The organism is Paenibacillus sp. USDA918EY (genome assembly GCF_009870825.1).
In the GTDB taxonomy this organism is placed as follows: Bacteria; Bacillota; Bacilli; order Paenibacillales; family Paenibacillaceae; genus Paenibacillus_AQ; species Paenibacillus_AQ albilobatus.
Genome location: NZ_WTWY01000004.1, coordinates 341,372 through 436,238 on the forward strand (window position 1 = coordinate 341,372; position 94,867 = coordinate 436,238).

83 protein-coding genes, 1 tRNA gene, 1 pseudogene and 1 riboswitch (1 of these 86 only partly in view) are annotated in these 94,867 nt (G+C 53.7%); of the genes and pseudogenes, 70 read left to right on the forward strand and 15 right to left on the reverse strand.

The features are described from left to right. Positions 1–339, reverse strand: the 5' end (the start) of a protein-coding gene (locus tag GQY55_RS11690) for a histidine kinase N-terminal 7TM domain-containing diguanylate cyclase (protein WP_160041616.1). 1,317 nt of this gene lie to the left of the window's left edge; 339 of the gene's 1,656 nt are visible here — the first part of the coding sequence; the start codon lies at positions 337–339; its stop codon lies beyond the left edge, outside the window. A gap of 115 nt (positions 340–454) precedes the next feature. Here GQY55_RS11690 and GQY55_RS11695 point away from each other — a divergent pair, with 115 nt between their 5' ends. The 18 genes and pseudogenes from GQY55_RS11695 to GQY55_RS11780 all read left to right on the forward strand — a co-directional run bounded on the left by GQY55_RS11695 (position 455) and on the right by GQY55_RS11780 (position 17,797). After that, positions 455–1,369 (forward strand): phosphotransferase, encoded by a 915-nt coding sequence (locus GQY55_RS11695; RefSeq protein WP_160041410.1) that lies wholly within the window; start codon positions 455–457, stop codon positions 1,367–1,369. Positions 1,370–1,497: 128 nt separating this feature from the next. Beyond that, a complete protein-coding gene (locus tag GQY55_RS11700) occupies positions 1,498–2,025 on the forward strand; it encodes a DinB family protein (RefSeq protein WP_160041412.1) in 528 nt (175 codons plus the stop codon). Between the two features lie 266 nt (positions 2,026–2,291). Continuing rightward, entirely contained in the window at positions 2,292–3,992 is a 1,701-nt protein-coding gene (locus tag GQY55_RS11705) for a molecular chaperone HscC (protein ID WP_160041414.1), read from the forward strand. After that, entirely contained in the window at positions 3,992–6,085 is a 2,094-nt protein-coding gene (locus GQY55_RS11710) for a J domain-containing protein (protein ID WP_160041416.1), read from the forward strand. The genes GQY55_RS11705 and GQY55_RS11710 overlap by 1 nt, the downstream gene beginning before the upstream one ends. Positions 6,086–6,107: 22 nt before the next feature. After that, complete coding sequence (locus GQY55_RS11715) at positions 6,108–6,749, forward strand: DUF1266 domain-containing protein (protein ID WP_160041417.1); 642 nt, start codon at positions 6,108–6,110, stop codon at positions 6,747–6,749. A 252-nt stretch (positions 6,750–7,001) separates the two neighbouring features. Further along, positions 7,002–8,522, forward strand: a complete 1,521-nt coding sequence (gene adh / locus GQY55_RS11720; protein ID WP_160041618.1) for an aldehyde dehydrogenase — start codon at positions 7,002–7,004, stop codon at positions 8,520–8,522. Positions 8,523–8,537: 15 nt separating this feature from the next. Further along, the gene (locus GQY55_RS11725) at positions 8,538–8,915 is read left to right on the forward strand and encodes a DUF779 domain-containing protein (protein ID WP_160041419.1); all 378 of its coding nucleotides are present in this window, start codon (positions 8,538–8,540) and stop codon (positions 8,913–8,915) included. Between the two features lie 139 nt (positions 8,916–9,054). Next, positions 9,055–9,720, forward strand: coding sequence for a DUF899 domain-containing protein (locus GQY55_RS11730; RefSeq protein WP_160041421.1), 666 nt, complete (start codon positions 9,055–9,057; stop codon positions 9,718–9,720). A gap of 225 nt (positions 9,721–9,945) precedes the next feature. After that, the gene (locus GQY55_RS11735; protein WP_160041423.1) at positions 9,946–10,338 is read left to right on the forward strand and encodes a VOC family protein; all 393 of its coding nucleotides are present in this window, start codon (positions 9,946–9,948) and stop codon (positions 10,336–10,338) included. Positions 10,339–10,673: 335 nt separating this feature from the next. Continuing rightward, a pseudogene (locus GQY55_RS11740) lies at positions 10,674–10,844 on the forward strand (RCC1-like domain-containing protein); the annotation flags it as partial. Positions 10,845–11,024: 180 nt separating this feature from the next. After that, positions 11,025–11,987 (forward strand): AraC family transcriptional regulator, encoded by a 963-nt coding sequence (locus GQY55_RS11745; protein ID WP_236575556.1) that lies wholly within the window; start codon positions 11,025–11,027, stop codon positions 11,985–11,987. Positions 11,988–12,027: 40 nt separating this feature from the next. Next, positions 12,028–12,612 (forward strand): GNAT family N-acetyltransferase, encoded by a 585-nt coding sequence (locus GQY55_RS11750; protein WP_160041427.1) that lies wholly within the window; start codon positions 12,028–12,030, stop codon positions 12,610–12,612. A 53-nt stretch (positions 12,613–12,665) separates the two neighbouring features. After that, positions 12,666–12,746: riboswitch (ZMP/ZTP riboswitch) on the forward strand. A 62-nt stretch (positions 12,747–12,808) separates the two neighbouring features. Beyond that, the gene (locus tag GQY55_RS11755; protein ID WP_160041429.1) at positions 12,809–13,663 is read left to right on the forward strand and encodes a bifunctional 5,10-methylenetetrahydrofolate dehydrogenase/5,10-methenyltetrahydrofolate cyclohydrolase; all 855 of its coding nucleotides are present in this window, start codon (positions 12,809–12,811) and stop codon (positions 13,661–13,663) included. 3 nt (positions 13,664–13,666) lie between these two features. Then, positions 13,667–14,305 (forward strand): cyclodeaminase/cyclohydrolase family protein, encoded by a 639-nt coding sequence (locus GQY55_RS11760; RefSeq protein ID WP_160041431.1) that lies wholly within the window; start codon positions 13,667–13,669, stop codon positions 14,303–14,305. A gap of 5 nt (positions 14,306–14,310) precedes the next feature. Next, positions 14,311–15,216 (forward strand): phosphotransferase family protein, encoded by a 906-nt coding sequence (locus tag GQY55_RS11765; protein ID WP_160041433.1) that lies wholly within the window; start codon positions 14,311–14,313, stop codon positions 15,214–15,216. Between the two features lie 150 nt (positions 15,217–15,366). Continuing rightward, entirely contained in the window at positions 15,367–15,975 is a 609-nt protein-coding gene (locus GQY55_RS11770) for a histidine phosphatase family protein (protein WP_160041435.1), read from the forward strand. A 312-nt stretch (positions 15,976–16,287) separates the two neighbouring features. After that, positions 16,288–16,737, forward strand: coding sequence for an NUDIX hydrolase (locus GQY55_RS11775; RefSeq protein ID WP_160041437.1), 450 nt, complete (start codon positions 16,288–16,290; stop codon positions 16,735–16,737). A 31-nt stretch (positions 16,738–16,768) separates the two neighbouring features. Then, positions 16,769–17,797 (forward strand): serine hydrolase domain-containing protein, encoded by a 1,029-nt coding sequence (locus GQY55_RS11780; RefSeq protein ID WP_160041439.1) that lies wholly within the window; start codon positions 16,769–16,771, stop codon positions 17,795–17,797. A 163-nt stretch (positions 17,798–17,960) separates the two neighbouring features. Here GQY55_RS11780 and GQY55_RS11785 read toward each other — a convergent pair whose 3' ends face one another. The 7 genes from GQY55_RS11785 to GQY55_RS11815 all read right to left on the reverse strand — a co-directional run bounded on the left by GQY55_RS11785 (position 17,961) and on the right by GQY55_RS11815 (position 25,530). Continuing rightward, positions 17,961–18,638 (reverse strand): methylthioribulose 1-phosphate dehydratase, encoded by a 678-nt coding sequence (locus GQY55_RS11785; RefSeq protein WP_160041441.1) that lies wholly within the window; start codon positions 18,636–18,638, stop codon positions 17,961–17,963. A gap of 4 nt (positions 18,639–18,642) precedes the next feature. Continuing rightward, positions 18,643–19,320: a 2-hydroxy-3-keto-5-methylthiopentenyl-1-phosphate phosphatase gene (locus GQY55_RS11790; protein WP_160041443.1), complete on the reverse strand. Its 678-nt coding sequence runs from the start codon at positions 19,318–19,320 to the stop codon at positions 18,643–18,645. Continuing rightward, on the reverse strand, positions 19,317–20,540 hold the full coding sequence (locus GQY55_RS11795) for a 2,3-diketo-5-methylthiopentyl-1-phosphate enolase (RefSeq protein WP_160041445.1): 1,224 nt from the start codon (positions 20,538–20,540) through the stop codon (positions 19,317–19,319). The genes GQY55_RS11790 and GQY55_RS11795 overlap by 4 nt, the downstream gene beginning before the upstream one ends. Further along, positions 20,537–21,397, reverse strand: a complete 861-nt coding sequence (gene proC, locus GQY55_RS11800) for a pyrroline-5-carboxylate reductase (RefSeq protein WP_160041447.1) — start codon at positions 21,395–21,397, stop codon at positions 20,537–20,539. Before proC ends, GQY55_RS11795 begins: the two co-directional genes overlap by 4 nt. Positions 21,398–21,451: 54 nt before the next feature. Then, positions 21,452–22,699 (reverse strand): glutamate-5-semialdehyde dehydrogenase, encoded by a 1,248-nt coding sequence (locus tag GQY55_RS11805; protein ID WP_160041449.1) that lies wholly within the window; start codon positions 22,697–22,699, stop codon positions 21,452–21,454. Between the two features lie 88 nt (positions 22,700–22,787). Next, positions 22,788–23,891, reverse strand: a complete 1,104-nt coding sequence (gene proB, locus GQY55_RS11810; protein WP_160041622.1) for a glutamate 5-kinase — start codon at positions 23,889–23,891, stop codon at positions 22,788–22,790. Positions 23,892–24,321: 430 nt separating this feature from the next. After that, positions 24,322–25,530, reverse strand: coding sequence for a pyridoxal phosphate-dependent aminotransferase (locus GQY55_RS11815; RefSeq protein WP_280517163.1), 1,209 nt, complete (start codon positions 25,528–25,530; stop codon positions 24,322–24,324). 183 nt (positions 25,531–25,713) lie between these two features. On the opposite strand from GQY55_RS11815, the gene GQY55_RS11820 reads away from it, so the two are divergent. Next, positions 25,714–26,529: a carbon-nitrogen family hydrolase gene (locus GQY55_RS11820; protein WP_160041451.1), complete on the forward strand. Its 816-nt coding sequence runs from the start codon at positions 25,714–25,716 to the stop codon at positions 26,527–26,529. Between the two features lie 63 nt (positions 26,530–26,592). Here the strand turns inward: GQY55_RS11820 and GQY55_RS11825 are convergent, their stop codons facing one another. Further along, entirely contained in the window at positions 26,593–27,507 is a 915-nt protein-coding gene (locus GQY55_RS11825) for a LysR family transcriptional regulator (RefSeq protein WP_160041453.1), read from the reverse strand. A gap of 196 nt (positions 27,508–27,703) precedes the next feature. Between GQY55_RS11825 and leuC the strand changes: the two genes are divergently transcribed. After that, positions 27,704–29,125: a 3-isopropylmalate dehydratase large subunit gene (leuC, locus tag GQY55_RS11830; protein ID WP_160041455.1), complete on the forward strand. Its 1,422-nt coding sequence runs from the start codon at positions 27,704–27,706 to the stop codon at positions 29,123–29,125. 14 nt (positions 29,126–29,139) lie between these two features. After that, the gene (leuD, locus tag GQY55_RS11835) at positions 29,140–29,742 is read left to right on the forward strand and encodes a 3-isopropylmalate dehydratase small subunit (RefSeq protein ID WP_160041457.1); all 603 of its coding nucleotides are present in this window, start codon (positions 29,140–29,142) and stop codon (positions 29,740–29,742) included. 140 nt (positions 29,743–29,882) lie between these two features. On the opposite strand, the gene GQY55_RS31340 is transcribed toward leuD, so the two are convergent. Continuing rightward, the gene (locus tag GQY55_RS31340; protein ID WP_236575557.1) at positions 29,883–30,065 is read right to left on the reverse strand and encodes a hypothetical protein; all 183 of its coding nucleotides are present in this window, start codon (positions 30,063–30,065) and stop codon (positions 29,883–29,885) included. Between the two features lie 32 nt (positions 30,066–30,097). On the opposite strand from GQY55_RS31340, the gene GQY55_RS11840 reads away from it, so the two are divergent. The 19 genes from GQY55_RS11840 to GQY55_RS11930 all read left to right on the forward strand — a co-directional run bounded on the left by GQY55_RS11840 (position 30,098) and on the right by GQY55_RS11930 (position 58,333). Then, positions 30,098–31,624: an N-acetylmuramoyl-L-alanine amidase family protein gene (locus GQY55_RS11840; RefSeq protein WP_160041459.1), complete on the forward strand. Its 1,527-nt coding sequence runs from the start codon at positions 30,098–30,100 to the stop codon at positions 31,622–31,624. Between the two features lie 32 nt (positions 31,625–31,656). Further along, complete coding sequence (locus GQY55_RS11845; protein WP_236575558.1) at positions 31,657–32,322, forward strand: GerMN domain-containing protein; 666 nt, start codon at positions 31,657–31,659, stop codon at positions 32,320–32,322. Between the two features lie 266 nt (positions 32,323–32,588). Next, positions 32,589–34,019, forward strand: a complete 1,431-nt coding sequence (locus tag GQY55_RS11850; RefSeq protein ID WP_160041461.1) for an N-acetylmuramoyl-L-alanine amidase family protein — start codon at positions 32,589–32,591, stop codon at positions 34,017–34,019. A 30-nt stretch (positions 34,020–34,049) separates the two neighbouring features. Then, complete coding sequence (locus GQY55_RS11855; RefSeq protein WP_160041463.1) at positions 34,050–34,736, forward strand: GerMN domain-containing protein; 687 nt, start codon at positions 34,050–34,052, stop codon at positions 34,734–34,736. Positions 34,737–35,082: 346 nt separating this feature from the next. Continuing rightward, a complete protein-coding gene (locus tag GQY55_RS11860; protein ID WP_160041465.1) occupies positions 35,083–37,836 on the forward strand; it encodes an S-layer homology domain-containing protein in 2,754 nt (917 codons plus the stop codon). A 91-nt stretch (positions 37,837–37,927) separates the two neighbouring features. Continuing rightward, positions 37,928–38,593, forward strand: a complete 666-nt coding sequence (gene nth, locus GQY55_RS11865) for an endonuclease III (RefSeq protein ID WP_160041467.1) — start codon at positions 37,928–37,930, stop codon at positions 38,591–38,593. Between the two features lie 46 nt (positions 38,594–38,639). Beyond that, positions 38,640–38,912: an NAD/NADP transhydrogenase alpha subunit gene (locus GQY55_RS11870; protein ID WP_160041469.1), complete on the forward strand. Its 273-nt coding sequence runs from the start codon at positions 38,640–38,642 to the stop codon at positions 38,910–38,912. 214 nt (positions 38,913–39,126) lie between these two features. Next, complete coding sequence (locus tag GQY55_RS11875; RefSeq protein WP_160041471.1) at positions 39,127–42,780, forward strand: dynamin family protein; 3,654 nt, start codon at positions 39,127–39,129, stop codon at positions 42,778–42,780. A 593-nt stretch (positions 42,781–43,373) separates the two neighbouring features. After that, on the forward strand, positions 43,374–45,146 hold the full coding sequence (locus GQY55_RS11880) for an ABC transporter ATP-binding protein (protein WP_160041473.1): 1,773 nt from the start codon (positions 43,374–43,376) through the stop codon (positions 45,144–45,146). After that, positions 45,143–47,014 (forward strand): ABC transporter ATP-binding protein, encoded by a 1,872-nt coding sequence (locus tag GQY55_RS11885; protein ID WP_160041475.1) that lies wholly within the window; start codon positions 45,143–45,145, stop codon positions 47,012–47,014. The genes GQY55_RS11880 and GQY55_RS11885 overlap by 4 nt, the downstream gene beginning before the upstream one ends. Positions 47,015–47,235: 221 nt before the next feature. Then, complete coding sequence (purT, locus tag GQY55_RS11890) at positions 47,236–48,426, forward strand: formate-dependent phosphoribosylglycinamide formyltransferase (RefSeq protein WP_160041628.1); 1,191 nt, start codon at positions 47,236–47,238, stop codon at positions 48,424–48,426. Then, positions 48,416–48,877: a GNAT family N-acetyltransferase gene (locus GQY55_RS11895; RefSeq protein WP_236575559.1), complete on the forward strand. Its 462-nt coding sequence runs from the start codon at positions 48,416–48,418 to the stop codon at positions 48,875–48,877. Before purT ends, GQY55_RS11895 begins: the two co-directional genes overlap by 11 nt. 186 nt (positions 48,878–49,063) lie before the next feature. Then, positions 49,064–50,731: a response regulator gene (locus tag GQY55_RS11900; RefSeq protein WP_306434048.1), complete on the forward strand. Its 1,668-nt coding sequence runs from the start codon at positions 49,064–49,066 to the stop codon at positions 50,729–50,731. Between the two features lie 98 nt (positions 50,732–50,829). Beyond that, positions 50,830–52,527, forward strand: coding sequence for a sensor histidine kinase (locus GQY55_RS11905; RefSeq protein ID WP_160041632.1), 1,698 nt, complete (start codon positions 50,830–50,832; stop codon positions 52,525–52,527). Beyond that, the gene (locus GQY55_RS11910; RefSeq protein ID WP_160041480.1) at positions 52,524–53,507 is read left to right on the forward strand and encodes a substrate-binding domain-containing protein; all 984 of its coding nucleotides are present in this window, start codon (positions 52,524–52,526) and stop codon (positions 53,505–53,507) included. The genes GQY55_RS11905 and GQY55_RS11910 overlap by 4 nt, the downstream gene beginning before the upstream one ends. A gap of 152 nt (positions 53,508–53,659) precedes the next feature. Next, on the forward strand, positions 53,660–54,703 hold the full coding sequence (locus GQY55_RS11915; protein WP_160041482.1) for a galactose ABC transporter substrate-binding protein: 1,044 nt from the start codon (positions 53,660–53,662) through the stop codon (positions 54,701–54,703). 99 nt (positions 54,704–54,802) lie between these two features. After that, positions 54,803–56,317, forward strand: a complete 1,515-nt coding sequence (locus GQY55_RS11920; RefSeq protein WP_160041484.1) for a sugar ABC transporter ATP-binding protein — start codon at positions 54,803–54,805, stop codon at positions 56,315–56,317. 21 nt (positions 56,318–56,338) lie between these two features. Continuing rightward, entirely contained in the window at positions 56,339–57,367 is a 1,029-nt protein-coding gene (gene mglC, locus GQY55_RS11925) for a galactose/methyl galactoside ABC transporter permease MglC (RefSeq protein ID WP_373309190.1), read from the forward strand. Positions 57,368–57,568: 201 nt separating this feature from the next. Beyond that, positions 57,569–58,333: a CAP domain-containing protein gene (locus GQY55_RS11930; protein WP_236575560.1), complete on the forward strand. Its 765-nt coding sequence runs from the start codon at positions 57,569–57,571 to the stop codon at positions 58,331–58,333. A 114-nt stretch (positions 58,334–58,447) separates the two neighbouring features. Here GQY55_RS11930 and GQY55_RS11935 read toward each other — a convergent pair. Continuing rightward, positions 58,448–58,520, reverse strand: a tRNA-Lys gene (locus GQY55_RS11935). 220 nt (positions 58,521–58,740) lie between these two features. Here GQY55_RS11935 and GQY55_RS11940 point away from each other — a divergent pair. From GQY55_RS11940 to GQY55_RS11990, 11 genes are all read left to right on the forward strand, one after another. Further along, positions 58,741–59,586, forward strand: a complete 846-nt coding sequence (locus GQY55_RS11940; protein ID WP_160041486.1) for a GDSL-type esterase/lipase family protein — start codon at positions 58,741–58,743, stop codon at positions 59,584–59,586. 31 nt (positions 59,587–59,617) lie between these two features. Next, the gene (locus tag GQY55_RS11945) at positions 59,618–60,601 is read left to right on the forward strand and encodes an ABC transporter ATP-binding protein (protein ID WP_160041488.1); all 984 of its coding nucleotides are present in this window, start codon (positions 59,618–59,620) and stop codon (positions 60,599–60,601) included. Next, positions 60,594–61,583 (forward strand): ABC transporter permease, encoded by a 990-nt coding sequence (locus tag GQY55_RS11950; protein WP_160041638.1) that lies wholly within the window; start codon positions 60,594–60,596, stop codon positions 61,581–61,583. Before GQY55_RS11945 ends, GQY55_RS11950 begins: the two co-directional genes overlap by 8 nt. A gap of 80 nt (positions 61,584–61,663) precedes the next feature. Next, on the forward strand, positions 61,664–63,658 hold the full coding sequence (parE, locus tag GQY55_RS11955; protein ID WP_160041490.1) for a DNA topoisomerase IV subunit B: 1,995 nt from the start codon (positions 61,664–61,666) through the stop codon (positions 63,656–63,658). 11 nt (positions 63,659–63,669) lie between these two features. After that, the gene (gene gyrA / locus GQY55_RS11960) at positions 63,670–66,114 is read left to right on the forward strand and encodes a DNA gyrase subunit A (protein ID WP_160041492.1); all 2,445 of its coding nucleotides are present in this window, start codon (positions 63,670–63,672) and stop codon (positions 66,112–66,114) included. 224 nt (positions 66,115–66,338) lie between these two features. Further along, positions 66,339–66,749 (forward strand): MarR family winged helix-turn-helix transcriptional regulator, encoded by a 411-nt coding sequence (locus GQY55_RS11965; RefSeq protein ID WP_160041494.1) that lies wholly within the window; start codon positions 66,339–66,341, stop codon positions 66,747–66,749. 39 nt (positions 66,750–66,788) lie between these two features. After that, on the forward strand, positions 66,789–68,006 hold the full coding sequence (locus GQY55_RS11970) for an MFS transporter (RefSeq protein ID WP_160041496.1): 1,218 nt from the start codon (positions 66,789–66,791) through the stop codon (positions 68,004–68,006). Between the two features lie 419 nt (positions 68,007–68,425). Beyond that, the gene (locus tag GQY55_RS11975) at positions 68,426–68,770 is read left to right on the forward strand and encodes a YojF family protein (protein WP_160041498.1); all 345 of its coding nucleotides are present in this window, start codon (positions 68,426–68,428) and stop codon (positions 68,768–68,770) included. Between the two features lie 43 nt (positions 68,771–68,813). Beyond that, positions 68,814–69,470, forward strand: a complete 657-nt coding sequence (gene bshB2, locus GQY55_RS11980; protein WP_160041500.1) for a bacillithiol biosynthesis deacetylase BshB2 — start codon at positions 68,814–68,816, stop codon at positions 69,468–69,470. Between the two features lie 67 nt (positions 69,471–69,537). Continuing rightward, on the forward strand, positions 69,538–70,293 hold the full coding sequence (locus GQY55_RS11985) for a methyltransferase domain-containing protein (RefSeq protein WP_236575561.1): 756 nt from the start codon (positions 69,538–69,540) through the stop codon (positions 70,291–70,293). A 20-nt stretch (positions 70,294–70,313) separates the two neighbouring features. Further along, positions 70,314–70,982, forward strand: coding sequence for an HAD family hydrolase (locus tag GQY55_RS11990; protein ID WP_160041502.1), 669 nt, complete (start codon positions 70,314–70,316; stop codon positions 70,980–70,982). A gap of 161 nt (positions 70,983–71,143) precedes the next feature. Here GQY55_RS11990 and GQY55_RS11995 read toward each other — a convergent pair whose 3' ends face one another. Both GQY55_RS11995 and GQY55_RS12000 read right to left on the reverse strand, forming a co-directional pair. Next, positions 71,144–71,866 carry an RluA family pseudouridine synthase gene (locus tag GQY55_RS11995; protein ID WP_160041504.1) on the reverse strand — a complete coding sequence of 241 codons (723 nt, stop codon included), beginning with the start codon at positions 71,864–71,866 and terminating at the stop codon, positions 71,144–71,146. 6 nt (positions 71,867–71,872) lie between these two features. Continuing rightward, complete coding sequence (locus GQY55_RS12000) at positions 71,873–72,736, reverse strand: class I SAM-dependent methyltransferase (RefSeq protein ID WP_160041506.1); 864 nt, start codon at positions 72,734–72,736, stop codon at positions 71,873–71,875. 201 nt (positions 72,737–72,937) lie between these two features. Between GQY55_RS12000 and hpaB the strand changes: the two genes are divergently transcribed. The 8 genes from hpaB to GQY55_RS12040 all read left to right on the forward strand — a co-directional run bounded on the left by hpaB (position 72,938) and on the right by GQY55_RS12040 (position 81,093). Continuing rightward, positions 72,938–74,407, forward strand: a complete 1,470-nt coding sequence (hpaB, locus tag GQY55_RS12005; protein ID WP_160041508.1) for a 4-hydroxyphenylacetate 3-monooxygenase, oxygenase component — start codon at positions 72,938–72,940, stop codon at positions 74,405–74,407. A 27-nt stretch (positions 74,408–74,434) separates the two neighbouring features. Beyond that, the gene (locus GQY55_RS12010; RefSeq protein ID WP_160041510.1) at positions 74,435–74,602 is read left to right on the forward strand and encodes a hypothetical protein; all 168 of its coding nucleotides are present in this window, start codon (positions 74,435–74,437) and stop codon (positions 74,600–74,602) included. Between the two features lie 182 nt (positions 74,603–74,784). Further along, positions 74,785–75,717 (forward strand): carbohydrate ABC transporter permease, encoded by a 933-nt coding sequence (locus tag GQY55_RS12015; RefSeq protein ID WP_160041642.1) that lies wholly within the window; start codon positions 74,785–74,787, stop codon positions 75,715–75,717. A 66-nt stretch (positions 75,718–75,783) separates the two neighbouring features. After that, the gene (locus tag GQY55_RS12020) at positions 75,784–76,650 is read left to right on the forward strand and encodes a carbohydrate ABC transporter permease (protein ID WP_160041512.1); all 867 of its coding nucleotides are present in this window, start codon (positions 75,784–75,786) and stop codon (positions 76,648–76,650) included. Positions 76,651–76,730: 80 nt separating this feature from the next. Then, positions 76,731–78,110 carry an extracellular solute-binding protein gene (locus tag GQY55_RS12025; protein ID WP_160041514.1) on the forward strand — a complete coding sequence of 460 codons (1,380 nt, stop codon included), beginning with the start codon at positions 76,731–76,733 and terminating at the stop codon, positions 78,108–78,110. 84 nt (positions 78,111–78,194) lie between these two features. Further along, positions 78,195–79,025: a sugar phosphate isomerase/epimerase family protein gene (locus GQY55_RS12030; protein WP_160041516.1), complete on the forward strand. Its 831-nt coding sequence runs from the start codon at positions 78,195–78,197 to the stop codon at positions 79,023–79,025. Between the two features lie 28 nt (positions 79,026–79,053). Beyond that, entirely contained in the window at positions 79,054–80,013 is a 960-nt protein-coding gene (locus GQY55_RS12035) for a Gfo/Idh/MocA family protein (RefSeq protein ID WP_160041518.1), read from the forward strand. A 318-nt stretch (positions 80,014–80,331) separates the two neighbouring features. Beyond that, the gene (locus tag GQY55_RS12040) at positions 80,332–81,093 is read left to right on the forward strand and encodes a tyrosine-protein phosphatase (protein ID WP_160041520.1); all 762 of its coding nucleotides are present in this window, start codon (positions 80,332–80,334) and stop codon (positions 81,091–81,093) included. Here GQY55_RS12040 and GQY55_RS12045 read toward each other — a convergent pair. After that, entirely contained in the window at positions 81,049–81,516 is a 468-nt protein-coding gene (locus GQY55_RS12045) for a MarR family winged helix-turn-helix transcriptional regulator (RefSeq protein ID WP_160041522.1), read from the reverse strand. The two genes, GQY55_RS12040 and GQY55_RS12045, sit on opposite strands and share 45 nt — an antisense overlap. A 241-nt stretch (positions 81,517–81,757) precedes the next feature. Here GQY55_RS12045 and GQY55_RS12050 point away from each other — a divergent pair, with 241 nt between their 5' ends. The 3 genes from GQY55_RS12050 to GQY55_RS12060 all read left to right on the forward strand — a co-directional run bounded on the left by GQY55_RS12050 (position 81,758) and on the right by GQY55_RS12060 (position 85,985). Continuing rightward, a complete protein-coding gene (locus tag GQY55_RS12050) occupies positions 81,758–83,179 on the forward strand; it encodes an MDR family MFS transporter (protein ID WP_160041524.1) in 1,422 nt (473 codons plus the stop codon). A 199-nt stretch (positions 83,180–83,378) separates the two neighbouring features. Further along, a complete protein-coding gene (locus tag GQY55_RS12055) occupies positions 83,379–84,566 on the forward strand; it encodes an FAD-dependent oxidoreductase (RefSeq protein ID WP_201452140.1) in 1,188 nt (395 codons plus the stop codon). A 297-nt stretch (positions 84,567–84,863) separates the two neighbouring features. Beyond that, positions 84,864–85,985: a 5-methyltetrahydropteroyltriglutamate--homocysteine S-methyltransferase gene (locus GQY55_RS12060; protein WP_236575563.1), complete on the forward strand. Its 1,122-nt coding sequence runs from the start codon at positions 84,864–84,866 to the stop codon at positions 85,983–85,985. A 171-nt stretch (positions 85,986–86,156) separates the two neighbouring features. Here the strand turns inward: GQY55_RS12060 and GQY55_RS12065 are convergent, their stop codons facing one another. Further along, positions 86,157–86,399, reverse strand: coding sequence for a hypothetical protein (locus tag GQY55_RS12065; RefSeq protein ID WP_160041526.1), 243 nt, complete (start codon positions 86,397–86,399; stop codon positions 86,157–86,159). Between the two features lie 368 nt (positions 86,400–86,767). Between GQY55_RS12065 and GQY55_RS12070 the strand changes: the two genes are divergently transcribed. From GQY55_RS12070 to GQY55_RS12105, 8 genes are all read left to right on the forward strand, one after another. Beyond that, complete coding sequence (locus tag GQY55_RS12070; RefSeq protein WP_160041528.1) at positions 86,768–87,628, forward strand: MurR/RpiR family transcriptional regulator; 861 nt, start codon at positions 86,768–86,770, stop codon at positions 87,626–87,628. 318 nt (positions 87,629–87,946) lie between these two features. Then, positions 87,947–88,861 (forward strand): N-acetylmuramic acid 6-phosphate etherase, encoded by a 915-nt coding sequence (gene murQ, locus GQY55_RS12075; protein WP_160041530.1) that lies wholly within the window; start codon positions 87,947–87,949, stop codon positions 88,859–88,861. A 69-nt stretch (positions 88,862–88,930) separates the two neighbouring features. Beyond that, positions 88,931–90,349 (forward strand): ABC transporter substrate-binding protein, encoded by a 1,419-nt coding sequence (locus tag GQY55_RS12080; protein WP_160041648.1) that lies wholly within the window; start codon positions 88,931–88,933, stop codon positions 90,347–90,349. A gap of 84 nt (positions 90,350–90,433) precedes the next feature. Further along, complete coding sequence (locus GQY55_RS12085) at positions 90,434–91,336, forward strand: carbohydrate ABC transporter permease (RefSeq protein WP_160041548.1); 903 nt, start codon at positions 90,434–90,436, stop codon at positions 91,334–91,336. Positions 91,337–91,355: 19 nt separating this feature from the next. After that, positions 91,356–92,216, forward strand: a complete 861-nt coding sequence (locus GQY55_RS12090; protein ID WP_160041550.1) for a carbohydrate ABC transporter permease — start codon at positions 91,356–91,358, stop codon at positions 92,214–92,216. Positions 92,217–92,220: 4 nt separating this feature from the next. Then, positions 92,221–93,414 carry an anhydro-N-acetylmuramic acid kinase gene (locus GQY55_RS12095; protein WP_160041552.1) on the forward strand — a complete coding sequence of 398 codons (1,194 nt, stop codon included), beginning with the start codon at positions 92,221–92,223 and terminating at the stop codon, positions 93,412–93,414. A gap of 33 nt (positions 93,415–93,447) precedes the next feature. Next, entirely contained in the window at positions 93,448–94,413 is a 966-nt protein-coding gene (locus GQY55_RS12100) for a GNAT family N-acetyltransferase (protein WP_160041554.1), read from the forward strand. A gap of 3 nt (positions 94,414–94,416) precedes the next feature. Beyond that, positions 94,417–94,867: PIG-L deacetylase family protein (locus tag GQY55_RS12105; protein ID WP_201452141.1), on the forward strand; the 451-nt coding region annotated here is incomplete at its 3' end.

The following is a 94,867-nucleotide window of genomic DNA, read 5'->3' on the forward strand; positions in this document are numbered from 1 at the left end:
CGGATTCAACAGGACGGCGATGACGGCGATCAGAGCGGGGGCGGTAAGCAGGACCGGCATTCTTTTGCGGACGGACAGCGATTGATTCGTCAACAGAAGGGTGAAGAACAGCCAGCCCACAGCCAGGAGGGCCATATCCACGAACGCGAGTTTCACGTATAACAGCTGGAGCTTGGGATTGTCCGTCGCCCGGATGGCAAATTGGCAAAAGGGCCATAACGTCATGAAAAAATGAAACGTCAGGTAAACCTTGTGCAGGGCGGTGATCATAACGGAAAAAAATACATATGCAAGCAAAACAAACAAAAGGATGCAAACGATTAAATCGATCCATGCCATCACACGATGTACACCTCAATTGTTAATATAGAGTCAACTCATTCTAACACGGAAAAAGATCAGCGAACAAAATATTTCGGGATTAATCCCAATATTTAACAAGGAGGCATGCAACATGTCGGGTTCAAACCCATGGGATGCGGAATGGGAAGTATCCGAGGTTCTGGCGAAGCATCTTGTGTACAGCCAGTTTCCGCAGCTTTCGCAAGAGTCCGTCCGGCTGTTTGGCCATGGCTGGGACAACACGGTGTATCTTGTCGGAGACCGTTACGTTTTTCGTTTTCCGAGAAGAAGCATCGCGGTACCGCTGCTTGAAACGGAAGGCAAACTATTGCCGATGCTTGCGGATCGGATCACCATTCCGTATTCGAAACCGTTGTTTTACGGGGCGGGAACCTCCGAATATCCACCGCCGTTTCTCGGGTATGACTATTTGCCCGGAACGTATCCGATCGGATTGACGGATGGGCAGCGGCTGTCATCGGCCCGGACGCTGGCGAAGTTTTTAAAGGAGCTGCATGCGTTCCCGGTACTTACCGCCAGGGAAAACGGCGCTCCGAGCGACCACCGGAACCTCACCGATCTGGCCTCCCGGAAAGAGAAAATGGTCAGGCATCTGGCCGATCTGAAAGGCTATATCCGTGGCGAGGATTATCGGCTTATTTCGGACTATTTGCAGCAGTTGACGACGGATCGCGTTGAGCCCAAAGAGGTTTTCCTTCACGGCGACCTTCATTTCAAAAACATGCTGGTGGACGAAAAAGGACGCATCTCGGGCATTATCGATTGGGGAGACATCAACATCGGACATCCGGCCTGCGATCTCAATGTCGCCTACAGCTTCCTTCCTCCGGCCGCCAGAACGTCCTTTTTTCAGGTTTATGGAGGGATCGATGGGGAGACGAAGCTGCTTGCCCGGCTGATCGCCGTTTTTATTCCGATGATGATCTTGCATCAGGCCGTCACCGATCGGGATGAGGCCATCGCGGACGAAGCCATCAACAATATTAGACGCGCGCTTGCGGATTGATTTTGGAATTCGAAAATGTAAAATAGTGGAGAGCTGTTCTTTGGTAAAATAGGCTGCGAATCGCCATTTGCGTGAATAACGGTTTTCGGTCATTATACGAGTTCGTTCTGCCAGGGGAGGAAATTCCGATGAATTTTAATCTGAAGGAAGCAGTGGAGATTTTGGAGCGGACGCCCCAAACGCTCGAAGTTTTTTGCGCGGGATTATCGGAAGGTTGGCTTGCGGGCCATGAAGGCGCAGGAACATGGAACGTCACTGAAGTGATTGAACATCTGATCGAGGCGGAAAAAAGCAATTGGATGCCGCGGCTGGAATCCATCCTGAAGGAAGGCGAAGGAAAGCCGTTTCCCCCGTTTGACCGTTTTGCCCATATCCATGACAAGCCGCAAGGCTCGATCGGGCAGAAGCTGCATCTGTTTAAAAGCGAAAGAATGCGCAATTTGGACAGGCTCAAGGAGCTTGTCGATCCGTCGCGGCATCTGGAACTGGCCGGGCTGCATCCCGAATTCGGCGTGGTCAAGCTGCGCGAGCTGCTGTCGACCTGGGTCGTTCATGATTTTACGCACATGGCTCAAATCGTAAGGGTCATGGCTGAAAGGTACAGGGCGGACGTCGGGCCTTGGAGCGACTATCTAGGGATTTTGAAACGAAAATAAGAGGAAGATACGAGTTTGAATGCCCGCGCTAAACAAGCAGCGGGTTTTTTGTGTTTTTAGGAAAATCAGACCATAAAAAATAGTTTGAACGTCCTAAAATACTCAATTGCGAAGGATAGAGAGCATCGGTGTTTCGTGCTTTATATTACTTTCGCAGCTACTTTTGGGGGAGGATTGCTTGTTATAATAAAGATTGTGTTCCCATCTTTTGGAATCTCTTATTTATTTCACTAAAAAATCGTTTCTTGGAATGAGGTAATCGAGTCGTGACAATGATTGGCATTGATTTAGGAACTACGAACAGCCTTGTCGCATATTGGACGGAAGAGGGGCCGGCCATTATTCCGAATGTGCTTGGGGAACGGCTGACCCCTTCCATCGTCAGCGTCGACGAAAACGGAGAAATTTTGGTCGGACAAATCGCCAAGGAGCGGCTGATCACCCATCCGGAACTGACGGCCGCCGCGTTCAAAAGATATATGGGGACGGAAAAGATTTTCCGTCTCGGCACATATTCGTTTTCGCCGGAAGAGCTTTCTTCGTTTGTCATCAAGTCCTTAAAAGCGGATGCGGAAGCCTTCTTCGGCCATGAGGTGACGGAGGCGGTCATCAGCGTTCCGGCGTATTTTAACGATACCCAGCGCAAGGCCACGAAGCGGGCGGCGGAAATCGCCGGCCTCAAGGTCGAGCGGCTGATCAGCGAGCCGACGGCCGCGGCGATCGCTTACGGGCTGCATCAACGACAGTCGGAAACGAAGTTTCTCGTCTTTGATTTGGGCGGCGGCACGTTCGACGTGTCGATTTTGGAATTTTTCGAAGGTGTCATGGAAGTGCAGTCGATCGCCGGGGACAATTATTTGGGCGGCGAGGATTTTACGGAACTGCTAGTATCCTGGTTTGCCGAAAAGCACGTTATCGACATCCAGGCGTTGGATGCCAAAGAGCGTTCCGCTTTATTCAAACAAGCCGAGGTCTGCAAGCGCATGATCGGAAGCGGGTCATACGGGCAGATGAGCTTTACGTTGGGAGAAAAGACATGCGAATCGACCATCGACAGGAACGAATTCGAGAAAATCGCCGGTCAGCTGATGCTTCGGCTCCGCCACCCGATCGAACGCGCGCTGCGCGACGCGGAACTTGCGCCGGATGATCTGGATGCCGTCATTTTGATCGGCGGCGCGACGCGCATGCCCCTCATCAAATCGGTCGTCAGCCGCATGTTCGGCAGGCTGCCCTTTAACCAGATCAACCCGGATGAAGCGGTTGCTTTGGGAGCGGCGATCCAGGTGGCGCTCAAGCAAAGGGACGAAGCTTTAAAAGAGGTCGTGCTGACGGACGTATGCCCGTATACGCTTGGCATTGAAACGACAAAGCCGCTTGGAGGCGGCCGTTACGACGGCGGCCATTTTAGCCCGATCATCGAACGGAACACGCCGATCCCGGTCAGCAAAGTGGAATCCTACAGCACCATCCACGATCAGCAAAAAATCATTCGGGTCGCGATCTACCAAGGCGAAAGCCGCAAAGTGGAAAATAATATCTACCTTGGCGAGCTGGAGGTGCAAATCCCGGCCGACGAAGCGGGCAACCAGTCCATTGATGTGAGGTTCACGTACGACATCAACGGGATTCTTGAAGTCGAGGTTACGGTCCTGAGCACTGGAGTCAAACAAAAAACGATCATCGAGAAAAATCCTGGCAAGCTGACCCCGAAGGAAATCGAAGAACGGTTGAAAGAGCTGAAAGACATCAAAATCCATCCCCGTGAACGGACGGAAAACCGTCTCCTTCTGGCCAAGGGCGAACGGCTGTACGAAGAGTCGCTCGGGGAAAGACGATCGGAAATCGCCTTTTTGTTGGAAAGATTCGAGCAGGCGCTGGCTTCGCAAAACGAGCAGGACGTCAAAAAAGCGGCCGCGGTTTTTAAGAAACAGCTGGAGGAGCTCGAAAGGTGGCGTGATTATTAATGCAGATATGGAACATTCTCGGGATGGAGGCGACGGATGATGCAGCCAAAATTAAAAGGGCCTATGCGGCCAAGCTAAAGCAGCATCATCCCGAGGACGATCCGGAAGGGTATCAGAAGCTAAGAGAAGCCTATGATCATGCGTTAAAGCTGGCCAAAGAGCGGCGCAAAAAAGCGGCGAGCCTGTCCAGGGCGGAATCGGAAGGGCAAGAGGAGGATGCACGGCCACTTTTGGCGGAATCGGAAAATGTGCGGCATACTGGTAGCTTGAATAATGTGGAGGTCGGATCGGCAGAGATCGGCCAGGATGCATTCGGGATGGAGACGGAGACTGAAACCGGGGGCGAGGACGAATACGAAACAACATATGTTCATCGCCGGATAACTGATTTTGGGCAAAATCAGCCGCCTGAGCCGGTCGATCCACTGGAACAATTTATGGAACGGATTGAGCGGTTGTACGATCATTTTCCTTCCCGGATTGATCCGGACAGGTGGGTGGAACAACTAAATTCCGACACCATGTGGAACGTGGGGATGCAGTCCAATATTTCCGTCAGGCTGCTTTATTTTATGGAGGACCATCATTTTGTACCCGAAGCGGTATGGACGCTGCTTGAAAATACCTTTCATTGGAGCGAAACGGCCGGCGAAGATCCGAAGGATTTCAAGGACGAATTTCCGAACGTTTACGCGTATGCGGTGGCCAAGCCTCCACTGCTGCATTTGGGTTATACGGCGCTTTTGCAGGCAGAGGAATCCGACATTGACGATTTTTTGTGGATGCGGGAAAAAGGGCTGCTGGCCATGCTGGAGCGGGATTATGAAACGGCCAAGCAGCTGCTGGAAGATGCCTCGGAAATTTTCGGGGAGGACCCGGATGCCGTTCGGCTGCTGGCGGAATGTTATGCGCAAACGGGAGATGCGGACAACGCTTTGCAGGCGAGCGACCTGCTGGTTCGGCTGCAGCCTGACGGAATCGACGGGTACCTGTACCGGGCGCGGGCGTTTTACGAGCGTGGCGACCTTAACGCATGCCTTCACGATCTGAACCGGGTGTTGGAGCGTCATCCTTCCTACATTGCAGCGTTGTCCCTAGCGGGGCGCTGTTACAGGATGCTGGGAGAATACGACAACGCGTATGAAATGTATAAACGAATCCTGGACCTTCAGCCCGACGATATCGATGCGGTATTGGCTGTTGCGGACATCAATAGGCAAAAGCTGAACGCGCTGGAGTCCGGACAGGCTCATGGCGGCCGGGCGGAACGGAAGCGGCTGAAGCAAGCGCTCGGGAAAAAAACGATCGGCCAACGTCTCAAGCTGGGCGGTTTTTTTCTGGTCACCGGCAAATGGTTCAGCCTGATCGTTCTCGTTCTTTTTCAGATTTATACGGCATCCTCGTTCAAAAATTATACGGGTGAAAGCATAATCAGGTATTTCGTCGGTGCCGATAAAGCCCCGGAAATACGAACCGTGTCTTCTATCGATGAATTGGTTCGCCTGCCGGCGAAAGTGGACGGCGTAAGTATCGCACTCGATCAAGCCGAATATACGGGCATCGTGCAAGTAAAGGTAACGGAGGACGATGAAGAGGAGATCAAGTACGTTAAAGGGAGCGAGATCAAAAAGCAGGGGCTGGAATCGGCCATCACAGGTTATTTATGCGTGGGAGAGCTGAACGGGAAGCAGCTGATCGTCCTCACGGATTATGATCAGGCCAAACAGATTTACGACAACCATCGGATCGAACTGAAGGGAACGGTTCAGGATGTCGACTCGGATATCGCAAGAGAATATAAAAAATGGAGAAGCCAACAACCGAAGGTCGAAGCTTCAATGACGGAAGCCGTAGAAGTGAACGAAGCGGACGAAGTCATCAAAAAGCTTGAAAAAATGAAAGAGCAGGGGGTGTATCATCCCTTTGCGGATCAGGTGCCCGAAAAATACGTGAACACGGTTGAGGTGCCAACTCATTCGGAGCATGTCAGGATCCCGTGGAAGTTTAATATCCATTTTGTGATACTTGCCTTACTGTACGCATCGGTACTGGCCGAAGTTCGGAGAGTATGGCGTTATTTGCGGTTCAATTAAGGTTTACAAGGAGGGATCGAGCGTGGAACAAATCAAGGAGACTGCCTTGCGTTTGCAGCCTTATGTCGACGCGATGACGGCGCTTTGCATTGGAGGGCGTTATGCCGATTATCATATTCAAAACCCGTCAAGGTCGTATTCGAAACGATCGAATATCCGTAAAACGCTAAAGTTATGGGAAATAGAAAACGAAACGAACTTAAAGGATGCTTTGGCTTGGTTAACGTCTCATGGACTAAGAAAGGAATTCGCAGAGCTGAGCGGGATGTTGTCCGTACTGTCCGTTGAAAACCGCGCCCGGCATATCGAAGAAACGGACGATCCGATTCAAAAGCATAAGCTGTCCGTCATAGCTCAATATTTAGGGCGTTTGCCTGCGGGGGGGATTGCGGCATACGACTACAGCTGGGCCGTATTTATTTGCTGTGCCGCCCACAAAATAAATTATATGACCGAACAGGATAAGTGGGATCACATCGACCGGTTCGTCGGATTGGCGAAAGAAAGCTATTCGGAGTGGAATGATTATATGGCGGGATTTGCAATAGGAGCCGTTTATTCTTTCGGGCATAAGAGAAGCGGCTACGTCGCGGATAATCAAAGGGTTTTCGCGAAGCTGATGTTTTCCCGTCTTAGCCCGTTCCGGAAAGTGCGGCTCAGCTGATCATTTCATCTAATAGGAATCCGTTTCCTCCATGGTTCGCCTGCGAAGGCGAGCATCGGAGGGGCGGATTCTTTTGTTTTTCCGGCAATGCGGAGCATGTCATGCCATGAACATTCCTTGTAAGCTTTTCTCTAAAAAGAGGACTAGATTCCGTGATCCGCCCATATATATAAGTTGGACATGCTCGGGCGATCTTCTACGAATCCAGGCTGCATGGCAGCAACATTTTGATTAGAGGAGGCTGTTATGGAAATGGTATACGCTGAACCGGGACAAAACGGAGCAAAGGTAGCATTCAAAAAACGTTACGACAATTTCATTGGCGGCAGATGGGTACCTCCCGTGCAAGGACAATACTTTGAAAATGTTTCGCCTGTGAATAACAGGGTATTTTGCGAGGTGGCCCGTTCGACGGCCGAAGACATCGAGCTGGCGCTCGACGCCGCGCATGAAGCGAAAGCCGCCTGGGGCCGGACTTCCGTCGCGGAGCGGGCGAATATATTGAACCGGATCGCGGACCGGATCGAAACCAATTTGGAGATGCTTGCCGTAGCCGAAACATGGGACAACGGCAAACCGGTCCGGGAGACGCTGGCCGCGGATTTGCCGCTCGCCATCGACCATTTCCGGTATTTCGCCGGATGTATCCGGGCGCAGGAAGGGACGCTCAGCCAAATCGACGATGATACGGTGGCGTACCATTTTCACGAGCCGCTCGGGGTTGTCGGCCAAATCATCCCGTGGAATTTCCCGCTGCTGATGGCGACCTGGAAGCTCGCTCCGGCTCTGGCGGCAGGCAATTGCGTGGTGCTGAAACCGGCGGAGCAAACCCCGGCTTCCATCATGGTGTTCATCGAGCTGATTGAAGACCTGCTTCCTCCCGGCGTCGTGAACGTCGTTAACGGGTTTGGGCTTGAGGCGGGAAAACCGCTTGCTTCCAGCAGCAGAATCGCCAAGGTTGCTTTTACGGGAGAAACGACGACAGGACGGCTCATTATGCAGTATGCCTCGCAAAATCTCATTCCGGTGACGCTGGAGCTTGGCGGCAAATCGCCGAACATTTTCTTTGAAGACGTCATGGCCAAAGACGATGCGTTTTTCGATAAAGCGCTCGAAGGTTTCACGTTGTTTGCGCTGAATCAGGGGGAAGTGTGCACTTGTCCGTCCCGGGCACTCATCCAGGAATCCGTTTATGACGAATTTATGGAACGGGCATTAAAGAGAGTTGCCGCCATTAAACAGGGCAATCCGCTGGATCCGGCCACGATGATCGGGGCGCAGGTGTCCACCGAGCAAATGGAAAAAATCCTCAGCTATATCGACATCGGCAGACAGGAGGGTGCGGAGTGCTTGATCGGCGGAGGCCGAGCATCCATCCCCGGCGAAATTTCCGACGGATATTACATCCAGCCGACGGTTTTGAAAGGGCAAAACAACATGAGAATTTTCCAGGAGGAGATTTTTGGGCCGGTCGTGGCGGTGACGACGTTCCGGGATCAGGAAGAAGCGCTCGCCATCGCAAACGATACGCTTTACGGCCTGGGCGCCGGCGTATGGACGCGCGACGTGAATACCGCCTACCGGATCGGCCGCCAAATCCAGGCGGGACGAGTATGGACGAACTGCTATCACGCGTATCCGGCGCATGCGGCGTTTGGTGGTTACAAATCGTCGGGTATCGGCCGCGAAAACCATCTGATGATGCTTTCCCATTATCAGCAGACGAAAAACCTGCTGGTCAGCTACAGCCCGAACGCGCTGGGTTTCTTTTAAGCTGAGGAACCGGCTATGGCGCCAGAGGACAATGAGGTTCGCAAGGTCGTTGCTACCGATGCCGCACTGGAACTGATCGGGCTGCTGCGATCCAAGCACGGGCCGGTCATGTTTCATCAATCGGGCGGATGCTGCGACGGCAGCTCGCCGATGTGTTATCCGTTGGGGGAATTTTTCGTCGGAGACAGCGATGTGCTGATGGGAGAGATCGGCGGCGCCCCTTTTTATATGAGCAAAGCCCAATACGAGTATTGGAAGTTTACGCAGCTCATCATCGACGTCGTTCCGGGACGTGGGGGCATGTTTTCGCTGGAAGGGCCGGAAGGAAAAAGGTTTTTGACGCGTTCCCGGGTGTTTACCGAGGAGGAGCAGCGAAAGTTGAAGCTTTTGTAAAAACCAAAAAAAGTTGAGAAGGCCCCATTTAAAGGGGCTTTTTCATCATGCTAAAATGCGCAATCCATGAGAAATCGTATAAAACCAATTATGTTAGGTTATAAAGGAGTACTCGTCATTCATTTTAAGGAGGAAGGAAATGGAAATCGATAAAACGGCACTTCCGCAAATCGTTTCAGAAGAAGAGTGGCTGGCAGCTCGTGAAAAGCTGCTCGTCAAAGAAAAGGAACTTACTCGTGCGCTGGATGCGCTGGCCGCAGAGCGCCGCCGAATGCCGATGGTGCGGATCGATAAAGATTACCGTTTCGAAGGGCCGGACAGCACGGGAAACCTGCTTCATCTTTTTGACGGTCGTCGCCAGCTTATCGTCTACCATTTCATGATGGCTCCGGGTTCCGACCGCCCTTGCCCAGGTTGCTCGTCTTTTGTCGACAACATTGGCCATCTTGCCCATCTACATGCCCGCGATACGACCTTTGTTCTGGTTTCTCCCGCACCGCTGTCGCAGATTGAACCGTACAGAGCGCGTATGGGCTGGACTGTCCCCTGGTTTTCTTCGAACGGCAACGACTTCAACGTTGATTGCGGTGCGGGCAACGGATTCGGCCTAAGTGTATTTCTCCGACATGACGATAACGTCTTTCGCACCTATTACACGACAGACCGCGGTGTCGACAGGCTCCGCATGGATTTCAATCTCCTTGATCTAACGCCGTTCGGTCGCCAGGAAAATTGGGAGGATTCGCCTGAAGGCTGGCCGCAAACGCCGCCCTATATTTGGTGGCGCCTACACGACGAATATTAAGGATTGGAACAATCCCGATGGAATGCGGAATCTGCAGAGACCGCCGCGCCACTGTCTGACGCAGCAGTTACACAAACAGGGGCAAGATGGTTATAACAACAGGGGTTCCGGTACTCACGGCAGCCGGGCGGAGTGAAATCGTTCAAATTTTTCTTTACAAACGAACATACATTCGCTAAAGTAGTTACTGGGTTAATTACCATATTCCAGGAGCGTGATTCCGCAATGGCCGAAATCGTTAAAGCAAAAATTGAAAATTCACTTACCGTCTTGTTAGTCTCGGATGTTGAAAAGTCCAGAAAGTATTATGAGGAAGCGTTGGGGTGCGAAGTGAACGAACAGTGGGCCATCCGAGACAACTTTGGTTTAGGTTTTAAACTGATCCAGGCGCAAAGCGTCGAAGATGTCCGGCCCAATAAAGGAACCTGGAATACATACGCTTACGTAAAAACCCACGATGAACTGGATGCCTTGTATCATGAACTCAAAACTAACGGTGCGATCATCGTTTCCGAACCCGTAATCACGGAATACGATTGGGGGGCATGGAAGGATTTTGCCGTTCGGGATTTGGATGGCTACATCATCGGCTTTGGTTCAGGACATAAACACGATTAAGCGTAAACTTAAGTGAGGCTACCGAGCACAGCATCGGCGGCCTTTTTTTGATGTTTGCGGAATAGCTGGAAGGAGGGACTTTTTGGCTGTAAACGCGTAAACTTGTAGTGAGGAAGGACGCATACGTTTTTAAAGGCAAAACCTTCCTTAAAGTCGAACTTTAAAGTACAGCAGCAATATTTTTAAAATGATGGCCGCCCCATAAGGTTTCTTGGCTAATCAAATGAAATCTTGCATGAATGTTATAGGATCGAAATTGAAAGTGGAAATATCGGGGAGGTCAACTTCATGGGAAAAGGGGCATTCAAATAGATCTTGATTCAAGGAGGGAAGACATGGATTACATTTCACCGAAAGAAGCCGCGTTAAACTTGAAACGGTGGCCTAAAGAGACGATAGCGGCGGGTCCCTGGCATACCATCGGCCTTCAATCGGACGGCACGGTGGTTGCTGCGGGTGACAATAAATACGGCCAATGCGATGTAAGCGGCTGGCGAGGCATTCTATAAATCACGTTAGCGGATGCGCGTCCAAAAAAACATGACAAAGTCGTTCACTTGGAGAACGTCCTGCACCGGAATATACGGTATAAAGTAGGAGTCCTCCGTGTGACAAGTCTTTTTCCCATTGGTGATCGCAAAAAATGTTTCGTCATCCGGATCGCTCCTCCCGAAGCCGCTTCTTTCGTGTATAATTTTGGTAACCATTTGCAAAGGGCTGAGAATCCAGTAGTGACAAACGAGGAATATAAAAACAGGATCGATGCGGTTATTCGATATATGGAAGAAAACGCCGGACAAAAATTGTCGCTCGAACATTTGGCGCATGCGGCGAATTTCTCCAAATATCATTTTTCCCGCATATTCGCCGCGGTCACGGGAGAGACGCCGATGGCTTTCCTGAACCGAAAACGGTTGGAAAAGTCCGTACGGCTGCTGGCGGAAACGAACATGACGGTTCTCGCGATCGCAAACGAATGCGGATTCGAATCGCTGTCGGCTTATCATGCGTTATTCAAAAAGCGTTACGGAACGACGCCAACCGGCGTGCGCAAGCATCAGGGGAAACATAGCAATTTTTCGGAAGCAGCAAGCAAGAAACAGGAAGAGACGACGTCCGGGAAAGCTTACAATCAACATCGTAAGCATTCGCTGCTTGAAAGGGCGTGGAATCAAATGATAAAAATCAAAGAATTGCCGGCTTTGAACGTCGCATACGTCCGGCATGTCGGGAGCTATCTCGATACCGGAAGCGCATGGGACAAGCTGGGCCGCTGGGCCGCAGAGCGGGGATTGACGCCGCAAAATCAGCAATTTATCGGGATATCGCTGGACGATGGGGGGCGGGTGGACGAATATAGCTGCCGGTATGATGCTTGCATCACGCTGTCCGCAGGGTTTATGGCGGAGGATGAAACCGAGGTTCGATTCAAGCCGCTGCCCGGCGGCATGTTTGCGGTATATCCTTTTTACGACACCATCGATCAATTTGTGCTTGCGTACCAAAACGTATTCGGCCTTTGGCTCCCGAACAGCGGATACGAAGCGGATGACCGCCCGTGCCTGGAATTTTGCCTGAACGATCCTGCGCAGGATGCGGAGGGAAAATGCAGGGTGGATTTATACGTCCCGATCAAGAAAAGCAGTTAAAAACGGCGAAGCCATCGCTTGGCTTATGGAGGAGTTAGGGATGAACACAGAAGCGCCATTCGGCCGGTTTCCGGTCATTAAATCAGACAGGCTCATCTTGGGCAAAATCGGTGCGGAACATCTGGAAGAAGTATTCGAAATCTATGACAATGACAAGGTTTTTACGTATTGCGGCATCATTCCGAAGCATAACAAAGAGACGGTCAAAAACATGATCGGGCATTTCGAACGCGATTTTTTGAAAAAAAGCCGGATCAAATGGGGAATTTTTGCGGTGCAGGAGCCCGACAAGCTGTTGGGCATCATCGAAGCGTGCGATTGGAACCGGAAGGTGAATTCGGTGACGGTGGGATATTTTTTGGCCGAACGGCATTACGGAAAAGGAATTGCTACGGAAGCGCTGCGAGCGCTCACCCGGTTTTTGTTCGACGAAGTCCTTGTGAACCGGATCCAGGCCGAAGTGATGCCCCCGAATGAAGCGTCCAAAAAGGTTTTGCTGAAAAACGGGTTCAGAAAAGAGGGGCTACTGAGGCAGGCGTCTTTATGGTCCGGCAAAGGGATCGTTGACCTGGAGATTTACGGCATTTTGAAAGAGGACTTTATCGGAACGGACATAGGTAAATAGATAGCGTATAACCGGCAATTTTGTGATACAATAAAGATCATCATGATAACTTTTCGGCCATGTGTAACTGGCGTAGCGTGGGGAACCACGAGGGAGCACATGGATCATAACAGCCGCACGCCTGGGCAAAAGTATTTGGAGGGTCATCCTTCCGAATGCTTTTTTTTGTTTGAAACCAAAATCGGAGGCGACAGGAATGAGCATGCTGTTAAAAACAAAACCGCTGGCGAGCGAAGTATCCGAATCCATCATCGAGGAAGTGAACCGCTGCAAGGGGAAAGGGATTCGGCCGCGGCTGGCTGTTATTTTGGTTGAGGGAGATCCGGCGTCGGCATATTATGCAAGAGTGAAAGAGAAAAAAGCGCGTCAGCTCGGCATCGCGTTCGACCTGATTACGTTTCGGCCGGAGGTGACGGAGCAGCGGCTGCTTGACGAGATCGGAAAATTAAACCGGGATTCGGCGGTGCACGGCATCATGCTGGAGCTGCCGCTTCCAAGGCATATCCGCCTGCAAACTTGCTGCGACGCCATCCGGCCGGAAAAAGACGTGGACGGCATATCGTCGGCGAACAAACTTGCCTGCATGACGGGCGGCGCCGGCATTTACCCGGCTACGCCGCAGGCGTGCATCCGGATCGTGAAGCATTTCGGATTTTCGCTGCAAGGGAAAAACGTCGTGCTGGTCGGACACGGGGAAACGGTCGGCAGACCTTTGATGCAGATGCTGCTTCGCGAAAACGCGACCGTCACCGTCTGCCATTACTATACGCAAAATCTGGCCAAACATATTGCAGGCGCGGACATTTTGATGACCGCCACCGGGTGCGCCGGGCTGATCACGGCGGACATGCTGCATCCGGAGCTGGTCGTCATCGACGCCGGGATCTCCGAGACGCCAACCGGCATCGTCGGCGATGCGGTTCCCGAGGCCGTGGATGCCGCCAAAGCGGTGACGCCGGTTCCGGGCGGAGTCGGGACGTTGACGACCGTCCTGCTGTTTGAAAATCTATTGCATGCCATCCGGCTGCAGGAGCAATCGAAAGAGGTGTAGGACGTGAGCGGAGAAAATCAGGTTTTTGATCAAACGGTCCGGCAGTTTTTGCAAGCGGCCGCTTCAAGCGCGCCGACGCCGGGCGGGGGAAGCGTGGCGGCTTTGGCTGCAGCGCTTGGCGCGTCCATGGGCTCCATGGTTGCCAACATAACGAGCGGACCGAAGTTCGAATCCGTACGGGAGAAAATGGCGGACATCGTAAAGCTGATGGAAGCCGCGATGGCCGAAGCGGAGCTTTTTTTGAAAAAGGATATGGAATCGTTTAATGGCTACATGGCCGCGCTCGCGCTCCCGAAAGGGACGGACGGGGAGAAACGGCATCGTTCCGTCGCCCTGCAGCAAGCGGCGGTACAGGCGGCATCCGTGCCGCTTCATCTGATGAAACGCTGCCTGGAAATCATGTCGGCATTAGCCGGGGTAACCGTCCAGGTCAATAAAAACGTCATTTCGGATCTTGGCATCGCGCTTTTGATGCTGGACGCAGCGGTTCAGTCCGCATGGATGACCGTCGAGATCAATCTTGGCAGCATGAAGGATGAAGGCGTACGGACTTCATTCCAGGAAACGGGGACGGAGCTTTCGGCACGGTCAGCAGAGTTAAAGGAACAGGTTTTGCAGCAGATCAGGGAAAGGTTGGCGTAGATCGCATGATACGCGAGCAATGGGAGCAGGTCGTTCAACAAATCGAACCGGGAGCAAAGCTGCTTGGGACGCGCGCGCTTCAGGGCGGCGTTTCGGCCCAGGTGACGAAGCTTGACGTTGAAATGCCTGACGGCGCTGTTCGAAAACTGCTTGCACGCCGGCATGGCGAAGCCGACCGCAGCAGAAATCCTCAAATCGCGCAGCATGAATTTATGCTTCTGCAGCGTTTAAAGGCGGCGGGTCTGCCTGTTCCTGCGCCTTATATCGCTTTGGATAGGTTTGGAGGTGCGCCGCTGCTGGTCACGGAGTTCATGGAAGGCGAAGTCCTCGGGTCGATGGAAAATGTGCCTGATGCCATGCTGCAGCTGGCGGACCGGTTGTCGGATATCCATCAAGTGGCATGGGAGCGGCATGCGCTTCATTTTCTTCCGAAACTAAACGATGGGTGTGACGCGAAGCTGAACAAAAGGCCGGAACGGATGGACGACTCGTTAAGCGAAGGGCGGATCCGGGACGCGCTGGAGGCCGTTTGGCCTTTGCCGCAAGCGAACCGGGACGTGCTGCTGCATGGAGACTTCTGGCCGGGAAACGTCATTTGGAAGGATGGCCGCATTGCGTCATTGATCGATTGGGAGGATGCGGCGATCGGAGATCCGTTATTTGATTTGGCGAACGCCAGGCTCGAGCTGTTATGGGCTTCCGGCACCGATGCCATGGACGGGTTCACGCAGCGGTATCAAACGCGAAATCCGGGTTTGGATTATTCGGCTTTGCCTGTTTGGGATCTGATCGCTGCGCTGAAGCCCGCTACCGGTTTGTCCGAGTGGGGGCTTCCGCCCGACATCGAGCGGCAAATGCGCGAAAAGCACCGCTTGTTTACCGAACATGCGTTGGCGAGGATGCAGCGTTGAACAAAATTTTGGGCGAATGACCTGTTCAGCGTCTCGAGCTTGCCAAATAACCTTTGCCATAACCAAAAATATCCCTAAACCTGCCCGAGCCCGGCAAAAAAGCGCCATTCCCCACATACGTTTATTAAAACAAGGATAGGTGGCTTGTAAATGACGACTTTTTTTCTTGTAAGGCATGCACTGAAAGAAAAAGCCGTTGGAGATGTTCCGTTGACCTTCAGGGGAGTGAAGCAAGCGCAGGCGACGGGTAAACGTTTCTCCGGGTTGCCCATCGACGCCGTATACTCTAGCCCGCTGCGCAGAGCCCGGGAAACCGCCGAACATATTGCGTTGGCAACGAAATCGCCCGTTTATGCGGATCGCCGTTTGCGGGAACGCGCGAATTGGGGGGACCTGCCGGGACAAAGCTTTGACGAGTTTGTCGCCATGTGGGAGCGTTGTACGCGTGAACCCGAATATATGCCGCCCGTAGGCGATTCGGCAAAACAAGCCGGGGAACGTTTATCCTCCTTATTGACCGAACTGGCGGCCCAATATCCGGCTCCGGGCAGCGTTGTTTTGGTGACGCACGGAGGGTTAATCACCGATTTTTTGGTTCATGCCTTTCCCGGGAACGAACTGGAAGCTTGGCATCCGAATTTCATTGCGGTACAAAGCGAGTTGATTCCGGAATGTTCCATAACGACGTTACAGGATGAAGGCGGTACGTATAGAATCGTGGATTTCGCTTCCGTCGGGCATTTAAAATCCATTTCTTAGGATTATAAAATAAACAGCTTCGGGTTTTCGGTAAAGAGCTTTTAAAAAAAGGTTTACCGCCCCGACCGGGCTTTAGGATGGTAAACTGAAGTTGCCTAACCTTGGAAAAACTACAATGGATGATCGACGTAGGATATAGCCGGCAAGCAGCCGGTTATTTTCGTTTCGGCCGGAAATGATCGGGTTTGAAACAATTCGGCGCAGGCGATGAAACGATCGAATTCATCCGTTTCGCTCTATATATTGCTCATGGGAAGCCGCTTTTTGGATTTTTGCAAAATCCTCAAATAATAAACGGGCGGGAGGAAAACAATGTTCGTCGTTAACGTCGAAGGAGCAATTTTTCAGAACGATAAATGGCTTGTGATCGAACGCGGGGCGGAGGAGACGCATGCGGCCGGCACGTTGTCTTTTGTCGGCGGGACGGTGGAGCAGGAGGGATTTTCACAAGACATTTTGGAACGGACCTTAAGCAGGGAAATTGACGAGGAAGTCGGCGTTCGCATTAAGGAAAAGCTGCATTTTGTACATAGCTCCTCTTTTGTCACGGACGAGGGGCGTCCGGTTATCAATATCGTTTTTCTTTGCGAATACGATCAAGGCACCGCCTTTAGAAAAAGCCCGGGTGAGGTTGCAGCCGTGAGCTGGATGACGACGGAAGAAATTCTTCGTCATCCCAAAACACCTCCCTGGATGTATGACAGCGCAAAGCGGGCGGATCGGCTGTTGAAGGAAATTCATGCGGACAGGTTTGAAACGTAGTGCGTCACGGACGATGAAATAGGAGGGCAATATGAAGGCAAAGCTTACAAAACGAATCGAGGAACTGCAAAACCAAAACCGTTTTTCGGGAACGGTGCTCGTCAAAGCGAAGCAACATGTTTTGGCAGAAATAAGCTTCGGGTATGCCAACCGATCCGATTCACTGGGGAACAATTCAAATACTCGGTACGGGATCGCTTCGGGATGCAAATTGTTTACCGCCATTGCCGTTTGTCAGATGGTGGAGAAAGGAATGCTTTCGTTTGACTCCAAGGTGAAAGATTGCCTGAATGTTGATTTTCCGCGGTTTGACGAAAAGATCACCATCCACCATCTGCTGGCGCATATATCCGGCATTTCCGACTATTTCGACGAGGAAGAGATGGAGGGTTATGAGCGATTGTGGTTCGAGCGCCCGATGTACCGGATGCGGAACCCCCTAGATTTTTTGCCGCTGTTTCAAGATAAACCGATGAAATTGCACGTAGGGGAAAGATTCCACTATAACAATGCCGGATACATATTGCTCGGCTGCATCGTACAACAGATTAGCGGACAGGATTTTGCCGCATACGTTCAAGAGAATATATTTCAAAAGGCTGGAATGGAATCGTCCGGGTACTTTGAAATGGACGCCCTTCCCGCCAATACGGCGATCGGCTATATCGATCTTGGCGATGGGGCATGGAAAACGAACATTTACTCTTTGCCTGCGAAAGGCGGGCCGGACGGCGGCGCGTTCGCCACGGTGCATGATATGGATCGGCTGTGGAACGCGCTAATGGATCACGCCCTGCTTAGCGAAACCTACACCAAGCTGCTGCTCGAGACTCACGCCCATGCGGGCGGGGATGATCATTACGGTTACGGCGTCTGGATCAAAAAAGGGACAAACGGAAAAGCGCAAAAATATCATGTTATGGGTTATGATCCCGGCGTTTGCTTTCATTCCGCTTATTACCCCGAGCAATCGGTCACGCTGGTGGTTTGTTCCAATCAGTCGGGGGGAGCGTTTGAGATGATGGCGGCCATCGAGGATGAAATCATCGGAAAGCGATAAAAACATCTATCGACGTACTTTCACAGAAGACAGATTGCGTTTTGCGGAAATTCTCCTTGAGTTATAAGGAAGCCATCGCTTCGAGACTTTTTTCTTTTCTTATGCTTATCAAAAAAGCCGTCCCGGGCTTTCGGACCCTGAGGAACGGCTTTCTTTTATGCTGTTAACGGCGGCCGTCGACGTTAAGGGAAGGCACGCTGTTTTTCAGCAGGATGCTGCGGTACAAATATTCGAAAATGAATTCAAACGCTTCAAGATGTTTTTTGGCTTCAAACGCGTTTTTTCCCCAGGCGTAGATGCCGTGGTTGCGCAGGAGAATGCCGGGAACGTTCGGGTCAAGCACACCCTCGACACGTTCGGCGATCGACGGGATGTGGGCGAAGTTGGGCAGCACCGGGATGGAAATCGCGGCATTTTCCTCCCATATGTTAAACGCTTTGATCAGTTCGATGCCTTGAGCCGGAACCGCGCCTTGATCGCCGAACCATTCGCTGATCAAATTGTTGAAGACCGTATGGACGTGAAATACGGCGCCGCAGCCGGTCAGGCGGTAAATTTCGCAGTGGATCTGCGTTTCCGCGCTGGGTTTCAGGCTGGTCGTTTCCACGGCCCGGCCGCTTTTGTCGACGAACAGGAAATCCTCCGGCGTGCTTGCCGATTTGTCCTTGCCGCTGGCGGTGATGGCAAAATAAAAATGTTCGGGATCAAAATCGCCGACGCGGACGGACAAATTGCCGCTGGTTCCCGGAAACCAGTTTTTGGCCGCGAACTGCTGCTTGATTTGCCGCAGCTCGTCCAGCGCCTGCTGTTTATGCTCCAGGCTGATGCTTGCAAACGTCATGATTTTACCGCACCCCTTGTTGTCGTTTCTGTTTCATATCGCTCATAATATCAAAAAAATCGCCGAACGGCACATGCTTGACGCCCAGCTCGGCGCATTTGTCGGTCAGGATGGACCGGGAATAGACAAAATCGGCGATTTTGGCTCCTTCGAAATCCGTCAGACTGTCGCCGATTAGAATCCTTTCGTACCTTTCCTCCGGAAAACGGCGCATGACCGTCGTTTTGCACATCCCGCAGCCGTTATGGCATGGATCCTGGCATGGGTGAGGCCACAGAATTTCGATGTTGTCCCCGCTAAAATCCGCGCTGTTGCAAAAAATATGGTCGCTTGGAATGTCGAACGGAGCCAGCAGCGGATCGATGAAAAAATCCATGCCGCCGCTGGTCACGTAAAACTCGATTCCCTCCTGCTTCACGTAATCGAGAAATTCGCGAAAACCTTGGCGGATGCCTGCGCGGCTCACCACGAAGTTGACAATCTCTTCTTTTTTGCTCGCAGGGAGCAGGGCGAACATGGCGCCGACGCCTTCGCGCAGCGAAATCTCCTGATTGACGGTACGCTGCATGATCGGCTCGTAACCTTCGGGCTTGAACTCCTTCATGATCGCGACGATATTGTCCGAAAGGGTGATCGTGCCGTCGAAATCGCAAAAAATGACCGGCTTTTTGCCTGCTGTCATCGTTCTCCCCCCCAAGCCACAAGGGCGGCTCTCAGCTCGGGATGGCCGTCTTCGGCGTAATCGGCCAGGCGAATGGAACGCTGCGCGGCTTCGATCGCCTGTACGAAAGCGCGACCGCCGGCTTCCGTTCCCATCGGATGCCCGTGAATGCCCCCGCCGGCGTTGACGACGACATCTTGGCCGAAATCACGCAAAATAAGCGGCACGAGTCCCGGATGGATGCCGGCCGAAGGCACAGGCATGCTCGTTTTGAGCGGCAGGGCTCCCGTAACGAGCTCGTCCCGGATAGCCATGTTTTCTTCGCGCGGCATCGTGACCGATCCGTACGGTGAAGGGAACAGGACCAGATCCGCGCCCGCCAGGCGCATCAGCTGTCCGAGCAGCACCGATGCGGAAATGCCGTAATGCGGAGACGGGTAAAATGCGCCCGCCAAAGCCGGATGCGCGGCGATCGGCACCGTAATCTCCGGATCGGAGCTCAGCTCATGCAGCACGTCGTAGCCGTAGGACAAGACATTGAACAGCAGGGCGTTTGCGCCGGCGTGGATCGCTTTAAGCGCCTGGGCTTTCAGGTTGGACGTATGCCCGGTCAAGTTGGCGGCGTACAGCAGCTTTTTGCCGGTTTCGCGGCCGGCTTCCTCCGCGGCCTTCAGGCAAACCTCCACGCGTTTTTCGATCGGGGTCAGCTCGTTTTCGAACAGGATTTCGTCATCTTTGATCAGGTCGACGCCGCCAAGGGCCTGCTTCACGAATTGCTCCCGCAGCTCGTCCATGTTGAGTCCGATGACCGATTTGAAAATGCTCATGAGCAGCGGCCGGTCATAGACGCCAAGCAGATCGCGGATGCCGGCGACGCCGAATTTCGGACCGGGGAAAGCGGAGAGATATTCGTCCGAAAATCCGAGACGGTTCAGCTTGATCCGCCCATCCATCGAAATTTTGCCGAAAACGGTGACGAGCAGCGCCGGGATGTCTTTGCTGAAATTGACGTCCGGATAAGCGATCGTCACGTCGGCGTACCGCTCGCCGGGTTTCGCGCCTTCCGGCTCATGCACCTCGACGTTCAGCACCTGGCCGAGATGTTTTTGCATCGATTCGCGTTTGGCTTGCGGCAGCTCGGTCCAGCTGCCGACGGTCATGCCGACCGCGATCGATTCCGCTTTTTTGCGGAAATCGGCTTTATCGTCATATAAACGGTAGGTCGCTGTGCAATAACTCATGAAATTCCCTCCTTCAGTGCTGCTCCCATCTCTTTGGAACGCTCCGCGCAGCGGGCGACCGCCGCGATCACCGTCTCGAAGAAATCCCCTTTGTCCAGGGTTTCCAGCGCGGCCTGCGTCGAGCCGTTCGGCGAGGTGACTTTGGCTCTCAGGGCGGCCGGTTCTTCGCCGGTCAGCTGCACCATGCGTGCGGCGCCGAGCACGGTCTGAACCGTCAGCTCGCGGCATTGCTGCGGCGTGAGTCCCCCGCGGATGCCTGCGGCCATCATCGCTTCCATCATATAGTAGATGTAGGCCGGACCGCTGCCGGAAATGCCCGTAAGAATCTCAAGCTTTTCTTCTTCGACGACCGTGACGGTGCCGACGGCGCCGAACAAAGACGTCACGATCTGCCGCTGTTTGCCGCTGATTTCCTTCGAATAGGAGATGCCCGTCGCGCCAAGGCCGATGGAGCTGGACGTATTCGGCATCGTGCGGGCCACCGGCTGCTTGCGGCCGAGAAGATCCTGCATGGTGCGGATCGTAAGTCCGGCGATGACCGAAACGATCAGCGTATCCTCGGAGAGCAGCGGGCCCAGGTTTTTGAGCGCCTCCGCCGCGTCCTTCGGTTTCATCGCAAGCACGATAATCGGCGAGTTCCGCAAAATGCCGGGGAGCGCCTCGGCATCGTTGCTGACGTTGACGCCGTACTTTTGCCGCAGCTCATCCAGGCGCCGGGCGTTGCTGCGGTTCAGCATCGTAACGTTCGCCGCATGGACGACGGATTTGTGGATCAGCCCCTTGACGATGGCTTCGGCCATCGAACCGGCGCCGTAAAAGGTAATAGGTTCAGAGATCATCGCTTGTTGTTGACTCATGTGATATCATCCTCCCTGCGGTGTATCGATTGGGCATCCGGATTCATCCGCGGACTATCCGCGGATTTGCCCGCTGCCATGAATGACGTATTTCGTTGAAGTCAGCGCAGGAAGTCCCATCGGACCGCGTGCATGCAGCTTCTGCGTGCTGATGCCGATTTCCGCGCCGAAGCCGAATTCGAAGCCGTCAGTGAAACGGGTCGACGCGTTATGGTATACCGCCGCGGCGTCGACTTCCTGCAAAAACCGTTTGGCGTGGCCGGCGTTTTCCGTCACGATGCATTCGGAATGCTTGGTGCCGTAACGGGATATGTGATCGAGGGCTTCATCCAGCGTATCGACGATTTTCACGTTCAAAATATAGTCGTTATATTCGGTGGCATAATCTTGCTCCGTGACCGGCACGGCCCAAGGGACGAGCTCCCGCGTCCGCTCGCAGCCGCGGATTTCGACCTTTTCCTGCCGCAGCCGGTCCGCAAGGGATCCGAGATGACCCGCCGCGAAGCGGCTGTCCACGAGCAGCGTCTCCATGGAGTTGCACACGGAAGGACGCTGGACTTTGGCATTGACGGCGATCGCTTCGGCCATGGCGCCGTCCGCCGTTTCGTCGATATACGTATGGCAGATGCCTGCTCCCGTCTCGATGACGGGCACGGTGGCGTTTTCGACGACGTTGCGGATCAATGCCTGGCCGCCGCGCGGAATGATGACGTCAAGCAGCCCGTTCAGCTTGAGCATTTCGTCCACGGAAGAGCGGTCCGCGCTTTCGATCAGCTGGATCGCGTCCGCAGGCAGCGAGGATGCTTCCAACGCCTCGTGAAGCACCTCCACGATTTTGCGGTTGGACGATAATGCCGACGAGCCCCCGCGCAGGACGACCGTATTGCCCGCCTTCAGGCATAGCCCGGCAGCGTCGACGGTTACGTTCGGGCGGGCTTCGTAGACGATGCCGATCACTCCGAGCGGAACGCGGATTTTGCTGATTTTCAGCCCGTTCGGCCGTTCAAAATCGTCCAGCACATCCCCGATCGGATCGGGAAGCGAAATGATTTGCTCCAGGCCTTCGGCAATGGATTCGATCCGCTGCGGATTCAGCGCCAGCCGGTCGAGCAGGGAAGGGGAGATGCCTTGCGCTTTACCGCGCTCCAGATCCTCCTGATTGGCTGCGATCAAGTCCGCCTGATGTTTGCGCAGATGGTCCGCCATCAGCTGCAGCGCCTCGTTTTTTTGCTCCGTGGTCATCCGGTTCAAGGCCGTTGCGGCAGCGCGCGCTTTTTCAGCTTTTGATTTGACTTCGCTCATGATTAGCTTCCTCCTTGTTTACAGGTGATAGTATGTCGTGATTCCTGGATTTCGCAGCAAAACTTTTTGAGGCGCCGAGCCCAGGGCGTTATTTTAACGTTATCCATTCGTCCCTATGGACCACTTCGAGACGATGGACCATATCGAGCGTCTGAATGACTTCGGCGCTGCTCATGCCTTGAATTCTCCGCAGCTGCTCGTCGTCGTAATTGACGATGCCCCGGCCGAGCACGGCGCCGTCAAGGCTCAGCACTTCAACGACGTCGCCTGCCTGAAAATGTCCTTCCACGACCTTGACGCCTACCGGCAGAAGGCTGTGCCCGCCGTTTACGAGCGCCTGCTCCGCCCCGGGGTCGACCCGGAGCGTTCCATGCGGCGTGGACATGAAGCCAAGCCATTGCTTTTTCATCGGGAGGGAATGAAGCCGCGTATCGAAATACGTTCCTTTTCCGCTGCCCGCAACCGCCTGACGCAAGTCGCCGCGGGAGTCCACTTTGCCGACGAAGACGGGCACGCCGCCGCGCGTGGCGATTTTGGCCGCGTCCACTTTGGAGCGCATCCCGCCCGTTCCGACGGAAGAGCCGGCTCCCCCGGCGATCGCGTAAATTTCGTCGGTAATTTCCTCGATATGGTCGAACCTTACCGCATTCGGATGTTTGCGCGGATCGCCGGTATATAAGCCGTCCATATCGGTAAGGATCACCAGGTTTTGCGCCTTCACCAGATTGGCGACGAGGGCCGATAACGTGTCGTTATCGCCGAATTTCAGCTCATCCACCGAAACGGTGTCGTTTTCGTTGATAATGGGGATCGAGCCCTGCTTCAGCAGCTCCTCGATCGTCATGCCCGCATTGTTCATCCGTTTCCGGTTGCCGAAGTCGGTGCGGGTCAAAAGAATTTGGGCGGTCGTGATGCCGTGCGCGGCAAAAGCTTCCTGGTATGCCTGCATAAGCAGCGCCTGCCCGACGGCGGCCGCGGCTTGTTTTTCGTGCAGTAGTTTGGGGCGGAAGCTGTAGCCGATCGCCCGGAATCCGGCAGCCACCGCTCCGGAGGTAACCAGCAAAACTTCGGCGCCTTCCTTTTTCAGGGTTGCGATTTCGCTTGCGAAAAACGCGACGGCATCCCGGCTGAGCCCCCCTTCGGAGGACGTCAGCGAGCTGCTTCCTATTTTGACGACGACGCGCGTCGACATCATTCATCACTTCCATTTCAATAATTTCGCTTTAAACGGTACGCCATACACATGAGAAGTTACGTTCCGCGACAGGAGTGGCGTGCACGGAACGATAACGGGAGATGCTCCGGGAATGCAAAAAAAGACTTTCATCCTTAATCGTAAAGGACGAAAGTCTGATCTTCCGCGGTACCACCTTTATTGACGAATCGAATCGATCCGTCCGGCTTTATGCCCTGTAACAGAAGGCACTGTCCCGCAGGTCGTGCGGGCCGTTCAGGGGTAGGTTTCGGAGGGCACCCGGGTAAATTCTTTCAGCCGGCGGAATTTACTCTCTTTTTGCGCGGATGGTTCCTCTTACTGGTCCCGTCGTCACGTTTCATAGGTATTGGAAAACCCGTTATTTCACATAGAATACCACGGAAATGCCGGGTTTGCAAAATAGATTTTAACCGAAAAGGCCCAGCTCGCCGATGCGCCGGGCCGCTTCCCGCAGCCTTTCCTCGGATGTCAGCAGGCCGACGCGCACGTAACCTTCGCCATGGTCGCCGAAGCCGATGCCCGGCGCTACCGCCACCTTGGCTTTTTGCAGCAAAAGATCGGCGAACGAAGCCGACGTTTGCCCTTTGGGCACCGGCAGCCAGCTGAAGAAGGAACCGCCCGGTTTATCGGCTTCCCATCCGATTTCGGCCAACCCGCCGAAGAAGGCGTCCCTGCGGGATTCGTAACGCCCGACGAGCTCGCCGACGCAGGCTTGGGAAGCGGTCAACGCCTCGGCTGCCGCCGCTTGGATGCCCCCGAAGAGGCTGACATAGATATGGTCCTGAAGCAGGTTGATCATCGAGACGACCTCGCGGTTGCCGAGGGCAAAGCCGACGCGCCATCCGGCCATATTGTACGTTTTGGAAAGCGTATAGAACTCCACGCCGACTTCCTTGGCGCCCGGAGCCTGAAGGAAGCTGACCGGCCGCCGGCCGTCGAAGCCGATGGCGCCGTACGCGAAATCGCTGGCGACGACGATGCCGTTTTCCGCGGCGAATTTGACGGTGTCTTCATAAAAAGACAACGGCGCCGTAGCGGACGTCGGATTGTTCGGATAGTTCAGGAACATCAGCTTGGCCCGCTTGCGGACGGATTCGGGGATGCCGGCGTAATCCGGCAGGAAGGCGTTGTCTTTGCGGAGCGGCATAAAGGACATTTCCGCTTTGGCAAGCGCGACGCCGGACCAATAGTCCGGGTAGCCCGGATCGGGAACGAGGCAAAGATCCCCGGGGTTAAGCAAAATTTGCGGGAGCTGCACGAGGCCGGTTTTGCCGCCGAACAAAATGGCGACCTCCGTTTCCGGATCCAAAACGACGCCGTAATCCTCGAAGTAACGTTTCGCGATGGCCTCTTTTAAAAAGCCGTAGCCCGTAAACGGCGAATATTTATGGTAAAGCGGGTTTGCCGCCGCTTCCTGCAATGCCTTGACGATATGGGACGGGGTCGGCGTGTCCGGATTGCCCTGCCCGAGGTTAATGACGTCGTGGCCTGCGGAAATTTCCCGGTTCACTTTTTGCACGAGCGTCGCGAAAAACTGCGTCGGCAGCTGCGTCATCACGTCCGCGGGTTGGATAGGAAAAGCCGATGGGTAATGCGGATGGTCTGTCGATTTCACGGTCTGATCACTCCGGTTTCCAGCATCAAATAGAATAGATTTAATCTATCATGATTTATCCGGGCTGTATAGGGGGAATAGCCTGCCCTTGATGATTTCTCCCGCTGCATATATGATGGAAGACAACGCGGGCGGGCTCGTTAACCCGCCTATCGCTCGAAGCAAACGGCAAGGAGGAGAAACATGGGACATACGGACAAAAAGCTGGCTGTCGCGCTGATCCAAGCCGATATCGAAATCGGCAGCCCAAAGGCCAATAAAACCCGTCTCTCGGAAATGATGGAACAGGCGGTTCAGGGGAATCCGAAGCCGGACCTGCTCGTTTTGCCGGAGATGTGGAATACCGGATACGCGCTGGAGCAAATCCATGAGATTGCCGACCCGGAAGGGGAGGATACCCGGAGATTCCTGTCGTCTTTTGCGCGGATGCACGGCGTCATGATCGTGGGCGGCTCGGCAGCCGTAAAGAAAAAAGGGCGCATTTTCAACACGATGTACGCGTTTGACCGGTCCGGCCGGCAGATCGGAGAATATTCGAAGCTGCACCTGTTCCGCTTGATGGATGAGGAGAAGCATCTGACCGCAGGCGATGAGCCGGTGAAGCTGGACCTTGAAGGCTTTGCCGCAGGCGCCTCGATCTGCTACGACATCCGTTTCCCGGAGCTGGCCCGCAGCCTGGCGCTCGGCGGCGCCAAAATGCTGATCGTGCCGGCGGAATGGCCGCATCCGCGCCTTCACCATTGGCGGACGCTTTTGACGGCAAGGGCGATCGAAAACCAAATGTACGTCATTGCCTGCAACCGGGTCGGCAGCAGCCGGGGCACCGACTTTTTCGGCCACTCCCTGATCATCGATCCGTGGGGAGAAATCGTCGCGGAAGGCGGCGAAACGGAGGAGATCGTGACGGGCGTAATATCGCCGGAGCTGGTGGATGAAGTCAGGGGACGGATTCCGGTATTCGCGGATCGGCGGCCGGAGGTATATTCGGACAAAAAATAAGGGCCTGCCGTCACGCAAAAGCAAAACGAGCTGATGAATCGATTCATCGGCTCGTTTTTTAATTTATTTCACCCGTTCCCGCATCGTTTCCTTGAAAGTTTCGATAAATGCTTCCGCAGCCTTCGAAAGATAACGCCCGCGCCGGTAGGCGATCACGAGCGTACGGCTGGGGACGGGTTCCGCCAGCGGCAGGTAAACGGGGACGAATTCGCTTCTGGACGAGCGCGAAATGAACCTCGGCACCAGCGTAATTCCCATGCCGGTCGCGACCAGCGACTGGATCGTTTCCATGTTGCTGCTTTCGAAAACCACTTTCGGCTCGAATCCCGCCTCCTGGCACAGGTCCAAGGTGATTTTCCGGAAGCCCTGGCCTTTTTTCAACACGATAAAAGATTCCTCGCTCAGTTCCTCGATCCGGACGGGAACCGGCTTGCCGTTTTTCGCCCGTTCCGCGAGCGGATGGCCCTCGGGCACCGCAAGGTCGATGAGTTCCTCGCCGATCACCTCATACGCAAGCGAAGGCTCCTGCAAAGGCAGCGCAAGCAGGCTCAAATCCGTTTTGCCGCCGGCCGTCAGCTTTTCGAGATTCATGGACGAATCTTCAAGCAGCGTAATTTCGATCTCCGGGTATTTTCGCTTAAAGGAAGGGAGGACATGAGGGAGCAAATGGGCCCCCGTAATCGGCATGCTTCCCGCCACGACCTTGCCGCCGCGCAGCTGAGAAATGTCCGACATTTCCTGGCGCAGCAGCTCCACCGCGTCCATGATCTTTTGGGCTTGCTCCATAAACAACGAACCCGCATGCGTCAGCTCGACGGTGCTCGTATTCCGCTGAAAAAGGAGCACGCCGAGCTCCTTTTCCAGCTTGGAAAGCTGCTGGCTGAGGGAAGGCTGGGCGATGTGCAGCTTTTCCGCCGCCCGCGAGAAGTTCCGTTCCGCCGCGATTTGCAGCGCATATTGAAGTTGTCTCAGTTCCATGTTCACCGGTCCAATCGTCGTGAAAGTGATAAGGATGTCCCTAACGTCAGCTGATAGTTAATTCCTATTACGTTTATAGATATTATATCTTGGAACTATGAAGAAACCAATGCTATATTTATTTCATTCAAAGACGCGCAGCTTTAGAGCGGCGGCGTTTAACCAAGGACGTAATAACCATGATGAGGTGAAAAAGATGAGCAAAAGAACAATGTTTGAAAAAATCTGGGATAACCACGTGATTCATCAGGAAGAAGGCAAGCCAAGCATCCTCTACATCGATTTGCATCTCGTCCATGAAGTGACTTCCCCGCAGGCGTTCGAAGGACTTCGCCTCAGCGGCCGCAAGGTCCGCCGTCCGGAGCTGACCTTCGCCACCATGGACCACAACGTGCCGACGAAAGACCGTTTCAACATTAAAGACCCGATCTCCAAACAGCAAATCGATACGCTGACCCAAAACTGCCGCGATTTCGGCGTGACGCTGTTCGACCTGGACACGATCGACCAAGGTGTCGTGCACGTCATGGGGCCTGAACTCGGCCTGACGCATCCGGGCAAAACGATCGTTTGCGGCGACAGCCATACTTCTACGCACGGCGCATTCGGCGCATTGGCCTTCGGCATCGGCACCAGCGAAGTCGAGCACGTGCTCGCAACGCAATGTCTGCAGCAGGCTAAAGCGAAAACGATGGAAGTCCGCTTCGTCGGCAAACGCAAGCCGGGCATTACGGCGAAAGACATGATCCTTGGCGTGATCGCCAAATACGGCACCGATTTTGCGACGGGTTACGTCATCGAATACACGGGCGAAGCCATTCGGGAACTGACGATGGAAGAGCGCATGACGGTGTGCAACATGTCCATCGAAGGCGGTGCGCGCGCAGGCCTCATCGCGCCGGACGAAACGACGTTCGAATACCTTCGCGGACGCCAGTATGTGCCTGAAGGCGAAAAATTCGAAAAACGCGTGGAAGAATGGAAGCAGCTCGTAACCGACGAAGGAGCGACATACGACACGGTTGTAGAGTTCGACATGGACTCCCTGATTCCGCAGGTGACTTGGGGCACCAGCCCGGGCATGGGTACCGATATCACGGCGAAAGTGCCTGTACCTGCCGAGCTGCCGACCGAAAACGAACGGAAAGCCGCCGAAAAGGCGATCGAATATATGGGCCTCGTGCCGGGCACGCCAATGACCGATATCGAAATCGACTATGTTTTCATCGGGTCCTGCACGAACGGGCGGATCGAAGACCTTCGCGCCGCGGCGCAGGTGGCCAAAGGCTACAAAGTTTCGGACCGGGTAACGGCGATCGTCGTGCCGGGATCGGGACGCGTGAAGCTGCAGGCGGAGAAGGAAGGGCTCGACAAAATTTTCGTGGAAGCCGGCTTCGAATGGCGCGATGCGGGATGCAGCATGTGCCTTGCGATGAACCCGGACGTTCTGCAGCCGGGACAACGCTGCGCTTCGACCTCCAACCGCAACTTTGAAGGACGTCAAGGGCGCGGCGGACGGACGCATCTCGTATCCCCTGCCATGGCTGCCGCCGCGGCGATCAAAGGGCGGTTCACGGACGTTCGCGACTGGAAATTCAAAACCGAAGTGGTTAGCTAAGGAGGAGAACGAACATGGAAGCATTTACTAAATTGACCGGACTTGTTGCGCCGGTAGACCGGGTCAACGTCGATACGGACGCCATCATTCCCAAACAATTTTTGAAACGGATCGAACGGACCGGCTTCGGGCAGTTTCTGTTCTACGAATGGAGATTCGACGAGCAAGGGAACGACATTCCAAGCTTCTCGCTGAACCAGCCGCGCTATAAAGGCGCTTCGGTTCTGATTTCCAGAGCCAACTTCGGCTGCGGATCTTCCCGCGAACATGCGCCTTGGGCGATCATGGACTACGGCTTCAAATGCATCATCGCGCCGTCCTTTGCGGACATTTTCTACAACAACTGCTTTAAAAACGGGATTCTGCCGATCAAACTTTCCGAAGAGCAGGTGGAGGAGCTTTTCCAGCGCACCGCGGCCAATGACGGATATGAGCTGAACGTGGACCTGGAGAACAAAACGATTACCGACAGCCAAGGACTGCGCATCGATTTCGATCTGGACGAACACCGCCGCCAGTTCCTGCTTCAAGGGCTCGACGACATCGGCTTGACGCTGCAGCACGAAAACGAAATCGCGGCATATGAGCAGAAGCATGCATCGCGTCTGTTTGCCTAAGGTTACCGGACGGACTTAGCATAACGGCACCGGCGATATGCCGCCCGCCAAGACTCTCCTTTCCCTCGGGAAATCGGAGAGTCTTTTTTTGCCTTAATGAAAATTTTGTCGCAAAAAGGCGTCGCGAAAAGCGCGAAAAATCAACATTGTTTTCCATAAATTTCCTCTTGCGCGGCAATTGGCGGAACTTGGGAAACGGAAAATAGTAAGGCGAAAAAAAAGAAGAGAGAAAGAAGGAAAATGCGCGGTGGATGGCGAATATTTCCTTTATTCCGGCGATTATGAAAAATTTTAAATAGATTTGTAGTTTCATGCCCGATCAACGGCAAAAAAATCAGTTTGGCAGAGGTGGACAATGAAGAAAATCGGATTTTTACTGTTTTTGTTGGCGTTTATCATCGTCATGGCGCCCCTTCAGGACAGGGCGGCGGCCAGCGAAGCGCGTGTGCAGATCTTTTTGGACGGCAGCGCGCTGAAGGTATCCAAGGATGCCAAAGTAACGAACGTGAACGGAAGCATCATGGTTCCTTTTCGCGTTATCGGGGAAAATCTCGGTTTTGACGTGAAATGGGAGCAGAAGGCGCAAAAGGTGCTGATCAGCAAGGACGATACGTCGATGGAGCTCGTCGTGAACCAGAAAAACGCCACGGTAAACGGGAAAAAGGTCAAGCTGGACACGCCTCCGCTTTTGGAAAAAAATATCGTGAGCGTTCCCGTCCGGTTCGTCAGCGAACAGATGGGGCTCCGCGTGAGCTGGGACAACGCCGACAAGGCGGTCTACCTTACGACGGCCGAAACGCCGCCCGCGAAAGATAATGGGGTCGGGGCCGGCGGCGGGGACGTGCCCGTGCCTCCGCCGGTAACCGGAACGGATGCCAAACCGGGAGCGTCTTCGGGCGAATCTTCCGAGGTAACGGATCCGGCAACGACGCCGAATGTCGGCGATTCCGTGGTCAACGGAATCAGCTTCAGCGAAAATCGGCTGATGGTCGCTTTCCAGGGCGGAACGGTCAAGCCGAAGGTATTCAAAATGTCAGGCCCTGAACGCATCGTCGTCGACCTGCCCAATACCTCCTTTTCACCGGATTTTCTGGGGGGAACGGCTGCAGGCGTCGGCAATCAAGGCAAGCTGGACGTGAGCGGTTACCCGGACGTGGCCGCCGTCCGTTACTCCTTGTTCAGCAGCAGCCCTTCGACGGTAAGGGTTGTCATCGATATGAACAATTCGAAGGATTATTCGGTATACAATGAAAACGAAGGATTGGATTCAGGTTTGCTGATCGTGGACTTGAACAAGGCGGGCAGCACGGAAACGCCGGCAACGCCTCCGGTCGGCGGAAGCGGCAAAAAGGTCGTCGTCATCGACGCGGGTCACGGAGATCAGGATCCGGGCACGACGGGATACTCGAAGACCAAGGAAAAGGATTTCAACCTTGCCGTCGCTTTGAAAGTCGGGCAGCTGCTCGCAAACGAACCCGACATCGATTTTGTGCTGACCCGTAGTGACGATACCTACCTGAAGCTTGCGGAAAGGGCGAAAATAGCCAATGACCTCAATGCGGACGTTTTCGTTTCGATCCATGCCAATTATGCGGACTCGCGCGCGGCAAGCGGAAGTGAAACGTACTATCAGCGGGATGCCAGCAAATCGCTTGCCAATGTGATGCATAAATATCTTGTCCAGGCAACCGGCCTTCCCGACCGCGGAGTGCGGTACGGAAATTTCCACGTCATTCGGGAAACGAAAATGCCGGCGGTGCTTCTTGAAGCAGGATATCTGAGCAATCCGAAGGACGAAGCGGCCCTGTTCACCGAAAGCGTGCAAAATGCCATCGCCCAGGCGATTGTGAACGGAATTAAGGAGTACCTCGGAATCCAGTAAAAGTGATTTCGCAAGGAAGAGGAGGCGGTTAAGTGAACAAAAAGATATTAAGCGCGGCGCTTCTGGCCCTTGTCATGGTCGCCGGAGCGGGCTGCGGGCAGAAACCGGCGGTAGGGCCTGCGCACCAAGAGGCTGCCCAGCAGCCTGACGATTCGTCCGTCAATGCGGCCCAGCCCGATCAGACGGATGCCGACGCACAGGAAACACAGGAAGGGAAAGAAGCGGAGCCGAATCAGGAAGGCAAGGCGGACGAGCCCGGCAAGCCGAATAAACCTGAACAGAACGCGGAGCATGCCTCCGAGCAGAAACAAACCATCGAGGTTTATTATACGGATCCGGAAGAGCTGGAACTGAAAAAAAGCGTGAAAGAAATCAAGTTCGCCAAGGAAAGCGACAAATATGAAGCCGCGTTCAAGGCGCTTCAAGTAAGCGGCGACGCCAAGCTGATTCCGCTTTGGGGCAAGATGGAGCTGAAATCGCTGGAATTCAAAGACGGAATGGTGACGTTGGATATCCACATGCCTGACGAAGCGCGCCTTGGGGCCGGAGGAGAACAGTTTGCCCTGGATGCACTGACAAAAACGATGTTTCAATTCAAGGAAGTGGAATCGATCGAACTTTTGGTCGACGGCCAACAGCTTGAAAGCTTGATGGGCCACATGGATCTCGATCATCCGATCAAAAGAAACGGAAATTAAGCGTCCAACGCTCATATGAACAAAGACCGCTCAGGCAGGGAAAACCCCGACCGGCGGTCTTTTTTGCTTCAATGATTCGCGCAAAAAACGCACAATAATATCATTTTGTCTACCAAAAGCCATAGATAAAGTTTTGCATAAAGAGGAATATATTCGCAACTTTTCGTAGCCTCCTACGTCTAACTTATGTCTGGTGATGTCGAAGGAAAGCCAAAGCCGAAACGTCAGAGCTAACGACAAAAATTTAAGAATGGGAAGGGTGAAGGATGAAAAAATTTGGTTTTATGGCAGTGCTTCTCTTTGTCTTCATTTTGGCGTTTCCTCACAATGGACAGGCTGCGGCGGGAAGTGCCAAAATTGTTCTGGACGACAAAGAAATAAGTCTGTCAGGAAATGCAAAAGTGGAAAATGTAAACGGCAATATTATGATTCCATTTCGTGCAGTCGGAGAGAATCTGGGGTTTGACGTCGCATGGGAACAAAAGACGCGCACGGTAACCATACAAAAAGATTCTACAGCTATCAAGCTGGTCGTAGGCCAAAAAACAGCCGACGTAAACGGCAAAAAAGTCGCCATGAATGTCGCGCCCATTTTGCGCACGGATACGGTGATCGTGCCGATCCGTTTCGTCAGCGAGCAAATGGGACTGACGGTCAATTGGGACAACCAAAAGAAGATCGTATACTTGTATACCCAGAATAACGGGAATGGAAACGGCGACGCGGGAACCGGCGCAGGAAACGGAACGAACCCCGGTGCCGGAGACAACGGGAGCAATAGCGGTTCAGTGGCGAAAGTCGACGGGATCAGCTTCAGCGATAACCGCCTGATGGTGGCCGTGACCGGTAAACCGAAGGTCAATGACTTCAAAATGAGCGGGCCGGACCGCATCGTCATCGATTTCGAAAATGCGGATTTTTCGGATACGTTCGGCAGCTCGTCCTTGGATCAGCACAAGACAGGCTCCTTGGATGTCAGCGGTTATCCCGACGTTTCGAAAGTCAGATACTCGTTGTTCAACGATAATCCTTCAACCGTTCGCATCGTCATCGATTTGAATGATGCCAAAAGCTACAAGCTGACCAACGACAACGGCTTGTACATCGTCGACTTGAATACATCAGACAGCGGCACGCCGTCGAAGCCGGGCGCAAGCGGCAAGAAAGTCGTCGTCATCGACGCCGGCCATGGCGCGCATGACCCCGGAACGACGGGCATAACGGGCAAAAAGGAGAAGGACTTTAACCTGGCGATGGCGCTGAAAGTCGGAAAAGTTTTGCAGCAGGATCCTAACATCGATGTCGTCTTGACCCGCAGCGACGATACGTTCCTTGAACTGAAGGATCGCGCCAAGATCGCCAATGACCTGAAAGCGGACGTGTTCGTATCGATTCACGGGAACAGCGCCGGCTCCTCGGCGGCAAGCGGCAGCGAAACCTACTACCAGCGGGACGCCAGCAAATCGCTGGCCAACGTTTTGAACAAGTATCTGGCGAAAACGACAGGCTTGCCGGACCGCGGCGTTCGTTACGGCAACTTCCACGTCATCCGCGAAACGAAAATGCCTGCGGTGCTGCTTGAAGTCGGATATTTGAGCAACAAAAACGACGAGGCGGCCCTCTTTTCGGAGAGCTTCCAGCAGCGCGTGGCCCAAGGCATTGCCGACGGAATCAAAGAATATTTGGGCGTTAATTAACGAAAGTCCCCTTAAAGGAGGCGGTACAAAATGAGCAAAAAAATTTGGTGTGCAGGCATTTTGGCTTTGGCGATGATCGCCGCGGCCGGCTGCGGCCAAAAGCCGACATCCGCGCCGGAAAGCGGACAACAACAGGAAACCGTACCGGGTGACCAAGGGCAGCAGCAAACGACGGGCAGCGGCGGCGAAGCCGCAAAAGACCCGAATGCGGACGGCAATGCAAACGGAAACGGTGCAGAAGGCGCAGGACAAGGAACCGGAACTTCCCAAGGGAATAACTCCTCCGGCGGCCAGTCTGAGCAGAAACCGCCCGAAACGGCGAATGCCAAAAAGGAAACGATCGACGTTTATTACACGGATCCGCAGGAGCTGGAACTGAAAAAATCCCAAAAGGAAATCAGCTACAAGGACGATGCCGACAAATACGCGGAGGCGTACAAAGCCCTGCAATCCAGCGGCAATGCCGATCTGATTCCGCTTTGGGGAAAAATCGAGCTCAAAAAGCTCGATTTTAAAAACGGCCAAATCACCATGGACGTTCATATGCCGGACGATGCGAGACTTGGAGCCGGCGGCGAGCAATACGCCCTGGATGCGCTCACCAAAACGATGTTCCAGTTTGACGAAGTCAAATCGGTGGAGCTTCTGGTGGACGGCGCCAAGGTGGAAAGCTTGATGGGCCATGTCGATTTGGAGCATCCGATGACAAGACATTGAAAATATTAGGATAAAAGCAGGAGCTTGCGTCCTTCTTGTCGAATAGCATAGAGTCGTGATTTTTTTGTGACGATTATAGAATCCGACCCGGTCTCAACCGAACGAAGCGATTCCATGATCTCAAGAAAAACATCCGCTCAATGCGGCCGTCTTCCGTGACAACGCGATAACAGCCGCAGTTCTCTTATACGAAATGAACTAAAGTTTGCGCTCCCCTGCATGCGCGGGTTTCCCGATGCGGCAGCCCGGGCGGGGGGGCGTAATCTCTTTAGTTCTTTCTGTTTATTTTCGGGATTACGCCTACGGCGGTGCTAATCCGCATTCAAGAAAGGGGAAAAAGAATATCATGGCTACACGGCGCATCAATTCATCATCTCATTCCAAAAAAGTGGTTTCGGCCGTCATCGCGGGCTTGATGGTCATGGGCTCCGGAACGGCGGCGTTCGCCGATAACGCGGCCGGCAATACGACCAACAATACCAGCAGCGCAACCAACCAAACGGTTGCAGCGAACGGGCTGTTTAAAGACGTCAAAAGCGGATACTGGGCCGAAAAACATATTTACAAGCTGGCTTCCCAAGGCATTCTCTTGGGCAACAACGGGCTTTTCCGTCCCAACGACAACGTGACCCAGCAGGAAGCCGTAACGATGGCGATCCGCTTTGCCGGGCTTGAAGGCAAGGTCGATCCAAACGCTTCGGTCGTGCTGCCTTCGAACATGCAGGTCAACAATTACTTCAAACCATACGTTGCGCTTGCGATTCAGCAAAATTTGCTGGATAAAACCTCCGAAAACGCGGCGTCCGATTCCAAACAGACTTGGGGCGAACGCAAGGCGAGCCGCGAATGGATCACCGAGATTTTGATCCGTGCGCTCGGCAAGGAAAGCGACGCGTCGGCGCTGGCGAGTAAAGCGACGTCCTTTGCGGACAACGGCAAAATTTCCGCAGGCAAACGCGGTTTCGTCAATGCGGCTTTGGAGCTGGGCTTAACGAACGGGATAGAAGGCAACCGATTTGATCCACAGGGCTCCGTCACCCGCGCGCAGCTCGCAACGTTTTTCAGCCGTGCAGAGGCTTATAGCAGCGTGCGTTACGCAAATTCGGCCGAAGGCGTCGTCACCGGGCTCAGCAGCAACAAGCTGGACCTGTACGTGGACGGAAGCATTCGTACATACGTATTGGACAACGCGACCATGTACTTCACCAAAGACTCCGAAAGCAAAATCAGCTTCGCGGATTTGAAACCATACACGAAAGTGATGGTCATCGGCAGCGGATCGAATGCCGCTTATGTGGAAGTGACCGATGCCAAAGAGCAGCTGGAAAGCGTGGAGGGCACGTTCCAGAAGCTATCCCCGGGCAATATTTTGTGGGTTGAAACGAACAGCACTTTCAAACAGTTTACGTATGATGCGGGAACGGCGTTCCTGGATCAAAACGGGGCGAAAATCGATCCTTCGACCTTGGCCGTCGGAAGCAAAATCGTCGTTCATCAGGAGACGTTCACTTCCGAGAAGAAACCCGTCATCGTGCAGGTGAAATCCGGCGTCGTCAACAAAAACGGAACCGGTACGCTGCAAAGCGTGGATACGGCGACCAAATCTTTGGTCATTAAAAATGCGTCCGGCGACCTCGAAAGCTACACGTGGGACGACAGCCTGGTCGTAAAATACCAAAATCAGCTGCTGTCGCCTTCCGAACTGAAAAACGGCGCGGTGATCAAATACACCGTCAAAAATAACCTGCTCGAAACGGTGGAAGTGACGCAGGGCGTGGAAAGAACGATCCGCGGCTCCCTGTATGAAGTCGGGACGAACAATGCCACGATTACGTACAAGCGCGAAGGCGGACAGCTTGAAGTAAAGCTGCTTGCCGAAAAACCGGAAATCGTGATCAGCGGGATCGCCGCCCCGACGCTCAACGACTTGAACGCGGACCAAACGAACGGCGACCAGGTGGAGATTACGCTCGATCCGCAGGACCAGGTGACGAAAATCCAGGTGCTCAACCGTCAAATGGAACAGAAAAAAGGCGCGACGGTCGTTCAATACGAGCCGAAGTCGCGAGTGCTGACGCTGCTTGACGCGAACAAAAAACCGTATGTCGTTACGCTGGACGAAAAAACCAAGTTGTCGTACAATGCCGCAAGCCCGACGCTGGAAGGCATCGCGCCTTACCTGACCAACGGCCGCAAAGTGAACATTACGTATTTGACCAACCGCGCGCTTTCGATCGAGGTCATTCTCCAATATGAAGGCAAAGTGACTTCCTTGGACCTGACGAACAAGAAGCTGACGCTGGTCGGCGCGGACGGACAAAACATGACGCTGCCGTTTAACAACCCGACCGTGTCGGTTTACGGGAAAAGCAACGGTTCGCTCTCCGACGTGAAGGTCGGCACTGCCATCGCGGCCGTGCTGAATGTTACCCAGGATGCGATCCAGTCCATTCAGGTGAAATCCAACGTGCAGTTTGAGCTTCTGAGCGTGGATTATTCCAACTCCCGCTTGACGGTGAAAAAGGACGGCGTAACCAGCCAATTCTACGTCGACAAATCGGTGCTGACGGACGAAAACGGACAGGCGATCACGGTGCAGGATCTGCGGGCAGGTCAACTGCTGAACGTGACGTTTAACGGCATCGACCCGGCATCCGCGCAGCTCGTGAAGCTGACGAACGGCGAGGTGACGGCGGTCAATTCCTCCGCGTCTCCAAGCATTACCGTTAAAACGTACGGCGGCTCGACGGAAACGTTCAAGCTGGACAGTTCCTCCAAAATCGTTAACGACGCCGGCAGCGCGCTCAGCATCACCAACGTTGCAGCAGGCAACCGCGTCGAAGTGCGCAAGGACGCGGACGGAAATTCGGTCGTAAAAGTGCTGTCCGTCTCCAATCAAATCTTCTGGAAATATGACAGTTATGCGAAGGAAATATATGTGAAACGCCAAAATGTCAATGATACCAACCATTTCGCGCTTTCTCCGGCCGCATACATTCATCAGGGGGATACGACTTTGACCGTGCAATCCCTGAAAGAAAATGATAATATTGTTTTGTATTTAAGCAATGGAACGATTGTAGAAATACAGAAACAATAGTATGCTTTGGGAATGGTCATGAGATACACCGTCTTGATACGGGGAGTCTTACCCGTATCAAGACGTTTTTTTTGCAGGAGGTACAAAAGCGATGAAGGCAGCAACCGTACGACATATACTTGATACCATCGGCGGGATGTTTCCCGACGCCCATTGTGAATTAAACCACAGCAATGCGTTCGAACTGACGATTGCCGTGCTGCTGTCGGCGCAATGCACGGACGAGACGGTAAACAAGGTCACGAAGGATTTGTTCCAAAAGTACAAGTCCCCCGAAGATTACGTTGCCGTTCCGCTTGAGGAGCTGGAACAGGATATCCGCAGGATCGGTCTGTACCGGAACAAGGCCAAGCATATCCGGAATTTATGCATGCTGCTGATGGAACAATACGGCGGGGAAGTGCCGAGTTCGCATGATGAGCTTGTCAAGCTTCCGGGAGTGGGACGCAAAACCGCCAACGTCGTGGTTTCGAACGCGTTTGGCGTGCCGGCGATCGCGGTGGACACGCATGTGGAACGGGTCTCCAAACGGCTGGGACTGGCCAATTGGAAGGATTCGGTGCTGGAAGTGGAAAAAAAGCTGATGAAGCAGGTGCCGCGCGACGAGTGGACGCTGACGCACCACCGGCTCATTTTTTTCGGGCGTTATCACTGCAAAGCTCAAAATCCGAAATGCCAGGTATGCCCGCTGCTTGACGTATGCCGCGAAGGAAAAAAACGTATGAAGACATCCCAAATCAGAAAAGATAAGGAATAGCATGAACGGATAGGAACTACAAAGATGGAGAAGGATGGGATTATACATGAAATGCATCTCAGTGTACACAGACAACTTTGAACTGTTTTCGGATATTATGGACCAAGTGATGGAAACCCCGTTGGCCGAAAATGAAGAAAAGGAATTCGAAGGGATTACCGTCAGCAATTCCGGCGAAGTGCCCGAGCATTATTTGGACCGCATGTCCGTCAAGCCGGAGGTTGTCGTTATGAAGGACAAGTCCCGCGGAACCACCATTTTGCAGCATGGCAAAGTGTTCGAAATTCTCGTTCCGGAGCTCGAAAACGCCAACGCCTAGATATAAATTCAATCGGATATTTACCTTAGCAACCATAAAACCGAAGACCATTCGGTTTTATTTTTTTGCTTTTTTAAGGGCAGCAGGCCGGCGCCCGGCGAAAAATGTTTCTCATTCCTTTGCCGAAATGTTAAAATGTAACTATTTGGGGAATCCGGAAAGGATTCAACGCGAATTCCGCAGTTACTGACAGAGCTAAGGGGAGAAAGGCAGTATGACGACATCGAGTCCGATCATTCAATTCAACACGGCTTCTTTGCAGCATTTGCAGGAACATTTGGAGGGCTGGGGAGATCACCAATCGGCCCAATTCGTAAGCGATTTGTTACAAAAGGCCGCGGCGGGAGAAATGACGATCGCTTTTTGCGGCCATTTTTCCGCGGGCAAGTCCAGTTTGATCAATTCCTTATGCGGCAAAAAGGTGCTGCCTTCCAGCCCGGTGCCAACAAGCGCCAACGTCGTTTCGATCCGAAACGGCGAGCCGAGGGCGCTGATCTATCCGGCAACCGAAGGCGATTCGGATGGCCGGGGATCCGTGCCGCAGGAAGTGTCGTTGGACGAATTATACGCATACTGCACCAATGGCGGCTCGTATTCGTCGGTCGAGGTATGGGACCGTATTCCGCTGCTCGGGGAACGCGGCGTGCTGATGGATACGCCGGGAGTGGATTCGACGGACGACAGCCACCAGAAAGCCACCCATTCGGCTCTTCATTTGGCGGATACGGTGTTGTATGTCATGGATTACAATCACGTGCAGTCGGAAAATAACTTGGCTTTTGCGAAAAGCTTGTCCGACTGGGGCAAACCGTTGTATCTCGTTGTGAACCAGATCGATAAACACCGGGAACGGGAGCTGTCCTTCGAGAGCTACAGGGCCGAAGTGGAGGCCGCTTTCAAGCGGTGGCAGGTCGACTATACGAGCCTGTTGTTCACATCGCTTAAAGAGACGGATCATCCGCAAAACCAATGGGAACGAGTCAAAGAACTGGTCGGAAGCCTGATCGAGAAACGGGAGCCGATTTTAAACTACAGCCTGGATTGTTCCGCACGCCATATCGCCGAGCAGCACGCGAAAAAATACGCCGATTCGCTTGAAGATGCGAAGGAACGTCTGTTGGAGGAGATGGGCGGAGCGGAGGCGGCCGCCAAGCTGGAAGCGGAAATCGCAGGCTACCGCAAAGAGCTGGAGCGGCTGAAAGAACTCCCGCAAACGGAGCGCGAGCAGATCCGCAAACTGGTCGACTCGCTGCTGGATAATGCCAACATTACGCCTGCGGAGCTGCGGGATCTGGCCGGCGCATTTTTGGAGAGCCGGAAAAACGGGTTCAAGGTCGGGCTCTTTTTCAGCGGATCCAAAACCGAGCAGGAGAAGCAGGAGCGTCTCCGCAAATTTGCGGCTGCCCTCAGCGAGCAGGCATCCGCCCAGATCGAATGGCATTTGCTGGAGCTGCTGAAGAAGTGGGGCAAATCGCTTGACGTGTGGACGGAAGAACGCCAGCAGAAGCTGCAGGAAATGATGCCCGAAATCACCGAGGGCATGCTGGAAAGCTCGGTGAAGCCGGATATGGTGCTTTCCGGCGAATACGTGTTGAACTACTGCCGGATGCTGTCGGCGGACATCAAGGGCATGTACCGCCGCGCCGCGGTGAACGCGGCGGAGGATTTGCTGGCGGATGTAGCCGCATCCGCCAAAGAGCAGCAGCAGCGCGTCGTCCGCGACTTGAACGCGCTGCTGGAACGGTCCGCCGCGATGTCCCGCTATCAGGAGCTGGAGCGGGACATCGCGGCGCGCGAGGCGGCAGCCCTGGAGCTGCTGCCGCCCCGCGTCACGCTCACCCCCGGCTTCCTGCCGGAGGTGAGCGCCCCTGCCCCTGCGGCTGCGCGGCCGCAGGGCAAGGATGCGGGCGCGCGGACGGTTGCGCCCGCCGCCCCGCTGCGCGGGGCGGAGCCGCTTGGCGGCGCGGCCTTCGGCCGCCGCCAGCGGCTGGACGCCGCGGCAGCCCGCCTGCAGGACGCGGCGGCGCTGCTCGCGCGCTACCCCGCGCTGGCTTCCGCAGCGCGGGGGCTGCGGAGCCGGGCCGAGGCGCTGGCCGGCGGCTCCTTTACGATGGCGCTGTTCGGGGCGTTCAGCGCCGGGAAATCGTCGTTCGCCAACGCATTGCTCGGCGAACGCGTATTGCCCGTATCGCCGCATCCGACGACGGCGGCGATCAACCGCATTCTGGCGCCGCAGGACGGCTTTGAGCACGGCACCGCCCGCGTGACGATGAAGTCGCCGGCCGCCTTCCGGGAGGACCTGGAGTATTCCTTCTCCGTGCTGCAGCTCGGAACGCCGCCGGAGGACGGCTGGCTGCAGGCGATCGAAGAGCTTCGGCCGGAAGGCATCCATCCTTCCGGGCTGCCGCATTACGGATTCCTGAAAGCGGCGGCCGCAGGCTGGAAGGATACCCGCGAACTGCTCGGCACGGTGCAAACCGTCGATTTGGAACGGTACAAAACTTTCGTCGCCGATGAAACCCGTTCATGTTTCGTCGAACGGATCGATTTATATTACAGCTGCCCGCTGACGGAGCAAGGCATCGTGCTGGTCGATACCCCGGGGGCTGATTCGCTTCATGCCCGCCATACGGGCGTCACGTTCCAATATATGAAACACGCGGACGCGATCGTGTTCGTGACCTATTACAACCACGCCTTTTCCAAAGGCGACCGCCAGTTTCTTGCCCAGCTCGGACGCGTCAAGGACAGCTTTGCGCTCGATAAAATGTTTTTTATCGTCAACGCCTCGGACCTTGCTTCCTCGGAGGAGGAGCTGGAGCAGGTCGTCAAGCATGTTGAGGGCAATTTAAAAGCGCGGGGCATCCGGCTTCCGCACATTTACCCGGTATCCAGCATGAAGGCACTGGAGGGCAAAATGGCCGGCGATAAAGAGCTGTATGCCGAATCGGCTTTCGAAGCTTTTGAAAACGCGCTCGGGTCGTTTGCCGGCGAGGAGCTGCCGAAGCTGTCCCTGGCCGGCAGCGTCCAGGAGATTGCCGCCGTCCGCCGCCGGGCTGGCGAATGGGCCTCCCTCGCCCGTCAGGATGCAGGAGCCAGGGAGCGGCGCCGCGGGCAGCTGGAGGAGGTCAACAAGCTTGCCTTGAACCGGATCGATGCGTTTGCCGCGCAGGATTTGGCCCGCGATATGGAACAGGAGACGCAGGAGCTGCTGTACCATGTAAGGCAGCGGATCGGCTTCGGACTCGGCGAGTTTTTCGCCGAAGCTTTCCATCCGTCGGTGCTCCGGGAGGACGCGGGGCAGCTGAAGCGGATCTTCGAAGGCTGCGGACGCGAGCTCGAACGGACCATCGTCCGCGAGCTGGAGCAGGAGCTGTGGGCGACGACGCTCCGGCTGGAGAACAAGGGCAAAGCGGTGCTGCGGACGGCTGCCGAAGAAGCGGCGAAAGACATCCGGGATTACGACGCGGCGATGATGCTGACGCCGCCGGAGGAAAAGGATTGGGTTTCCCCGCAATGGGAAGACGCGGGCCGGGTGCATTTTGTGGACTGGAACGCTTATTGGCCCTTGTTTAAGTCGCCGAAGCATTTCTTCGAGGGCGGCGGCCGGGAGAAGCTGAGAAACGCGATCGAGCCGGTGATCAAGGATGCGTTAAGCGCGGAAGCCGCCAAAAAGCAGGAACTGCTTGTGGAATTCTACGGCGGGCTCGTGGCTGCCGCCCAATCGAGGCAAAAGGAAGAGCTCAAAGAGCAGCTGAAGGAAGCGATGGATGCGGCGAGCGCGTCCCTGGCTTCCGGCGAGCAGCCTGAAGTGTGGGATAAGCTTGCGGCGCAGCTCGAGCAAATGGAACATGAGATCATGTCGTGACCGAAATGCCGCGATAAACGCGATATAAAGGAAGCGTTGCATGACGGAGTTCAAACTCCGAACATGCAGCGCTTTTTTGCTGGCGCTAACGGCGGTCTGCCTTCGATGAAGTTACAGCGATAAGCGGATTTCGCAAGCGGATGACTCACTGGTTAACCTTCGCGTTTCGGTTATTGGTAAGCATTTGCCAGCTGAAATGATCTTCTTGTTGGGTTCGGCAGAGAACGCGAGGATTTTCTATGATTTGATAAGTAAATCAGGATTAAGCCGAGGTAATGACCATTGATTGCCAATGCCGCGAAAATATGCCCGGTTATCCTCTTTGCCGCCTTGGAGAGACGGTGATAAACTTTCAAATATTCGACGTCGCATCCGGGAGGAACACGCAAAAATCGGGGGAAAACGGCCCGTAATCGCCGTACATCCGGCAGGAGCGGTTTTGGGGGTCGGGAAGAATTTTTAAGGCACGCATTCCGATGCCGCTATAACGCTCCATTCCGGCGCAGCGTTGCCGAAAGGGGCCTATTCGTCCGGTAAGCGCCGCCCCGCATGCGAAGCGATCAAGTTTTCAGATGACACGAAGGAGGAGAACCATGAATGTTCTCAGGCAAATGCAGAGCTTTTTTTGGGAGAAGAGGAGTTTTCTATATTTATCTATACTCTGCCTCGCCATAGCTACTGCACTCGGGCTTGTAACCCCGAACCTGCTGCGCACGCTTATTGACGATGCAATCCAGGCGCAGCATTTTGAAAAAGTCCCCGCGTTGGCACTAACCGTCATCGTGGTCGTCGCATTGAAAGCGCTGATGCAATTTTTAAGCGGTTTCTTCGGCGGAAGAATGGGGAACTATTTGGCTTACCGTTTGCGGAACGGATGTTACGAGAAACTGCAAGTTTTGTCTTTCCGTTACTACGACAAGGCCAGAACCGGAGACTTGATGTCCCGTCTGACCGGGGATCTCGAAGCGATCCGCCAGTTTATCGCCTTCGGCATTCCGCAAATTTTGAATACGATTCTGATGGTGGTGTTCGGCGCCGTCGTGATGTTGTACATCAGCTGGCAGCTGACGCTTATTACCATGATCAGCATCCCGTTCCTGGTCATCGTCGCTTTGAAGTTCGAAAACCGGATTCATCCGGCTTTCCAGGAAATGCGGCTTGCGCTCAGCGCATTGACCACGTCGGTCCAGGAAAACATTACGGGGGTTAGAACCGTCAAATCCTTTGCTCGCGAACCTTATGAAGTGGATAAGTTCTCGATTCGCAATGAACGATATAAATCCAACCAGATTTTTGCATCGGGCCTTTGGAGCCGCTATTTTCCGCTGATGGAGCTGCTCGCCTGCATCTGCGTCGTCGTGCTTCTCGGGGCAGGCGGCACGATGGTCGTCCGCGGGCCGTTGACGCTGGGCGGTCTGGTCGCCTTTTTCAGCTTGATCTGGTACATTATCGGGCCGATGTGGAACATCGGATATTTGATCAACAACTACACGCAGTCGGAGGCTTCCGGGGAACGGGTCATGGAGCTGTTGAACCAGCCGATCGACGTGCAGGACAAGGAAGGCGCGATAGAGCTGCGCACGGAGGACGTCAAGGGGCATGTCACGTTTGAAAACGTCACCTTCGCTTACGGGAACAAGCTGCCCGCGGTCAAAGACATCAACCTCGACGCGCGTCCGGGATCGGTCATCGGCTTTCTCGGGGGAACCGGCTCCGGCAAATCGACCATCATCCAGCTGCTGATGCACGCTTATAACGTAGACAGCGGCCGCATCAAGCTGGACGGCATCGACATCAACGACATCAAAGTGCAAAGTCTGAGAAGCCAAATCGCCTCCGTATTCCAGGAGACGTTCCTGTTTTCCTCCAGCATCCGGAACAACATCGCGTACGGCATGAAAGACGTGTCGATGGACGAAATCATCCGGGCGGCGAAGCTGGCCAAGGCGCATGACTTTATTATGGAAATGGCCGACGGCTACGATACGATCGTCGGGGAACGGGGAATGGGCTTGTCCGGCGGGCAGAAGCAGCGGATTGCGATCGCGCGGGCACTGCTCAAAAACCCGAAAATCCTGATTCTGGACGATGCGACGAGCGCCGTCGACATGGAAACCGAACACGAAATTCAATCGGGATTCCAGGAAGTCATGAAAGGGCGGACGACGTTTATTATCGCGCACCGGATTTCCTCGCTGCGGCATGCCGACGAAATTCTCGTCTTGGACGAAGGGAAAGTCGTGCAGCGGGGCAAGCATGACGAATTGATCCGGATGCCTGGACCATACCAGGACGTTTACCATATACAATATGCAGACCACATTGCCCGGATGAATGGGGATGCAGGAGAGCAGGTGAACTCATGAGTACGGCATTTAACGCGGAGAAGCGCTCTCAACAAGAAAAAGGCAGGCCGAAGGGAAGCGCCTCGGGCAAAACCGGGGAGCGTTTCGTATACCAGGACGATGAAGTCATCGAAAAACCGTTTAACTGGTCGCAGCTGACGAGATTGTTTTCTTACATGAAACCTTATACCAAACAGCTGCTGCCGCTGGTCATTCTGATGATGGTGCTCGGTACGGTGACGAAGCTGACCGTTCCGTATTTGACCAGTATGGCGATCGACAAAGCGATCGCGCCGAAGGACGGAGGTTCCGCAAGCCTGACGTTGTTGTATACGATCACGGCATTCGTCCTTGTTCTTTATATTATTCAATGGCTTGCGAGCACGTTCCGCATCAAATTCACGAATATTATCGGACAACGGGTCATATATGATCTGCGGAGCGATCTGTTCAAACATATCCAGAAGCTGTCGTTTAACTTCTTCGACAAACGTCCGGCGGGTTCGGTGTTGGTTCGCGTCACGAACGACGTCAACTCGCTGCAGGAGCTTTTTACGAGCGGCGTCGTGAACCTCATGATCGACTGCGTGCAGCTGATGGGCATCGTCGTCATTTTGCTCGTGATCAACTGGAAGCTTGGGCTCGCGGTCATCATGACCGTGCCGATCATGTTTTTCATTTCGACCAAGCTGCGGATTCGAATCCGCCGGGCTTGGCAGGACGTGCGGATGAAAAACTCGCGGATCAACTCCCACTTGAACGAAGCGATCCAAGGGATTCGCGTCACTCAGGCGTTTACGCAGGAGCAGGAAAACATCAAGTTTTTCGACAAAATGAACATGGACAGCAGAAAATCATGGGACCGGGCTTCCGCGCTCAACCAAGGTTTCGGGCCGCTGATCGAAATTACGGGCGGCATCGGGACGTTGATCCTGTTCTGGCTCGGCGCTTATCTCATCCAGCATGACCAGCTGACGGTCGGTCTCCTGGTCGCTTTCTCAAGTTATGTCGGCAGCTTTTGGGAACCGATCAACCGCCTTGGGCAAATGTACAATCAACTGCTGGTCGCCATGGCTTCCTCGGAACGGATTTTCGAGTTCATCGACGAAAAGCCGAGCATCGACGACAAGCCGAATGCGGTACCGATGCCGAAGATCGAAGGCAACATCAAGCTTGAGAACGTCGTATTTGAATACGAAAAAGGCCGGCAGGCGCTCAAGGGCATCAATCTGGACGTCAAAGCAGGCCAAACGATCGCGCTCGTCGGGCATACCGGGTCAGGCAAAAGCACCATCATCAATTTGCTCAGCCGTTTTTACGATATTTCCGGCGGGAAACTTACGATTGACGGCCTGGACATCCGCGACGTGAAGCTGGAAACGCTGCGCAGCCAAATCGGCATCGTGCTGCAGGACACCTTCATTTTCTCCGGCACGATTCGCGACAACATCCGGTTCGGACGTTTGGATGCGACGGACGAGGAGATCGAAGCGGTGGCGAAAGCGGTGAACGCCCATGAATTTATCGAAAAACTTCCGGGCGGTTACGATACGGAGGTTGAAGAACGGGGCAACATGCTTTCGATGGGGCAGCGCCAGCTATTGTCTTTCGCGCGTGCGCTGCTGGCCGATCCGCGGATTTTGATTTTGGATGAAGCGACCGCCAGCATCGACACGGAAACCGAGCTGAAAATCCAGGATGCGCTGAAGGTGCTGCTAAAGGGACGGACTTCCTTTATCGTGGCGCACCGTCTGTCGACGATCCGCCATGCCGACAAAATCGTCGTGCTCGATCACGGCGAAATCAAGGAAGAGGGCAATCACGCTGAACTGATGCGCCAGCAGGGAACCTATTACGGCCTGATCGAAGCCCAGTTTAAATTCATTTAATAATGCCCGGAAACGGCTTTTTGGAACATTTCACAACAAACTTCTGTACAATCAATGAACTTCTTCTCCGATTCGACAGCCGATAGGCCTAAAAATGAGGAAAGTTTGTGAACATTACAGGAAATTGTCGGAGCACTCTTGCAATCTTTCACCTAAACCCTGAAAATAGTTATTGAGGTATACAGATGTGGTATACACTAGTAGGGGGGAATAGGGAAGTGGTGTGGGGTGCTCCTTTTTCTGCACATGCCAAGAAGATGCTGCTGCTAGGCAGCGGCGAATTGGGGAAAGAAGTAGTACTTGAAGCCCAGAGACTGGGCGTGGAAACCATTGCCGTGGACCGATACGAACATGCGCCCGCGATGCAGGTCGCGCATAGGTCCCATGTGATTGATATGCTCGATGCCGATTCCCTGAAGCAGATTATTCATCAGGAAAAACCGGATCTGATCGTACCTGAAATTGAGGCCATAGCAACGCAGGCTTTGCTGGAACTTGAAGAAGAGGGTTACCGCGTCGTTCCAACGGCTAGGGCCGCACGGCTGACGATGGACCGCGAAGGCATACGCCGCCTGGCGGCGGAGAAGCTTGGCCTGAAGGTCGCGGACTACCGTTTCGCCGACAGCCTGGAGGAACTGAAGGAAGCCGTTGCCGTTTTGGGAACGCCATGCGTGGTCAAGCCGATCATGAGCTCTTCGGGCAAAGGGCAAAGCGTCTGCCGCACGGAAAACGATGCGGAGGCGTGCTGGAATGCCGCGATGGAAGGCGGGCGGGCCAAAAACGGCCGCGTGATCGTCGAATCCTTCGTTTTGTTCGAAAGTGAAATCACGCTGTTGACCGTACGCTCTGTAAGCGGAACCACGTTTTGCAAACCGATCGGACATATTCAGAAAGACGGCGACTATGTCGAATCCTGGCAGCCGCATGAATTAAGTCCGGAACATTTGAATGAAGCAGAGCTGATTGCGAAAGCCATCACCGACGAGCTTGGCGGGTATGGCATTTTCGGAGTCGAACTGTTTGTGACGAAAGATGGAATCATATTCAGCGAAGTTTCGCCGCGTCCGCATGATACCGGGATGGTGACGATGGTCACCCAGGATTTGTCGGAATTCGCCCTGCACGTCAGAGCGATTCTCGGGCTTCCGATCCCGTCGGTCGAATTGTTGACGCCGGGAGCTTCGGCAACTTTGAAAGCGGAAGACGCAAGTACGAATTTTGCTGTTGGAGGCGTAGAGGAAGCGCTCAGCCTGCCGCGGACGCAAGTGCGCGTATTCGGCAAGCCGGAGACGAGAGCCGGGCGAAGAATGGCTGTCGCCTTAAGCGCCGATAGGGATCTTCAGAAAGCACGGAAAACGGCGAAACAAGCCGCCAGTCTTTTAAAAGTGGAGGAATATGATCATGAACAGTAATGTCCTGGCACCTGCTCTGCAAATCCGCAATTCCAACTGCGACAGCGATCTCGAGGCGGTCGTGGCATTGATGCGGGAACTGAATTATCCGACGACGATCAACGTAATGCGCGAGCGTATCGAAGCTTCCGAGAACAATCCGAAGCTTTGCACGATGGTTGCGGAGCTTGACGGCAAAGTGATCGGCATGGTTGCGCTGAATCAAGTGAAATCTTTTGCGAGAAACGAGACGGCCACCCAGGTTTCGGCTCTGATCGTGGCGAAGGAGCACCGCGGCCAAGGCATCGGCAAAAGGCTGATCCGCAGCGCGGAGGAATGGGGCAAAAAGCAAGGCTGCCAAACGCTTTTCCTCGTCAGCGGCAACCGCGTCGAAAGAGCGCCTGCCCATGCGTTTTATGAACATATCGGTTTTGAAAAAATCGGATACCAATTCGTGAGAAAACTGAACTAATTCACCATACATTTGAATACGCTCGTCCCTTGCGGGACGGGCTTTTTTGTTTTTAGGGTTATCTATGCCCGTTAATATTTACAATTTTTCCCCGCCGAGATAGAATACGGGAACAACGCTGGGAAGCGTTTACAAGCATTCCCGATGTTAGCCTGTATTAAATCCTGTAACGAAGGTGGATGGAAAATGATGTACAAGCTGTTGCTGGTGGAAGACGAAGCAGACGTAAGGGAAGGATTGGCATGGGAAATCGATTGGGCAAGCCATGGTTTCCAGGTCGTGGACACGGCCGAAAACGGCAGGGAAGCGGCGGAACTGTTCGAGAGGCAGATCCCCGACGTGGTGGTGACCGACATCCAAATGCCGTTTATGGACGGTCTGGAGCTGGCGGCGTGGATCAAGGAACGGTACCGGTCGACGAAAATCATCATTTTGACGGGGTATGACGAATTCGAATACGCGCAAAAAGCGATCAAGCTCCATATCGACGAATACGTGCTTAAGCCTTTTTCATCGCAGGAACTCGTCGAGGTGCTCCTCAAAGTCCGCAGGCAAATGGACGAGGAACAAGCTGAAAAAGAAAACGTACATGTGCTGAAGGAACATTACCGCAAAAGCATTCCCGTGCTGAAGGGGCTTTTTTTGTCCCAGCTCGTCACGCGGAGCATGGCGGACGAAGAAATTCGCGAAAAATGCGGCAGCTACGGCGTCGAATTGACCGGTCGCAGCTTTATGGCTTCCGTGCTTCGGGTGGATTACGTCCACCAGGACGAGGGGGCTGTTAAAAACGACCATTCGGAAGCGTCCTTCTCGCTCAAATATTCGGAGGACCGTTATCTTCAATTGTTTGCCGTTTTGAACGTTGCTGAAGAAATCGTCAGCCGCCATGGCGGTTTTAGCGTGTTCATTCACGCGGAGGATTGCGTGCTGCTGACCGCTTCCCCCGAGCCGGACGCTGGACTGGCGGCGCAGCAAACGCTGGCGGTACTTGACGAAATTCGCCTCAGCGCATCCAAATTTTTGAAGCTGACGCTCACGGCCGGCGCCGGTACGGTATGCGCAAAACCCGGAGAGATTCACCAATCCTACCGCAAAGCGATGCAGGCGCTCGACTACAGGCTGATTCTCGGGAACGACCGGGTGATCTGGATCGCCGATATCGAAACGGAACGCACCGACCCGCTCAATTTCGACGAACTTCAGGAAAAGTCTTTTATCCGCTGCCTTAAAGTGGGAACCCCGGATGAACTCGATGCGCTTTTGGACGGTTTTTTCAACGGTATCCAGGCCGGCCAGCTATCCGTTCAGGAATGCCAGGTGTATTTGATGGAAATTCTCGCCTGCGTGATGAAGGTTGCGAAGGAATTCGGCGTCGAGCCGGATCATCTGTTCGGAGAGGGGGCGTACCCGTTTGCGGAGATCTATAAATACAACCATATCGGGGACGTCAGACGATGGATGGGAGGCATTTGCCGGAAGCTTATGGGCTTTATCGTTCAAGGTCGGCAGACCGGGTATAACCTGCTGGTCGAATCGGCCAAGGCGTATATCCAGCGGCATTTCAGGGACAGCGATCTGTCGATCAGTACCGTGTGCAGCCATCTGCACATCAGCACCGGGTATTTCAGCAGCATTTTCAAAAAAGAAACGAAAACGACCTTCGTCAATTACTTGATGCACATCCGCATGGAAGCGGCGAAAGAGATGCTGCGTTCGACGGACATGAAGGCGTTTGAGATCGCCGAGGCCGTCGGTTTTATGGACCCGAATTACTTCAGCTTCTGTTTCCGCAAACAATTCGGGCTGTCGCCGAGGGAATACCGGAACGGGAACGGAGGTGTCGAGATCCGTTGAAAATCGAAAGCAAACCGAAGCTGCTTCGCCTCCCCCGCATCGGCCTCTCCTTTAAGCTGCGAAGCATTCAAACGATCATTACCGTCACGTTTACGCTCATGACGATTTTTGTCGTCGTCGCCGTCAGTTTTATGCTGTACAACAAATTTTCCAAAACGGCCGAAGAAAATGCTTATCTCAACATCCGGCAGATCATTGAGCAGGTGAGCTACCATTTGGAGCTGTACGTCAAAGGCATGCAGGACATCTATGAGGTCGTCGAGGACCAGATCAACGAAACCCCCGACATATCAAGCCCCGTATTGCGGGAACAGCTGGCAACGCTGCTCCGGACCCGCGAGGATTTGGTGTCCCTGGGGTTGTTCACCCCGACAGGCAATTTGGTCATGGACGTTCCCGATCTGGACATGCGCCGCAACACGCTCTTGGAAACGCAAAGCTGGTTTGAATCGGCCCGCGCCCGGCCGCAAAAGCTCTCATTTTCCGCACCCCATATTCAAAATCTGTATAAGGGCCAATACAAATGGGTCGTTTCGCTTAGCCGGATGGTAAAGTACAAGGAAAACGGCGTGACAAAACAAGGCGTTTTGCTGGCGGACGTCAACTTCCGCACGATCGACGAGCTCAGCCGCAAAGTCAGTTTGGGCAAAAGAGGATATGCCTACGTCATCGACGATCTCGGCAACCTGGTATACCATCCTCAGCAGCAGCTCATTTACGCGGGGTTGAAATACGAAAACCTGGAGCCGGTTTTTGATTATGCATACGGCAGCTATACGGATAAATCGACCGGCGAACTGCGCTATATTACGGTCCGGACCGTCGACCCGATCCGCTGGAAAATCGTCGGCGTCGCTTACCCGGATGAAATCGTGACGACCCAAAGGGATTTGAACCGTTTCGTTTTCTGGTTTCTTCTGGTCATTTGCGCCGCGGTCGCCGTTTTGGCCTTTTTTGTATCCGCCAAAATATCGCAGCCGCTGCTTAAGCTGGAAAAATCGGTGCAAAGCGCCGGGCAGGGCGATTTCAGCACGCCGATCCACGTCAGCGGCGCCCACGAAGTCGTGCAGCTGTCGAAACGGTTCAACTTTATGCTGCACCGCATCCGCCAGCTGATGGACCAAATCATTTACGAACAGGAAGCGAAACGCAAAAGCGAGCTTGACGTGCTGCAGTCCCAGATCAACCCCCACTTTTTGTACAACACGCTGAATTCGGTCATCCGCTTGGCGGAAAGAGGAAAAAAAGAAGAGATCATCGCCACGATCACGTCGCTTTCGAAATTTTTCCGGATCAGCCTGAGCAGGGGCAAAAACATCATTACGGTCGAAGAAGAGCTTGAGCATGTGCGGCATTATTTGATCATCCAAAAAATACGCTTCAAAAACAAATTCGATTTCAGCATCGAATGCGACGAAAAGGCGGCGAGCTGCAAGACGCTGAAGCTGATCCTCCAGCCCATCGCGGAAAACGCGATCGTTCACGGGATCGAAAAGATGCAGGATGCGGGTTTTATTCGCATTACGGCCACGGCCGCGGACGATCGGTTGACGATGAAAGTGTCCGATAACGGGCTGGGCATGACGAAACAGGTCATGGAACAGCTATTGAGCGGCGGCGTACGGAGCGGGGGCTCGGGCGTCGGCGTCAAAAACGTCAACGAACGGATCCGCCTGTATTACGGCAAAACCTACGGACTCAGCTTCGAAAGCGAGCTTGAAGAAGGCACGACGGTGACCATAACGCTGCCTGCGGAACAAAGCGAAGAAACGCTGCAGGAAAGGGGGATATCATGACAAGGTTGGACAGAAAAACAATCGTTGGCGTGCTGCTGATATGCCTGGCCGCGGCGTTGTCCGCATGCACCGGGGAGGAACCGGGTCTCCATGCGCTGGATAAACCGAGAAACGTGGACATGATCGTCAAAATGGACCACGGCGACTTCTGGAAAACGGTCAAGATGGGCGCCGAGGTCGCCGCCAAGGAATATAACGTGACGATTACGTTTAAAGCGCCCCGTTCCGAAAACGATATCGATGAACAAATCCGGCTGGTGGACGAATCGATCCAAAACCAGGCCGATGCCATCATTTTATCCGCAAGCGACTATATGAGGCTGGCCCAGGTGACGGATCGCGCGGCCTATTACAAAATCCCGGTCATTTCCATGGATTCGGAGGTGGCTTCGGCGCGGGTCAAATCTTTTGTCGGGACGAACAACTACGAAGCGGGGCAAAAAGCGGCCGAACGGCTGATCAAGCTGACGGGAGAGAACGCCCGGATCGGCGTGATGAACTTCGTGCAAGGGGCGAAAAACGCCGACGAACGGGAAGAAGGATTCATGGACTACGCTGCCCGTTTTCCGGGAGTCGAGATCGTGGACGTCGAATACTGCCAATCGGACGAGGCGGAAGCCCGCCGGCTGACCCGCAAAATAATTGCTAAACACCCCGAACTAAGCGGCATCGTCGCGTTGAACGAAGTGGCTTCCATCGGGACGGCCGAAGAAATTCAAAAGCTTGGGTACGGGGAAAAAATCAAACTGGTCACGTTCGACAGCCCGGCAAAAGTGATGGAGCTTCTGCAGGAAGGAGTCGTGCAAGGGACCGTCATCCAAAACCCGTTTAATAACGGATATTTGGCCGTCCAGCTGGCGGTTCAAGCGTTGGAAGGCATCGAGGTTCCGGAAAGGGTGGATACCCGCTCGAAGCTGATCGATCTCGACAACATGCTGTGGCCGGAAAATCAAAAGCTTTTGTTTCCGTTTGTCAAGTGAAACGAATATCGGTTAAGCGTATCGCTTAACGCATGAGAATTTTCATAGAACTGATGAGAATTTTATATTCGAATCGGAAGGCGGCTTCGGCATAATGAAAACGTATCCAAGGGATGCAGCATAACGAAACATAAGAGGAGGTCACGAACACGATGAAAAAAATCACTTCCGTACTGCTTGCGGGCGCTTTGCTGGGGACCGTCATGGCCGGCTGCTCGAGCGGCGAAAAAACCGCGGAGGGCGGCAAAAGCGAAAGCGGCGGAAAAGAACCGTCCATCGGCGTAGCGATCTACAAATTTGACGATACCTTCATGACGGGCGTGCGCAACGCGATCAAATCGAACGCCGAAGGGAAAGCGAAGGTGGATATCGTAGACAGCCAAAATTCCCAGCCGACGCAAAACGACAAAGTGGACTTGTTCATATCGAAAAAGACGGATGCGCTGGTGATTAACCCGGTAGACCGCACGGCGGCCGGCGTCATTATCGACAAGGCGAAAGCGGCGAACACGCCGGTCGTGTTCCTGAACCGCGAACCGCTGCCCGAGGACATGAAAAAATGGGACAAGGTTTATTACGTCGGCGCGAAAGCGGAAGAATCCGGCACGATGTCGGGCGAACTGATCGCCGATTATTGGAAGGCCCACCCGGAAGCGGACAAAAACAAGGACGGCGTGCTGCAGTACGTCATGCTAAAAGGCGAACCGGGCCACCAGGATGCCGAGCTGCGCACCAAATATTCCATTGAGGCGATCGAAAAAGCCGGCATCAAAGTCCAAAAGGTGGAAGAGGACACCGCGATGTGGGACCGCGTCAAAGGCCAAGAGAAGATGGCGGCTTTCCTCGGAGCGCACGGCGACGGCATCGAAGCCGTGTTGGCGAACAACGACGACATGGCTCTGGGGGCGATCGAAGCGCTGAAAGCGGCCGGCTATTTCAAGGACGGCAAAACGATGCCGGTCGTCGGCGTAGACGCGACGGCTCCCGCGCTTCAGGCATTGGAAGAAGGAACGCTGCTGGGCACGGTGCTGAACGACGCAAACAATCAGGGCAAGGCGGCCGTGGCGCTGGCGACGGTGCTGGCCAAAGGCGAAACGCCTTCAAAGGACAACATCGGCTTTGATATTACGGATAACCAATACGTGTGGATTCCATACAAAAAAATTACGAAGGACAACATCAACGACGCGAAATAACGCGGTTTTTGCAGCTAAAGCAAATGCGAAAAACCGGCTTGCCGGGCGGCGGCGGAGCCGCTGCCGTCCGGCGCAGTCGGGCAGCGGGGGGCAAGCAATATGGCACGGCATGAATATGTGCTCGAGATGAACGGAATATCCAAGGAATTCCCCGGGGTTAAGGCGCTTGATGACGTCACGTTTAAGGTGCGGCCCGGTTCGGTGCATGCCCTGATGGGGGAAAACGGCGCCGGAAAATCGACGCTGATGAAATGCCTCTACGGGATTTACGCGCCGGATGCGGGCGAAATCGTCCTGGACGGAGAAAAGGTGCAAATCCAAAGTTCGAAAGATGCGCTCGGTTACGGCATTTCCATGATCCATCAGGAGCTTCATCCGGTGCCGTTCCGAAATGTCATGGAAAATATTTGGCTGGGACGGTTTCCGACCAAAGGCTTTTTCCCGTTCCGGTTCATTGACCATAAGCAAATGTACAAAGATACGAAAGAGCTTTTCAAGCAGCTGGATATGGACGTGGATCCGAATATGATCGTCGGCAGGCTGTCGGTGTCCAAAGTCCAATCGATCGAAATCGCCAAAGCCGTTTCCTACCAGTCGAAGATCATCATTATGGACGAACCGACTTCCTCGTTGACAAGCGTAGAAGTCGAGCATTTGTTCCGGATGATCCGGGATTTAAAAAAACGGGGCGTCGCCATCATCTATATTTCGCACAAAATGGAAGAAATTTTGAGCATTTGCGATGAAGTGACGATCATGCGGGACGGGCAAAAAATCGGCACCTGGCCGGCAAGCGAGCTGACCACGGACCTGATGATTTCGAAGATGGTCGGCCGCGATCTGACGCAGCGTTTTCCCGACCGCGATCATGCGCCCGGCGAAGTGCTGCTGGAAGTTCGCGGGCTCACTTCACCGCATCCCGCATCCTTTAAGGATATATCGTTTCAGCTTCGGCAGGGCGAAATTTTGGGGATCGGGGGTCTCGTAGGGGCGCAGCGCACCGAGCTGATCGAAGCCCTTTTCGGTTTGCGGGGCATCGCATCCGGAACGGTACTGATCCGGGGGAAAGAGGTGAAGATCCATACGCCGGGCGACGCGATCAAGCACGGGATGGCGCTTTTGACCGAAGAACGCCGCGTCACGGGGATTTTTCCGGTGCTGCCGGTGCACGAAAACGCATCGATCGCCAATCTGAACCGGTATCGCAGGCTGCTTTTTTTCCTTGACGGGCGCAAAAAAAAGAAAGAAGCGGATCTGATGGTCGAGAAGCTGCGCACCAAAACGCCGACGACCCGCACGCTCATCATGAATCTGTCCGGCGGAAACCAGCAAAAGGTGCTTTTGGCAAGATGGCTCCTTACGGATCCTGACATCCTGCTGCTCGACGAGCCGACGCGCGGCATCGACGTCGGAGCCAAGTTCGAAATTTACACCATCATCAAAGACCTTGCCAAGCAGGGAAAAAGCATCGTCATGATTTCTTCCGAGATGCCCGAACTGATCGGGATGTCCGACCGGATCATGGTCATGTCCGGGGGACGGCTTACCGGAATTTTGGATGGAAGCAGCGCCTCGGAGGAAGAAATCATGAGGCTGGCCGCCCGGCATGCCTAGGACGCGAAGGAGGATGAACCCATGCTGAGCATGAAAAAAGTGGGCGGCGGAAAAGCCGTTCAAAGCTTTACGACGCAATATGCGATTTATATCGTTTTGGTGCTGCTCGTGATCGGAATCACGATTTACAACCCGTCGTTTCTGTCGATCGATTCCTTGCGGAATATCCTTATTCAATCCTCTACGCGGGCCATCATCGCGCTTGGGGTGGCGTTTATTCTGATTACCGCAGGCACCGACTTGTCTGCAGGGCGGATCGTCGGTTTGACCGCCGTGGTTTCCGCATCCATGCTTCAAACCGAGAACTACGCCAACCGCTTTTTCCCGGATTTGCCGCATCTGAACGTGTTTGTCCCTATTTTGCTGGCGATCGTCGTCGGTTTGGTCTGCGGTTTGGTCAACGGACTGGTCGTCGCGAAGCTGAATGTGCCGCCGTTTATCGCCACGCTTGGAACGATGGTCGCGGTGTACGGGATAAACTCGATGTACTTCGACATGGACCCGAACAACTCGCAGCCGATCGGGGGACTTCGTCAAGATTTCACCGCTTTCGGATCGGGATCGATCGGTTCAGGCACCTTTTCGGTTCCGTATATCGTGCTGGTCGCCATTTTCGTGGCGTTTATCGTGTGGGTGATCTTCAACAAAACGAAGCTTGGCAAAAACATGTACGCCATCGGCGGCAATGTGCAGGCCGCCAAAGTTTCCGGCATCCATGTCGCCAAAAACCTGATCTATATTTATATGATCGCCGGCGCATTGTATGGCCTTGCAGGCGTGCTCGAGGCGTCCAGAACCGGCGGCGCGACAAACAACTACGGCAACATGTACGAGCTTGACGCCATCGCAGCTTGCGTTGTCGGGGGCGTGTCCACCACGGGAGGCATCGGGACGGTGCCGGGAGTGATGGTTGGGGTGCTGATTTTTTCGATCATAAACTACGGTCTGACGTTTATCGGGATCAGCCCTTATTGGCAGCTGATTTTTAAGGGATTGATCATCGTCGCCGCCGTTGCGTTTGATATGCGCAAATACGCAGCCAAGAAATAAGTTGAATGGTGGACGGAACCGCCGCAGCCGCATGGCTGCGGTTTTTTGCATTGAATCGCGGGCGTCTGGAAATTCGTTGCCAATATTTGTGGACTACACAAAAGAAACAGCCATGTTACAATGTGGGAGTGAGAAATGACAACTTTGTAACCTGGACAGATTCACGTACTACCAATGACACCATGAGAAGGAGATGTATCCATGAAGAACAATAAAGTGATGAAAGCCTTGATCGGCACGGCATGCGCCGGCGTTTTGGCGGTTGGTCTGATTGGAGCAGGTCCGGCATCGGCTGCTTCTGCCCAGCAAAACTACGTACCTGCACCAAAAAACATCCAAGACCTGCAAAACCTTCAAAGCTATTTGCAAGAGTGGCTGCAAAACAGTGGACTCGACTTTCAATTCCAATATCCGGGAACAGGACAACAAGTAACCGTACCGCAGCCGTCGAATCCGACGCCTTCAACGCCTTCGAAGCCGCAAACGAATCCGACGCCTTCGAAGCCGGTAACAACCAAACCTAAGCCATCCAAGCCTGAGACTTCGAAACCGGATGCTTCGACTTCCAAACCGTCGACCGGAACGACCTCGAACCAGTCCGCTTATGCGGCCGAAGTCGTAAAACTGGTAAACCAGGAGCGTGCGAAAGCGGGCCTCAAACCTTTGACGGAAAACGCCAAACTGTCCAACATGGCGATGGATAAAGCGAAAGACATGAGCAACAACAATTATTTCGACCACAACTCGCCAACGTACGGTTCTCCGTTCGATATGATGAAAAAATACGGCATTTCCTTCAGCTATGCGGGCGAAAACATCGCTAAAGGGCAAAAAACGCCTGCAGACGTCATGAACGCATGGATGAACAGCGAAGGACACCGCGCCAACATCCTGAACAGCAACTACACCACGATCGGCGTGGCTTACTACAACGGATACTGGGTACAAGAATTTATCGCGAACTAATACCGATCTTATCATTTAATGGCCGAGTCCGTTTCCTTCGGGAAACGGGCTTTTTTTGCCGGGAGCAGAAAAAACCGGATGGCCTTCCATCCGGTTAATTCACCATGGTTATGATGGGTTATGCAGGGTTCGAACCTGCGACCTGCCGATTAAGAGTCGGCTGCTCTGCCAGCTAAGCTAATAACCCGCAATCCTATACTCATTATACTACGCCTTTTTTTTTCGAAAATCCAGACGTTCACAAAAAGTTGACAACAGGAATCTTTGCTGGTTTTCGCCATTCGTTCAGCACGAAAGGAAATTGCGGCCGAATTTGCAAATTCGTCCTAGAAGTTTTATGTTTATTTACATATGTCATTTGTCGGAAAAATGACGAATCGCAGAACGTCTTGATGGAGGGATCGGTTGTGAATTCATCGAAATGGATTTGGCGCAGCGTCGGCATCTTATCCGTGCTCGCCACGCTGCTTCTGCTCGCCGGCTTCGTTTATGCGGTCAAAGACATTCAGAATCCCCAGGCTGCGAAAGAGCAGGGTCCAAAGGCGGCCGAGCCGCAAACGGGAACGGTCTCTTCGAACCCCGAAACAGCCAAAGAGCTGAAGTTCGCGGTCCTTGGCGATTCCTTGGCGAAAGGAACGGGAGACAATTCGGGCATGGGGTTCGCGCGCCGGACGATCAAGGAACTGTCGCCAGCAGGGGGCAGGAAGGCGACCCTCCTGAACAATCTGGGCATCAACGGACTTACGACGACGGGCCTTCTGCCGAAACTGGAGGAGCGTGGAACAAAATACGTGCTGGGACAAGCCGATGTGATTCTGCTTTCGATCGGAGGGAACGATCTTTTCCAAGGGGCCGATCTCATCTCCAAGGGCATTGCCGGTACAAGTTCGACGGCCAAAGGGCAGGAACTGGATCCGAAGGATCTGTTAAAGGGACTGCCCAAAGCATCGACGCAGCTGAAAGCGATTTTGGAGCGGATCCGCGCGATCAATCCCAATGCCTTGATCGTCTACGTCGGCCTGTATAATCCGTTCGGAGACATCGAAGATCTTCAGATTCCCGGGAATGAGGCGGTTGCGGAATGGAATCAAGCCGCGCTCGACACGATTAATAAATATGGCAATATGACGCTGGTGCCTACCTTTGACATTTTCCAGCATCATTTGGACCGGTATTTGTCGTCGGATCACTTCCATCCGAACGGCGACGGATACCAGCAAATCGCCGTCCGGATCGTACAGGCAATCCGCTGACACGGCATACGGAGGAAAGGAGAAGGAGAGAATGTCATTGACGGACGGTTCGGACCTGCGGCAACCCATCGTGTTATCGGTTGAACACGTCAAAAAAAGGATCGGCAAAAAATGGATCATCGAAGATGTGACCTTCGATGTCCGCGAAGGCGAAATATTCGGTTTTTTAGGGCCGAACGGCGCAGGCAAAACGACGACGATCCGCATGCTTGTAGACTTGATCAAGCCGAGCGCCGGGGTCATCAAAGTATGCGGCTATGACGTGAACCGGGAGCAGGAGCAAGCGCTTCGTTTCGTCGGCTCGATCGTGGAAAACCCGGAAGTATACACATATTTGACCGGGTGGGAGAATCTGGAGCATTTTGCGCGCATGCAGCCCGGCATCGACAACCGCCGGATACAGGAAGTGGTGGATATCGTCCGGCTGGACCAGAGAATCCATGACAAGGTCAGAACCTATTCCCTCGGGATGCGTCAGCGGCTGGGCATCGCTCAAGCGCTGCTCGGAAGGCCGAAGCTGCTTATTCTCGATGAGCCGACAAACGGGCTCGATCCGAAGGGAATCAAGGAGCTGCGCCAATTTATCCGGGAGCTGGCGGACGGGGGATTGGCCGTGTTTGTATCCAGCCATCTGCTTAGCGAAATTCAGCTGTTATGCGACCGGGTGGCTATCATCAGCCGCGGCCGGGTGCTTGCGGTGGGCGATGTCAACGAGCTTGTGGCCGCCAACGCGGAATACGTAATTTGGGATTTCGAACCGGCCGAAGCGGGAAAGCGGGAGCTTGCGCTTCGCGAAGGAATCGAAGTGATCGAACACGCTGAACGGGTGCTGGATGACGCCATCATCGCCGGGATGGGCGCCGGATCGGTCGTAACGGTCATGGGCGAAGAACTTATCGCCGGAACGGTCGCGCATCTGGTCGCTTCGGGCATTCGGATCCACGGCGTCCATAAAATCAACCCGACGCTCGAGCAGCTGTTCCTGAAAATGACGGAGGGTGAGAGTATTGATTAGCGTGCTGCCCCTGATTCAAAACGAGACGATCAAAATTATCAAAAAGAAGCGCTTTTATGTCATTTTGCTGATTCTGCTCGTGCTGGTTCCGATGTTCACCTATGCCCAAATGCGGTCGGCTGAACAAACGAGGGAAAAGTTCAAAGGCGACTGGCGGCTTGAAGTGCAGCAGCAAATTACGGATAATGAAAATTCCCTCGGCAGCGACAGGGTGCCGGACGAATGGAAGAAATTCCGGAAAATTTTCGTGCAGCAGCTGCAGTATTACCTGGAGCATGACGTGAACCCGAACGAGCCGAACGGCGTCACGTTCACGCGCGAGTTTATGGCGAATTCCATAACTTTGTTCATTCCTCTACTCATTATGGCGATCGCTTCCGATATAGTATCCGGGGAACGAACGAGCGGCACCATCAAAATGCTATTGACGAGGCCGGTCAAAAGGTGGAAGGTGCTGCTGAGCAAACTGATCACGTTGTACATGTTTTCTTCGCTGATCATCGTGTCCGCTTTTGTGATCACGTACGTCATTTCCGGGGCCGTTTTCGGGTATAAAGGATTTGAATTTCCGGTGTTCACCGGATTTCGGATTCAAGGGTCCGACGTCGATATGTCGGCCGTGCACGCGGTGCCCCAGTGGATGTATTTGCTGATGGAAGGCGGGCTGATCTGGTTCGTAAGCCTGGTCGTCGCTTCGCTCGCGTTTATGGTATCGGTGCTCGTCCGCAGCACGGCGGCAAGCATCGTGGTCATGATGGCCGCGCTGATCGCCGGGACGATCCTTACCAACATGGCCTCCGCCTGGAAAAGCGCGAAATACCTGTTTATGGTCAATTTGGAGCTGACGGACTATCTGTCCGGGACGCCGGCCCCGATCGAGGGAATGAACCTCGCTTTTTCGCTGGCGGTGTTGTCCGTATGGGCCGTTGCCGCGATCATAATCTCATTCCTTGTCTTTACGAAAAGGGATATCTTGAATTAAAATGGACAAGGATAACAAAACAAAACATCTGTTTGCATTTTGGTATATCCTACATAAAGAAGCACAAAGGGGGAGCATGAATGGTCGAGCAGATCGATATGTTTGCAGAGCCGCCGGGAGACGGCCATAACAACAGCGCGCCCAGCGGCGGCAGTTACGATGCAGACGACATTCAAGTGCTCGAAGGCCTGGTTGCGGTACGCAAACGGCCAGGCATGTATATTGGCAGCACCAGTTCATCGGGGCTTCATCATTTGGTATGGGAAATCGTGGATAATGCCGTCGATGAGCATTTGGCCAAATACTGCACGAGAATTGATCTTACTTTGCATAAAGACGGTTCCATCACCGTAGTCGATAACGGACGCGGCATTCCGACGGGAATGCATAAAACGGGAATCCCGACGCCGCAAGTCGTATATACCATCCTGCACGCCGGAGGAAAATTCGGCGGCGGCGGATATAAAAAATCGGGCGGCCTGCACGGCGTCGGGGCGTCGGTAACCAATGCGCTTTCCGAATGGCTCGAGGTGGAGATTTACCGCGACGGCAAAATCCATCGGCAGCGCTTCGAATATTGGCAGGACAAAAACGGCAAGGAGCATGTCGGCGAACCTGTCACCGGGCTCGAAGTGCTCGGCAATACGAACAAAACCGGCACCAAGGTGACCTTTAAACCGGACATCCGGGTGTTCCACGGCGGGATTCAGTTCAACTACGATACGCTTGCCGAACGGCTGCAGGAAATCGCCTTCCTGAATTCGGGCCTCCGCATCGTCATCAAGGATGAGCGCACCGACCGGATGGACGAATTTTATTACGAAGGCGGCGCCAGCCAATTCGTCGAATTTTTGAACGAAGGCAAAGACGTGCTGCATGACGTCATTCATTTTTACGGGGAAAAGGACGACGTGGAGGTCGAGGTGGCGCTCCAATACAACGCGGGTTACACCGAAACGCTCGCATCGTTCGTCAACTCGATCCCGACGCGCGGCGGAGGGACGCACGAAACGGGGTTCAAGACCGCTTATACGCGCATCATGAACGATTACGCCCGGAAAAACCACATGCTGAAAGAAAAGGACAAAAACCTGGAAGGCAATGATCTCCGCGAAGGCATGATGGCGGTCATCAGCGTCAAAATGGCCGAAGTCGAATTCGTGGGACAAACGAAAGACCAATTGGGCAGCGCCTCGGCGCGCAGCACCGTGGACGCGATCGTGACGGAAAAGATGCAGATTTTCCTCGAAGAAAACCCGCAGGTTGCCCAAACGCTCATCAAAAAAGCGATCCAGGCGTCCAAAGCGCGCGAGGCGGCGCGCAAAGCCCGCGACGATATGCGCAGCGGGAAAAAGCGGAGCGAAGGCTCGAGCCTCGGGGGCAAGCTGAGTCCGGCTCAATCCAAGGACTTCACCCGTACGGAGCTGTTTGTCGTCGAAGGAAATTCCGCCGGCGGGTCGGCCAAACAGGGCCGCGACTCGAAGATTCAGGCGATCCTTCCCCTGAAGGGCAAACCGCTGAACCCGGAAAAAGCCAAGCTTGCCGATATCATGAAAAACGAGGAATACCGCACGATCATTAACGCGATCGGAGCGGGCATCGGAACCGAGTTCGAAATCGAAGACAGCAATTACTCCAAAATTATTATTATGACGGACGCCGATACCGACGGCGCGCACATTCAAGTGCTGTTATTGACGTTCTTCTACCGCTACATGAAGCCGCTGATCGACGAAGGCCGGGTGTACATCGCCCAGCCGCCGCTGTACAAAATTTCGCGCAAGTCGGGCAAGCTTGAAACGGTACGGTACGCCTACAGCGACGAGCAGCTGCAAAATTACTTGAAGGAATTCGGCAAAAATTACGAGCTGCAGCGTTACAAAGGTCTCGGCGAGATGAATCCCGAACAGCTGTGGGAGACGACCATGAATCCGGAAACGCGCACCCTGCTGCAGGTGCAGATCGAAGATGCGGCGAAAGCGGAGCGCCGCGTATCCACGCTGATGGGCGACAAGATCGACCCGCGCAAGCGCTGGATCGTGGAAAATGTCGACTTTAGAGAGTTCGAGGAATAGAAGGTGAATCGATGAGTTTATCAGAACAGTTTCTGCCGGCTTATCTCGAAGAGGTCGTCGGCGACCGCTTCGGCCGGTATTCCAAATATATCATTCAAGACCGCGCCATTCCCGACGTCCGCGACGGATTGAAGCCGGTTCAGCGCCGCATTTTGTACGCCATGTACGAGTCGGGCAATACGCCCGACAAAGCGTACCGCAAATCGGCCAAAACCGTCGGCGACGTGATGGGGAACTACCACCCTCACGGAGACTCGTCCATTTACGACGGCATGGTCCGGATGGCTCAGCCGTGGAAAATGGGGCATGTCCTTGTCGACGGCCACGGCAACTGGGGTTCGATCGACGATGACCCGCCGGCGGCGATGCGTTATACCGAAGCGCGCCTGTCGCCGATCGCGCTGGAAATGCTGCGCGACATCGACAAGCGGACGGTCCAGTTCAAGGACAACTTCGATAATTCGGCGAAAGAACCCGTCGTACTGCCGTCGCGGTATCCGAACCTGCTCGTCAACGGCGTCAGCGGAATTTCAGCCGGTTTTGCGACGGAAATTCCGCCGCATAATTTACGCGAAGTCATCGACGCCTGCGTGGCGGTGATGCAGAAGCCGGAAATCGAATTGGAAGAAATCATGACCTTCATCAAGGGCCCGGATTTTCCGACCGGCGGTTTGATCATGGGCGAAGAAGGCATCAAGGAAGCTTACCGGACGGGGAAAGGACGGATTTATCTCCGGTCCAAAGCCGACATCGAATTTCTTCGCGGCGGCAAGCAGCAAATCGTGGTGACGGAAATACCGTACCAGGTTGTAAAATCTCGTCTTGTCACCCAAATGGAAAACATCCGCCTCGAGAAAAAAATCGAAGGCATCGCCGAGGTTCGCGACGAAAGCGGGCGGGACGGCTTGCGCATCGTCGTCGAAATCAAAAAGGAAGCGGATGCCCAGGGCATTTTGGCTTACCTGCTGAAAAAGACGGATCTTCAGGTCACGTATAACTTCAACATGGTGTCGATCGTCAACAAAGCGCCGCAGCAGCTTGGACTGAAAGCGATGCTGGAAGCGTACATCGAACACCAGCGCGAAGTGGTGTCGAACCGCACGCGTTTCGAGCTGGAAAAAGCCGAAGACCGCGCCCATGTGCTGGAAGGCCTCGTTAAAGCGCTGAACATTCTGGATGAAGTTATCGCGGCCATCAAAGCTTCGAAAAACCGCCAGGACGCGCAAAACAACCTGCAGTGGATGTTCGGATTTACGGAGCGTCAGGCGGACGCGATATTGACCTTGCAGCTGTACCGCTTGACGAATCTGGAAATTACGACGCTGCAGAAAGAGCTTGATGAGTTGCTGAAAAAAATCGACAACTATCGCGCCATCCTCGAAAGCGACAAAAAGCTGATCGCCCTGATCCGCAAGGAACTGCTGGAAATCCGCGACAAATACGGCATCGACCGCAGATGCTCCATTCAGGAAGAAGTCGAGGAAATCAAGGTCAACCTGGAAGTTATGGTCAGCTCCGAGGACGTGCTGGTGACGCTGTCGAAAGACGGCTATATCAAGCGGACAAGCATGCTTTCCTTTACCCGGTCCGGCGGCGAGATCAGCAGCTCCGGCGTGAAGGAAGGAGACCATATCTCCAAGGTCTTCGAAATCAACACGCTGGATAATTTGCTTATTTTCACGCAAAAGGGCCAATATTTCCTGCTGCCGGTCCACCAGATTCCCGAATTCAAGTGGAAGGATCCGGGGACCGCGATCGTCAACGTGATCCAGCTGTCCAAGGAAGACGTGATCGTCGACGCGATCCCGGTCGCCAACTTTGAGGAACCGAACCGATCCCTCGTGTTCGTCACGAAAAAAGGGCAGGTCAAACGCACGGAATTGAAGGAATATATGACCAATCGCTCCAGCGCGGTTGCGGCCTGCAAGGTCGGCGCCGAGGACGAGATCATCTCGGTCACGATGAGCGACGGCAGCAAAGACATTTTGCTTGTGAGCATGGAAGGCATGAGCATCCGCTTTAAGGAGCAGGAGGTCAATGCGATGGGCCGCGTTTCGGCGGGCGTCAAAGGCATCCAGCTACGCGACGGCGACGAGGTCGTGGCCGCTTTATGGGTTGAGGAGGATGAAGGGGAAGTGTTGACTGTGACCGACCTCGGTTACGGCAAACGTTCCCTCCTGGCGGATTACCAGCCGCAAAGCCGGGGAGGCAAAGGGCTGGCGACGTTCGAATTCAAGGAAGGCAAGCGGGTGAAACCGAACGGCAGCCGGATCGCCGGGGCGTTTTACTGCCGCGAGCCGCTGCAAATTACCGCGATTACACGGGACGGCTTAACTTATGCCTTCAGCTCCGAGCAGGCACCGATTGCCGAGCGCAAATCGACAGGAAAATTGCTTGTTCACCTGGAGAAAAAGGATGAAATAACGGCGCTGTTGGCATTTGCGGAAACTTCATGACGTCATTTCGTGTCCGAAGCTAGCGTCAAGGCGTGAAAAAAGGCATCTTCGCCCGAAAGCGAACGATGCCTTTTTGGGCGGAATCCCAGGCCTGGCGCGGCTTTTGCGGAACGGTGTCGGGGCCGTTTTTTTTGAAAAAATTTTCGGGGACGCGGAAGGAATTGGACTGAAATGCGCGAAAGTTAATCCTGTAAAACATTGCTTGCGAAAGGAAGGTATAACCCGTGCATACTTCCGAATTTGCGAAAATATGGTCCAAACTAAGCAAAGATTATAAATTGCATATGGAGAATGAACTGGCTCCCGCGCTTACCGAAGCTCAGTTGGCCGTTCTCGAGGTGCTGGGCGAAAACGAGCGGATGAAGCCTTCCGACTTGACGCCGCTGCTGGCGACGAGCCCGGCGGCCGTTACGATGCTGCTCGACCGGATGGAGAAAAACGGTTTGATTCGGCGCGAACGCGACGGCAACGACCGCCGGATCGTTTGGGTATCGATTTCGGATAAAGGAAGAGCCGAGGTTGAACGAGGACTGCAGATCCGCGATGCGTTTCTGGCGGGGGTTTTGTCGCGAATTTCCGCGCATAATCAGCAGCTTTTGATCTATCTATTGGGCAAGCTAACGGTAGCGCCGTAAAAAGGCTTTTAAAGAATAAACGTAGAGGACGTCAACCTGATGAACGAAGCATCCCTTATGAAACCAAAAACAAGAAAACTGATTTTCAGCGCCGGCCTCAGCTGGCTTTTCGACGCCATGGACGTCGGCATCATTTCTTTCATTGTGACCGCATTAACGCTGGAATGGAAGCTCTCCCCGCAGGACGTCGGCATTTTGACGAGCGTGAACTCGATCGGGATGGTTTTTGGCGCGGCGGGCGCGGGGTATTTGGCGGATAAGTTCGGCCGGAAAAAAGTGCTGCTGTGGACGCTGCTCGTTTTTTCCGTGGCCAGCGGATTGTCGGCGCTTGCGTCCAGCTTCTGGGTGTTATGCTTGCTCCGCTTTATTACGGGCGTGGGTCTTGGCGGCGAATTGCCGGTCGCTTCGACGCTGGTATCCGAGAGCGTTCACGTAAGCCAGCGGGGGCGGGCCGTCGTGTTGCTGGAGAGCTTTTGGGCCGGCGGATGGCTGGCCGCGGCGCTCATTTCGTATTTTTTGATTCCCGCTTACGGCTGGCAAATCGCGTTTGTCATCGGGGCGCTGCCGGCCCTGTATGCGCTGTATTTGCGCCGGGCCATCGACGATTCACCTGTGTATGAGAGCAATCGGGCCCGGGCGGCTTCCAGGTCGTTTGCCGGCAAGCTGGCTTCCATTTGGACCCGCGAACACAGCCGCTCCACGATTATGCTGTGGATTTTATGGTTTACCGTCGTGTTTTCTTATTACGGCATGTTTCTTTGGCTCCCGTCCGTCATGCACTTGAAGGGCTTTAGCATGATCAAAAGCTTCGAATACGTGCTGATCATGACGATCGCCCAGCTTCCGGGTTATTTTACCGCGGCGTATTTCATCGAAAAGTTCGGCCGCAAGTTCGTTATGATTACGTATCTGGTCCTTACCGCCGTAAGCGCCGCCTGGTTTGGCAATGCCGAGACGGCCGGTTCGCTGATTGCGGCGGGCATCTGTCTGTCGTTCTTTAATCTCGGCGCTTGGGGCGGCCTTTACGCCTACACGCCGGAGCTGTACCCGACCTCGGTCCGTTCGACGGGCGTCGGGCTGGCGACCTCGGTGGGACGGATCGGCGGCGTCATCGCGCCGTTCCTGGTCGGATACCTGGTGCAGCGGCATGTGGAAATCAACGTAATTTTTATTATGTTTTTCGTCATCATCTTGATCGGCGCGCTCGGCGTGCTGTTCCTGGGCAAGGAAACGAAGGGCAAGATGTTGGCGGATTGACAAACGGACGATTTTGTCGTGTTTGGACGGAGGCCTGCTTTTTGGCAGGTCTTTCGCCAAGTACCTGAACGGGTTCGAAGCCAACGCCCCACACTCTTCGTGGGGTTTTTTTCATGGCGAAATCTCTTGTAGAAAATGTAAATACAAAATAAGTCGAATGCAGTTTGTGAAAATGAAGTGATTTGAATTATAATAAATAAAGTTGCAGTTTAATCACGGCTTCATATGTTGATTCATGCCCGGCAAAAAGCAATAGCAGCGAAGGGGACGAAATCGGGCGGAGAACGACATTCGTCAACGGCGGCGGTCAAGTGTGAAGCCTTTGAATAACGGCAATCCGGACCGATTGAACAAGCCCGTGCACCCGGGAAGGACGTTCAACCGGTTCCGACAGACGTCTTGGAAACGGAGGGATTGGTTTGCAGCTTATAAATCCGCAGATGGTTCAGGAGTTAATCGACAAACTGCAGGATCAGGATCTTTATATACATCTCGAAATGACGACGGGGGCCTATGCTTCGCATAATGACGAATCAAAGTTTACGGCGTCCACGTTCATCAAAAACGGTGTTGTCCGCTATACCCACGGTAAAATCCAGGGATCGGGCCCTTACCGCGTCGGACTGAAAATGGAACAGGGCTGGATCTACTCGCAAGGTTTGACGCATTTTGAGGAAACGGAAACCGAGCGGCTGATTATGGCGGGCCATGACAGCGACGGCAAGCTTGTCGTTGCGCTGCAGCTGGGCAAGGAGCCGTTTTGAGTCCGGGAACGGCCGTCATCAAGTGAAAGGGTGATTATAAACAATGGAAAATCATATATTGGTCGTATTCCCGCATCCGGATGATGAATCCTTCGGCACTTCCGGTACGTTGGCCAGACGTATCCGCGAAGGCGCCAAAGTGACGTACGCCTGCTTAACGCTGGGCGAAATGGCGCGGAACATGGGCAAACCGCTCGTGGCCAATCGCGTCACGCTGCCGGAGCACCGGCGGAAGGAGCTGGAAGCGTCCTGCCGCTCCATCGGCATCCAGGATTTGCGCCTGATGGGGCTTCATGATAAAACGATCGAATTCGAAGACCAGGATTTGCTGGACGGCATGCTGCGCAAGCTGATCGACGAAGTGAAACCTTCGCTGATCATTACGTTTTACCCTGGCTTTAGCGTTCATCCGGACCATGACGCCACCGGCGAAGCGGTCATCCGGACGGTTGCCGCCATGCCGAAGGAGCAGCGGCCGGTCGTGAACTGCGTCGCATTCGCCAAAGGCTGCGAGCAGATCATCGGCAAGCCGGACGTCGCCGTCGACGTCAGGGATTTCCTTCCGAACAAATTCGGGTCGATCCGGGCGCACGCCTCGCAGTTCCGATGGAAAGAAATACTCGGAAGTTATACCGAAGAGGATGAACAAATCAAAAGCCGTTTCAGCACCGAAAGATTCTGGACTTATCGTTTCGAATAGGGTAATATTTCCATGCGCGGCTTCGATTGCGCGCATAACCTATTTTGGAAAGGTGAGCGGAGCAGAGATGAGCGGAGCAGAGGAAAGAAGAGGAATGCCGGAGACGGCCGGGCAAGCTGAAAGGCCTGCGGAAAAAACGCTTGAGCGGATCGTGTTTATCGGCCGGACTTACGATGAGTACATGCGGATGTTCGGGCTTGATGAATCCGATCTTGAAGGTAAACGAATATTGGACTGCCCGGGAGGCGCATGCTCTTTTGCGGCCAAAGCCGGGGAGCTTGGATGCGAAGTCACGGCGGCGGACATCGCTTATTACCATGAGGCAGACCGGCTTCTGGAGAAGGAGCTTCAGGATATCGGCCACGCCATGGAGCATGTGGAATCGGAACAAAGCCGTTATATCTGGACGGAATTTCCGAATAGCGAAGCGCTGCGTTCCGAGCGACTGCGGGCGTTACGGACCTGCGCGGAAGATATGAAGGTTCATCCGGAACGGTACGTGCCCGTGACGCTGCCGTCGCTGCCTTTCCGTGACGAACAGTTCGACCTGACGTTGTCGGCCCATTTTTTGTTTACATATGCCGACCGGATGGACGCCGAATTTCACCGGGACGTGCTGCGCGAGCTACTTAGGGTGACTCGCGGAGAGGTCCGGATTTTTCCGCTGGTCGACCAAAGCGGACGCCGGCCCGGCGAGGTGGAGCAGCTGATTGCGTTTGCCCGCGGCGAAGGATGGAGCGCCGAAACGAAAGCCGTTCCGTATCATTTCCAGCGGCAGGCGGATCATGTCCTCATTTTGCGCGCGGGCGGAACGATTCTATAACCCAATCATGGAGGATGGACATGAAACACGCGTTTATTTTCGATATGGACGGCGTCATCATCGACAGCGAGCCGATCCATTTTGACGTGGATATCAAGACGCTCGGATACTTCGGCGTGGAAACGACGGAAGAGGAGCTGGAACGGTTCGTCGGGATGACCAATCCCGAAATGCTGGGCATTTTTAAGCGGGAGCGCAACCTGCCTCACTCGGTTGAAGAAATGATTGAATACCAACTGGATCTGAAAATGAACATTTTGAAAAATCTGGATATCGGGCCGATTGAGGGGATCCGGGAGCTTATGGAGCAGCTGGACGAGATGAACGTTCCGATGGCGGTCGCTTCTTCATCCCCAAGAATTTTTATTGAAGGCGTTCTGGCCAAATTCGGGCTGAACCATTTCTTCCAAACGACGGTCAGCGGCGAAGAAGTGCCGAAAGGAAAACCTGCGCCCGATATTTACCTCGAAACGGCGAAGCAGCTGGGGGTCGACCCGCAGCATTGCGTCGTTCTTGAGGATTCCCGCAACGGCATGCTCGCTGCCAAGAAAGCCGGCATGAGATGCATCGGTTACCTGAACCCGAACTCGGGGAACCAAAATTTGGCGGAAGCGGATATTCAGGTCCGTTCGTATGACGAAATCCGGTTGCGGGATTTGTTTGAGGATGCCGCTCCCAACGAGGTCTAGACCATTGGAGTGGGCTTGTATTTGACGGCGATTTGCTGAAAGGGTTGCGCATTCTCAGGAAAACCGATGCGCTAAACGGAAGCGACAAACCATAAAAAACCGGAGCTTGTGAAGGCTCCGGTTTTTTATGGTTTCAATGGAAGTCAGCCGCATAAAACTTGTCAGTCTTCCGCATGCAGCCCGTTTAATACCGTTTCGGACCAAAGGTTCCATGGGTGCTCTTCGGGCGGCAAGGAGGCAAGGACGACTTCCTCTTTGGTGACCGGATGCGGAAAGCCGACCGTGACGGACCAAAGCGCGATTTGCTGCCCGGGTTTGTTGACGCGGCTTCCGTATTTCTGGTCTCCGTACAGCGGACAACCCGCGTGATTCATCTGCACGCGAATTTGGTGCGATCTTCCGGTATGCAGCTTGATCCGGACGAGGCTGAAGGACCCGTTTGTGCCAAGCACTTCATAATCGAGCACGGCTTCCTTGGCTCCCGGCGTTCCGGATTTGACCACGGAAACTGTATTGGTCTTCGGATCCTTCAGCAGCATGTTCCGCAGCGTGCCGCGGGGGGCGGGGAGACGGCCGTGAACGACGGCGGCGTAGCCCTTGCGGAAGCTGCGGCTGCGGACGGCCTCGGACAGGCGCGAGGCGGCTTTTGAAGTCTTCGCGAAGATCATCGCGCCGCCCACGGGACGATCCAGCCTGTGCACCAGCCCTAAATATACGTTCCCCGGCTTGCCGTAGCGCACCTTGATGTCTTCCTTAAGCAAGGTGAGCAGGTCGGGATCGCCGGAAACATCCGCCTGGGTCGGAATGTTGACCGGTTTCACGATCCCGAGCAGATGGTTGTCCTCGTACAAAATCGGAATTTGGGAAACAGGTTCTTGGTTCATCGCGTATCACGACTCCCAGCGGCCGAGTATGCCGCACGGCAGATGGAGCCCGGATGCCGTGATCGGAAGCCCCAGTTCCCCGCAGGAGATCGTTCCGCCGAAACGGCGCCCCGCGGTCATCTTAAGAATGTTGTGAAGCACGGTCGGCGAAATGCCCGTCGTATAAGAATTGATAAGCATAAACAGCGGATTGTCGGACATGATGCCCATGCAGCTTTCCACGAACGGATACAAGCTTTGCTCAAGCTTCCACATCTCTCCGCCCGGGCCGCGTCCGTAAGACGGAGGATCCATAATGATTCCGTCATACCGGTTCCCTCTGCGATGTTCGCGCTGCACGAATTTGAACACGTCATCGGTGATAAACCGGACCGGACGGTTTCCGATCCCCGTCAGCTGCAGGTTTTCCTTAGCCCATTGCACCATGCCCTTCGCCGCGTCGACGTGGACGACTTCCGCTCCGGCATAGGCTGCGGCAACCGTCGCCCCGCCGGTGTACGCGAACAAGTTGAGCACTTTGATCGGGCGTTTGGCGGCGGCGATCTTGTCCATCATCCAGCGCCAGTTGGCCGCTTGTTCCGGGAACAGTCCGGTATGCTTGAAATTGGTCGGGCGGATATAGAATTTTAATTGGTCGTAGGAGATCGTCCAGCGGTCCGGGAGTTTCTTTTTCATGTCCCATTGTCCGCCCCCCGATGAACTGCGGTGATAATGACCGTGAACCTCGCGCCATTTTCCGCTTTCGTTTTGAATAGGCCATATGATTTGCGGATCCGGTCTGCGGAGGATGACGTCCCCCCAGCGTTCCAGCTTTTCCCCTGATCCGGTATCAATCAATTCGTAATCTTGCCAATCACGGGCTACATACATTTTGCGATCCATCCTTCTAGGCAATTTTTTCATGAAAATACATAACCATAACTTCTATTGTACAACATTTCGCGGCAACAATGCACTTGATTCGCTCGCGTTTGACGGGCAAATTCCGCGCCTTTTAGGTTTCGGCCCTTCCTGATTGCCCCGGGCGCGAATAAGATGAGATAAACATCATTGCCAAAGGAGGCTGCGCCTGTGCCGGCAAAAAACGGAAAGCAGTTTATCGACCGCATCGACCATGCCAACCCCCGGGTTTGGATTCGCGGAGAACAATTGGACGGCAAGCTTTCGGATCACCCGGCTTTTCGTGGTCTGATGTTAACCCAGGCAGAGCTTTACGACATGCAGTACCATCCCGATTATATGGAACGCATGACGTACAGCTCCCCATCGAGCAAAGATCCGGTAGGTTTGTCGTTTATGCAGCCCAAAACGAAGGAGGATCTTCAAAGACGCCGGGAAATGACGATGCTGTGGGGCGAAAAACATCATGGCCTGCTGGGGCGTTCCCCGGATTACATGAATACCGGATTGATGGCTTTTTCTGCGGCAGCGGAGTTGCTGGGGGAGAAACGTCCCGAATTTGCGGACAACATGCGAAAATATTACGAATATTGCCGCGAGCGGGATATATCCCTTTCCCATGCTTTTGTGCAGCCCCATGCCAGCCGGTTCGACGACCTGCTGGAGGATGGCAGCATCGAAAGCTGCGCGGCGCAAATCGTCGAACAAAACCGTGACGGCATCGTCGTTAGCGGAGCATTTTTGCTGGCGACCCAAGGCGTGACGACGGATGAAATTTTGGTGTATCCGCCGGCATTACCGTTTATCCCCGAAGAAAACAACCCCAGAACCTTCGCGTTCGCCGTTCCGAACAACCTCCCGGGCATCCGCTGGATATGCAGGGAAACGCTGGCGTTAGGCGATTCGGCTTATGACTATCCGCTGAGCTCCCGCTTCGACGAAATGGACACCTTGGTTATTTTCGACGAAGTGCTTGTGCCGTGGGAGCGCGTGTTCATTCTTGGGGACGATCGCTTGTCCATGCGCTTATTTCAAGAAAGCGGGTTTCACGTTCACTGCGGACATCAGGTGTTATGCAGGTACATCGCGAAAACGGAGTTTACGCTGGGCATCCTTCTTTATATGGCGGAAACGTTGGATCGGGCATCGTCTCCGGCGACCATCGATAAAATGACGGAAGTCATCGCGCATTACGAGACGTTGAAATCCCTGCTGGTTGCAGCGGAGGCGGGTGCCGCTCCCGACCGCTTTGGCAGCATGCTCCCGGACAGACGGCCGATTTGGACGGCCAATGTTCTGTTTCCGAAAATGTACCCGCGCATGATCGAATTGATTCAACTGCTTGGAGGCAGCAGCGTGATCATGATTCCGTCGGAGCTGGATTTCGCGGGCGAATCGAAACCGGCGCTGGACCGTTACCTTCGCGGCAGCGGCGTGGACGCAACCTCCAAAACGGCGCTTTTCCGCCTGGCCTGGGATCTCAGCTCAAGCGGTTTCGGCGGGCGGCAGACGCTGTACGAACGGTTCTTTTTTGGCGATGCGTCGGTCGTTGCCAGCAGACTCTACCAAACGTTTTCGTTATCGGAGAAGGAGGCCTGCATCGGCAAAGTGAAGGCATTTTTGCAATCCAAAGACGAATAATCTGCAAGGTCCGCGAATAGATATGAAGTGGGGAAACGTAAAGAGGCATTTCATGGGAGCAAGGAACCGTCCGGAAGAGCCATCCTGAGTGCGGGGAGGCGGACGGCCATGACCATCGACCAGCTGATTGCGCTGCTGACGCTTGTCGTCATGATTATCACTCTTGCCGTAAACCATGAAAAACCGAAGCAGTAGAAACACCGGGAAAAGGGGGCTGTGAAAGCTCCCTTTTTTCGTTCCTTCGAAAAAAAAGAGAACATAAACCCTCCGGGCTCATATACATATTTAAAAAAATGCTCATCAGATGTAAGCCGCCCGTATGGAACGAGCATTACACAATCCGGAAGGAGGAAACCGACTTGTCCATTCAAGCAAAAATGAAAACGAATACATCGATGGAACCGCAACTCAAGCGCAAAAAACGGTTCACCCGGAACGACTGGATGGGGTACCTGTTCAGCGCTCCGTTGATCATCGGCGTATTGGCATTTGCCGTTTATCCGATGATCGCGGCGCTGATCATGAGCTTTCATCAAACCTCGGGACTTTCCGTCGGCGGAAAATGGGTGGGTTTCAGCAATTACGATTACGTGTTGTCGGATTCGTTATTTTGGCAAGCGCTTACAAATACGCTATTTATCGGCATATGGTCGGTACTGCTTGGCATCGCGCTGTCTTTTATTTTGGCGAGCTTGATCAACAACCTGAAATGGCATATGGGACAAAACTTTTTCAAGGCCGTATTTTTTCTGCCGAACGTCGTGTCTGGCGTTGCGACGACGCTGCTGTTTTCGTTTCTGTTTTATCCTTCCAAGGAAGGGCTGCTGAATTTTGTCATCGGGTTGTTTGGCATTGAACCGGTCGGCTGGTTTACGAACCCGCAGGTTTCCAGATACAGCATTGTTTTGATGAGCTTGTGGGGGGCGCTTGGCTACAATACGATCATTTTTTTGGCCGGGCTGCAAAGCGTTCCGCGCGACCTGTACGAAGCGGCCGAGGTGGACGGGGCGGGGACGTACCGAAAATGGTTTTATGTCACCATTCCGTATTTAAGGCCGATTTTCGTCTTTATGCTCATCATGGGCACGATCGGCGGCATGAAGCGGTTTACGGACGTGTGGCTGATCGGGGGCACGGCGGGGAATCCGGGCGGCAGCTTGATGACGGTCGTGCTGTACATTTACCGCAATGCCTTTCTCTCTTCGCAGATGGGCGTGGCGACCGCAGCTTCGTATCTGCTGTTTATTATGATTTTCCTGCTTACGGCCGTCATGATGCTGTTGAACCGGCGCAAGGACAGCTTCGACTGATCCGGGAAGAGATCGAGCGAGATCGAGCTTCAATCCAGTTCCATTCTGAGTTAGGAGGTCAACCGAATGAACACCGTGGACGCCAATTTGATGCACCGGCGCAAAAAAATTTCCCTGAACCAATGGATTTTGACGATCGTCCTTACGCTGGGTTCCTTCGTCATGATCGTGCCGTTTCTATGGATGCTTGTCACGAGCTTCGACTGGGCCGCGCGGCTTCATATCAATTTCCCGCCCAGGCTGTGGCCGGAGGAACCCTCCGTCAAAACTTTCGAGGCGGCGTTTACCAGCATCAAAATGTTCCGCTACATTTCAAATTCCGTCGTGGTCAGCGCCGGCGTCATCCTCATCAGCGCCTTGTCGGCGCTGCTGTCGGGGTATGCGTTATCCAAGCTGCGTTTTAAGGGCGCGAATATTGTGCTGCTGCTCGCTTTGAGCACGATGATGATCCCGTTCGAAATGACGATGATCCCCCAATACTTATTGTTCAGCAAGCTGGGGCTTGTCGACAATTATCTGGCGTTTTACCTGCCCGCCTTGAATTACGCGTTCGGGACGTTTTTGGCCAAAGCCTTTTTCGATCAGCTGCCGACAACGCTGCGGGAGGCCGCCATTTTGGACGGGGCAAAGGAGGTGTCCGTATTCGGCAGGGTATACCTGCCGTTGTGCACGCCGATCATCGCAACCATGGTCATTTTGCTCTTTCTTGGCGTTTGGAACGATATGTTGTGGCCGCTCCTGATCCTTAAGAAAGCAACCAAGTATACCATTCAGATCGGTCTTGCGATGTTCACCTACAATAACGGCATCGACAAACAGCCCTCCATCATTATGGCTGCCACGACTGTGAGCCTGATCCCGGTCGTCGTCGTATATTTGTTTTTGCAGCGCTACATTATCGAAAGCATCGCGTTATCGGGGATCAAACAGTGAGCAGCGTTTTGCCCGAACCAACCTGGGCGATTTTGAAGGGGCTCCAATTCCATGTTGAATGAAAAAGGGGGAACGGATTCATGAAAAAGCTTTTGCTGCTTGTCTTGTCCTGCGTGCTGGCGCTGTCGCTTGCGGCCTGTTCAGGCGGAACGGACACGGATGTCACGGGCGGAGTGGAAATCAAAAAGGTGTCCGACATGAAGGGGACGGTCAGGGTCGCCTTGGCCGGATGGCAGCTGGACAACGGCATCAACGCCCAGACGGGCAACCCAACCATCGGGCTGAACGACTATCTTGAGCAAACTTTCAACAAAATGTATCCGAACATCAAGCTTGATCTGTATCAAATTCCATGGGAAAACGTCAAAGCAAAACAATCCGCCATGCTGCTTTCCGGCGATGTGGACGTCCTGTACACCGGCGGAGCGTTTGCATCCCAGTGGTATCAGGACGGGCTGCTTCGCGACCTGGATGACCTGATCAAGGAAGATGCAAGTTTTGACCCCGGCATTTACCTGGAAGGCATCATGAACAATTCTTACAGCACCAAGTCGCCCGACGGCACGAAGCAATTCGGCATCCCGGTCGCGCTCGGGCGCAGAATGACGATCTATGACAAAAAGCTTTTTGAGGACTGGGGAGTGGAACCGTTGTCCGCGAAGGCGGACCCGGCCGAAATTCTCGAAAAGGCCAAAAAAATGACGGGCAAAAATCCGAAGACCGGCGAAGACAACTACGGGCTTTATTGGAGCGGCAACTCGTTAAACGGATCGACCTTCGTCGCGTTGACGCTGGCGTTCGGGGCGAAAGGAGCCGAAGGCACGTTGAAGGACGTGAAAAGCATCAAGTGGCATCTGAACACGCCCGAAATGGCGAAGGTCATGGAATGGCTGAAGGAAGCCGCAAAGCTGGCGCCGCCAGGATTCGTAAACGCACAAGGCGCCGAAAACTTCGGCCTGGAACGCAACAATATCGCGATTGCGCTGGATTCCACGGGCGGCTCTACCATGAACGAATATATAAGCAATAAAAACAAGGATCTGCTGGACCGGTTTGAGCCTGTCATGAATATGGGGCCAAAGGGCGAAGGCTGGGTGGCGGTCGACCCGTTCATCATGGCGAAAAACGCCAAGGACGTCAAAGCTTCCTGGGAAGTGCTGAAGTTTCTGACGAGTCCGATGACGCAACGATACATGTATGACAACTTTGCGCTGACGCCAACGCTCAAGAATGCGGATTTTGTGTCCCCGGAAGACAAATACGTCAAAAAAGCGCTTGAAATTGCCGCAGTGGGACACTCGGAGCTGATGGACGAAGCCAACCCGTTCTACATGAGCGATATTGTGCCTGCGGTCAACGGTTTCATCAGCAAAGCGGCGACCGGCAACGCCCCGGACATCCAGAAGTTTCTGGACGACCTGCAGCAGCGCGCGGAAAAATGGTCGGCGAACTTAAAGTGACACCAGATGGTGCAAAGCCCCTAACGGGCTTTGCACTTATCCGTTTCATCGAATTCAGAAAGCGGGATTGGAGGAGGACTGAAGATGAAAAAGGGAATCAACCAATGGTGCTTTCCGCCGGGAACTCCGCTGAGCAAGGTGCTCCGCACCAGTTCGGCGGCGGGGTTTGATACGATCGAGCTGAACTTGTACGCTTCCGGCGGCATCGGTTTGACGATGGACACGACGCCGGAAGAGGCAAAGGCGCTGGGAAGGCTGGTCCGCAGCTACGGATTGACCGTCGGCAGCCTCTCCACCGAAATGCTTGGCCGGTATCCTTTGAGCTCTCCCGATAAAGACACGAGGAGCCGTGCGGTGGAATCCATCCGCAAACAGATCGAGCTGGCGCTGGAGCTTGAAGTGGATACGATCCTCGTCGTGCCTGGACGAATCGAAGAGGACGTTACGTACGAGGACGTATGGGAGCGCTCGACGATGGCTCTGCAGCCGCTGGTCGACGATATCGCCGGAACGCCGTTAAGCATCGCCATCGAAAATGTCTGGAACCAATTTTTATGGAGCCCGCTCGAAATGGTCCGCTACATCGACCAGTTTGAATCGGAGCATGTCGGCGCTTATTTCGACGTCGGCAACACGCTTGCCTTCGGAAGACCGGAGCATTGGATCCGTACGCTTGGGAGCCGGATCCGCAAAATTCACGTCAAGGATTTCCGGACGAAGGTCGGCAATCACCTCGGTTTCGTGCCGCTGTTGTCGGGGGATGTGGATTGGCTGAACGTCCGTTTGGCTTTAAGCGATATCGGCTACCGCGACAGCTTGACGGCGGAGCTGGAGCCGTATGCAAGCTTCCCGGACCAGCTGATCTTTGACACGTCCCGCCATTTGGACGTCATTTTGGGCAAAAATCCGTACTAAACCAAAGCGCGAAGGGAGAAACCATCGAATGATTAGAATCGGCGTGGTAGGGGCCGGAATCATTGCCGCAGAGCATTTGAAACATATTCATCAACATGAAGGCGCCGAGCTGGCTGCGGTCTGCGACGTTGCGCCGGCGGCGGCGGAACGCGCGGTCCGTCAGTATGGGGGGAAGGCGTACACCGATTTCGACGACATGCTGGACCGTGAAAAGCTGGACGCCTTGTTCCTATGCGTGCCGCCATTTGCCCATGGGGACATGGAGGAAAAAGCGGCGGAACGCGGAATTCACCTGTTGGTCGAAAAGCCGTTAGGACTTGAAATGGCCGTGGTTCAGAAAAAAGCGGAAGCATTGGAGAAGTCGGGGGTTATCACGGGTTCAGGATACTGCATGCGGTACATGGACTCCGTCCAGCGTGCCAAAAGCTACCTTCAGGGCAAGGAAATCGCCATGGTACGGGCATACCGTTTCGGAGGATTGCCGCCGAATCCATGGTGGGTGGATCATGCCAAATCCGGGGGGCAGCTTGTGGAGCAGACGACGCATAACGTGGACCTGATGCTGTATCTGGCGGGCGACGTCCGCAAGGTATCCGCCGACATGGCGCTTCTTCTCAGCCGCGAGGTGCCCGGCATCACCACGCCCGATGCGGCGTCGGTCAACATGGTGTTTGCTTCGGGGGCCCTCGGGCATATCGATACCGGTTTCTTCCCGCAGCCGGACGGACGGGCGTCGCTGGAAATATTGGGCCGCGGCTTCAGGCTGACATTGGAAGGCGGCGACTTGACCATCACGGAGCCGGACCGGACCCAAATTATACGGGGCAGGGGCGATTTCTACCGGGCGCAGGATGACGCCTTCATCCAGGCGGTCGCCACCGGGGACCGCAGCCTGGTTTTGGCCCCGTACAGCGCGGCGCTCAAAACGCTTGCAGTTACGCTTGCTGCCAATGAATCCGCAAAAACGGGGCAGGCGGTGATGCTTTGATCATGTCCGCCGCGCCAACAAATGGCTGACAATCGAAACCGTTCCTATTTTGTTCCTCATCGGAATTTTATGGGCCTTAAGACCGTTTCCCCGTCATCCCGGGCGAAAACGGTCTTTTTTTGTCAGCGGGCTGGAATGCGAAATCCGCGTTTTTTCGGCAAATCGGGTACGGAACCACCCGTTTGTCGGCTGCGATCGGAAAATGACGGCAACCCCGTGGATGCGCATTTTGTGGATCTACAGAATTTCGACAGGCTGCTCCAAAATTAGGAGAAAAGTCGGAGCCAATATCAACCCGGCGATGTAAAGGTCAATAAATTGACGGACGGCAGATGCCAGATCATCTGGTCGGCCAATAATCCGTTTGACGCGGTTCGCGTTTATTGGAGCACTTCGCCCAAAGACATAAATATTACGAGGAACATCCTTGTTTATGCCAAAAGCAAAAACGGTTCGGTCATCGTGGACAATCCCGCGAAAGACAAATGCATCTATTTCTACGTGGAAGGCGTTCAAAATACGGGAGTGGCCGCCGCGGACCGATTGCTTGATATCGGCAAAATTTACAACTTCCGCGATCTCGGCGGTTATGAAACATCCGACGGCAGACACGTGAAATGGGGCAAGCTTTACAGATCAAGCCAGCTTGTCGGCCTGACGCCGGACGAGCTGAAAAAAATCGAAGCGCTGCACATCGACGTGATCGGCGACTTCCGTTCGGATAGCGAAATCGTTTCAACTCTGGACACGATGATTCCGACCACGAAATATGTCCGCCTGAACGCCAACGTATCTTCCGTCTACAACGCCGCGGATTTGGCGGCCACGTTTAACAGCGGCAATTTTGCCGAACTCGGCAAACCGGGAGAAGCGATGACCAACTCAATAAAGCATTGGTGGACGAGGAAATACCCTCTCTTCAATGAAAATTATCACAATATTAAAGACGGGCAATTAAGTGAAACTCCTTTTTTAAGACTTTCTATTAGAGAAACGGAAGAGTGGGAAAGTATGCTTATGACGCTCATTCTTAGGTTAATAGACAAAATCAAATTCCATTCCTTCAAAAAACTTGCTTAATAATGCGTGCAATCGGGTGCGCTCTTCGGCGGTGAAATTTTGCAGTATTTCATCCGAAATTTGCATTTGCACCATCCGAACGCGAGTGATCTGATTCAGCGCGTCCTCTGTTAAATGCAGTAGGGTTGCCCGGCGATCATCCGGATCAGGAGTTCGCTGGAGTACACCATCCCGTTCCAATGCATCAACCAATTCTGTTACGGTTCTAGGTTTCACGCCTAATTTGCTTGCCAATTCATTCATCCGAATTTTTTCTGCACGCCAAACCATAAGCAATAGGCGTAATCTGGGTCCGGAAAGCTGGAACGGTAAAGAAAGCGACTCCAGTTTCATTTCATATTCATGTTGGATATGGCGCGTAGCCCGAAACATCAGATCCAGGACTTCAACCGCTAATGCACCGTTTTCTTTTGTAAATTCCATAATGATTCTCCCTTGACAAAAAATAAAATCAGCAGTAGGCTTACTCTATATTAGTGAGGCGCCTCACTATAACATGGCTCATCATCTATAAGTCTAATCGAAATACGGATGAGAGTCAAACCAATATCGCTATTAGTATAAGCCAAGGAGGAACGAGAAAACATGGTTTTCGGCGATTTTCTTCCTTATTCCGAATGGGTGACAGCAATGAGCTGGAATGAACTTAAAGGAGAACAAGGTTATGAGTGTACAAGGCAGACTTACCTTTAACAGAACGTTAATTGCTTTTATTTTTTTAATCGGGACGTTTGTAACCATTTTAAATCAAACGGTCTTATTTACAGCCTTACCCGAGATCATGGTCGATTTTGGAATCAGCGCAGGTACGGGACAATGGCTAACCACGGCTTACTTGATGGCTAACGGGATTCTTCTTCCAGTGACGGCATTCTTCATAGGCAAGTATACGACTCGTCAATTAATGATCGCGGCCATGTCGTTGTTTATTATCGGAACAACAATTGCGGCTGTGTCGCCGAACTTCACGTTGCTTTTGATTGCACGTATCATCCAAGCCTGCGGAGCAAGCATAACCATGCTGCTGATGCAAACGGTATTTTTCATCATCTTTCCTAAAGAGAAGCGGGGGGCGGCGATGGGGTTGGTTGGATTCGTCGTGGCTTTTGCGCCGGCGATCGGTCCAACGCTTTCCGGGTTGATTATGAATCAATTTTCGTGGAGATATATCTTTTTCATGGTGCTTCCTGTCGCCATCATGGTGTTGATTCTTACGCTTATTTACATGAAGAATGTCACCGAGGTGAACAAGCGGCAGAAGATGGACATTCCTTCCGTACTTTTATCCACGGTTGGTTTTGGCGCTTTATTGTATGGAATCAGCATTGCCGGTTCCGGTCGTGCTCTAAGCGCAACGTTATGGTGCATTGTTGGAGCAGCAGGGTTAACTTTGCTCATATTGAAGGGATTAAGGTCGGAAAAACCCATGCTTGAGTTTAGGGTGTTCAAGTCTTATGCCTTTGTATTATCGACCATTGCCGTGGTCATCTCATTTATTTGTTTAATGGCTCCACAAACGATGCTGCCTATTTATATTCAAAACATACGGGGGATGACGGCTCTTGAATCCGGGCTTATTCTTTTACCCGGAGCGATCGTAAACGGCGTTGTTTCAATGGTCGCCGGCAAAATCTACGATCGGATCGGCGGGAAATTTTTGGGTGTAATCGGATATATTCTGATTGCCGCTTCCGTCATTCCATTTATTCTCATGAATGCAGAAACGGCTCTTTGGATGGTCGGATTGTTCTACGCCCTCATGATTGTCGGTATTTCTATGATCATGATGCCAATGACTACAGAAGGATTAAATGCATTGCCGGATCATTTAATCAGTCATGGAACGGCCATGTTGAATACATTCCGTCAAATTGGCGGATCGATGGGAACTGCGTTATTGATTGCCATCTATACGGAAGTATCGAGTCACGCTGTCGAATCCGGACGATTTAGCGAAGGTGCCCAATCCCAGGTGTATGGAATTAATTATGCTTTCGTTGGCGTGATTATATTTGCGATTGTCGGCTTAGTAGGTTCTTCACTATTAAAAAGCCGAAAGGGGAAGGTCGCCTTAAGCAGCAAATAAATTGCGACCAATGAACGGGAAAAGACAGCACTTATATACGATGCTGAGATCATTTGCTATTCATGCCTCCGTTCATTCCGTAGCGTGCTCATTGGACATTGACGGTCAGGACAGAGTTGCAATTGTTGATTCAGTATTTTTGCAAAATCCTAAATTAAATCATGAATGTACGAAGGTAAATAGAATAAGGAGGGGAAATATGACTAAAAAAAATAGTTCAGGAAAAATGACGAAACCCGTTACGATCGTTGGTGGCGGTTTAGGCGGCCTGACCCTCGCACGCGTCTTACACATTCACGGCATCCCCGCAACGATCTACGAAGCGGAACACTCGGCAGAAGCCCGCGCGCAGGGGGGGCAGCTCGATATCCACGAGTACAACGGACAACTTGCCCTTCAGGCAGCAGGACTGTTCGACGAGTTCCTCGGCCTGGTCCACAAAGGTGGCGAAGCGACACGGGTGCTTGACCCGCATGGGAAGGTGCTCCTCGATAAGCCCGACGACGGCAACGGCGGACGCCCCGAGGTACTTCGCGGCGGCCTGCGTCGCATCCTTCTCGACTCGTTGCCTCCCGAAACGATCCAGTGGGGAAAAAAACTCGTCGGCGCCGCCGCCCTCGGCGACGGCCGGCATGAACTGACTTTCGCGGACGGCTCCATCGTGCGCACGGAACTCCTCGTGGGTGCGGACGGCGCTTGGTCGAAGATCCGCCCATTGGTTTCCGGCGCGAAGCCTGAATACGTCGGCACGACGTACATCGAGACCTACCTGTACGACGCCAATGAGCGGCACCCCGCCGCTTCCAAAATGGTCGGCGGCGGCTCGTGCTATGCGTTCGTCCAGGGGAAGGGGATCCTCGTGCACCGCGAGGCGGGGGACATCCTTCACACGTACGTCGCGCTGAACCGCACTGCCGAGTGGATCGCCGATATCGACTTCACCGACCCCACCGCGACGACGGCACGAATCGCGGCCGAGTTCGACGGGTGGGCACCGGAGCTTACGTCGCTGATCACCGACGGCGATACCGCACCGATCCTGCGCCCGATCTACGCACTCCCGGTCGGGCACCGATGGGACCGCGTGCCCGGCGTGACGCTCCTCGGTGATGCCGCGCACCTGATGTCGCCATTCGCCGGCGAGGGCGCGAACCTGGCAATGTTCGACGGGGCCGAGCTTGGAAAGGCGATCGCTGCGCACCAAGGCGACATCGAAGAGGCACTTAGCGCCTACGAAGAGGCACTATTCCCTCGCAGTGAGGCAGCCGCCGCAGAGGCGCACCAAAACCACGAGCTCTTCTGCTTCGACGACCGTGCACCATTCGGACTCATCGACATCCTCAACGGCTCTCACAAAGGGCGGCACGATGGAGCCGTACAGTCCTGATCCACGCTGTCGACATCCCGGTGTGATACCGTTGAACAGACGTTGATCGTTTTCATTAATGTAAGACGACAAAAGCCCATACGCTTGGAAGCCGCATCCTTGCGGCTTCTTGTTTTTATCCCGATTTTCATAGGGAGCGATAACCACGGGTATCGGTTGGCTGGACAGACCGGACTGCTGTTTTTGATAATTTAGCTTGTATACCGTCCGGAGAAGTAGGATAATCAAAAGTATCAGGTTTACGGCAAACTTGCACATCATGGTTTTGCTGACAGAGGAAAAGGAGAGACGACGATTTTGAAAACGGATACGAATAAAAAACCCCCGTTCCGCGCCGACCAGGTAGGGAGCTTTCTGCGTCCGCAAGCGTTAAAAGAAGCCAGAGCCAAACATCAGGCGGGACAGATTTCGAAAGCGGAGCTCCGCGCGGTCGAAGATGCTGAAATCGTAAAACTGGTGGAAAAACAGAAAGCCGCCGGGCTGACGGCGGTGACCGACGGCGAATTCCGGCGGACGTGGTGGCACCTGGATTTCATCGAAGCGCTACACGGAATCGAAGTGTTTGATCTCGACGCGGCCGGATTGTTCCATGGCGCGATGAACAAAGCCAAAGGATATACGGTGGCTTCCAAGCTCGGCTTCCCGGCGGATCATCCGTTTCTGGCGGATTTTGCGTTTTTGAAGCAGGCGGCCGGAGACCATGTGGCGAAATTCACGATTCCGGGCCCGAACATGATTTTTTACTCCGGCGTCATCAACAGCCAGAAATATGCCGATCATCCGGCGTACCCGTCACTTGAGGAAGCCGCGAAAGATATCGTGCAGGTGTACCGCGACGCGATCCGCGCGTTTTATGAAGCCGGCTGCCGTTATTTGCAGCTGGACGATACGAGCTGGGGCGCGCTGTTCAGCGACGGGTTCCGGGAAAAGATCAAAGCGAAGGGATATGACCCGGACGAGCTGATGAAAACGTTCGCCGACATCACGATCGACGCCGTAGCGGATAAGCCGGAAGATATGGCTGTCACGATTCATATTTGCCGCGGCAATTTCAAATCCTCCTGGCTGTACGACGGCGGTTACGAGCCGATTGCCAAAGAGCTGTTTTCCCGCGTGAACGTGGACGGTTTTTTCCTGGAATACGACAGCGACCGCGCAGGGGATTTCAAGCCGCTCCGCCATATCCAAAACCAACGCGTCGTGCTTGGGCTTGTCACCACCAAAACGGGCGAGATGGAAGACGTCGAAGACATCAAGCGCCGCGTTCGGGAGGCATCTGAATACGTGCCGCTTGAGCAGCTTTGTTTAAGCCCGCAGTGCGGGTTCGCTTCGACGGAGGAAGGCAACGCCGTTGCGGAGCAGGATCAATGGAACAAGCTTGGGCTTGTCGTCGCGGCGGCAAAGGAAATCTGGGATTGATATTTTAGCTGATCATCAAAGGCTTAGAGACAACACGAGGCGCTATCACCGGTGCTTCGTGTTTTTTTGAAACGACCTCGTAATAAGGCGGCAAAACGAACCGGGGGCGTAGAGCAGCCCTTTTACCGCAGTGCAAAAAAATATCTCCTCGGCCGAGGAGATCAAATCCGGTCAAATCAATGCGATCGCAAGCAGCGTGAACAGACTGAGAGTCAAAATCTGATTGCGGTATCCGAAGCCATAGCGGCGGTATGGCCCAAAAGCCGAAGTTCTGACAGGCCCGCCTTCACTGGTTTCCAAATATACTCTTTCTCTGTCGACCTTTACGATTTTTCCTTCATAGACTTTGCGGTCTATCGTTAGAATGCGTACTTTCCGGTTCATGCAGTTCAAACAGTTGTAATACGCGTCCATTTTATCACTCCTTCCGTTGACAAAACATCATATGAAAGAAAAAGAGAACCGGCAACGGCAGCTATACCCTCCGCAAGCGAAACGGGAATCCTTGGCATCCAAAGGGATGGCGGTTAGGCGGTTCAAATGTGGATGGCCGAACACGAACCATTCCCCGTCATGTCAGATTGATTGCATTTTCCGTGCTTGTAATATAAAATAGAATTAAAATTTTAAGATGATAGGCAAATTTTGAAATTTATTTTTATTTCACGTCGTTTACATGATATTTCTAGTTTTTCTATTATCTTGATTCGCGGTTTGTTTTTATGTACACTAGCGAATGAAATGCCATGATTCTATTACACTAAGATGAGTAGGGAATACGTATGTCAATCCACGATAACATTTTGATTAAAATTCGCGAAATGAAAGACAGTTTGACGCCGGTCGAAAAAATGGTGGCGGAATACGTTCTGCAAAACGTCGAGGAAATTCCCCATCTTTCCATCAAAAATTTGGCCCAGCTGACCAAAACGAGCGACGCGTCGGTGCTCCGTTTTTGCAAAACGATGGGTTATTCGGGCTACCGCAGTTTTATCGTCAGCATATCGGCATCGCTCGGTTCGATGGAAGAGCAGAAGGATCAGTATACCGACATTCAGCCGGGGGACGACCTGTCCGTTATCATTTCCAATACGTCCAGGAACAACATCAAATCGATTGAAGATACGCTCAGCGTCATCGACAAAAACGAGGTGGACCGCGCCGTGCAGGTGCTGAGGAAGTCCAACCGCATCGTTTTCTTCGGCATCGGCGCTTCGGGCCTTGTCGGCATCGATGCGGAACAGAAGTTTTCGCGGATCAATAAAATGTGCCACACGTATACCGACGGCCACAGCCAATTGACGGCCGCGACGCTGCTCGACAAAGGAGACGTCGCCGTTTTCATTTCCAATTCGGGCAAAACCTCGGAAATATTGGACTCGCTTGAAATCGCGAAAAAAAGCGGCGCCACCATCATCGCGATTACGAAATACAACAAAAGCGAGCTGGCGGACAAAGCGAACATCGTGCTGAACATTTCGACGCCGGAAGTGACGATCCGCAGCGGCGCCATGGGCTCGCGCATCGCGATGCTGACGATTATCGACATTCTGTTTGCCGGCGTGGCAAGCGCGGAATACAAAAACGTGAAGAAATATTTGACCAAAACGCATAACATCATCGCCGCTAGCAAACATCGCTAAAATCATGATCAAAGACACCGTTCTTTCGCTGAAAGAAGGTGTCTTTTTTCGTTTCCGCATCCGGTTCGAGGCGCGTACAAGCTAAAATTTAATAACAATAATTTATTTTATAATAAAATAATATTTCAAAAACTGTTGACCAAAATGAAATTTCTCGTTAATATGAATTCAAGAAGAGGATTTGGCAAATATCAAAAGTGCGGTTTTGATACACATCATGTAGTGACAGACAACCTATATAAAACTACATATTGTGCCTTGATCCGTCTTTGGATTTTGCGACTTCCCAGAAATGAATATATGGATAGGAGGATCGCAATGGATGAGTATCTGGCGGGGCTGACAACAGAGGGAATCAATGAGCAGACTCGGATGATCGATGAATGCAGCACAGAAGAAATGCTTCGTCTCATGAACGAACAGGATGCCAAGGTTCCGGCCGCCGTGGCTGCGGAAATACCGCAGATTTCGAAAGCGGTCGACGTTCTGCACCGCGTGCTTAAAAATGGCGGCAGAATGTTTTATATAGGAGCCGGTACTTCGGGCAGATTGGGCGTTCTGGACGCATCTGAATGTCCGCCGACATTCGGCACTGATCCTTCAATTGTGCAAGGTCATATTGCCGGGGGCGATGGAGCGCTGAGACTGGCTGTGGAAGGTTCCGAAGACAGTACGGAGGAGGGGGTTGCATTAATCGAGCAGTGCGGGGTTACGGACAAGGATGCGGTGATCGGCATCACGGCGAGCGGCAGTGCGGCATTCGTCATAGCGGCGCTTCGGAAAGCGCGCGAAATCGGAGCGGCAACGATCGGCGTCGTGAACAACAAAGCATCCAAATTAGAGACGGTCTGCGATATCTGCATTGCGCCTGTGGTCGGGCCTGAGGTGATCATGGGTTCAACAAGGCTGAAAGCCGGAACTGCCCAAAAATTGGTTTTGAATATGCTCAGCACTTGTACTATGGTTAAGTTGGGCAAGACGTACGACAACCTGATGGTTGACTTGAAGGCAAGCAACATCAAACTTCGGGATCGATCGATCCGCATCATCAAATCGGCGACAGGGGTCGATGACGCCAAGGCTGCTGCGTATTTAGAAAGCGCTTCCATGAATTGCAAGCTGGCGATCATGATGATCAAAACCGGGCTTGCGGCAGGTCCTGCCGAAGAGGCGCTGAACCGGGCCGACGGCAGCTTGAAAAAAGCAATCCATGAATTCAACCGGGTGGTTTAAGGGGATTTTAGTTTTCGCCTAAAGAAAAAACGAACTGATTTATATTTTCAAGGAGGCTTGTTTTTGATGATGAAAAAGAAAATGCGCGTATTGGCTTCCGTGTTTGCGATCAGCATGGCTTTGACGACATTGTCCGCTTGCGGCGGCAAAGACGATAAATCCGCGAATGCGGACGATCCGAATGCAAAAGACACGATCACGGCTTTGCTTCCGCCGGTGTCCGCGAACTTCCAAGACCGTTTTAAGGATATGGAAAAACAATTCAATGAAAAATATCCGAACCTGACGCTCAAAATCGAGCCTGCCAGCTGGGAGGACATGACGCAGAAGCTGGATACGCAGGTCAACGCAGGCAGCCCGCCTGACATCGCCTTCATGGGTTCCGACGGCATTTCGAAATATGCGCAGAATGACATGCTGATGGATATTTCCGATGTGGCCACCGAAGATATGCTCAAAGATTATGACCCTGCACCGCTTGAATACATGAAAAACGGCAAAGGCCTGTACGGCTTCCCGGCATACATGGAAGCCCATGCGATCGGCGGCAACAAAGAGTATTTAGAAAAAGCCGGCATCGACTATAAAAAGGTGCAAAAAGAAGGCTGGACCTTCGACGAGTTCCGCGAAGCGATCAAAAAGGGCGTCGTGACTGAAAACGGCAAAACTTCCCGTTACGGATTCGTATTCGCAACAGCCGGCGTAACCTCCAAGGATTACCTCGGCATTCTCGTTAAAAGCGCCGGCATGCCTGCCGCATTCACAAAGGATCTGAAATATGCTTACACCAGCAAAAACTTCCTGGAAGTGCTGAAAGACATCCGCGTGATGATCGACGACGGCTCCATGCCGAAAGAACTCAGCTCCATTGATGCCGGCAAACGCTGGAACATGTTCCTGACAGGCCAGACGATGATCACCGGTAAAGGCCTCGCCGTTTTCGAAAGATCCGCGAAGCTGAACAACGAAAAGCTGAAAAACAAAGACGACAGCGCCGTCAAAGGTTCCATTCCTGTTGAATATGTCGTGCTGCCCGTGCCGTCTTTTGCAGGGGCTGAGGCGCAAGCGAGCGTAGCTGTCGACGGTTACGTTACGTTCCAAGGCACCAAAGATCCAACCGCCGCCCACAAAGCCAACGTGGTTAAGGCAGCCAACTTCCTGTCCAGCGGCGAAATTGCGGCGACAACCAACAACGAGCTTTACGTAGCCCAAATTACGGAAAGCGGCAGAAAAGCGGCCGAAAGCATGCCTAGCGATCGCGATCCGGATAACAAAGCAGCGGTGGAAGCGATGCTGAAAACAGCGGTGCCTGCCCGTCCGGACATCCCTACGGATCTTGGCGCAAAAGCCATCAAGCTTGAAGATGAAGTTATCGTGCCGAAGCTTCAAGCCCTGATCGCCGGCGAAATCACGCCGGAGGCGATGTACGAAGCGGTGAAATCCGCTGCGGTTCAAGCCTTCGGCGAAGACGGCATCGTAAAAGACTAGAGAATACAATTGGAAAGCCGTATGACTTCCATACGGCTTTCATCCAATTGCCTTTGAAAAGAAGTATGAAAGGGGTTTCGCAAGATGACTGAATATGCCAAACCGATCAAACGGCGAAAAATAAAAGGCGATGCAGCATGGGGATATGCTTTTATAGCCGTGGCCCTTTTGGTTTTTGCGATGTTTACGCTATATCCGGTAATCAGCGCACTCATCATCAGCTTCCAACAGTATAAGCCGCGGGGTTCGGAGTTCGTCGGTTTTGAAAATTATACGGCCACATTCAAGGACTCGCTGTTCTGGAAGGCTGTCGTAAACACCATCGTCTATACGGTTTTGACCGTACCGGTGTCGCTTCTTCTCTCTTTTGCGGTATCGATCATGATTCTGCCGCTGAAGAAAAAAATGCAGACGGTTTTCAAGGCGGTTTATTACCTTCCGGCCGTCGCTTCCGGCGTGGCGTTGTCCCTCGTTTGGCTGTGGATCTTCGATCCGATGCCTGTCGGAATATTTAACAAAGTGACTTCGTTTTTTGGCCTCGGGACGCATAACTGGCTCGGATCCAGCGCTTATGCCATGTTCTCGCTCGTTTTGATGGCTTGGCTGTCCAGTCACGGCACGAGTATCATCATTTATCTTGCCGCATTGCTCGGCATTGACGGTAGTTATTACGAGGCGGCTGAACTCGACGGAGCTTCGTTTTTGCAAAAGCTGTGGTACATCGTTGTGCCTTGCCTGAAACCGACAACCCTCTTCCTGCTGGTAACGGGCGTCATCGGTTCCTTCCAGGTGTTCCAGAACGCTTACCTGATGACGGGCGGGGGACCGGACAACGCGACGACGATGGTAGGTTTGCTGATCTTCAACAACGCGTTCAAATATTTCGAATTCGGCAAAGCCGCGGCGCAGTCGCTTGTACTTGCAGCCATTATCGCGCTCATTTCGGTCATTCAATTCAAATTCCTGGGCAAAGACGTGGAATATTAAAGGAAGGAGATGCAGCATTATGTCGCTTTATAACCCTCATGCAGGGAGACCTCAGCTCCGGCTCGCCAGAAACACGATTCTGATCGCCATTCTTCTGGTATTCGCGCTGGCAACCCTGTTTCCGATCTACTATATGATTATTTCTTCCTTTGGTGAACCCGTTGAAGCCGGGGCCATGGATTACAGACTGATCCCGGGCAGTTTTTCTCTGGAATCATACAAATTTTTCTTCGAATTCAGCGAATACACCTACCGCTGGCTGCTGAACTCCTTGATTGTCGCTACCACGGTTATGGTCACCAACGTATTGTTCGCCAGCATGGCGGGATATGCGTTTTCGAAAATCAAATTCAAAGGCAGAGCGCTCATTTTCTCGCTGCTGCTGATCGCCATGATGATTCCTTATCAGGTGACGCAAGTTCCGCTGTATATTTTGATCGTCAATATTTTTCATATTCAAAACACGTATACGGCATTGATTTTGCCGGGTCTGGTCACCGTGTACAACATCTTTCTCGCAAAGCAGTTCATGAGCAGCATCCCGAACGAAATTTTGGAATGCGCCAAAATCGAAGGCTGCAACCAGTTCCAAATCTATTTCCGTATCATCATTCCGTTATCCAAAACGGTACTTGCGGTCATGGCCATTTTGACCTTCATGGATAACTGGAACACGTTTTTCTGGCCGTTCCTGGTCACCAACTCCATGGATATGCAGACGATCCAGGTCGGACTGAAAAACTTCCGTTTTGCGAATACGACTTATTTTGCGCCGATGATGGCAGGGGCGACCATTTCCGCACTGCCGATGTTCATCCTGTTCTTCAGCCTGCAAAAATACTTCCTGGAAGGCGTTACCGTAGGTGCGGTGAAGGGCTGAGCCGATGAAGCGCGAAACTTTGGATTTGCATGCAAGCCGCTATGCCGTGGGACTTATGTCCGGCACGTCAGTGGATGGAATAGATGCAGCACTAGTACAAATATCGGATGCCTCCGACGAGGGAGTATCCGTCCGATTGATCGCCTTTGAAAATACGCCTTATCCGGCAGCCGTCAGGCAGGAGATTTTCGACCTGTTTGATCCGACCAAGGCTACGATCGACAAAGTCGGCTGCATGAACGTACTGCTGGGCGAGCTGTCCGCGGAAGCGGCGCTTGCCGTCATCAAGGCGGCGGGGCTGAAGCCCGCGGATGTCGCCGTCGTCGGCTCGCACGGCCAAACGATTTATCATGCGCCGGAACCGGAAAAACGGCATGGCTACGACATTCGTTATACGGTTCAGATCGGGGAAGGATCGGTCATCGCCGCGCGGACGGGAATTCCGTGCGTGACCGATTTTCGCCCCGCCGATATGGCGGTAGGCGGTCAGGGGGCGCCGCTCGTTCCGTTTACGGAATACCTTCTGTACAGGGAAGCGAACCGCACCCTCCTGCTGCAAAACATCGGCGGCATCGGCAACATGACGGTGATTCCTGCCGGCTGCCCGCCGGAGCAGGTGTACGCGTTCGATACCGGACCGGGCAACATGATCATCGACGGCGTCGTCGAGCGGCTGTATCCCGGGCAAACGATGGATGCCGGCGGGGCCATTGCCGGCCGCGGAACTGTCGATGAAGAGCTGTTGGAACTGCTAACGAAGGAACCTTATTATTCACAGCCGCTCCCGAAGTCCACCGGGAGGGAGATGTTCGGTTCGGTCTACATCGACCGGGTGCTGGACATCGCCAAACGAAAGGGCATGAAAGCGGAAGACGTGGTGGCGACCGTAACGATGCTGACGGCCTGGTCGATCGGCGATGCGTACCGCCGTTACGTACGGGACCGTGCGCCGGCCGACGTCTTGATCGTTGGCGGAGGCGGCAGCTATAACCCGGTTCTGGTCGGCTTCTTGCGCCGTGTAATGGAGCCGATGGGAGTTCAAGTGATGACGCAGGAAGCTATCGGCCACAGCAGCGACGCAAAAGAAGCGGTCGCGTTTGCGCTCCTTGCCGATTATGCGATGAATCGGCAGCCGAACAATCTCCCGAATGTCACCGGAGCCGCTAGGCCCGTCATCATGGGGAAAATCAGCTATTAATCTATCATCAAAAACACGGAGGTGCCGCTGGACATGATTCATACCTGGGATGGGAAGTACACGCAGGCGGTAATCGATTTGTGGAACGAAGAAGCGGTGAAAGACGGGTACAAGGAGCTGAATGAGCAAAGCTTCGAACGGATTTTTGCTTCCAGTCCTTATTTCGACAAGCTGGGCACGTTTGTCCTGATCGAAGACGGGCGGGTAACGGGTTTTGCCTGCGGATGCACCGGCGACGACCTGCCGCTTGGCGACATTGCCGGGTACATCACCTGCATCGTGCTGGAGCAGGGGAGCCGGACGGACGAACATTATAAGCAGCTGCTCGACGCCGTCGAAGGCCGGTTCCGCGAGCTCGGCAAAAAGCAGGCGGACGTTCTGTTTTTTAACCCGATGATGCTGCCGTGGTACATACCCGATACGCCGCGGCATGAGCACAACAACGCCCCGGGCGTGCCGGTGGGAAGCAGGCTGCATTCCTTTTTGCTGAGCGAAGGATATGCCGAACGGGCGAAGGAATGCGCAATGTATTTGAATCTCGAACCGTTTTCCATGCCGGAGGAAATCCGCGCCAAAGAGCGGAAAGCTGCTGAAGAAGGATATCAGACGGGGCTTTTCGACAGCGCTAATCATGAAGGCGTGGCTGAAATGCTTAAGGGTTTGAACAACCCGCTGTGGGAAAAGGAAATCGGCAAATGCACGTCGGACGGCACGCCGGTGGTCGTTGCGGCGCATGGGCGGCAGGTCGTCGGTTTTGCCGGGCCGGTCATTCGCCAGGATAACGGGCGGGGTTATTTTGCCGGCATCGGGGTGCATCCCGAGCACGAAGGGCACGGGCTGGGAACGATCCTGTTCTTTAAGCTGTGCGAAGCGTTCAAAGCGATCGGGACCGATTATATGTCGTTGTACACAGGCAGTACCAATCCGGCGATCCGGATTTATGAAAAAGCAGGCTTCCGAACCGTTAAACAATTTTCAGTCATGAGAAGGGAGTTTTAAGGAATGAGCGAACAGAAATTGACGATTATGGCGATTGGCGGACATGTCGGGGATGCGGAATTGACGGCAGGCGGGGTGCTTGCCAGCCATTCCCTCAAGGGGGACAAGATCGTTACGCTTGCCTTGACCGCAGGCGAACGGGGCGTGCCGGCCGGACAGGACATGGCGGAATACCGCCGGCAAAAAGTCAACGAAGCGAAAGCGTTTGCCGATATGCTCGGCGGCGAATCGATCGTGTTCGATATTCCGGACGGCGAGTTGAAGGACAACGAAGACATGCGGTTGCGCGTGTGCGACGTCATCCGCCGGGTAAAACCGAACGTCATCATTACGCACTGGAAAAACAGCATGCACAAAGACCATGCGATCACCCACAACATCGTCAACGACGCCCGTTTCTTTGCGGGACTCGCTTCCTTCGAAAGAGAGCTGCCGGCGCATTTTGCTTCCAGAC

Bases quoted from the DNA above. Each gene is read 5' to 3' on its own strand.
- GQY55_RS12055 (WP_201452140.1), top strand. From the start codon at position 83,379: ATGACTAAAAAAAATAGTTCAGGAAAAATGACGAAACCCGTTACGATC.
- GQY55_RS11730 (WP_160041421.1), top strand. From the start codon at position 9,055: ATGGAAATCGATAAAACGGCACTTCCGCAAATCGTTTCAGAAGAAGAG.
- GQY55_RS12035 (WP_160041518.1), top strand. From the start codon at position 79,054: ATGATTAGAATCGGCGTGGTAGGGGCCGGAATCATTGCCGCAGAGCAT.
- GQY55_RS11850 (WP_160041461.1), top strand. From the start codon at position 32,589: ATGAAAAAATTTGGTTTTATGGCAGTGCTTCTCTTTGTCTTCATTTTG.
- GQY55_RS11795 (WP_160041445.1), bottom strand. From the start codon at position 20,540: ATGAGTTATTGCACAGCGACCTACCGTTTATATGACGATAAAGCCGAT.
- GQY55_RS11945 (WP_160041488.1), top strand. From the start codon at position 59,618: ATGTCATTGACGGACGGTTCGGACCTGCGGCAACCCATCGTGTTATCG.
- GQY55_RS11700 (WP_160041412.1), top strand. From the start codon at position 1,498: ATGAATTTTAATCTGAAGGAAGCAGTGGAGATTTTGGAGCGGACGCCC.
- GQY55_RS12070 (WP_160041528.1), top strand. From the start codon at position 86,768: ATGTCAATCCACGATAACATTTTGATTAAAATTCGCGAAATGAAAGAC.
- GQY55_RS11920 (WP_160041484.1), top strand. From the start codon at position 54,803: ATGGCACGGCATGAATATGTGCTCGAGATGAACGGAATATCCAAGGAA.
- GQY55_RS11805 (WP_160041449.1), bottom strand. From the start codon at position 22,699: ATGAGCGAAGTCAAATCAAAAGCTGAAAAAGCGCGCGCTGCCGCAACG.
- GQY55_RS11985 (WP_236575561.1), top strand. From the start codon at position 69,538: ATGAGCGGAGCAGAGGAAAGAAGAGGAATGCCGGAGACGGCCGGGCAA.
- leuD (WP_160041457.1), top strand. From the start codon at position 29,140: ATGGAAGCATTTACTAAATTGACCGGACTTGTTGCGCCGGTAGACCGG.
- GQY55_RS11750 (WP_160041427.1), top strand. From the start codon at position 12,028: ATGAACACAGAAGCGCCATTCGGCCGGTTTCCGGTCATTAAATCAGAC.
- GQY55_RS11970 (WP_160041496.1), top strand. From the start codon at position 66,789: ATGAACGAAGCATCCCTTATGAAACCAAAAACAAGAAAACTGATTTTC.
- GQY55_RS11790 (WP_160041443.1), bottom strand. From the start codon at position 19,320: ATGACAGCAGGCAAAAAGCCGGTCATTTTTTGCGATTTCGACGGCACG.
- proC (WP_160041447.1), bottom strand. From the start codon at position 21,397: ATGAGTCAACAACAAGCGATGATCTCTGAACCTATTACCTTTTACGGC.
- GQY55_RS12080 (WP_160041648.1), top strand. From the start codon at position 88,931: ATGAAAAAGAAAATGCGCGTATTGGCTTCCGTGTTTGCGATCAGCATG.
- GQY55_RS11755 (WP_160041429.1), top strand. From the start codon at position 12,809: ATGAGCATGCTGTTAAAAACAAAACCGCTGGCGAGCGAAGTATCCGAA.
- GQY55_RS11900 (WP_306434048.1), top strand. From the start codon at position 49,064: ATGATGTACAAGCTGTTGCTGGTGGAAGACGAAGCAGACGTAAGGGAA.
- GQY55_RS12000 (WP_160041506.1), bottom strand. From the start codon at position 72,736: ATGTATGTAGCCCGTGATTGGCAAGATTACGAATTGATTGATACCGGA.
- murQ (WP_160041530.1), top strand. From the start codon at position 87,947: ATGGATGAGTATCTGGCGGGGCTGACAACAGAGGGAATCAATGAGCAG.
- GQY55_RS12030 (WP_160041516.1), top strand. From the start codon at position 78,195: ATGAAAAAGGGAATCAACCAATGGTGCTTTCCGCCGGGAACTCCGCTG.
- GQY55_RS11870 (WP_160041469.1), top strand. From the start codon at position 38,640: ATGAAATGCATCTCAGTGTACACAGACAACTTTGAACTGTTTTCGGAT.
- GQY55_RS11775 (WP_160041437.1), top strand. From the start codon at position 16,288: ATGTTCGTCGTTAACGTCGAAGGAGCAATTTTTCAGAACGATAAATGG.
- GQY55_RS11840 (WP_160041459.1), top strand. From the start codon at position 30,098: ATGAAGAAAATCGGATTTTTACTGTTTTTGTTGGCGTTTATCATCGTC.
- GQY55_RS11780 (WP_160041439.1), top strand. From the start codon at position 16,769: ATGAAGGCAAAGCTTACAAAACGAATCGAGGAACTGCAAAACCAAAAC.
- GQY55_RS11885 (WP_160041475.1), top strand. From the start codon at position 45,143: ATGAGTACGGCATTTAACGCGGAGAAGCGCTCTCAACAAGAAAAAGGC.
- GQY55_RS11905 (WP_160041632.1), top strand. From the start codon at position 50,830: ATGACGATTTTTGTCGTCGTCGCCGTCAGTTTTATGCTGTACAACAAA.
- GQY55_RS11820 (WP_160041451.1), top strand. From the start codon at position 25,714: ATGGGACATACGGACAAAAAGCTGGCTGTCGCGCTGATCCAAGCCGAT.
- GQY55_RS11735 (WP_160041423.1), top strand. From the start codon at position 9,946: ATGGCCGAAATCGTTAAAGCAAAAATTGAAAATTCACTTACCGTCTTG.
- GQY55_RS11915 (WP_160041482.1), top strand. From the start codon at position 53,660: ATGAAAAAAATCACTTCCGTACTGCTTGCGGGCGCTTTGCTGGGGACC.
- GQY55_RS11785 (WP_160041441.1), bottom strand. From the start codon at position 18,638: ATGACGTTTGCAAGCATCAGCCTGGAGCATAAACAGCAGGCGCTGGAC.
- GQY55_RS11895 (WP_236575559.1), top strand. From the start codon at position 48,416: ATGAACAGTAATGTCCTGGCACCTGCTCTGCAAATCCGCAATTCCAAC.
- GQY55_RS12065 (WP_160041526.1), bottom strand. From the start codon at position 86,399: ATGGACGCGTATTACAACTGTTTGAACTGCATGAACCGGAAAGTACGC.
- GQY55_RS11695 (WP_160041410.1), top strand. From the start codon at position 455: ATGTCGGGTTCAAACCCATGGGATGCGGAATGGGAAGTATCCGAGGTT.
- GQY55_RS11930 (WP_236575560.1), top strand. From the start codon at position 57,569: ATGAAGAACAATAAAGTGATGAAAGCCTTGATCGGCACGGCATGCGCC.
- parE (WP_160041490.1), top strand. From the start codon at position 61,664: ATGGTCGAGCAGATCGATATGTTTGCAGAGCCGCCGGGAGACGGCCAT.
- GQY55_RS11725 (WP_160041419.1), top strand. From the start codon at position 8,538: ATGGCGCCAGAGGACAATGAGGTTCGCAAGGTCGTTGCTACCGATGCC.
- GQY55_RS12025 (WP_160041514.1), top strand. From the start codon at position 76,731: ATGAAAAAGCTTTTGCTGCTTGTCTTGTCCTGCGTGCTGGCGCTGTCG.
- GQY55_RS11990 (WP_160041502.1), top strand. From the start codon at position 70,314: ATGAAACACGCGTTTATTTTCGATATGGACGGCGTCATCATCGACAGC.
- GQY55_RS12045 (WP_160041522.1), bottom strand. From the start codon at position 81,516: ATGGAATTTACAAAAGAAAACGGTGCATTAGCGGTTGAAGTCCTGGAT.
- GQY55_RS12015 (WP_160041642.1), top strand. From the start codon at position 74,785: ATGAAAACGAATACATCGATGGAACCGCAACTCAAGCGCAAAAAACGG.
- bshB2 (WP_160041500.1), top strand. From the start codon at position 68,814: ATGGAAAATCATATATTGGTCGTATTCCCGCATCCGGATGATGAATCC.
- nth (WP_160041467.1), top strand. From the start codon at position 37,928: ATGAAGGCAGCAACCGTACGACATATACTTGATACCATCGGCGGGATG.
- proB (WP_160041622.1), bottom strand. From the start codon at position 23,891: ATGTCGACGCGCGTCGTCGTCAAAATAGGAAGCAGCTCGCTGACGTCC.
- GQY55_RS11910 (WP_160041480.1), top strand. From the start codon at position 52,524: ATGACAAGGTTGGACAGAAAAACAATCGTTGGCGTGCTGCTGATATGC.
- adh (WP_160041618.1), top strand. From the start codon at position 7,002: ATGGTATACGCTGAACCGGGACAAAACGGAGCAAAGGTAGCATTCAAA.
- GQY55_RS11860 (WP_160041465.1), top strand. From the start codon at position 35,083: ATGGCTACACGGCGCATCAATTCATCATCTCATTCCAAAAAAGTGGTT.
- leuC (WP_160041455.1), top strand. From the start codon at position 27,704: ATGAGCAAAAGAACAATGTTTGAAAAAATCTGGGATAACCACGTGATT.
- GQY55_RS11825 (WP_160041453.1), bottom strand. From the start codon at position 27,507: ATGGAACTGAGACAACTTCAATATGCGCTGCAAATCGCGGCGGAACGG.
- GQY55_RS11765 (WP_160041433.1), top strand. From the start codon at position 14,311: ATGATACGCGAGCAATGGGAGCAGGTCGTTCAACAAATCGAACCGGGA.
- mglC (WP_373309190.1), top strand. From the start codon at position 56,339: ATGCTGAGCATGAAAAAAGTGGGCGGCGGAAAAGCCGTTCAAAGCTTT.
- GQY55_RS11855 (WP_160041463.1), top strand. From the start codon at position 34,050: ATGAGCAAAAAAATTTGGTGTGCAGGCATTTTGGCTTTGGCGATGATC.
- GQY55_RS12095 (WP_160041552.1), top strand. From the start codon at position 92,221: ATGAAGCGCGAAACTTTGGATTTGCATGCAAGCCGCTATGCCGTGGGA.
- GQY55_RS12100 (WP_160041554.1), top strand. From the start codon at position 93,448: ATGATTCATACCTGGGATGGGAAGTACACGCAGGCGGTAATCGATTTG.
- GQY55_RS12020 (WP_160041512.1), top strand. From the start codon at position 75,784: ATGAACACCGTGGACGCCAATTTGATGCACCGGCGCAAAAAAATTTCC.
- GQY55_RS11710 (WP_160041416.1), top strand. From the start codon at position 3,992: ATGCAGATATGGAACATTCTCGGGATGGAGGCGACGGATGATGCAGCC.
- GQY55_RS11880 (WP_160041473.1), top strand. From the start codon at position 43,374: ATGAATGTTCTCAGGCAAATGCAGAGCTTTTTTTGGGAGAAGAGGAGT.
- GQY55_RS11875 (WP_160041471.1), top strand. From the start codon at position 39,127: ATGACGACATCGAGTCCGATCATTCAATTCAACACGGCTTCTTTGCAG.
- GQY55_RS12085 (WP_160041548.1), top strand. From the start codon at position 90,434: ATGACTGAATATGCCAAACCGATCAAACGGCGAAAAATAAAAGGCGAT.
- GQY55_RS11995 (WP_160041504.1), bottom strand. From the start codon at position 71,866: ATGAACCAAGAACCTGTTTCCCAAATTCCGATTTTGTACGAGGACAAC.
- GQY55_RS12090 (WP_160041550.1), top strand. From the start codon at position 91,356: ATGTCGCTTTATAACCCTCATGCAGGGAGACCTCAGCTCCGGCTCGCC.
- GQY55_RS12050 (WP_160041524.1), top strand. From the start codon at position 81,758: ATGAGTGTACAAGGCAGACTTACCTTTAACAGAACGTTAATTGCTTTT.
- GQY55_RS11770 (WP_160041435.1), top strand. From the start codon at position 15,367: ATGACGACTTTTTTTCTTGTAAGGCATGCACTGAAAGAAAAAGCCGTT.
- gyrA (WP_160041492.1), top strand. From the start codon at position 63,670: ATGAGTTTATCAGAACAGTTTCTGCCGGCTTATCTCGAAGAGGTCGTC.